This window comes from Hydrogenophaga taeniospiralis CCUG 15921 (assembly GCF_001592305.1).
Taxonomy (GTDB): Bacteria; Pseudomonadota; Gammaproteobacteria; order Burkholderiales; family Burkholderiaceae_C; genus Hydrogenophaga; species Hydrogenophaga taeniospiralis.
Genome location: NZ_BCWR01000015.1, coordinates 166,364 through 268,203 on the forward strand (window position 1 = coordinate 166,364; position 101,840 = coordinate 268,203).

The 101,840-nt window shown below is 67.6% G+C and carries 107 protein-coding genes and 3 pseudogenes (1 of these 110 cut by a window edge); 39 read left to right on the top strand and 71 right to left on the bottom strand.

From position 1 onward, the window contains the following. The 7 genes from HTA01S_RS17600 to HTA01S_RS17630 all read right to left on the bottom strand — a co-directional run. A protein-coding gene (locus HTA01S_RS17600; RefSeq protein WP_068174036.1) for a thiol:disulfide interchange protein crosses the window boundary here: on the bottom strand, positions 1-466 show its 5' portion. Its footprint begins 128 nt before the window's first position; only the first 466 of its 594 coding nucleotides appear in the window; its start codon is at positions 464-466; its stop codon lies beyond the left edge, outside the window. Positions 467-557: 91 nt separating this feature from the next. Continuing rightward, entirely contained in the window at positions 558-1,043 is a 486-nt protein-coding gene (locus HTA01S_RS17605; protein ID WP_068174037.1) for an RcnB family protein, read from the bottom strand. A gap of 122 nt (positions 1,044-1,165) precedes the next feature. Beyond that, positions 1,166-1,645: a tellurite resistance TerB family protein gene (locus HTA01S_RS17610; protein ID WP_068174038.1), complete on the bottom strand. Its 480-nt coding sequence runs from the start codon at positions 1,643-1,645 to the stop codon at positions 1,166-1,168. Beyond that, on the bottom strand, positions 1,617-2,333 hold the full coding sequence (locus HTA01S_RS17615; protein ID WP_084236208.1) for a DUF938 domain-containing protein: 717 nt from the start codon (positions 2,331-2,333) through the stop codon (positions 1,617-1,619). Before HTA01S_RS17615 ends, HTA01S_RS17610 begins: the two co-directional genes overlap by 29 nt. A gap of 21 nt (positions 2,334-2,354) precedes the next feature. Beyond that, entirely contained in the window at positions 2,355-2,765 is a 411-nt protein-coding gene (locus tag HTA01S_RS17620) for a DUF6691 family protein (RefSeq protein WP_068174039.1), read from the bottom strand. After that, on the bottom strand, positions 2,762-3,235 hold the full coding sequence (locus HTA01S_RS17625) for a YeeE/YedE family protein (protein WP_068174040.1): 474 nt from the start codon (positions 3,233-3,235) through the stop codon (positions 2,762-2,764). Before HTA01S_RS17625 ends, HTA01S_RS17620 begins: the two co-directional genes overlap by 4 nt. 119 nt (positions 3,236-3,354) lie before the next feature. After that, complete coding sequence (locus tag HTA01S_RS17630; protein WP_068174041.1) at positions 3,355-3,930, bottom strand: hypothetical protein; 576 nt, start codon at positions 3,928-3,930, stop codon at positions 3,355-3,357. A gap of 114 nt (positions 3,931-4,044) precedes the next feature. Between HTA01S_RS17630 and HTA01S_RS17635 the strand changes: the two genes are divergently transcribed. The 3 genes from HTA01S_RS17635 (at position 4,045) to HTA01S_RS17645 (ending at position 6,223) form a co-directional block, all read left to right on the top strand. Further along, on the top strand, positions 4,045-4,620 hold the full coding sequence (locus HTA01S_RS17635) for a DUF2975 domain-containing protein (RefSeq protein WP_068174042.1): 576 nt from the start codon (positions 4,045-4,047) through the stop codon (positions 4,618-4,620). After that, entirely contained in the window at positions 4,620-4,838 is a 219-nt protein-coding gene (locus HTA01S_RS17640; protein WP_068174043.1) for a helix-turn-helix domain-containing protein, read from the top strand. The genes HTA01S_RS17635 and HTA01S_RS17640 overlap by 1 nt, the downstream gene beginning before the upstream one ends. Positions 4,839-4,906: 68 nt before the next feature. Beyond that, the gene (locus tag HTA01S_RS17645; protein ID WP_068174044.1) at positions 4,907-6,223 is read left to right on the top strand and encodes a leucine-rich repeat-containing protein kinase family protein; all 1,317 of its coding nucleotides are present in this window, start codon (positions 4,907-4,909) and stop codon (positions 6,221-6,223) included. Positions 6,224-6,268: 45 nt separating this feature from the next. Here HTA01S_RS17645 and HTA01S_RS17650 read toward each other — a convergent pair whose 3' ends face one another. Then, positions 6,269-6,961, bottom strand: a complete 693-nt coding sequence (locus HTA01S_RS17650; RefSeq protein ID WP_068174045.1) for a DUF6064 family protein — start codon at positions 6,959-6,961, stop codon at positions 6,269-6,271. Between the two features lie 25 nt (positions 6,962-6,986). Continuing rightward, a complete protein-coding gene (locus HTA01S_RS17655; protein WP_084236212.1) occupies positions 6,987-7,925 on the bottom strand; it encodes an aldo/keto reductase in 939 nt (312 codons plus the stop codon). Positions 7,926-8,196: 271 nt separating this feature from the next. Between HTA01S_RS17655 and HTA01S_RS17660 the strand changes: the two genes are divergently transcribed. After that, the gene (locus HTA01S_RS17660) at positions 8,197-8,712 is read left to right on the top strand and encodes a hypothetical protein (RefSeq protein WP_068174046.1); all 516 of its coding nucleotides are present in this window, start codon (positions 8,197-8,199) and stop codon (positions 8,710-8,712) included. A gap of 5 nt (positions 8,713-8,717) precedes the next feature. On the opposite strand, the gene HTA01S_RS17665 is transcribed toward HTA01S_RS17660, so the two are convergent. The 3 genes from HTA01S_RS17665 to HTA01S_RS17675 form a co-directional block, all read right to left on the bottom strand. Then, a complete protein-coding gene (locus HTA01S_RS17665; RefSeq protein ID WP_068174047.1) occupies positions 8,718-9,800 on the bottom strand; it encodes a pyridoxal phosphate-dependent aminotransferase in 1,083 nt (360 codons plus the stop codon). 18 nt (positions 9,801-9,818) lie between these two features. Next, a complete protein-coding gene (locus HTA01S_RS17670; protein WP_084236214.1) occupies positions 9,819-10,619 on the bottom strand; it encodes a S1 family peptidase in 801 nt (266 codons plus the stop codon). 61 nt (positions 10,620-10,680) lie between these two features. Further along, complete coding sequence (locus tag HTA01S_RS17675; RefSeq protein ID WP_068174048.1) at positions 10,681-11,544, bottom strand: LysR family transcriptional regulator; 864 nt, start codon at positions 11,542-11,544, stop codon at positions 10,681-10,683. Between the two features lie 84 nt (positions 11,545-11,628). Between HTA01S_RS17675 and HTA01S_RS17680 the strand changes: the two genes are divergently transcribed. Then, positions 11,629-12,567, top strand: a complete 939-nt coding sequence (locus tag HTA01S_RS17680; RefSeq protein ID WP_157572164.1) for a DMT family transporter — start codon at positions 11,629-11,631, stop codon at positions 12,565-12,567. Positions 12,568-12,569: 2 nt separating this feature from the next. On the opposite strand, the gene HTA01S_RS17685 is transcribed toward HTA01S_RS17680, so the two are convergent. Further along, a complete protein-coding gene (locus HTA01S_RS17685; protein ID WP_157572165.1) occupies positions 12,570-13,409 on the bottom strand; it encodes a helix-turn-helix domain-containing protein in 840 nt (279 codons plus the stop codon). Between the two features lie 123 nt (positions 13,410-13,532). Here HTA01S_RS17685 and HTA01S_RS17690 point away from each other — a divergent pair, with 123 nt between their 5' ends. Beyond that, a complete protein-coding gene (locus HTA01S_RS17690) occupies positions 13,533-13,952 on the top strand; it encodes a hypothetical protein (RefSeq protein ID WP_068174051.1) in 420 nt (139 codons plus the stop codon). A 216-nt stretch (positions 13,953-14,168) separates the two neighbouring features. After that, positions 14,169-14,879 (top strand): SOS response-associated peptidase, encoded by a 711-nt coding sequence (locus HTA01S_RS17695; protein ID WP_068174052.1) that lies wholly within the window; start codon positions 14,169-14,171, stop codon positions 14,877-14,879. A gap of 15 nt (positions 14,880-14,894) precedes the next feature. Here HTA01S_RS17695 and HTA01S_RS17700 read toward each other — a convergent pair whose 3' ends face one another. The 5 genes from HTA01S_RS17700 to HTA01S_RS17720 form a co-directional block, all read right to left on the bottom strand. Further along, positions 14,895-15,383, bottom strand: a complete 489-nt coding sequence (locus HTA01S_RS17700; RefSeq protein ID WP_068174053.1) for a DUF1097 domain-containing protein — start codon at positions 15,381-15,383, stop codon at positions 14,895-14,897. A 273-nt stretch (positions 15,384-15,656) separates the two neighbouring features. Further along, a complete protein-coding gene (locus tag HTA01S_RS17705; RefSeq protein ID WP_157572166.1) occupies positions 15,657-16,874 on the bottom strand; it encodes a GGDEF domain-containing protein in 1,218 nt (405 codons plus the stop codon). 45 nt (positions 16,875-16,919) lie between these two features. Then, positions 16,920-17,873, bottom strand: coding sequence for a restriction endonuclease (locus tag HTA01S_RS17710; protein ID WP_068174055.1), 954 nt, complete (start codon positions 17,871-17,873; stop codon positions 16,920-16,922). A gap of 134 nt (positions 17,874-18,007) precedes the next feature. After that, complete coding sequence (locus HTA01S_RS17715) at positions 18,008-18,625, bottom strand: pyridoxamine 5'-phosphate oxidase family protein (RefSeq protein WP_068174056.1); 618 nt, start codon at positions 18,623-18,625, stop codon at positions 18,008-18,010. Positions 18,626-18,637: 12 nt separating this feature from the next. Beyond that, positions 18,638-19,021, bottom strand: coding sequence for a DOPA 4,5-dioxygenase family protein (locus HTA01S_RS17720; RefSeq protein WP_068174149.1), 384 nt, complete (start codon positions 19,019-19,021; stop codon positions 18,638-18,640). 74 nt (positions 19,022-19,095) lie between these two features. Here HTA01S_RS17720 and HTA01S_RS24840 point away from each other — a divergent pair. Further along, positions 19,096-19,857: pseudogene (locus HTA01S_RS24840) on the top strand (tRNA-uridine aminocarboxypropyltransferase); the annotation flags it as partial. A 4-nt stretch (positions 19,858-19,861) separates the two neighbouring features. Here HTA01S_RS24840 and HTA01S_RS17725 read toward each other — a convergent pair. After that, positions 19,862-20,311 carry an SRPBCC family protein gene (locus tag HTA01S_RS17725; protein WP_068174057.1) on the bottom strand — a complete coding sequence of 150 codons (450 nt, stop codon included), beginning with the start codon at positions 20,309-20,311 and terminating at the stop codon, positions 19,862-19,864. Positions 20,312-20,597: 286 nt separating this feature from the next. Here HTA01S_RS17725 and HTA01S_RS17730 point away from each other — a divergent pair, with 286 nt between their 5' ends. Beyond that, positions 20,598-20,885, top strand: a complete 288-nt coding sequence (locus tag HTA01S_RS17730; RefSeq protein ID WP_157572167.1) for a hypothetical protein — start codon at positions 20,598-20,600, stop codon at positions 20,883-20,885. Positions 20,886-20,904: 19 nt separating this feature from the next. Here HTA01S_RS17730 and HTA01S_RS17735 read toward each other — a convergent pair whose 3' ends face one another. Then, positions 20,905-21,231, bottom strand: coding sequence for a DUF2322 family protein (locus HTA01S_RS17735; RefSeq protein ID WP_068174059.1), 327 nt, complete (start codon positions 21,229-21,231; stop codon positions 20,905-20,907). 159 nt (positions 21,232-21,390) lie between these two features. Here HTA01S_RS17735 and HTA01S_RS17740 point away from each other — a divergent pair, with 159 nt between their 5' ends. Continuing rightward, the gene (locus tag HTA01S_RS17740) at positions 21,391-22,251 is read left to right on the top strand and encodes a DUF3014 domain-containing protein (protein ID WP_068174060.1); all 861 of its coding nucleotides are present in this window, start codon (positions 21,391-21,393) and stop codon (positions 22,249-22,251) included. A 10-nt stretch (positions 22,252-22,261) separates the two neighbouring features. Here the strand turns inward: HTA01S_RS17740 and HTA01S_RS17745 are convergent, their stop codons facing one another. The 6 genes from HTA01S_RS17745 to HTA01S_RS17770 all read right to left on the bottom strand — a co-directional run bounded on the left by HTA01S_RS17745 (position 22,262) and on the right by HTA01S_RS17770 (position 25,511). Beyond that, complete coding sequence (locus tag HTA01S_RS17745; RefSeq protein WP_068174061.1) at positions 22,262-22,897, bottom strand: hypothetical protein; 636 nt, start codon at positions 22,895-22,897, stop codon at positions 22,262-22,264. A gap of 76 nt (positions 22,898-22,973) precedes the next feature. Continuing rightward, entirely contained in the window at positions 22,974-23,777 is an 804-nt protein-coding gene (locus HTA01S_RS17750) for a hypothetical protein (protein WP_068174062.1), read from the bottom strand. A 110-nt stretch (positions 23,778-23,887) separates the two neighbouring features. After that, on the bottom strand, positions 23,888-24,223 hold the full coding sequence (locus tag HTA01S_RS17755; protein ID WP_084236238.1) for an EF-hand domain-containing protein: 336 nt from the start codon (positions 24,221-24,223) through the stop codon (positions 23,888-23,890). Between the two features lie 86 nt (positions 24,224-24,309). Beyond that, complete coding sequence (locus tag HTA01S_RS17760) at positions 24,310-24,636, bottom strand: hypothetical protein (RefSeq protein WP_068174064.1); 327 nt, start codon at positions 24,634-24,636, stop codon at positions 24,310-24,312. A gap of 19 nt (positions 24,637-24,655) precedes the next feature. Further along, positions 24,656-25,018, bottom strand: a complete 363-nt coding sequence (locus HTA01S_RS17765; protein WP_084236216.1) for a nucleotidyl transferase AbiEii/AbiGii toxin family protein — start codon at positions 25,016-25,018, stop codon at positions 24,656-24,658. Between the two features lie 10 nt (positions 25,019-25,028). Beyond that, positions 25,029-25,511 (bottom strand): helix-turn-helix domain-containing protein, encoded by a 483-nt coding sequence (locus tag HTA01S_RS17770; protein WP_068174065.1) that lies wholly within the window; start codon positions 25,509-25,511, stop codon positions 25,029-25,031. Positions 25,512-25,695: 184 nt separating this feature from the next. Here HTA01S_RS17770 and HTA01S_RS17775 point away from each other — a divergent pair, with 184 nt between their 5' ends. The 3 genes from HTA01S_RS17775 to HTA01S_RS17785 all read left to right on the top strand — a co-directional run bounded on the left by HTA01S_RS17775 (position 25,696) and on the right by HTA01S_RS17785 (position 28,508). Further along, positions 25,696-26,715 (top strand): phosphotransferase enzyme family protein, encoded by a 1,020-nt coding sequence (locus HTA01S_RS17775; protein ID WP_245638127.1) that lies wholly within the window; start codon positions 25,696-25,698, stop codon positions 26,713-26,715. A 243-nt stretch (positions 26,716-26,958) separates the two neighbouring features. After that, the gene (locus HTA01S_RS17780; RefSeq protein WP_157572168.1) at positions 26,959-27,387 is read left to right on the top strand and encodes a hypothetical protein; all 429 of its coding nucleotides are present in this window, start codon (positions 26,959-26,961) and stop codon (positions 27,385-27,387) included. Between the two features lie 167 nt (positions 27,388-27,554). Continuing rightward, positions 27,555-28,508, top strand: coding sequence for a chemotaxis protein (locus HTA01S_RS17785; protein ID WP_068174068.1), 954 nt, complete (start codon positions 27,555-27,557; stop codon positions 28,506-28,508). Between the two features lie 112 nt (positions 28,509-28,620). Here HTA01S_RS17785 and HTA01S_RS17790 read toward each other — a convergent pair whose 3' ends face one another. Then, a complete protein-coding gene (locus HTA01S_RS17790; protein ID WP_068174069.1) occupies positions 28,621-29,031 on the bottom strand; it encodes a hypothetical protein in 411 nt (136 codons plus the stop codon). Continuing rightward, positions 29,009-29,653 (bottom strand): nucleotidyltransferase domain-containing protein, encoded by a 645-nt coding sequence (locus tag HTA01S_RS17795; RefSeq protein ID WP_084236218.1) that lies wholly within the window; start codon positions 29,651-29,653, stop codon positions 29,009-29,011. The genes HTA01S_RS17790 and HTA01S_RS17795 overlap by 23 nt, the downstream gene beginning before the upstream one ends. 188 nt (positions 29,654-29,841) lie before the next feature. Here HTA01S_RS17795 and HTA01S_RS17800 point away from each other — a divergent pair. From HTA01S_RS17800 to HTA01S_RS25400, 6 genes and pseudogenes are all read left to right on the top strand, one after another. Then, positions 29,842-30,150 (top strand): annotated as a pseudogene (locus tag HTA01S_RS17800) (nuclease-related domain-containing protein); the annotation flags it as partial. Between the two features lie 49 nt (positions 30,151-30,199). Continuing rightward, positions 30,200-30,454, top strand: a complete 255-nt coding sequence (locus HTA01S_RS25385) for a hypothetical protein (protein WP_157572169.1) — start codon at positions 30,200-30,202, stop codon at positions 30,452-30,454. Then, positions 30,447-30,953: a 3'-5' exonuclease gene (locus HTA01S_RS17805; RefSeq protein ID WP_322788367.1), complete on the top strand. Its 507-nt coding sequence runs from the start codon at positions 30,447-30,449 to the stop codon at positions 30,951-30,953. The genes HTA01S_RS25385 and HTA01S_RS17805 overlap by 8 nt, the downstream gene beginning before the upstream one ends. A gap of 3 nt (positions 30,954-30,956) precedes the next feature. Continuing rightward, positions 30,957-31,727: a hypothetical protein gene (locus HTA01S_RS25390; RefSeq protein WP_157572170.1), complete on the top strand. Its 771-nt coding sequence runs from the start codon at positions 30,957-30,959 to the stop codon at positions 31,725-31,727. 314 nt (positions 31,728-32,041) lie between these two features. Further along, positions 32,042-32,803, top strand: coding sequence for a hypothetical protein (locus HTA01S_RS25395; protein ID WP_157572171.1), 762 nt, complete (start codon positions 32,042-32,044; stop codon positions 32,801-32,803). Next, positions 32,796-34,919 (top strand): UvrD-helicase domain-containing protein, encoded by a 2,124-nt coding sequence (locus tag HTA01S_RS25400; protein WP_157572172.1) that lies wholly within the window; start codon positions 32,796-32,798, stop codon positions 34,917-34,919. Before HTA01S_RS25395 ends, HTA01S_RS25400 begins: the two co-directional genes overlap by 8 nt. 77 nt (positions 34,920-34,996) lie before the next feature. On the opposite strand, the pseudogene HTA01S_RS17810 reads toward HTA01S_RS25400, so the two are convergent. From HTA01S_RS17810 to HTA01S_RS17825, 4 genes and pseudogenes are all read right to left on the bottom strand, one after another. Further along, positions 34,997-35,326: pseudogene (locus HTA01S_RS17810) on the bottom strand (glutamine--tRNA ligase); the annotation flags it as partial. 37 nt (positions 35,327-35,363) lie between these two features. Then, positions 35,364-35,570 (bottom strand): hypothetical protein, encoded by a 207-nt coding sequence (locus HTA01S_RS17815; protein ID WP_068174074.1) that lies wholly within the window; start codon positions 35,568-35,570, stop codon positions 35,364-35,366. Beyond that, positions 35,567-36,052, bottom strand: coding sequence for a DUF6036 family nucleotidyltransferase (locus tag HTA01S_RS17820; protein ID WP_068174075.1), 486 nt, complete (start codon positions 36,050-36,052; stop codon positions 35,567-35,569). Before HTA01S_RS17820 ends, HTA01S_RS17815 begins: the two co-directional genes overlap by 4 nt. A gap of 4 nt (positions 36,053-36,056) precedes the next feature. Further along, the gene (locus HTA01S_RS17825) at positions 36,057-37,916 is read right to left on the bottom strand and encodes a glutamine--tRNA ligase/YqeY domain fusion protein (RefSeq protein ID WP_068174076.1); all 1,860 of its coding nucleotides are present in this window, start codon (positions 37,914-37,916) and stop codon (positions 36,057-36,059) included. 82 nt (positions 37,917-37,998) lie between these two features. Between HTA01S_RS17825 and HTA01S_RS17830 the strand changes: the two genes are divergently transcribed. The 7 genes from HTA01S_RS17830 to HTA01S_RS17860 all read left to right on the top strand — a co-directional run bounded on the left by HTA01S_RS17830 (position 37,999) and on the right by HTA01S_RS17860 (position 44,074). Beyond that, positions 37,999-39,696, top strand: a complete 1,698-nt coding sequence (locus HTA01S_RS17830) for an Hsp70 family protein (RefSeq protein ID WP_068174077.1) — start codon at positions 37,999-38,001, stop codon at positions 39,694-39,696. Beyond that, positions 39,693-41,156, top strand: a complete 1,464-nt coding sequence (locus tag HTA01S_RS17835) for a hypothetical protein (RefSeq protein ID WP_068174078.1) — start codon at positions 39,693-39,695, stop codon at positions 41,154-41,156. Before HTA01S_RS17830 ends, HTA01S_RS17835 begins: the two co-directional genes overlap by 4 nt. Positions 41,157-41,222: 66 nt before the next feature. Continuing rightward, entirely contained in the window at positions 41,223-41,750 is a 528-nt protein-coding gene (locus HTA01S_RS17840; RefSeq protein WP_068174079.1) for a GbsR/MarR family transcriptional regulator, read from the top strand. A 116-nt stretch (positions 41,751-41,866) separates the two neighbouring features. Continuing rightward, complete coding sequence (locus HTA01S_RS17845) at positions 41,867-42,328, top strand: thiol-disulfide oxidoreductase DCC family protein (RefSeq protein WP_068174080.1); 462 nt, start codon at positions 41,867-41,869, stop codon at positions 42,326-42,328. Continuing rightward, positions 42,325-43,185, top strand: a complete 861-nt coding sequence (locus HTA01S_RS17850) for an NAD-dependent epimerase/dehydratase family protein (protein WP_068174081.1) — start codon at positions 42,325-42,327, stop codon at positions 43,183-43,185. Before HTA01S_RS17845 ends, HTA01S_RS17850 begins: the two co-directional genes overlap by 4 nt. Then, the gene (locus tag HTA01S_RS17855; protein WP_068174082.1) at positions 43,185-43,595 is read left to right on the top strand and encodes a DoxX-like family protein; all 411 of its coding nucleotides are present in this window, start codon (positions 43,185-43,187) and stop codon (positions 43,593-43,595) included. The genes HTA01S_RS17850 and HTA01S_RS17855 overlap by 1 nt, the downstream gene beginning before the upstream one ends. Continuing rightward, on the top strand, positions 43,595-44,074 hold the full coding sequence (locus HTA01S_RS17860; RefSeq protein WP_068174083.1) for a DUF2269 family protein: 480 nt from the start codon (positions 43,595-43,597) through the stop codon (positions 44,072-44,074). Before HTA01S_RS17855 ends, HTA01S_RS17860 begins: the two co-directional genes overlap by 1 nt. Before the next feature lie 31 nt (positions 44,075-44,105). Here HTA01S_RS17860 and HTA01S_RS24845 read toward each other — a convergent pair whose 3' ends face one another. The 3 genes from HTA01S_RS24845 to HTA01S_RS17880 form a co-directional block, all read right to left on the bottom strand. Beyond that, a complete protein-coding gene (locus HTA01S_RS24845; RefSeq protein ID WP_084236222.1) occupies positions 44,106-45,257 on the bottom strand; it encodes a glycoside hydrolase family 19 protein in 1,152 nt (383 codons plus the stop codon). Then, on the bottom strand, positions 45,254-45,922 hold the full coding sequence (locus HTA01S_RS17875) for a hypothetical protein (protein WP_068174086.1): 669 nt from the start codon (positions 45,920-45,922) through the stop codon (positions 45,254-45,256). Before HTA01S_RS17875 ends, HTA01S_RS24845 begins: the two co-directional genes overlap by 4 nt. A gap of 78 nt (positions 45,923-46,000) precedes the next feature. Next, positions 46,001-46,939 (bottom strand): glutaminase, encoded by a 939-nt coding sequence (locus HTA01S_RS17880; protein WP_068174150.1) that lies wholly within the window; start codon positions 46,937-46,939, stop codon positions 46,001-46,003. A 241-nt stretch (positions 46,940-47,180) separates the two neighbouring features. On the opposite strand from HTA01S_RS17880, the gene HTA01S_RS17885 reads away from it, so the two are divergent. Further along, on the top strand, positions 47,181-47,621 hold the full coding sequence (locus tag HTA01S_RS17885) for a hypothetical protein (RefSeq protein ID WP_068174087.1): 441 nt from the start codon (positions 47,181-47,183) through the stop codon (positions 47,619-47,621). 21 nt (positions 47,622-47,642) lie between these two features. Here the strand turns inward: HTA01S_RS17885 and HTA01S_RS17890 are convergent, their stop codons facing one another. Continuing rightward, positions 47,643-48,275 carry a DUF924 family protein gene (locus tag HTA01S_RS17890; RefSeq protein WP_068174088.1) on the bottom strand — a complete coding sequence of 211 codons (633 nt, stop codon included), beginning with the start codon at positions 48,273-48,275 and terminating at the stop codon, positions 47,643-47,645. 131 nt (positions 48,276-48,406) lie between these two features. On the opposite strand from HTA01S_RS17890, the gene HTA01S_RS17895 reads away from it, so the two are divergent. Beyond that, positions 48,407-48,856: a hypothetical protein gene (locus HTA01S_RS17895; RefSeq protein WP_245638128.1), complete on the top strand. Its 450-nt coding sequence runs from the start codon at positions 48,407-48,409 to the stop codon at positions 48,854-48,856. 16 nt (positions 48,857-48,872) lie between these two features. On the opposite strand, the gene hutG is transcribed toward HTA01S_RS17895, so the two are convergent. From hutG to HTA01S_RS17925, 6 genes are all read right to left on the bottom strand, one after another. Next, positions 48,873-49,811, bottom strand: a complete 939-nt coding sequence (gene hutG / locus HTA01S_RS17900) for a formimidoylglutamase (protein WP_068174089.1) — start codon at positions 49,809-49,811, stop codon at positions 48,873-48,875. Continuing rightward, entirely contained in the window at positions 49,808-51,025 is a 1,218-nt protein-coding gene (hutI, locus tag HTA01S_RS17905; RefSeq protein WP_068174090.1) for an imidazolonepropionase, read from the bottom strand. Before hutI ends, hutG begins: the two co-directional genes overlap by 4 nt. Further along, positions 51,022-51,606 carry a HutD/Ves family protein gene (locus HTA01S_RS17910; protein WP_068174091.1) on the bottom strand — a complete coding sequence of 195 codons (585 nt, stop codon included), beginning with the start codon at positions 51,604-51,606 and terminating at the stop codon, positions 51,022-51,024. The genes hutI and HTA01S_RS17910 overlap by 4 nt, the downstream gene beginning before the upstream one ends. A gap of 7 nt (positions 51,607-51,613) precedes the next feature. Continuing rightward, complete coding sequence (gene hutH / locus HTA01S_RS17915; protein ID WP_084236224.1) at positions 51,614-53,155, bottom strand: histidine ammonia-lyase; 1,542 nt, start codon at positions 53,153-53,155, stop codon at positions 51,614-51,616. An 11-nt stretch (positions 53,156-53,166) separates the two neighbouring features. Then, on the bottom strand, positions 53,167-54,864 hold the full coding sequence (gene hutU / locus HTA01S_RS17920; protein WP_068174093.1) for a urocanate hydratase: 1,698 nt from the start codon (positions 54,862-54,864) through the stop codon (positions 53,167-53,169). A gap of 179 nt (positions 54,865-55,043) precedes the next feature. Beyond that, positions 55,044-56,375 (bottom strand): YjiH family protein, encoded by a 1,332-nt coding sequence (locus HTA01S_RS17925; protein ID WP_068174094.1) that lies wholly within the window; start codon positions 56,373-56,375, stop codon positions 55,044-55,046. Positions 56,376-56,515: 140 nt separating this feature from the next. On the opposite strand from HTA01S_RS17925, the gene hutC reads away from it, so the two are divergent. Continuing rightward, on the top strand, positions 56,516-57,253 hold the full coding sequence (hutC, locus tag HTA01S_RS17930) for a histidine utilization repressor (RefSeq protein WP_068174095.1): 738 nt from the start codon (positions 56,516-56,518) through the stop codon (positions 57,251-57,253). Between the two features lie 173 nt (positions 57,254-57,426). On the opposite strand, the gene HTA01S_RS17935 is transcribed toward hutC, so the two are convergent. The 5 genes from HTA01S_RS17935 to HTA01S_RS17955 are packed head-to-tail and all read right to left on the bottom strand — an operon-like array spanning position 57,427 to position 61,023. Continuing rightward, positions 57,427-58,227 (bottom strand): LytR/AlgR family response regulator transcription factor, encoded by an 801-nt coding sequence (locus HTA01S_RS17935; protein WP_068174096.1) that lies wholly within the window; start codon positions 58,225-58,227, stop codon positions 57,427-57,429. Further along, positions 58,224-59,288 (bottom strand): sensor histidine kinase, encoded by a 1,065-nt coding sequence (locus HTA01S_RS17940; protein ID WP_068174097.1) that lies wholly within the window; start codon positions 59,286-59,288, stop codon positions 58,224-58,226. The genes HTA01S_RS17935 and HTA01S_RS17940 overlap by 4 nt, the downstream gene beginning before the upstream one ends. Before the next feature lie 12 nt (positions 59,289-59,300). Further along, positions 59,301-59,615 (bottom strand): 2TM domain-containing protein, encoded by a 315-nt coding sequence (locus tag HTA01S_RS17945; RefSeq protein WP_084236226.1) that lies wholly within the window; start codon positions 59,613-59,615, stop codon positions 59,301-59,303. Between the two features lie 41 nt (positions 59,616-59,656). Then, positions 59,657-60,730 (bottom strand): alpha/beta hydrolase family protein, encoded by a 1,074-nt coding sequence (locus tag HTA01S_RS17950; protein WP_068174099.1) that lies wholly within the window; start codon positions 60,728-60,730, stop codon positions 59,657-59,659. After that, the gene (locus HTA01S_RS17955) at positions 60,727-61,023 is read right to left on the bottom strand and encodes a 2TM domain-containing protein (protein ID WP_068174100.1); all 297 of its coding nucleotides are present in this window, start codon (positions 61,021-61,023) and stop codon (positions 60,727-60,729) included. The genes HTA01S_RS17950 and HTA01S_RS17955 overlap by 4 nt, the downstream gene beginning before the upstream one ends. Positions 61,024-61,238: 215 nt before the next feature. Here HTA01S_RS17955 and HTA01S_RS17960 point away from each other — a divergent pair, with 215 nt between their 5' ends. Beyond that, positions 61,239-61,826: a hypothetical protein gene (locus tag HTA01S_RS17960; RefSeq protein ID WP_068174101.1), complete on the top strand. Its 588-nt coding sequence runs from the start codon at positions 61,239-61,241 to the stop codon at positions 61,824-61,826. Between the two features lie 112 nt (positions 61,827-61,938). Beyond that, complete coding sequence (locus HTA01S_RS17965; RefSeq protein WP_068174102.1) at positions 61,939-62,763, top strand: undecaprenyl-diphosphate phosphatase; 825 nt, start codon at positions 61,939-61,941, stop codon at positions 62,761-62,763. 15 nt (positions 62,764-62,778) lie between these two features. Here the strand turns inward: HTA01S_RS17965 and HTA01S_RS17970 are convergent, their stop codons facing one another. The 4 genes from HTA01S_RS17970 to mutS all read right to left on the bottom strand — a co-directional run bounded on the left by HTA01S_RS17970 (position 62,779) and on the right by mutS (position 69,255). Then, positions 62,779-64,710 carry a PAS domain S-box protein gene (locus tag HTA01S_RS17970; RefSeq protein ID WP_084236228.1) on the bottom strand — a complete coding sequence of 644 codons (1,932 nt, stop codon included), beginning with the start codon at positions 64,708-64,710 and terminating at the stop codon, positions 62,779-62,781. Positions 64,711-64,863: 153 nt separating this feature from the next. Next, positions 64,864-65,703: an alpha/beta fold hydrolase gene (locus HTA01S_RS17975; RefSeq protein WP_068174104.1), complete on the bottom strand. Its 840-nt coding sequence runs from the start codon at positions 65,701-65,703 to the stop codon at positions 64,864-64,866. A gap of 127 nt (positions 65,704-65,830) precedes the next feature. Beyond that, positions 65,831-66,658, bottom strand: a complete 828-nt coding sequence (locus HTA01S_RS17980; protein WP_068174105.1) for a proteasome-type protease — start codon at positions 66,656-66,658, stop codon at positions 65,831-65,833. Further along, entirely contained in the window at positions 66,655-69,255 is a 2,601-nt protein-coding gene (gene mutS, locus HTA01S_RS17985) for a DNA mismatch repair protein MutS (protein WP_068174106.1), read from the bottom strand. Before mutS ends, HTA01S_RS17980 begins: the two co-directional genes overlap by 4 nt. 244 nt (positions 69,256-69,499) lie before the next feature. Here mutS and HTA01S_RS17990 point away from each other — a divergent pair, with 244 nt between their 5' ends. Then, entirely contained in the window at positions 69,500-72,700 is a 3,201-nt protein-coding gene (locus HTA01S_RS17990; RefSeq protein WP_068174107.1) for a PAS domain-containing protein, read from the top strand. 97 nt (positions 72,701-72,797) lie between these two features. Here the strand turns inward: HTA01S_RS17990 and HTA01S_RS17995 are convergent, their stop codons facing one another. Then, the gene (locus tag HTA01S_RS17995; protein WP_068174108.1) at positions 72,798-73,730 is read right to left on the bottom strand and encodes an inositol monophosphatase family protein; all 933 of its coding nucleotides are present in this window, start codon (positions 73,728-73,730) and stop codon (positions 72,798-72,800) included. A 231-nt stretch (positions 73,731-73,961) separates the two neighbouring features. Between HTA01S_RS17995 and HTA01S_RS18000 the strand changes: the two genes are divergently transcribed. Both HTA01S_RS18000 and cysE read left to right on the top strand, forming a co-directional pair. Next, a complete protein-coding gene (locus HTA01S_RS18000) occupies positions 73,962-74,738 on the top strand; it encodes an RNA methyltransferase (protein ID WP_068174109.1) in 777 nt (258 codons plus the stop codon). A gap of 40 nt (positions 74,739-74,778) precedes the next feature. Further along, entirely contained in the window at positions 74,779-75,552 is a 774-nt protein-coding gene (cysE, locus tag HTA01S_RS18005; RefSeq protein WP_068174110.1) for a serine O-acetyltransferase, read from the top strand. A gap of 1 nt (position 75,553) precedes the next feature. On the opposite strand, the gene HTA01S_RS18010 is transcribed toward cysE, so the two are convergent. The 4 genes from HTA01S_RS18010 to yjgA all read right to left on the bottom strand — a co-directional run bounded on the left by HTA01S_RS18010 (position 75,554) and on the right by yjgA (position 79,251). Then, positions 75,554-77,368 carry a chorismate-binding protein gene (locus HTA01S_RS18010; RefSeq protein ID WP_084236232.1) on the bottom strand — a complete coding sequence of 605 codons (1,815 nt, stop codon included), beginning with the start codon at positions 77,366-77,368 and terminating at the stop codon, positions 75,554-75,556. A gap of 29 nt (positions 77,369-77,397) precedes the next feature. Beyond that, positions 77,398-77,874 (bottom strand): FKBP-type peptidyl-prolyl cis-trans isomerase, encoded by a 477-nt coding sequence (locus HTA01S_RS18015; protein WP_068174112.1) that lies wholly within the window; start codon positions 77,872-77,874, stop codon positions 77,398-77,400. A 109-nt stretch (positions 77,875-77,983) separates the two neighbouring features. Continuing rightward, a complete protein-coding gene (gene mog / locus HTA01S_RS18020; protein ID WP_068174113.1) occupies positions 77,984-78,583 on the bottom strand; it encodes a molybdopterin adenylyltransferase in 600 nt (199 codons plus the stop codon). Next, complete coding sequence (gene yjgA / locus HTA01S_RS18025; RefSeq protein WP_068174114.1) at positions 78,580-79,251, bottom strand: ribosome biogenesis factor YjgA; 672 nt, start codon at positions 79,249-79,251, stop codon at positions 78,580-78,582. Before yjgA ends, mog begins: the two co-directional genes overlap by 4 nt. 184 nt (positions 79,252-79,435) lie before the next feature. Here yjgA and pmbA point away from each other — a divergent pair, with 184 nt between their 5' ends. Next, the gene (gene pmbA / locus HTA01S_RS18030; protein WP_068174115.1) at positions 79,436-80,887 is read left to right on the top strand and encodes a metalloprotease PmbA; all 1,452 of its coding nucleotides are present in this window, start codon (positions 79,436-79,438) and stop codon (positions 80,885-80,887) included. 18 nt (positions 80,888-80,905) lie between these two features. Here the strand turns inward: pmbA and HTA01S_RS18035 are convergent, their stop codons facing one another. From HTA01S_RS18035 to lysA, 4 genes are all read right to left on the bottom strand, one after another. After that, complete coding sequence (locus HTA01S_RS18035; protein WP_068174116.1) at positions 80,906-81,520, bottom strand: hypothetical protein; 615 nt, start codon at positions 81,518-81,520, stop codon at positions 80,906-80,908. Positions 81,521-81,596: 76 nt separating this feature from the next. After that, complete coding sequence (locus HTA01S_RS18040) at positions 81,597-82,748, bottom strand: ABC transporter substrate-binding protein (RefSeq protein WP_068174151.1); 1,152 nt, start codon at positions 82,746-82,748, stop codon at positions 81,597-81,599. A gap of 203 nt (positions 82,749-82,951) precedes the next feature. Then, complete coding sequence (locus tag HTA01S_RS18045) at positions 82,952-83,398, bottom strand: GatB/YqeY domain-containing protein (protein ID WP_068174117.1); 447 nt, start codon at positions 83,396-83,398, stop codon at positions 82,952-82,954. Between the two features lie 37 nt (positions 83,399-83,435). Continuing rightward, on the bottom strand, positions 83,436-84,674 hold the full coding sequence (gene lysA, locus HTA01S_RS18050) for a diaminopimelate decarboxylase (RefSeq protein ID WP_068174152.1): 1,239 nt from the start codon (positions 84,672-84,674) through the stop codon (positions 83,436-83,438). Between the two features lie 69 nt (positions 84,675-84,743). Between lysA and HTA01S_RS18055 the strand changes: the two genes are divergently transcribed. Continuing rightward, positions 84,744-85,676, top strand: a complete 933-nt coding sequence (locus tag HTA01S_RS18055; RefSeq protein WP_068174118.1) for a LysR family transcriptional regulator — start codon at positions 84,744-84,746, stop codon at positions 85,674-85,676. A gap of 62 nt (positions 85,677-85,738) precedes the next feature. Here the strand turns inward: HTA01S_RS18055 and rpsU are convergent, their stop codons facing one another. From rpsU to HTA01S_RS18070, 3 genes are all read right to left on the bottom strand, one after another. Beyond that, positions 85,739-85,951 (bottom strand): 30S ribosomal protein S21, encoded by a 213-nt coding sequence (gene rpsU / locus HTA01S_RS18060; RefSeq protein WP_056273869.1) that lies wholly within the window; start codon positions 85,949-85,951, stop codon positions 85,739-85,741. A gap of 186 nt (positions 85,952-86,137) precedes the next feature. Further along, positions 86,138-86,497 (bottom strand): antibiotic biosynthesis monooxygenase family protein, encoded by a 360-nt coding sequence (locus HTA01S_RS18065; RefSeq protein WP_068174119.1) that lies wholly within the window; start codon positions 86,495-86,497, stop codon positions 86,138-86,140. Then, entirely contained in the window at positions 86,494-86,850 is a 357-nt protein-coding gene (locus HTA01S_RS18070; protein WP_068174120.1) for an NIPSNAP family protein, read from the bottom strand. Before HTA01S_RS18070 ends, HTA01S_RS18065 begins: the two co-directional genes overlap by 4 nt. A 109-nt stretch (positions 86,851-86,959) precedes the next feature. On the opposite strand from HTA01S_RS18070, the gene HTA01S_RS18075 reads away from it, so the two are divergent. Next, positions 86,960-87,673, top strand: coding sequence for an ArsR/SmtB family transcription factor (locus HTA01S_RS18075; RefSeq protein ID WP_068174121.1), 714 nt, complete (start codon positions 86,960-86,962; stop codon positions 87,671-87,673). Here the strand turns inward: HTA01S_RS18075 and HTA01S_RS18080 are convergent, their stop codons facing one another. The 8 genes from HTA01S_RS18080 to nirB all read right to left on the bottom strand — a co-directional run bounded on the left by HTA01S_RS18080 (position 87,674) and on the right by nirB (position 98,343). Further along, positions 87,674-88,885: a BaiN/RdsA family NAD(P)/FAD-dependent oxidoreductase gene (locus HTA01S_RS18080; protein ID WP_068174122.1), complete on the bottom strand. Its 1,212-nt coding sequence runs from the start codon at positions 88,883-88,885 to the stop codon at positions 87,674-87,676. A 142-nt stretch (positions 88,886-89,027) separates the two neighbouring features. Next, the gene (locus tag HTA01S_RS18085; protein ID WP_068174153.1) at positions 89,028-89,711 is read right to left on the bottom strand and encodes a methyl-accepting chemotaxis protein; all 684 of its coding nucleotides are present in this window, start codon (positions 89,709-89,711) and stop codon (positions 89,028-89,030) included. A gap of 94 nt (positions 89,712-89,805) precedes the next feature. Continuing rightward, positions 89,806-90,612: a uroporphyrinogen-III C-methyltransferase gene (cobA, locus tag HTA01S_RS18090; protein ID WP_068174123.1), complete on the bottom strand. Its 807-nt coding sequence runs from the start codon at positions 90,610-90,612 to the stop codon at positions 89,806-89,808. Beyond that, on the bottom strand, positions 90,609-91,556 hold the full coding sequence (ybiB, locus tag HTA01S_RS18095) for a DNA-binding protein YbiB (protein WP_068174124.1): 948 nt from the start codon (positions 91,554-91,556) through the stop codon (positions 90,609-90,611). Before ybiB ends, cobA begins: the two co-directional genes overlap by 4 nt. A gap of 72 nt (positions 91,557-91,628) precedes the next feature. Continuing rightward, the gene (locus HTA01S_RS18100; RefSeq protein ID WP_245638130.1) at positions 91,629-94,520 is read right to left on the bottom strand and encodes a nitrate reductase; all 2,892 of its coding nucleotides are present in this window, start codon (positions 94,518-94,520) and stop codon (positions 91,629-91,631) included. Continuing rightward, on the bottom strand, positions 94,517-94,990 hold the full coding sequence (nirD, locus tag HTA01S_RS18105; RefSeq protein WP_084236234.1) for a nitrite reductase small subunit NirD: 474 nt from the start codon (positions 94,988-94,990) through the stop codon (positions 94,517-94,519). Before nirD ends, HTA01S_RS18100 begins: the two co-directional genes overlap by 4 nt. A 14-nt stretch (positions 94,991-95,004) precedes the next feature. Next, on the bottom strand, positions 95,005-95,790 hold the full coding sequence (locus HTA01S_RS18110; protein WP_456318562.1) for a type IV pili methyl-accepting chemotaxis transducer N-terminal domain-containing protein: 786 nt from the start codon (positions 95,788-95,790) through the stop codon (positions 95,005-95,007). A gap of 87 nt (positions 95,791-95,877) precedes the next feature. After that, positions 95,878-98,343 (bottom strand): nitrite reductase large subunit NirB, encoded by a 2,466-nt coding sequence (nirB, locus tag HTA01S_RS18115; protein WP_068174127.1) that lies wholly within the window; start codon positions 98,341-98,343, stop codon positions 95,878-95,880. Positions 98,344-98,693: 350 nt separating this feature from the next. Here nirB and HTA01S_RS18120 point away from each other — a divergent pair, with 350 nt between their 5' ends. Beyond that, the gene (locus HTA01S_RS18120) at positions 98,694-99,989 is read left to right on the top strand and encodes a type IV pili methyl-accepting chemotaxis transducer N-terminal domain-containing protein (RefSeq protein ID WP_068174128.1); all 1,296 of its coding nucleotides are present in this window, start codon (positions 98,694-98,696) and stop codon (positions 99,987-99,989) included. 3 nt (positions 99,990-99,992) lie between these two features. After that, complete coding sequence (locus HTA01S_RS18125; protein ID WP_068174129.1) at positions 99,993-101,759, top strand: bifunctional protein-serine/threonine kinase/phosphatase; 1,767 nt, start codon at positions 99,993-99,995, stop codon at positions 101,757-101,759. Positions 101,760-101,840: the final 81 nt, after the last annotated feature.

A 101,840-nucleotide genomic window follows, 5' to 3' on the forward strand; every position in this document is an offset into this window, starting at 1 on the left:
CGAGCAGCTGGGTGTTGGCCTTGATGCTGGCGAGCACTTCGTCGGGCACGCTGGCCGAGGCCGACATGCCACCCTGGCCCGCGAGCACCGAAGTCTCGTGCGCCGTCATGGCTTCCACCGGGTTGGCCGCCTGCATCAGCGCGGCACCCTGCGGCGCGCTCTTGGGCCCCAGGATGGCCACCGGCAGCCAGACGAATTTCACCTTGCCTTGCAGGGGCAGGGAGGCGTTCCACAGGTGGCCGCAGTGCGGGCACTGCGGGTCGAACAGCACATAGACCGGGTTCGCGCTCATGAGTGCACCCACGGTGAACCCCTTGCCCTGCGCGGCCACGGCGTCGTAGGCCTGTGCGGGAGCGATCGCGGTGGCCGGGGTGGCCGTCTGGGTGGTGGCGTCTTCTTTGGAGCAGGCCGACAGCAGCAGGGCCATCGATGCGATCAGCGGGAGGGTCAGGTGCCTGATGTTCATGGGGTTGCGGGCAGGAGGCCGGAGGTGTTTGAAACCCCCGGATCATCGCAGACTGTGGAGGCCCACGGGAGGGCCTCCACGGGGACGGGCATCAATGGTTCAGGATGATGTGCGCGATCAGCCCGGTGGCCACGGCGATCAGCACGTAGTCCGTGCCCACCTGCACCCACTGGTGGCCGCGCGGGGGGGCGTACAGGTGGTGCACGCGGTGGTTGACCACCACGTATTGCCGGTGGCGGTATTCGCGCGGAATGTAGCGGCCGCGACGGAATTCGGGTCCGCGCGCGCTGTAGTAGTAGCGGTGGCCGTCGCGGTAGTAGTGGTTGCGCGCATCGCGCCGGTCGTGCCGGCGCTCGAAACGCTCGTCGCGCCGCTCAAAGCGATCATCCCGCCGGTCGTCCCGTCGCTCAAAACGATCATCGCGGCGGTCGTCGCGCCGGTCGGCCTGGCGCTGGTGTTTCTGGATGAGTTCTTCGCGGTTGTTGCCACGGCGGTCGTCGTGCTGCGCGAAGGACGGGAGGGCACTGAGCCCCAGGGTGACGGCCAGGGCTGCGGCGACAAAGGTGCGGGTTTTCATGGAAACACTCCAGTGGTTGTGGGGTGTCTGCATGGTGCGCGCCGCTTGTGTCGTGGCTGTAAACCTTTGTGTTGGGGGGTGCAAAGCCACGTAGCCAGGTGTGTGCGCCTTTTCTGGCGATCTCAGCCCAGCTGGGCGGCTTCCTTGGCCCGCATCTTGGCGGCGATGTATTCGCCGTGGGTCACGTGCAGCAGGCCGGCGACCTTGCTGATGACGTGGTTCTCGTGCGCGTCCAGGTGGGCGTCGGCGTACGCCACCTGCCACATTGCTTCCACCACCCGCACCTTCTGTTCCTGCGTGAAGTGTTCGTTCATCTGGCCCGTGAAGCGCTGGTAGTCGTAGGCGCTGCGCGCGGTGTCGTGGGCCAGCTCCAGCAGCCGCTGCAACTCGTCCTCGCTCAGCGCGAACTTGCCGCGCAGCGCGTGCAGCACCGCGTCGCGCTCGCTGTCGGCCATCGTGGGTTCGGCGCGCATCACTTCCACCAGCAGCACAGCCGTGGCCAGTTGCAACGTGTGCTCCTGCTCGGGGCGCGACTGACCATCGGCCGGGGCGGCGAGGCTGGCGCTGAGGTTGTCAAACAGGTCTTTGAGGGTTCTGAGCATGCGGGGTGTCCGGTGAGCGGGAGGGTGGTGTTGAGGGATGGAGCGGCGAAGCGGCCCGGGGTTCCCGTGCCCACACCAGCAGCAGGTTGTTGGCCGGCATGCCGTGCCGCTCGCGCAGCACCAGGCCGGCGGCTTGGGCCTCCTGCGCCACGTCGGCCAGCCGGCGCAGGCCCCAGCCGGGGTCGCGGGCGCGCAGGCTGGCGTCGAAATCGAGGTTGCCTGGCGAGGTGGGCACGCCGTCTTCCAGGTAGGGGCCGTAGGTGATCAGCACGCCGTCGGGCGCGAGGTGCCGCGCGGCGCCCCGCATGAGAGCGGCGCAGGTGGCCCAGGGCGCGATGTGCAGCATGTTCGCGCAATACACCGCGTCGAAGACCCGGGACGGCGCGTCGTCAAACGCCGGGCCGTCGGCGGGCCAGCGCGGCGCCAGCACGTCCAGCCGCAAGGGCGGCAGCACCCGGGTGAGGCCTGCCGCGGCGGCCCGCGCTGCGATGGCCGGCAGGGCGCTCGCGTCGAAGTCGGTGGGTTGCCAGGTCCAGCCTGGCAGCCCGGCGGCGAACCAGACCGCGTGTTGCCCGGTGCCCGAGGCAATCTCCAGCGCGGCACCCTGCGCCGGCAATACCTGGCGCAACACGTCCAGGATGGGCTGCTGGTTGCGCTCGGCCGCGGGACTGAAGGGCAGGGTGTTCATGGCGGGCGGGTCCGGCGGCCGTCAGGCCTTGGCCCGCCACCCCTGCGCCAGCGCGCCCAGCGCGATGCCGGCCAGCGCCCACAGCAGGGCCCAGTTGCCCGTGCCCAGGCCGGCGATGGCCGGCCCCGGGCACACGCCGCACAGGCCCCAGCCCACGCCGAACAGCGCCGAGCCCTGCAGGGTGTCGCGGTTCCAGTGGGCCACGTGCTGGTGGAAATAGCCCCCCAGCAGCGGCTGGCCCAGCAGGCGGGGCAACAGCAGGTAGGCCAGCAGCGTCACCGCCACGGCGCCACCCATCACCAGCATCAGCCCGAAGTCCTGGAAGCGCAGGAAACTCAGCACCACCTCAGGCCGCACCATGGTGGACAGGGCCAGGCCAAAGCCGAACAGCGCGCCGCCCACGAGCACGGCGAGGAATTTCATGGGGCTCATGCCAGTCCCCAGGCAACGAGGTTGGCCGTGATGAAGGCCGTGGCCATGAAGGTCAGCACCGCCAGCAGCGAGGGCCACTGCAGCGAACCCAGGCCGCAGATGCCGTGGCCCGAGGTGCAGCCGTTGCCCAGTCGCGCGCCGTAGCCCACGAAAAAGCCGCCCAGCAGCAGCATCCACACGGGCACGCCGGTGGACAGCGGCGTGCCGTCCGAGAAGGCGAGCCACCAGACCAGCGCGCCCAGCACCAGCCCGGCCGCATAGACCAGACGCCAGCCGCGCGACTCGGTGAAGCGAGCCTGCTGGAAAAACGGCCGCTGCACCACGAACGACCAGGTGCTGGAGAACACCGTGCTCATGCCGCCCACCAGGCCGGTGAACAGGTACAGCAGCGCCACGCCGGCGCCGATGAAAAGGCCGCCCAGCAGGTAGTGCTGCCAGCCCAGTGGGAAAAGCGAAAGGGTGGAATCCATGGGCGCCGATTATCCGTGGCGCCCCGTGGCGCGTCGGGTGCCCGCGGCAAGACCCTGGCGGCGTTGCGCGTGGCCTGGTGCCGGCCATCGCTGCGCGCGTCGTGGGGCGCTGGTGAGGCTCAGCGCTTCTGCGCCGCCTGGCGCAGTTGCTCGAGCGTGCCGGACCAGACCTCGAAGAAGCCCTCGCTCTGGCGGACCTGCAGCCAGGTGTCCCAGCGGGTGCGCGACAGTGCCGGGTCGGTGACCGCGAGCGAGTCCTGCTCCACCCCCACGCCCAGGCTGCCGCCACGTTTCTTGTCGGGTGCGGCCTGCGCCTGCCGTACAACGGCCTGCACGCGCCGCAACTCGGCCTGCGTGGCCGGGGGCATGCTGTAGAGCAGCCAGCGCCGCCCGGCCGGCGGTGCCTTCAGGCCCAGCGCGGCGCTCGACGCCACGGCCAGCTGCAGCGGGAGCTTTTTGTCCATGGGTTCGAACGCGCCGGGCTCGCGCGGCGTGAGCTTCACGACCAGCAGGGGCACGGCGCCCGGCGGCGGCACCAGCCGCGCGTCCACCTGCAGCGCCACCATGAACTCGGCCGGGTTGGCCTCCAGCAAGGACTCGGACAACTGCACCAAGCGGGGCAGGGAACGCAGGGGAATGCCGCCGCAGCCGGCCAGCGCCGCCGACAGGACCAGACAGGTGAAAAATCGCTTCATGGGGCTTGACAGAGTTTGTTGAACGAGAATAAATTGTCGTAAAACAATAATTTATTGTCAATCAACAATCACTCCATTCATTCGACCCATCTCCTCATGTCAAGAGAGTCCAGCATGCATCCCACCCACCGCAACCACCGCACCCTCCACCCGGCCGACCCGCTGCGACATGTCCGCCGCACCAGCCGGCTCATGGTCTGGGCCTGCTGGGCCCTGATCCTTCTGCTGCCGGCGGCGCTGGTGGGGTACTGGGCCGTGGCCGGCGGCGAGCAGCTGGCCAGCCACGCCAACCTGCCCGCTTCGGCCATCGGTGCGCCCCTGCAGCCCTGGCAGCGGCTGGTGGGCGCGGGGGTCATGGGGCTGCCGCTGGCCCTGCTGCTCGTGGGCCTGTGGCAGGCCAAGCGCTGCTTTGAGCAGTTTGCGCAGGGCCAGGTGTTCACCGAGCAGGCCACCGACCTGCTGCGCCGTTTCGCGGGCTGGGTGGCCGCGGCCGCGCTGGCCGCCATCGTCGCGTCCGCCGCCACCTCGGTGCTGCTCACGCTGCACAACCCGCCGGGCATGCGCCACCTCGCGCTGGGCATCGGCTCCAACCACCTGTTCACCTTCTTTTTCGCCGGCCTGGTGTGGCTCATGGCCGCGGTCATCGGCCAGGGGCAGGCGCTGGCCGAGGAAAACGAGGGCTTCGTCTGATGGCCATCGTGGTTCAACTCGACGTCATGCTCGCGCGGCGCAAGGTCAAGTCCAAAGACCTGGCCGAGTTCGTCGGCATCACCGAAGCCAACATGTCCCTGCTCAAGCAGGGCAAGGTCAAGGGCGTGCGCTTCGAGACGCTGGAGAAGATCTGCGAGTACCTGCAGTGCCAGCCCGGCGAGCTGCTGGTCTACCAGCCCGAGGGCGATTCGCCGTGAGCCTCGCACGGCCCCGATAATTCAGCGCCTGACCCGGCCCACCCGGGCGGCCCTTTACGTCCACCTGCATGCACACCCTGGAACAACTGCGCAGCGGCGCGCTCACCGGCACGCGCCGGCTCGACCTGAGCTGCGGCCTGACCGAACTGCCCCCCGAGGTGTTCGACCTGGCCGACACGCTGGAGGTGCTCAACCTCACCGGCAACCGGTTGAGTGAGCTGCCGCCCGACCTGGGCCGGCTGCACCGGCTGAAGATCGTTTTCTGTTCCAGCAACCATTTCACCCACCTGCCCGCATCGCTGGGCGACTGCCCGGCGCTGGAGATGGTCGGCTTCAAGGCCAACCGCATCCAGCAGGTGCCCGCCGCGGCGCTGCCGCCAAAGCTGCGCTGGCTCATCCTGACCGACAACGCCATCGAACAGCTGCCCGCCGAACTGGGCCAGCGCCCGGCGCTGCAGAAGCTCATGCTCGCGGGCAACCACCTCGACGCACTGCCGCCGGGGCTGGCCAACGCGCAGCGCCTGGAGCTGCTGCGCCTGTCGGCCAATCACTTCACCGAGTTGCCCGGCTGGCTCACCGAACTGCCGCGCCTGGCCTGGCTGGCCCTGGCGGGCAACCCGCTGGGCTGGCACCGCGCGGCGCCAGCGCCGCTGCCCCGCATCGCCTGGGGCCGGCTGCGTGTGGCCGAGCGGCTGGGCGAGGGCGCTTCCGGCCACATCCACCGCGTGCACCTCGAAGACGCAGTGGGCAATGCGCTGGCGCTCAAGCTGTTCAAGGGCGCGGTCACCAGCGACGGCCTGCCCGAACACGAGCTGGCCGCCTGCCAGGCCGCCGGGCAACACCCGGCGCTGTGCACGCCCAGCGCCGAACTGGGCGAGCACCCCGAAGGCGCGCGCGGCATGCTGCTGCCATTGCTGCCGCCTGCGCTGGTGAACCTCGCCGGCCCGCCCAGTTTCGAGAGCTGCACACGCGACGTCTACGCGCCCGGCTTCGCCCTGCCCGCCAGCGCCGCGCTGCGTCTGGCTCGCACCATGGCCGGCGCGCTGGCCCACCTGCACCAGCGCGGCGTGATGCACGGCGATTTCTACGCCCACAACATCCTCTGGAACCCGGCCAGCGGCGACGCCATGCTCAGCGACCTGGGTGGCGCCACGCTGCTGCCCGATGACCAGCCCGCGCTGCGCCACGCCCTGCTGGCGCTGGACGTGCGCGCCTTCGGTTGCCTGCTGGAGGAACTCGTGGCCCACGCGCAGGGCGCTGCTGCCACGGTGTCGCCCGGGCTGGACCGTCTGGCCGGTCTCGCCACCGCCTGCCTGCACACCGACCCGGCCGCACGGCCCGGGATGGGCGAGATCGCCAGCCAGCTCGACCCCCTGGGCCGCTGAACGATCAGCCCAGGCCTGTGTGGCGTGGTATCCCTCAAGGGGCCTTCACCCGGGCGCCGGCTTCGCGATGGGCCGGCGCCAGAGCCCAGCGAGCGTGAGCGCCGCGGCGGCCAGCGGTACCCAGCCCTGCGGCGAGCCCATGGTCCACAGGGTCGCTGCGCTGACCAGGCACCAGGCCAGCGCGAGCGAGCGCAAGGCCCACAGCAGCGCACGGGTGGCGCCCGCGCCCGTTTGCGCGTACAGCAGCAGGCCCAGGCTGGCGATCACGGTCGGGTCGGGGGCGAGGCCGAACAGCTCGGCCTGGGCCAGTGGGCGGCCCGCGGCCAGGGCGAGCAGCGGGTGCGCCAGCAGCGCCCAGGCCAGCAGGGCCAGACCGGTGCCCCGGCGGGCACGCTGGTCCGTGCCGCGCAGGCTGCGGGCGGCGCACAGCGCGAGCAGGCCGAGCGCCTGCAGCGCGAAGGCGATGGCAAAAGCCCCTGCCACCGGCTGGATCGATGCGTAGCGACGCCAGAGAAACGCCCAGGCCACCAGCGCCCAGCACAGCGCCAGCCCCGCCGCGCCCGCGCGCAGCGCCAGCGTGTGGCCCCGCATCAGCCCCAGAGCCAGGGCGATGCCGGCCAGCGTGGTCGCCACCGGCAGGGGCCAGAGCGCGTCGTTGTGCAGCTCGAACAGGCGCCAGTAGGTGCGCGGCGCGAACATCAGCAGATCCGCCGGGCGGTAGGTCCACCACTCGCTCATCGCTGGCTCCACCGCGCTGTGGCGTTCACAGGGCCGCCACGTCGCGCGCCATGCGGGTGCGCAAGGCGGCATCGGGCATGGGGCTGCGCGCGGCGCCCATGTTCTGCCGCAGGTGCGCCAGTTGGCTGGTGGCGGGAATCGCGCAGGTCACCGCCGGGTGCGACACCACGAACTTCAGCGCCACCTGTGCCCAGCTGTCGCAGGCGATCTCGCGAGCCCAGCCCGGCAGCGGGTGGCGGCGCAGCTGGTCGAGCAGATAACCCTGGCGGAACGGCCGGTTCACGATCACGGCGATGCGCCGCTCCTGCGCCAGCGGCAGCAGGCGCTGCTCGGCCTCGCGGTCCAGCAGGCTGTGGCTCAGCTGCACGAAGTCGATCGGCTGCGTGCGCAGGATGCGTTCCAGCTCGGCGTGGCGCCGGCCATGGGAGGTGGTGATGCCCACGTAGCGCAGCTGGCCCGCGGCTTTCATCTCCAGCAGCCGTGGCAGGTGCTCCTGCCAGGCCAGCAGGTTGTGCACCTGCATCAGGTCGAAGCGCTGCAGGCCCCAGAACGCTCGCGAAGCCGCCATCTGCCCGGCCCCGCGTGCGGCGTCGCCGACCCACACTTTTTCCGCCGAGAACAGCGCCGCCGGGTGGCGCAGTGTCGCCAGCGCATGGCCGATGGTGGGCTGCGAGGAGCCGTACATGGGCGAGCTGTCGATCAGGCGGCCGCCCTCCGCGAAGAACGCGCGCACCACCTCGGCGCAGGCGTCGCGTGCCGCCGGGTCGTTGCCCACGTTGAAGGTGATCCAGCTGCCCAGCCCCACCACCGGCAAGGCCTCGCCGCTGGACGGGATGGGGCGCGTCAGCGGGGCCTGGGCGGGCTGCGCCAGCGCAGGCGTGGCCCAGGCGGGCAGGCCGGCGGCCATGGCCGCACCGGCCAGCCAGCGGCGGCGGCCTGGTGAAAACGCGCTCGGTGTGTCCATGCGGCCCCGTTTCGCTGGGTGGTCTGCGGATGCGTGGGAGGCGCCGCAGTGGGCGCAAGTTCCGCTGCTTTTCCCCGTTTCCAGGGGCTGCCAGCAATGTGCGTTGATGCACAGACGCGGCGGGGCGTGACAGCTACTTTGGTCATAAGAACGCGTTTGCCATCCACGCATCCCGGCGGCGCCCTCACGCGGCCCCCGAGCGATGGACAACACGTTCCAAGACGCGGTGGCTCGCCGCCGCGCGTTGTGCTTCCCTTCTGAAGGAGTTCTCATGCCCATCACTTCCCTCCCTCTCGCCCGTGGCCTGCTGGCCGCCGCCGCGCTGCTGGCGCTGGCGCCCGCCGCGCTGGCCCAGGGCCAACCGTCCCGGGCCGCCATCGACGCGACCTACCAGCGCGACCGGGCCGCCTGTCTGGACAGCGCTTCGCAGCACGAGCGCAGCGCCTGCCTGCGCGAAGCGGGTGCCGTGCGGGCCGAGGCGCTGCGCGGCCGCCCGTTGGGCGGGGCGTCGCCCGAAGCGCTGGAGCGCAACGCCTTGCAGCGCTGTCAGCGGCTGCCGCCTGAGAACAAGATGCTGTGCGAACGCATGGCACGTGGCGAAGGCACCATGTCGGGCTCGGTGGCCGCGGGCGGCCTGATCAAGGAACTGGAGATCCAGGTGCCCGCGCCACCCATGTCCGCTCCGCCGGCCATGTCGGCTCCGCCACCGATGATGGCGCCGACCCCCATGGACCCGCCGCCCCGGTCGGCCCCGCCACCGATGGAACCGGTGCCACTGCCGAAATAAAGGCCCTAAAGGCCCGCGGCGCTCAGGAAGGCGTCGTTTTCCCGCACGCTGCCCACGGTGACGCGCAGGCAGCCCTGCAGGCCGTGCAGGCTGTCTTGCCGGCGCACCAGCACGCCCTGAGCCAGCAGCTCGGCGTGCGCGCGCGCCGCGTCGGGCGTGCGCACCAGAAGGAAGTTGGCGTGTGAGGGCGCGACCTGCCAGGTCGGGTGGCGCTGCAGCGCCTTGAACAGCCGCTCGCGCTCGCTGCGGGTGTGGGCCACGCGCTCGCGCAGGTAGTCCGGGTGTTCCAGCGCCACCAGAGCGCTCACCGTCTGCAGCACCGACACGCCAAACGGCGGCACCAGCTTGCGCAGTTGGCGTGCCACCTCGTCCGAGGCCAGCGCATAACCCAGGCGCAGACCCGCCAGCCCCCAGGCCTTGGAGAAGGTGCGCAGCAGCACCACGTGCGGGTGCTGGCGCGCCAGTGCGCGCGCGTCGGTGTCGGTGAAGTGGTGGTAGGCCTCGTCGATCACCAGCAGCCAGCCCGGGCAGGCCCGGGCCAGGCGGTCGAGCTCGTCCAGCTCACAGAGCGAGCCGGTGGGAGCGTGCGGGCGCGGGAGGTAGATCACGCCGCGCGGCTGCGCTGGTGCGTTTGTGTCCGCATCCGTGCCCAGCGCCGCGATGAGCGCGTCCATGTCCAGCGAATGGTCCGCCCGCAGCGGCACCTCGGTGAGCGCGGCGCCGAGCAGGCTGGCGTCGAGCGCGTAGAGCGCGAAGTTGGGTTTGACCGTGAGCACGCGCCCGCCGAGCGCGGCGAGCTGGACCAGCAGGGCGATCAGCACATTGCTGCCGGTGGTGGCCACGGTGCCCGAGGCGCTCCAGCCATCGTGGCGGGCGATCGCCGCGGTCAGTTCCTCGGCGTGCAGGTCGGTGTAGCGGTGCCAGGGCAACTGCTGCATGCGCTGCAGCGCCAGGGCTTTCAGGGGGGCCGGAAAGTCGGCGAAAGACTCGTTCTGGTCGAGCTTGACCGGCGCGTCGATGGGGGAGAAGGGGTAGTCCGGGCTGGCGAGCACCGCGGCGCGGACCGGTGGAGGCAGGGGCTGGTTCATGCCCTGCAGTTTATGGGCTCAGCCCGGCGCGGCGGCTTCGACCGGTTCGGTCAGGGTGAGCAGGATGTCGGCGTACCAGGCGCAGTTCAGGCCCAGCGATTCGTCGAGCACCAGGTCGCGGTTGCCCATGTCCATGCGCGAGGAATGCACGCCCATCAGCCGCCAGGGCAGTTGCGCGGTCTCCGCGCTGGGCGCGGTGTCGCGCATCACCACGGCCGCACCGCTGGTGCCGCGGTGGGTGCGCGCGTCGGTCAGGAAATAGCCCTGGCCCTGGAAGCGGATGCCGTAGGGCGATGCGATCGCGGCGTGGCGCACCACCGGCAGGTGGTGCAGGGCGTCGTGAAAGCCCAGCGGGAAGCCCACCACCATCAGCGGTGCGTCCACCGGCACCGAGGTGAACGAGGTCTGCAGGTGCGCCGGGGAGAAGGCGCGGATGATGGCCGTGGCGGGCAACTGGCTGCGGTCGAGCTCCAGCACCGCCACATCGATCTCGCCGCCGCTGTCGCGCCCCTGGCGCCACGTCGCCACGCCTTCGCGGTACAGCAGCAGGGAGAAGCCGGTGGAGCGGGTGAGGTCGCTGGCGTCCAGGTGCAGTTCGATTTCCAGCCGGTCGGGCAGGTGCTGCGTGGCCTCGTCGATCACCACGTGCCGGCTGGTCACCAGGTACAGGCGCCCGTCGCGCTCAAAGAAGAAACCGCTGGCGTTCGTCAGCCCTTGCGTGCCGAGAAAGGTGGACACATGGGGTGCGGCCAGGAACAGCGGGTCCACATTGGCCGGGGCCACGCGGGGCGGGTTGGGGTTCGGGGTGTTCGGTGTCACGCGGCAAGTGTCGCAGCTTTCCCCCGGGCGCGGACTGGTGCCGGGCCAGCGGCTCGGCGGCTCAAGCCGGTTTGCCGAGCGTCTGCACCATCTGCGCGAACAGGGCGTCCACCGCGGGCAGGTGCCTGGACGCCTGGCTGCGGTAGGCCGCCACCGCCATCGAGCCGAGCGCGGGCAGGCCCTGGCGCTCGCCCAGCACCGTCAGATGCGGCGGCGCGCTGCAGCGCGTGAGCACGGCCACGGCCAGTCCGCTCTCCACCGCGGCCAGTTGCCCCGCCAGGCTGGAGCTGTTGTAGACCACGCGGTAGGCCCGGCGCTGCGCGTTGAGCGCCGCGATGGTGGAGCGGCGCGCCTGGCTGGTCTGCTCGTAGACCGCGATCGGCAGGGGCGAGCGCCGCCACGCCTCGAACTGCGCCGCGCCCACCCACACCAGCGGCTCGTGGAACAGCAGGCTGCCGCGCGTGGGCCGGTCCTGCGAGACCAGGGCCAGGTCGAGCTCGCCGCGCTGCACCTTGGGGATCAGGGCGGTGGACTGCTCGCAGTCGAGTTCGATCTCCACCCCCGCGTGGCGCGCGGCGTAGCTGCGCAGCACCGGTGTGAGATAGCTCACCGCGTAGTCGTCGGGCACGCCCAGGCGCACGCGCCCCGACAGGACCGGCCCGTTCAGCGCCGTCAGCGCCTCGCCGTGCAGGGCCAGCAGGCGGCGCGCGTAGCCCAGCAGTTCGGCGCCCGGCGGGGTGAGCTCCAGGTGGCGCGGGCCGCGCAGCAGCACGGCAGCGCCCACCGCGTCTTCCAGCTTGCGCAGCTGCATGCTGATGGCGGACTGCGAGCGGTGCACCAGCGGCGCGGCGGCCGAGAGCGATCCGGCGTCCACCACCGCCACGAAGGCGCGCAGCCAGTCGATCTGCAGGTCGGTTCGGGCCATGGTCTTCTTTGAATTCGTTTATCGAATGGATGCCATTCAAATTATGCGCTTTACGGGACAATGGATGCCGTCGAACATGGGCGCATGACCACTTCGACGGCACTCCCTCAGACGACCAGAACCCCCGATGCCCTCCGCCCGGCCCGCGAGCGCAGCGGCCAGTGGCTCATGGTCGGCGGCGGCCTGCTGCTCGGCACGCTGGGGGTGTTTCTGGAAGAGGCGGGCCAGTCACCGCTGACTGCGGTGTGGTTCCGCTGCGCTTTCGGCGGCCTGGCCCTGAGCGTCTGGTTCAGCGCGTCGCGGCGCTGGGGCGAAGTGCGCCTGGCGCGGCGTGATTTGCTGCTCGCGGTGGCCGCGGGCTTGTCGATGGTGACGAGCTGGGTGCTGTTCTTCGAGGCGATCACCCGCACCTCCATGGCGGTGGCCACGCTGGTGGTGCACGTGCAGCCTTTTCTGGTGATGGCGTTCGGCGCCTGGTGGCTGCGCGAGCGCGTCAGCCGCCGCCAGGGCTGGGCCGCCGTGGCCGCGCTGCTCGGCCTGGGCCTGGCCACCGGCTGGCTGGACGGCGCCCTGGGCGCGGTCTCGCACAGTTCGGAGTACCTCAGCGGCATCGCGCTGGCGCTGGGCGCGGCGCTGGCCTACGCTGCGGCCCCGCTCATGGTGCGCAGCGCGCGCGGCGCCACGCCGCTGGCCCTGGCCTGGTGGCAGTGCGTGGCGGGCAGCGTGGTGCTGCTGTGGTGGCCGCTGAGCCAGGGCTGGCCGGCGCCGGGGCCGGCCTGGGGCTGGCTGGCGGGCATGGGCGTGGTGCACACCGGCCTGGCCTATGTGCTGCTGTACGCGGGCGTGGCCCGCCTGCCAGCGGCCCGCATGGCGGTGCTGCAGTTCGTCTACCCGGCCAGCGCGATCGCGGTGGACGCGCTGGTGTACGGCCGCGTGCTCAGCGCCAGCCAGATGGTGGGCGTGGTGGTGATGCTGGCGGCGCTGATGGTGGTGGGGCTGGAGCGGGCGCGCGCCAGCGGCTGAGCTCAAGACGCCTGCATCGAGGCCGCGAGCTCGCGCAGGATGCGGGCCGTGGCCTCGTCGGCAGGCAGGAAGGTTTCCAGTGCCAGTTCCTGCAGTGTGATGTCCACCGGCGAGCCGAACACCGTGGTGGTGCTCACGAGGTTGAGCACGCCCTGGGGCGTGTGGAACAGGAAGGGCATGAGCACGCCCGGGTGCTCGCCGTCGAGCTGCAGCGCCGCGCTGGCGGCCTGTGCCGGGTAGGCCTGCAGCTCCGCCAGCAGGGTGGCCAGGGCGGCGTCGCCGCTGGCCGCGATCTGGTGGCGCAGCCGCTCGAACAGGTGATGGCGCCACTGGTTCAGGTTGGCAATGCGCGGCGCCAGGCCCTCGGGGTGCAGGCTCAGGCGCAACACGTTCACCGGCCCTGCTAGCAAGGCCGGTGCCACGCCCGCGAGCAGCGGCGGCACCATGCGGTTGCCCAGCACCAGGTTCCAGTGCCGGTCCATCGCCAGCGCGGGCCAGGGTTCGTGGCAGTGCAGGATGCGCTCCACCGCGGTGCGCGCCTCGGCCATCTCGGGGTCGTCCAGCGCCCGCTCGCGGTACATCGGCGCGAAGCCGGCCGCCACCAGCAGCGCGTTGCGTTCGCGCAGCGGGACGTCCAGCCGCTCACCCAGGCGCAACACCATTTCGCGGCTCGGGCTGGCGCGCCCGGTTTCCACAAAGCTCAGGTGCCGCGTGGAGATGTCGGCCACCTGCGCGAGGTCGAGCTGGCTCAGGCGGCGGCGCTGGCGCCACTGGCGCAGGTGGTCGCCGAACGAGGGCGGTGCCGCGCGGCGCGGCGGGGGCGGGAGTGTGGCGGGGTTCATGGCGGCGATGTTAGAGCGGCCCGCGCTCAGCGGCCATTACCTCGCAGGTCATCGACGCGCGGCCTGTGCAAAGCCAGCATGCCGACCTGTCGATCCCGACCTTTTTCCTCACAGGAGTGAACCATGTCCATGCTGTCCTTGCTCTCTTCCCCCTCGTTCCTGCGCCGCGTGCTGTGGGCCGATGCCATCACCGGCCTGGGTTGCGCGGCCCTGCACCTGGCGTTCACCGATGCCTTGGTGCAGTGGCTGGGCCTGCCCTCAGCCCTGCTGATCGAATCGGGGCTGGTGGTGCTGCTCTTCGTGCTGCTCGCAGGCGCCCTGGCGCTGCAGCGCACACCATCGCGTGCGGGGCTCATGCTGCTGGTGGCGGGCAACCTGGCTTGGGTTGCCGGCTGCGTGTGGCTGCTGGTGGCCGGCCCGATCCATCCCACCCCGCTGGGCCAGGCCTGGCTGGCGGTGCAGGCCGTGACCGTGCTGCTGCTGGCCGAGCTGCAATGGTGGTCGGGTTTGCGGCGTGGCCAGGGGGCCATGGCTGCGGCCTGAGTTTTGTGAGGCGTTGCCATGGCGTGCGCCGCACCTCGCGTGCCAAGGCGTGCGCGGGCAGGCCGCAGCGCTTCAGTGAGGCGGTCGGCGCGATGCGCCGACTCCCCAGTATGAGCCCCCACCGGACAGCGCCTGCCGCAGCACGCGAGGTGCTGTGCTGTCCATCGTGGCAACTGCCGGATCGGACCCCCGCAGCCGGTGCGATAGCATGGCCGCATGACTGTTCATTACGAGAGCGTGCAGCTCGACGCGCTGTACCCCGATGCTTTTGACGTGGCTGCGCCCGAGGCGGGCAGCGTGGGGCGCGACGTGTGGCCGCGCAAGCCGGCCGTGTTCATCCGCAAGCGAGCGGCTGCGGCCGCGGATTCCCCGCCCGCGGAACCCACGGCGGACCTGGCCACCGAAGGCGCCAAACCCGAACACGCGCGCGAACTGGTGGCGGGCCAGTTTGGTCTGGTACCGCCTTGGGTGAAGTCTGCGTCCGACGCCAAGCTGCGCTCGCCCAAGCTGGTCAACGCGCGCTCGGAAACCGTGACCACCTCCAACAACCTGCGCGGCGCCTGGCTGGGTGCGCAGCGCTGCATCGTGCCGATGATGGCGTTTTTCGAGGACGACTTTCGCAGCGGCAAGGCCGTGCCCACACGCATCGCGCGCGTGGATGGCAAACCCATGGGGGTGGCGGGCCTGTGGGAGCGCTGGAGCGGTGCCGACGGTCAAATCATCATCAGTTTCACCCTGCTCACGGTGAACGCCAACAGCCATGCCTTGATGCACCGCTACCAGCAGCCCGGCGCCGAAAAACGCATGCCGGCGGTGCTGAACGAGGGCGCCTACGACGCCTGGCTGACGGCCCACCCGGAAAAGGCCCGCGAGTTCATGCGGGCCTACCCGGCCAATTGGCTCACCGCCAACCCGGTCCAGAAATAGCCGGCTCGGGCCGGCTCAGGCCGACTTGGTCAGCTTGCCCGCCAGTTGTTCGGACGCCCAGCCGAAGGCTGCGCCCACGGCAATGGACAGGATGGTGGGCAGGATGGCCGCGGTCGGCGTCATGTCCTTGCCCAGCAGGATCAGGCCGGCCACGCTGGCGAAGCCGTACACGCTGGACGGGATGGTGGACAGGAACGGCACGTGAGCCGCGAGCACGATCACCGCCGCGCCCAGACCCACCGCCACCGGCGCCGCCAGGCCACCCAGCATGGCCAGCGGGCCTATCAGCAGCACCGAGGCCATGCCCACCAGCGCCCCAAACGACATGCACACCATCGTCTTGACCAGGCCATCGGTCTTGCCGCCGTTGTGAAAGAAGCTGGCCCAGGCCACGAAGGCCTGCCACACCTGCATCTGGAAGGCGGCCAGTGGCCCGAAAAACAGCCAGGTCGCGACGACGGCGAGCAGCCCGATGGCAACGGCCAGTGCAAACAACAAAGTCATGTATGTCTCCTCATGGGTGAAATGAACAAAAAAACACCCAGCCCGCAGGGGCTGGGTGTCAGCTTCGTGTCAATTTCCATGCCGTCACGGGGCGCGAGCGTCTCAATGTGAGAGCGCATCTGATTTCATTGGACTTTTTTGCGCGAGGCCGCAGGAGCCACCCGTTGCCAAGGGTGTGCCACGGCACCACCGGTGTCCGTGAACGGAACACAGGCCAGTGCCACTTTGGCACCCGGCCCAACCCAGGCCGCACAGTCCAGGTCTTGCCCCGGCTCAGAGCGGCGCGGGCGCGGTCGCGATGTCGTGTTCGCTGGCCCGCTCGGGCCCGCGCACCTTGGCCAGGGCCTGGCGTTCGGCGTTGTTGAGCACGTCCATGGGCTTGGCGTGGGTGGGGTCGAGGGTGACGACACCGATGCCCAGACTGGGCAGGAACGCGTGGTGGGTCTGTTTGTCGCTCTGCACAGTCAGTGGCTGGGCCACCATGGAGCGCAACCGCGCCACCACCTCGCCCACAGGCGGCTGGTGGCGATCGGCCGAAATCACCACCACGAAACAGCGCGGGTGGTACAGCCCCACCACGCAGCGGAACCCGGCCGCGCGGCGGATGCGCGCGGCCACCGTCACCAGGATCTGGTGCTCCACGCTGCCCCCGGCGGACTCGGCCAGCTCGTACAGATTGCTCAGGTACAGGCAGACCACGGTGCATTCGTTGTGTTGGCGCGCCGTGCGCCAGAAGGCGTGTTCCACATGGGTGAGCAGGGCCGAGCCGGTGGGCAGGGCGGTGGCCGGGTCGGCACCGGCCTGCAGACGCGAGAGCCGGGCCAGCAGCCGGTTCTGCCGGTTGCGCAGCAGGCCCAGCACCGAGGCGATCAGGAAAAAGACCACGGTGACGGTGGCCGTGAACAGCTGGGTGCCCAGGCCCAGGCCCGGTACCTGGAGGCCGTGCAGGTAATGGCCACTGACCATGGCGCCCAGGCAGACGATGGCCAGCGCCATCCAACGTGCCATCGGGTCGCCCAGCTGGGCCGCCCGGATCACCGCCACCATGGCCATAAGCACCGGCACCAGGTTGACGGCCGCCGCCGCGATCAGCAGGGGGCGGAAGTGCTCGCGGTCGGTCTGGGTCGCCACCAGGGCCAGGGCCAGGGCCACCACGGCGAGCACGATGCCCCCGGTGGTGGTGAGGCGGTGCACCAGCCCGTCTTCGCGCACGCCGCCCAGCCAGGTGCCCACGAAGTACAGGCCCATGGCTCCCGCCAGTGGCCCCAGGCCGGCCTTGAGCACGCGCAGCAACGGCTCGGGCAGCGCCGGAAAAAACACCTCGGGTAGGCCCGTCATCACCACGCTGGCGGCACCCGTGACCACCACGAACATCAGATTGCGCGCCGAGCCGATGCTGCGGTTGCCCAGCACATCGGCCAGCGCCAGCCCGGCGAGCGTCAACAAGCCACCCAGCATGGCAGACCAGACAGCGATTTCAGACACAGGCATGCGGGCGATTATCAGCGCCTCATGTCCAGGGGGGTGTGGGGTATTTCACGCTGCGGTCCTGGGCATCACGGCCGCGGCCGCCTTGGTCATGGGCAATGTGCGGCGGCAGCGCGGGAAGCTGGCGCAGCCCCAGAAGGGAGACCCGCCGCCGATGGACTGGCGGGCCTTCATCTTCACACCGCAGCTGGCGCAGGTGGGGCGCCAGTATTCGCCTTCGTGGGCCACGGCCAGCAGGGACTGTTGCTGCGCGGGCGTGCGCTGGGCAATCAGGCCCAGCAGGCCCGCGCCGTCCAGCGCGCTGATGCCGTTGGCCTTCGCAAACGCCTGCGCATCCGCGGTGTAGGTGGACGTGGTGGCGTAGGTGCCGCGTTTGAGCCCGTGCGAGGCCATCACGCCGAAGAACTCGCGCAGTTCCTTCACGCCCACCGGTTTGCCCTGCCAGTGCTTGCACTGCACCACCGCCACCGGCCCCGTGGCGTTCTTCGAATGCAGCCAGATGTCGACGCCACCGTCCGCGCCGTGCGATTGCGAGCGCGTTTCGAAGCCCGCCTGCGCGAACAGCGCTTCGCACACGGCCTCAAAGCGCCGCCATTCGATGGCCGCGAACACCGCCGGGCCCCAGGCCGTGGCCGCATTGGGTGGTTCCCGGGGTTCCCCACCCGCTGGCCCCGCGGCCGGTTCGGCTGGTTTCGCCCGGGGTGGCTTCTGTGACCGCGCCGCCGTGGGCTCTGGGGGATTGGAAGGATTGAGGGGCGCGGCGTCACGCGTGCTCTTTCGGCGGCTCAGCAGCGCATGCACGCACATCAGCAGCGCACCGATCCCGATGGCCCACCACGCGGGCGTCCGCAACGCCGTGGCCGCCGCGCCCAGCATCGGGTGACCAGCCAGCACGGCGGACAGGGCCCACATGCCCAGGCCCAGCACCGTGACCGTCAGGCCCTTTTCCAGAAACGGCGATGCGCTCTTGCGGCCCCGCCTGCGGTTCGATGGTCTTGCCATGGGCTTTCCTCCCTTTGTCCTTTTGTAACCAGCGGTATCTTGCCGCGGGCCAAAGGAGGGAAGAAAAAACCACTGCCGAACGGCGCCAAACGAAACCGCAGGGCGTCATGTGGCGCGAGGTGGTGCGCGGGCGCCTACAAGGTCTGCCGGTACCGCTCCAGCATCTGCTCCTGCGTCTCCACCGGTGCGTCCGCGCTCAGGCGCTCGCCGATCTGGTCGCGCAGCATCTCGCCCATGCTCGGCAGCACCGAGCGCGCCACATGGCGGCTTGCATCCCAGAGGGACGAACGCATCAGCGCCTTGGCGCAATGCAGGTAGGACGCCTGCACCGTCACGCGGATCACGAGCTTGGGCACGCGGCGCGCGTCGGCGCAGCGCGTGCGGTCGGCCTCGTCGGTGGTCAATACCGCACTGCCGTTCACGCGCAGCGTCTCGTCCACCCCCGGCAGCAGAAACAGCAGGCCGAGCTGGCCGGTCTGCACGATGTTTTCCAGCGTATCGAGCCGGTTGTTGCCCGGCGCGTCGGGGATCAGCAGCGTGTGCGCATCCAGCACCTTCACGAAACCCGGCTCACCGCCGCGCGGCGACGCGTCCTGGGCGCCGCTGGCGCCCGCGCTGGACAAGACCACCAGCGGCGACAGGCCGATGAAGCGGATGGCGTGGGCGTCCAGCTGCGGCAGTTCCTTCTTGGCCGAGCGTTCGCGCACCGGGTCGTAGAGGGCGCGCAGGGATTCCAGGGTGGTGATGTTCATGGGCTTCGGGGCTCACAGGTCGTAGGTCACCGAACGCTCGGGCAACACGCTCAGGTCCAGCGGCCGCACCGCGCCCATCCACAGGGCGCGATCGCGGTGGTCCACCAGGTCGTTGCCGGTGATCGGGTGGATGAAGATCACCAGGCCGGCGCGGTTCAGCGTGAGCCACGGGATCACGTCGGCAAACAGCGCGGCCTTGAACGCCAGCTGGCAACTCCAGTCCGGGTGCGGGCCCACGGGCTGTTCGTGCACGCGGCCCATCTTCAGCGGAAACCGGGCCGCAGCGGCCTCGCACAGCGCGCGTGCCTGCGCCAGCGTGTCGGCGTTGAAATACACATGGGCATGCCAGCCGTGGATGGTGGGGGCGGGTGGGGTGGAAGCGGGGGCTTGGGTCATGCAAATGATGATGGCAGATTTCAGCGCACGCCGGTGCCCCGCACGGTGCCCACTGCAGCGCATACATTTCCCGCATGCCTCCCAATTTCCTCACGTCGGTCAGTTCCCACGCGGACCACGCCGTTTCGCGTCTGCGCAGCACGCGTCTGGCCGCCAGCAGCAAACCCTATGTGGCCCGTGGCTCGGGCGGCGGGCGCTGTGCCGGCTGCCGCCTGATCGCCAGCCACTGCATCTGCGCCCTGCGCCCGGCGGTGCCCACGCGCGCAGGCGTGTGCCTGATCATGGGCGACATCGAAGCGCTCAAGCCCAGCAACACCGGCTGGCTCATTGCCGACGTGGTGGCCGACACCTGGGCCTTCGGCTGGTCCCGCACGGCGGTGGACCCGGCCCTGGTCGCGCTGCTGGCCGACCCGCAGTGGCAGCCCTACGTGGTGTTCCCGGCCGAATATGCGTCACCCCAGCGCGTGGTGGCCGACCTGCATGCGGCCACGGGCAACGCGGCCGACGCCAGTGGCAAGCGCCCGCTCTTTGTGCTGCTCGACGGCACCTGGGCCGAGGCGCGCAAGATGTTTCGCAAGAGCCCTTACCTCGACAGCCTGCCCGTGCTCAGCCTGCACCCCGAGCAGGTCTCCGGCTACCGCCTGCGCCGCTCGGCGCACCAGCACCACTTCTGCACCTCCGAGGTGGCGGCGCTGTGCCTGGCGCTGGCCGGTGAAACCCGGGCGGCCGATGCGCTCGCTGCCTGGCTGGACGTGTTCAGCGCCCACTACCTCAGCGTCAAACGGCACCAGCCGCTGGACCGCGAGAGCGAGGCCCATCAGCGGCTGCGGGCGCTGGGGCTTACTCCTCTGGGATCTGCGCTTCCACCAGCAGCGCCAGCAACTGCAGCGACTGCTGCCAGCCCAGATAACAGCCTTCCACAGGAATCATCGCCGGAATGCCTTCCTGCACCGCCGTCAGTTCCGTGCCCACCGACACCGCCTTGAGCGTGATGGTGGTGGTCATCTGGCCGGGCAGGTTCGGGTCGTCGAACACATCGGTGTTCACGATGCGCTCGTTGGGCACGAGCTCCAGGTACCGGCCGCCAAAGGCGTGGACCTGGCCATTGCCGAGGTTGGTGAACTGCATGCGGTAGAGCCCACCCACCTTCGCATCCATCTCCAGCACCCGGCCGGTGAAGCCGTGCGGCGGCAGCCACTTGGCCATGGCGTCGGGGTCGAGGAAGGCGCGGTAGACGCGCTCGGGCGGTGCGGCGAAAACGCGGTGCAGACGAACGGTGCCGGTGCTCATGGTGGGTGTCCTTTCAAAGATGAACGGTGGGTCGGTGATGAAGCGGCGGACGCTTCTGAAGCGTCCACATGGGTACGACGAAGCAGTCGCCCCGTTTTCGACACGACCCGAGCCGGCCTTTCTACGCGCTCTTCCCATGGGGGCATGTTGCAGTGCGTGAAAGTCGTGTCGTTCGGCGGGGCATGCGTTGCGTCGTGAGCCTGAGCGCTCCTATCATGGGCCGCGCATCCGGGTGGCGCCGCGTGGCGGTGCCGCTGCCGTCGTGCGCGTTCACCGGGGCAGCGACATGCAAGACGTTGACCAACTCCCGCCCGTCAAACAAGGTCTGTGGTTCTTCGCGGGCGTGACCACCTGCCACGTGCACATCGTGCGCCACCACACCCTCTATGGCACGGGCGACGCCGACGACCCGCCCGAGCTCGCCCGCGACCGCGAGGTGGAGTGTTACTACATCCGCTTCGACAAACCCCACACGCCCGTGCCCTGGCAAGACGGCGGCGCGGCCCTCTCGCTGCGCGAGGCCGTGTTCCTGGCCGAACGCCGGCTCGGCCCCGTGGTCTGCTGGGCGGACTGAGAGGCTGAGAGTCTTTCGCTCAGCCGACCACCGCTGGCACCAGCCGTACCGCATAACTCACCGAGCCCTGCGCCCAGGCGAGCAGACGGTCGATGTTCGGGTGTTTGCCCGGATGGGTGCGCGCGTCGGCCGTGTGCTCCGCGTACCAGTCCAGCCCCAGCGCCGCGGCCTCGGGCGTGATGCGGCCGCCGTGCTGCTCGGCCAGCGCCGCGTACACCGCCAGCGAACCGGTCTGGCCCGGTCGGTTCTCGATGGTGGCCAGTACCGCGCCGTGCGCGTCCAACAGTTGCAGCGCGGCGAGGTGGTGGGTGGTGGGCAAGGTCTTGAGTCGGTCGGAGAAGTTCATGCGTGGATTCTGACGCTTCCCGATCCCTGAAAAGCATGCGAATACCGTGGGGCCGTTCATGGGCGTTCACCGCACCCGGCCGGGCGGGCCAGCGTTGGCCCACGAAAAACCGCGGTGTAGGATGGGCAGCCTCCCAACCCTCACCCAGGTGACGAGGCCATGACCCGACAGACTTCCCGGCTCCCCATACTCATCGCTGCCCTGGCCGCGCTCGCCGTGGCGGGCTACTTCGGCTGGCAGTATTTCAAGCCCGCGCAGGCGCCGGCCGCCCCAGCCGCTGCGCCCACGGCCACCGCCCCGCAAGCGCCGCCCGAGCCGGCGGCTTCCGAGCCCACACCCCCCGCCATTCAACACCCCGTGGAGGCACCGGTGGCCGACACCGCCGGTGAGCCCACGCCGCTGCCCGCGCTGGCCGAGTCCGACGAACACGTCAGCGCCGTGCTCTCGGATCTGCTCGGCCGCAAGAACGTGCTCAGCTTCCTGCAGCTCGACGGCTTCGTGCGCCGCGCGGTGGCCACGGTGGACAACCTGGCGCGCTCGCAGGCGCCGGTGATGGTGTGGCCCGTGAACCCCACGCCCCAGCGCTTCACCACGCAACGCGGGGAAAACGGCGTTGAAACCATCCACCCCGACAACAGCCAGCGCTATGTGCCGCTGGTGCTGATGATCGAATCGGTGGACACCGGCAAAGCCGTGAACCTGTACCGCCGCCTCTACCCGCTGTTTCAGCAGGCCTACGAAGAGCTGGGCTTTCCAGGCCGCTACTTCAACGACCGGCTGGTCCAGGTGCTCGACCACCTGATCGACACGCCGGTGCCCGCCGGGCCGCTGACCGTCACCCTGGTCGAAGTCAAAGGCTCGGTGCCGTCCACGCGCCCCTGGGTGCGCTACGAACTGGCCGACCCGGCCCTGGAGTCCTTGTCGGCCGGGCAGAAGATGCTGCTGCGCACCGGCCCGGACAACCAGCGGCGCCTGCAGGCCAAGCTCAAAGACATCCGCCAGCGCTTGGCCAGGCCCTGAGCTTGGCGCCTTACGGGCTGGTCTCCAGCACCTCGGCCTCGACCTCGATCACGCCCTCGAACAGGTCGATCGCCGTGGCCGCGACCTGCGCCGTGTCGACATACGCGTAAGCGCCCACGCCCACCGCGCCCACGATCGGCAGCCAGCGCGCCGCGCCCCTGCCCGCGACCCGTTGCGCCAGCTTCGTGCCAATGCGCCGGGTGAGGGTGCGGATCAGCAGCGGCGAAGCGCGCCGCACCAGCGTGCGCTGGCCCACGCGCACCACCAGGTCGCGCACCCCTTGCGCGGCCGTGTGCTGAAACAGGCAATACACCACCTGCTCGGGCGTCAGCGTGGACTGCTTGCCGTACAGGGCGGCCATGTCGGCCACCAGCTGCTTCTGGATCTTCCACACGCCCACCATCTCGGGGAGGATGGTCAGCCAGCCCACGAAACCCGGCGGCAGCGCCAGCGCGCCAGCCGTCAGCGCCGCTTTGGCCGCCGCAGCGTTGGCCTTCTTGCGCGCATCGTCGGCTGGCGTCTTGCTCTTGCGCTCTTTCGAGGCCGGCACCCGGCCCACCACGGACAGGATCGCCTGCCCGACGAGGTGCGAGGCTGCGGCTGCGGGTGGATCGGGCTCGACGGTCTTGGGCTTGCGGGGTGGCATGGGGGCTCCTTCTGGTATCGGGTCAGCGTCGGGTGCAAGGGCCTGCAATCACGGTTGTGGCCAGCCAGCCGCCCGCTCAACCGCAGACAAACACGCTGATGTACAGCGGCGTGTTGGTGCGCACCTGGCGCAGTGGAATGGGCTTGGCCGGTTCGGCCGACAGCGCCTGCTGCAGCTGTTTGGCCACGGCCGCTTCGCTCGCGTCTTCAAAGCGGATCTCGGTCTGGATCACGCCATAGCCCGGGCTTGCGTTGATCGACGGCGCGAGTTCGCGCACCTTCACCGCCTTCACCTGGCCTTCCATCTGGCGGGCGAACCCCTCGGCCCTGGCCTTGAAGGGGCTCGCCGCGGTGCCACTGCAATAGAACATGTCCAGCCGGTAGGCCGACAGGTTGTCGAGGTTGCCCTCGGCCTCCTTGCTCCACAACACCGCTTTCTCGCGCAGTTCCTCGTGGTACAGGCGGAACGCCTCTTCCTGGCTCAGCGCCTGGTTCATCGCGTCGCGCTGCTGCTCGGGCGCGCGCATGGCCAGCGAGCGCAGCAGGCCGATGCGCAGTTCCACCTCGGCAGGCTCCATGGTGGACAGCAGGCTCTCCACCAGGGTTCGGGTGGCGGCGATGTGCTCGGCGTTCCCGTCGCGCAGCGAGAGCGTCACCTTGTCGAACAGCTGAAAGCGCAGTTGCTCGCGCGAAGCGCGCTCTTCGCGCTCGTCCCGACTGGCCGCCACCTCGGCCTGGATGGATTCGAGCGACTGGCGCTGCTGCTGCGAGCTGTAGTTCAGCCAGAGCCCCATGGCCGCGAGCACCATCGTCAACACCAGATTGAGTTTCGGGAGCCACTGCTTGTCGGTAAAGCCTGGCTGGACCTCCTTCTCGCTCATGGGACCTCCTGCGATGGGGTGAAGGCGCCACCATACCGTCAAACGGGCGGTTGTGCATGCCAGGCCCTGCCAGCGCGGCCCGGCGCTTGCGGTTGCCCAGCCGCTGCGGTTCAGCGCGCTGGCGACATGGGTCGGTTCTGGACGTGGCGGCTCTGGTTGGCCTCAAACTCTTCGCGGCTGAGGGCACCGTCGCCGTTGGTGTCGATCTCCTTGAAATCCACCGCCTGGCTCAGACCGCGCATGGCGCGGCCTTCGGTGGCGCGCTCGGCGATGCGTTTGCTGCGGGCGTCGGTGAACTCCTGCTCGGTGATGCGGCCATCGCCGTTGCCATCGAAGTCGGCGAAGACCGGCATGCTGCCCGGCCCCATGGGGCGCGCCGATGGCTGGGCCGCTGCGGGCAGGGCAATGAACAAGGCGGCCAGGCTGGCCATGCAAGACAGTTTCATGGTGTGCTCCTGAAGGAATGGGAACCCACAGAATGGCAGCGAGGCGACCCGCGCACCTTGTGAAACGTCAAGCGAGCGAACGGCGCTCAGGCCTGCCACACCCCAAACCCGGCCGAGCGCAGGTCGATGCCGACTTCCACCTCCCGCGCTTGCGCATCCTCGTAGCGCATCGGGTTGAAGCCCTCGTACAGGTCGGGCAGCAGGCGCAGGCCGTATTTCTGCACATAGGCATTCGCCTGGATGCCGGCCTTGTGTTTGTCGAAGCGCACGTCCGGGTCCAGGCCCGTCATGCCCACGTACACGCAGGGTTTGCCGTCCACATAACCGGGGTTGCACTTGCGGAATTTGGGTTCCAGAAGCACATCCGGGTGCAGTTCGATCACGTAGACGTGGTGGTGCGGGCGGCGGGCCATGGTGAATCGATAGCACGCATCAAGCTTGCGACAACTGCCTCAAAAAACGGCTGGCTCTCTCGACCGCCTCGTCGTACCCCGGTCGATAGCCCAGCAGCTTCACGTAGCCCGGCCCCTCCACGTAGTCTTGCGAAACCCGCTCGGCCGCATCGCTCAGCCTCGGCGACACAAAGCCCAGGTACTGTGGATCGGGCACAAAGATGTCGATGTCCTTGCTCAAGCGGTGCCCATGTCTCAACATCAGCACCGTGCCGCCGCCGAACGTCCAGAACGGATCGCTGATACCGTGCCGGGCGATTTCGTCCACCAGCGTGAAGGCATGGGTCAGCAAGGTTTGCCAGACGCCTTCGGGCAGGTCGCGCGGCTGGGTGGAGCGGTTCATGCTGGAAGCATCAGGCCCAGGCTGCGCGCGGCGACTGCAGCTTGTGCGCCCAGGCCGTCAGGTGTTTCCACAGCATCTTGGGCGGCGTGTGGGTGCGCTGCGCCACCTCCTCCACGCCGGCCACGATCAGCGGCAGCGGCGCTTCGTCCAGTAACGTGGCCACCTGCGGTACCAGCGCGGTGGGCAGCGCGCCGTCCACCAACGCGCGTGCCAGCGCTGCTGGCATCAGCGCAGTCTTGTAGCTCACACTCGCCGTCTGGCTCAGCAAGGCCAAGGCCAGCGTGCGGGGTTCCCGGGTCTGCGCAGCGAGGTCCATGCCCAGCAGATTGAGCAGCGCCATCAACTTGGCCGCGCCCAGGTCCACCAGGCTGCCGTTTTCCAGTTGGTTGATGGTGGCGCGCGACAGGCCACCCAGCCGTGCCAGCCTGGCCTGCGAAAGGCCCAGCGCTTCGCGGCGGGCTTGAACGAGGTGGCCGATGTCTGCGAGATTCATGCCGGGAGTGGAGCATCAAGTTTGAAAAATGTCAAATATATTTGACATTTTGAAAGTCGGGCAACAGGGACAGGCTGTCTTCACGTCGACGCAGTGGCCGCCGCCTTTCAGGGCTTCAATTCCAGCGGCGGGCATCGGGGTTCCTTCTCTACAATCGCGCTCCTTTTCCCAAGGGGGCATGGCCATGGATCTGGAGATAGCGCAATCGACACCGACCGCCGCGGCGATTGCAAAGGTGGTCCAGGCAAACTACCCGCTGGGCGAGGTCGTTTCGGGTGAATTCCTGCGGCGCAGCTTCAATCAGGTGTACCGGCTCACGCTGGCCGATGGACGCCGCGTGGTGGCCAGACTGTGCGCCGAACGCCCGCGCGGCGAGCCCCAATTGCAGTTCGAGGCCGAGGTGCTGCGGCACCTGAGCGCGCGCGGCTGCCCCGTGGCCACCAGCCTGCCCACCACCACGGAGGAGGTGGCTCTGCGAATACGGCTGCCCGAGGGCGAACGCGCGCTCATGCTGTTCGAGCACCTGGAAGGGGAAGCCACCACCGACCTGCCCGCCAACATCCAGGCCTTCGGCCGTGGCCTGGCCCACCTGCATGCGGCGGGCGAGGGCCTGCAGAGCAGCGCCCGCCGCTACACGCTTGATCTCGACCACTTGCTGCTGCGCCCCCTGCAGCACCTGTTGCGCGCACCCACCATGACCGACGAACTTCGCCCGCAATTCGAAGCCCTGGGCCTGCGCCTGCACGACCGCATCGGCTCGCTCGGCGAATTGACCCAGGTGCTCTGCCACGGCGACGCGCACAGCGACAACAACTTCATCGCCGTGCGCGAAAACGGCGAACGCCAGGCCGTGTTTTTCGATTTCGACGACACCGGACCCGGCTACCTGGCCTACGAACTCGCGGTGTATCCGTGGTCGCTGCATCCGCGCAACGTGGACGGCGTCTGGAGCGACAAAGCCGTCGCCCGCTGGGGCCATTTCATCTCGGCCTACCGCGAAGTGCGCCCTCTCGGCGAAGCCGATCTGGCCGCCTTGGCGCCCTTCGTGGCGGTGCGCCAGTTCTGGCTGCTGGGTGAATACGCCGGGCGTGTGCCCGTGTGGGGCTCGCAGGCCATGCCCAAGGACTACCTGCAGCGGCAAGTGAAGCTGTTGCAGCAGTGGGAGAGCCTGGAAATGCCGGCGTTTGGCGCCGGCTTGATTTGACCAATTGGAATCTGACCTCAAAAAAACTCTGTTTCTCGTTCTGTTCAAAACCATGGTTTTGTCAAGTTTGAGAAACAGAAATTTCCGACGCGAGAAACCATGACCCGGTGAACCCTTCATCGATCCGATTTGAAAAATCGGCGCTGATGGCCTAGGGTAGAAAAGCTTGGCGACACCTCTCCCTCCCGCTCCGAGCTTAGGAGCAGTCGTCAGGCTCTCTTTTTTCTTCTGAAGGAGAACGACATGGGACTATTGGACAAGTTCTTTGGCAGCAAGGTGGCGTATCCGCCGCTGCCGGCGGGTAACGAGGCGCTGCTCAAACTCGATGCAGTCAAAGCGCCGCTGGAGGAGCTGGCGCACAAGGTGCATGACCACCTGGAAGTGGTTCCGGCGGAGCATGAAGCCTTTGTCTTCCTCGGCAAGCCCCCCATGAACTTTGGCATGGCCTGGATTCATGACGGCAAGGTCACCAGCCTCAACGACCTCGCCAAAGAACACCATCTATCGCAAGTCGAAATCGGGGAGCTGATGGGCCGGCTCGGCGAGGCCTATCAACATGCCAGCGAAACGCCGCGCTACTCGGCCGAATTCGGCGGCAAGCAGATGGTGGTCATTCCGTCGATGGGTCTGGAGCGGGAAATGCACCAGATCATGGCGAACACGCTGCACTGAGTGTTGCGGCGTCGGGTGCGTCGCACCCATGCCGCAGGCTGGCTTGCCTGTGGAAGCGGGCGGGCAGCTAAAACCCGAACTGCACAGCATTTGCGGGGCACTTGTGCGCTTAGGCCAACGGCTTCGGCACATATCCTGTGGGAACCCAAAATCGGAGGATTCCCCACATGACCACCCCGTTGCACGACGCCGACGAGCGCACCAACCTCACGGGCAACAACAAGTTTGAACTGCTGTTGTTTCGCCTGGGCGAAGCACCGGGTACCGACCGCCGCGAACTGTTTGGCATCAACGTGTTCAAGGTGCGCGAAATACTGGTGATGCCCATCGTCACCGCCATCGCCAACGCACCGGCCAACGTGCTCGGCGTGGCCAACATTCGCGGGCAGATCATCCCCGTGATCGACCTGCCCGCCGTGGTGGGCTGCGTGCCCAAACGCGGGCTCACCATCCTGATGGTCACCGAATTCGCCCGCACCACCCAGGCCTTCGCCGTTGAAGAAGTGGACGAGATCGTGCGGCTGGAATGGAACAACGTCTTGGCCGCAGAAGGCAACGGCGGCGGCCTGGTGACCAGCATCGCCAAGCTCGACGGCGATGGCGAAAAAGGCCGGCTGGCCCAGGTGCTGGACGTGGAGCAGATCCTGCGCAACGTCATGCCCACGGCGCAGGAAGAGATCACGCCGCAGTCGGTGGGCGCCGCGGTGAATCTGCCCAAGGGCTCCATCATCCTCGCCGCGGACGACTCGCCGGTGGCGCGCATGATGATCGAACAAGGGCTCAAAGCCATGGGCACGCCCTACGTCATGACCAAGACCGGCCAGGAAGCCTGGGACCGCCTGCAAGCCTTTGAAGACGAAGCCCATGCCGAAGGCAAAACGGCACACGACAAAGTGGCGCTGGTGCTGACCGATCTGGAAATGCCGGTGATGGACGGCTTCACGCTCACGCGAAACATCAAGCAGGACCAGCGCTTCAAGTCGATCCCCGTGGTGATCCACTCGTCCCTGACGGGATCGGCCAACGAAGCGCACGTGAGTTCCGTGGGGGCCGACGCCTACGTGGCCAAATTCGTGGCCACCGAACTGGCCGCCACCATCCGCCAGGTGCTGAAGCACTGATCGGAGCGGGGCCGCTGTTTCAATGCGGTGGGGTGGTGTTGGGCCGCCAGCTCAAAGCGACATGCCCATCGTCTGTCGGCAATACAGCGAGATGGACGAATACGCCGGCGTGTTACGCCAGCGCAGCAGCCACGCGCTGCGCCGCCAAGATCAGATCCTTGACCAGCCGCTCGTCCACCTCCAGCAAACCTTCGTACTCGCCCAGGTTGCGCTTGTTGTGGCACAAGTCCAGCACGCGCCAGACCTCGGGCCCCAGCCCCAGCGTATGTGGCAGCACCTGAAAAACGATGTAGCGGTTGCCGGCCCGGTAGCCCTTGGCGCGCAGTGCCGCGAGGCACAAGGCGTGGGCCGCGTTGTAGGCCAAGTCAAAGCGGCTCTCCAGCGCCAGCGTGGTGTTGCCCGCGTCCGCCAGGCGGGCGCGGCCCGTGCGCTGCAAGCCGGCGATCTCGGCCGCATCCGGCGGCTCTGGTTTGAGCGAGCCGCCGGGGCGGCTCAGGTTTTCAAGTGGGTTGGTCGGGTTCATGTGACGCTGATTCCTCCTGGCCGATCAGCCATATCTTTGGCTGTTGCATCACGCGATGGATGAACGCATTGTCGCCCTGCAGCCGGGTGTGGAAATCAGCGGCGGTGTAGAGCGCCGGGTTGATGGTGCGGCCCAGCGTCTGGCTGGCCCCCTCCAGCGCGGCGAACAACTCGCCATAGCCCAGCGTGTCGCTCACCACCAGCAAGTCCACGTCGCTCGCGGCTGTGTCCTGTTGCTTTGCGATGGAGCCAAACACAAAGGCGCGCTCAATCTGCGGCGCCAATGGCACCAGCGCAGCGCGCAGCACATCGGCCAGCCCCGTCGTCTTGAGCACCAGCCCGCGCAACTCGGCAAACACCGGCGACGCTGCGTTGGCCTGAAAGTGCTTCTGGTTGCCCTGCTTACGCACCGTGAGCAAACCCGCGCCCGCCAGATCGGCCAGCTCACGCTGCACCGCGCCTGCGCCCGACTGCGCCAGGCCGATCACCTCGTTTGTGTAGAAGCTGCGGTCTGGCACACCGAACAGCACGGCCAGCACACGCTGACGCACCTTGGGGAAGAGGGCATCGGCTATGGACGAGGGAGAAGGAGTGGAGTTGATACCCATAATGGGTTTTATCATACCCAATATGAGTTTTATTGACTGTGCCGTATTCCAAAACCCAGCGGTACGTCCGGGTGCAGCTCATGTTTCCTGAGGCGGTGAGCCTAACCTGGGAAGCTACCGCACAGACACTTTGGCAAGGGTTGTTCAGGGGCTGCTCCCGGTTGGTGCATCATGCGCCCAGGGAAGCAAATACTTACAACTCCATGGCCACACCGATACCCGCCTTGGGCAACTGCGTCTCGCGCATGACTTCGGGCGAGCGCCGCACCGCCGAACGGCTGGAAGACAAGCTCGATGCCGACTACCTGCTCTGGTACGACGTGGCCATCGGCCCCAAGCACCAGCACCCGGATTTCGTCGTCATGCACCCGCGCCGGGGCATCCTGATCCTGGAGGTCAAGGACTTCCGGCTTTACACCCTGATTCAGGCCAACAAACAGACCTGGGATATTCACGGCGACAACGGCCCCAAGACCATCGCCAACCCGCTGGAGCAGGCGCGGAAATACGCGCAGCGCTCTCGTGAGTGGCGAACTTCCGATTGAAGAAGGAGATACGACGATGAGAGAGCAGACGGGTCGCTACAAGGGTGGACTACTTGGTTTTCTTGGGGAGCTGCGCTGGATATTTGGTGGAGCAGTGGGGCTGGTAGTCGTTGTTATGACTGCGCCTGAAACGAACTCAGTCGAGCTAGGTTTTCTTGGGTTGTCGCTGTGGATTCATTTCTTTCTAGGTGCGGCATCGGCAATCCTTGTGGTGATGTTTCTCAGAACTATCGGAATGAATCCGGACGATGAGACTGATGGAAATGACTGAGTCCTCAAGGGAGTGGCCCGTGAGCTGCGGGCGCGACGGCGAAGCGCCGCACATCATCCGCCTGCCCAGCCTGCCCAGCCTGCCCAGCCTGCCCAGCCTGCCCAGCCTGCGGGCCGAAGCCACGCGCGTGGCCGAGCTGCTGGGCGCCGCCCACCAGGAAGGCCACGCCTGGGGCGACATGGCCATCATCTGCCGGCACTACAGCGAAATGGACGAATGCGCCGGCGTGCTGCGCCAGCGCGGCCTGCCGCATCAGGTGCGCAAAGGCGCGGGCAGCTTCGACCCGGCGGCCGACAACATCAAGGTGCTCACCATGCACGCCTGCAAAGGGCTGGAGTTCCCGGTGGTGGCGCTGGTGGGCGCGGGCCACATGCCTGCCCCCGGCGAAGACGAGCGCGAAGAAGCCAAGCTGTTTTACGTGGGCGCCACGCGGGCCACGCAGCGGCTGATCATCGGGATGGGTGGGGAGGGTGAATTTGGGGTGAGACTGGAGGCGTAGCCGATGATTGACGAAACCCAGAAAACGACTCAAGAACGCAAATTCAAGTGTTGGGCTGCTTCATGCGGCGGATGTGGTGACGGACCGTCCAGAGAGCACCTACTATCAAATTGTTTGTTCCCCGATGGTGTTGTCCGTGTTAAAGGGTTTGATTGGTGCATGGATGAGACCAAAACGGTTGGAATAAATGGGCTGGCTCGGCAAATCCTCTGTAAAAAGCACAATTCAGCGCTTTCTGACACCGATGCTGAAGCGAAGAAGGCAATCGATCTCTTCCAGCGTTCAGTGCAGCCTCTTGGTGGTAGTTCAATTGGCAATAAGGTTGATGGTCATAGATTGGAGCGTTGGCTTCTTAAGACTGCAATCAATCTTGCATACGGTGGGAAGTGGCACATTGGGATTGGCATGCATGGTTCTGCCCCAGGATTGCCTCCACCCTATTTGATTGATGTGGCATTCGGAAAACTGCCTTTTAGCCACAAGATGGGCGCACATTTTCTCTTGCCAAAGAAAGAAACGTTTCATGATCCAGGTGCGATTCTCACCTTTCCGCTGGTCAAAGACGGCTACATAGGTGGGGTTTATTTTGAGCTTCGCACTCAGCCTATATTCTTGAATCTATTTCCAGGGAATGCCCCCCCTACTTTGGGTGAAGTTGCTGAATCCTTGTCGCTCCAGAACCATTTGCTAGATACCGAATTGATATATCGACCACCCAATATTTCTACTACCCTTAGGAGCTTGGCTGCAAGCATGATTTATTTCGACTGGTAAGAGCCTTTTGGGCGAATCATGTAGATTTACCAATGCAGACCTTTGAGCGAGATGAATCTATGCACCAACGTCCTGGTCCGGCGCGGCATGTAGCGCCGGGGTGCAATAAGACCGGGAAATTAGATTCCTGCCAGGACCGCTTCAAGGCGATGCCCCTGCACGTGAGCAAGGGCCTGGAATTGCCCTTGATGGCCATGGTGCTTGGGCCACTGGCCACGCAGCGGCTGATTTTGGGAGTTGGCGGGGAAAAGTTTTGGGATTAAATTTATTTGAAGTGTTTTGTATTAAATTTCTGCATAATTTAAGGAGGTTCAGTGAGCGAGATTCTTGAAGGGTGGTTACTGGAACAATCGGTCTCTGCAAAGCCGCATCTGAGGCAAGGGGACTTGGTGCTGTTTCGTGAGTCTAAGGATCCCATGCGGATGGCAGGTATTGTTGTTACCGCCGATTGCGATCTTAAGAATCGAAAACATGCTCAACTCGTAACGCTTGTTCCGTTGCTAACGGTACAAGCAATTCTTGAGCGATATCTTTTCTTGGAGGCGTGTGAGTCGCTCAGCTCTCAGCTTCGATCTTGCTTGTGCAAGAAGTATGCTATTGATCTAAATGAAGATTTGCTTTTGATCGATGTTCGGCTGCGGGAGCTTCTGACACGTCCAGAGGTGCCAGCTATTGATTCGGTTGCTGTGAGGCTGATATTGGGCCTCCAAGAGCAAATTACAACTGCGTCCTATCGTGATTTGATGAAGATGATCGGAGGTGCTCCAAAAAGTGGAGGCGCATTCGAGACGCAATTGCAGAAGCGAGGGGATTTGGTTATCCTTCCTTCTGCTGAAATATTGGGCGTTAAAGGAAGAATTGCGTGGGTTCGGCATTTGTGGCAAGTGCCTGTTGGAGAAATCGCGCTAAAAACGTCTGATACTAAATACTGTGATGGTGAATTTGTTGCTAGACTCGATTCGCCTTTTCGATATCGGTTGACCCAGGTGATGGCTCAAGTGTTTTCGGACATTGGATTGCCTGATGGAAAGATTGAATTTAAGTCAGAGATTGAAGGGGTGATGGGTAATGCGTAAATACATCTTGATTACTGAATCGGCTCTGGATCTCATGCTAATGCACGAGATTTGGGGTCAAGATAAACTTCCGGTTGATAGTGAGAGGCATGGGATTGCCTCGCAGGCTCTGTCTGACGAGATAATGGCCTACTATTCGGCGCAAGAGGCTACTGGCTCATTCTTTGCCTTGATTGATTTGGAGTCTTTGTCTGCATTGTTGACGGTTGTTGGTGGTGATGTCTTCGATGTGTACAGAAGAATTGTTCGTGTTGTGAAAGGATTGAGGAATCCACCGATTCACCTTCCACGCCAATGGTCTGAATATCACTATCGCAACTTGCTGACGTTTTTTGCCTTGCCGAAGGGTATAGCGAACTTGAGGTGGGTTGCAGAATCTGATGGAAATAATAGTTGCGTGCGTTTTGATGCTATTACTTCCTCTTCTGATCAAGTTGACCTAGCGAAATATCGCCCTACAACTTGGCCTGATGGGTTTGAAAGCTTGATATCCAGAGCGCGCGGCTTGAAGGCGCCGAAGCCCAATACATTAAATCAATCAGAGGGTTTGGTTGCCGAAGTTGACTTGTCCGTGATCGGTAGTGGGTCCGTTGTCAAGAATCGCACCTATGAGGACTGGCAGCCGCATCTTTCTGAATCGCAGAAAAACATTCTGGCCCTGGATACACAGTCCTCAGTTCGAATTGTTGGGCCTGCCGGTTCTGGGAAAACTCTCGCACTTTGTCTGCGAGTCTTACTTGTTTCCCGAAGTCCTGATGTGATTTCTCAAGGTAGGAAGATTCTTGTCGCTACCCACAGCTGGGCTATGGCAGAAAGAATCGATGGAGTTCTCTGTGCATTAAACGGTGGGGTTGTCCCTAGTGGTGTTGTTGTATTTCCTCTTTTGTCGCTGCTGCAGCTTCATGCGGGGCACATCGGGCAACAGGTTGTGGAGATTATTGGTGATGACTCGACAGAGGGTCGAGTAAAGGTTCTGGAAATAATTAGGCAAATAATTGATGCTGATGGATTTAGGCGCGAAGGATTATCGGACTGGATTTTGACTGGGCTATTGGCGCCGGATGATGGTCGATCGAGATTGGATCTTTTGTTTAACTTGTATGAGGAGATTTCTGGCGTTCTGACGGCTTCGTCCTTCGCGCCGGATGATCCGGATGCGGTTCGATCATATCTGGCTGGCGCACGTGAAGACTGGATGCCGCCTTTTGAATTGATGGCCGACCGCAGTTTTGTTTTGAATATATATAAGTCACTGCTACGAATTCTGGTTGATCGCTCAGCTATCACAACTGACCAGTTTGTACTCGACTCTATTAGGGTTCTCGAGACTTACACTTGGAGGATGAGAAGGGAGACTGATGGCTATGACTATATTTTTGTTGATGAGCTGCAATTGTTTGATGCTCAGGAGAGATCGGCTCTAGAGCTTCTCGGGCGGTCGCGCAAGGGAGTTCCATTTGTCACTGCGGAAGATCCGTCTCAAGGCGTTTTTTCAAGCTTGCATTCGAAGCGGGGGATGGTTTCGAATCAGACTGTTTATTTGGAAACCATTCATCGATTTGAAAAGGAAATATTTGATCTAATTAGATTCTTCTATCAGAAATTTCCGTTAAATACATTGCCACTTAAAATCGATCCTAATCGACCAAGTGGGGCTGGTGTGCCTAAACTATATTTGGCTACGGATAGGGATGCTGGGGTAGAGTTGGTGGTGACTCTCGTTCAGGATGCTCTACGGGCTGCAACGGGTTCTGATCGGGTATGTATCGCGACAATGGGCGATACCGATGCTTTGATTTGTGATCTGCTGGAATCTAAGAAAATTTCTGCTACTAGGTTGGCTAGCTTTGATGATGTTGAGCAGCTTGGCTATCGCAAGAAGTCAGTCATAGTTGCTCCGTGGCAATTCATAGGGGGAACTCAGTTTAGCCATGTGATTTTGTCTACTTTGGATATTTCTCCGGCTGTCACGTCTTTTGGAAAGAGACACGAATTGACGGGCGTTTATTTGTCATGCAGTCGTGCAACTCGTTCGCTTTCGATTGTGTCAAGTGACTATGTCCCTCTGGTAGTTAGGGATGCCAAGGAGCATGGCTTAATTGCTCAAATTAGCTGAGTTCGAAAAAAAGCCACAAGGGCCAAAGACCTCTTGTGGCTTTTTTGCAAACGCTGCAGATCAGTAACCAAGGCGAATCACTTCCCCCAGCTATCCTTCAACCCCGTAACCCGATTGAACACAGGCTTAACCCCAGCCACATGATCCACCCGATCCGCCACAAAGTAGCCAAACCGCTCGAACTGGAATTTCTGATCCGGCTTCGCCGCGGCCAGTGAGGGCTCCACGTAGGCGGTCTCCACCTTCAGGCTGTTGGGGTTCAGGGCTTCGATGAAGTCTTTGCCGCCGGCGTCGGGGTTGGGGTCGCTGAACAGGCGGTCGTACAGGCGCACTTTGGCGCTCACGCCGCTGGCCACGCTCACCCAGGTGATGGTGGCTTTGGCTTTCACGCTGTCGGCGCCGGGGATTGCTCGGGTGTTGCTTTTCATCGTGATGGCGCTCGATTCAGTGGTCGGTAGCCTGGGCACGGTCGGCTTGCCGCGCCATTTGCCCCAGTCGCACGAAGTGCGAGCACTGTTCCACCCATTGCAGGCGTTGCAGCGGTGTCAGTTGTGCAAAAGCACGCAGGCGTTCGTCGCTGACAAAGTAGGTGCGCTGGTCGCGCTGGCTCTGTGAGGCGAGGTTCTGAGTGGGGGTGGTGGTGGACGTCATGGCTTTTGAAGGCGTTTGAGGTGCTCAATGTCGGCCAGATCGATGGGGCGCCCAGCACTTTGCTTGAGCGCTATCAGGTCGTCAATGCACGCCAGCGGCACCTGCACACCCGCGATGTCGAGGCGCTGCGCCCGTTGCACCATGTCTTGTGGATTCACCGGCGGGAACAGCAAGACGTCCAGTGTCACGCCAGCCAATTGGTCGCTGCGCAGCGCAAAGGCTTGCAGGTGGCGTTCTGTGTGCCAGCGCTTGAGCGTTTCAATGTCTTCCAGCGCGCTCAGCGGCACGGGCAACATGGGTTGCAGCTTGAGCTCTCTGGCTGCGGCCGCCAGGCGGGCCAGGTTGTCTGGCGACACCACGACGCAGACGTCCACGTCCATGGTGTTGCGCTCGACCCCGTGAAGCGCGACCGCGAGCCCACCGATCAGCACGTAGCCAACCTCGTGTCGGTTCAGGGCTGCGAAGAGGTCGAGGTAGAACATGGCGTCACTTGCCCCAAGAATCCTTCAACCCCGTCACCCGGTTGAACACCGGCTTGCTCCCCGCCACGTGATCCACCCGATCCGCCACAAAGTACCCAAACCGCTCGAACTGGAATTTCTGGTCCGGCTTCGCGGCGGCCAGTGAGGGCTCTACGTAGGCGGTGACGACTTTCAGGCTGTTGGGGTTCAGGGCTTCGATGAAGTCTTTGCCGCCGGCGTCGGGGTTGGGGTCGCTGAACAGGCGGTCGTACAGGCGCACTTCGGCGCTCACGCCGCTGGCCACGCTCACCCAGGTGATGGCGGCTTTGGCTTTCACGCTGTCGGCGCCGGGGGTGCCGCTCTTGGTGCCGGGGATCACTTTGGCGTGCACTTCGGTCACGGTGCCGCTCGCGTCTTTGGCGCAGCCGGTGCATTCGATGACGTAGCCGCCTTTGAGGCGCACCACGTTCCCAGGGAACAGGCGCTTGTAGCCCTTGGGCGGCACTTCTTCAAAGTCTTCGCGTTCGATCCACACCTCGTTGCCGATCTTGAACACGCGCTCGGGCGGCGGGGTCTGGCCTTCGGCGATGGCGCTGTGGGGCAGGGCGGGCTGGGTGCAGTCTTCGGTGTAGTCGTCAGCGCCGAAGGCTTCCGCCCAGTTGGTGAGCACCAACTTGACGGGGTCGAGCACGGCCATGCCGCGGTGGGCCTTGTTTTCCAGGTCTTCGCGCAGGCAGCCTTCGAGCGTGCTGTAGTCGATCCAGGAATCGCTCTTGGTGACGCCGATGCGTTCGGCAAAGAGCTGGATGCTTTCGGGCGTGTAGCCGCGGCGGCGCAGGCCGACGATGGTGGGCATGCGCGGGTCGTCCCAGCCGCTGACTTTGTGGTCGTACACGAGCTGGGCGAGTTTGCGCTTGCTGGTGATCACATAGGTGAGGTTGAGGCGGGCAAATTCGTACTGGTGCGGCGCGGGGTGGGCGAGCAGGCCGCCTTCGCAGAGGCGGTCCATCAGCCAGTCGTAAAACGGGCGCTGGTCTTCAAACTCCAGCGTGCAGATGCTGTGGGTGATCTGCTCCAGCGCGTCCTCGATGGGGTGCGCAAAGGTGTACATGGGGTAGATGCACCACTTGTCGCCGGTGTTGTGGTGCGTGGCGCGGCGGATGCGGTAGATGGCCGGGTCGCGCAGGTTGATGTTGGGCGAGGCCATGTCGATCTTGGCGCGCAGCACCATGCTGCCGTCTTCGTGCGCGCCGTCGCGCATTTCGCGGAAGCGGGCCAGGTTCTGCTCGGGCGTGCGGCTGCGGAAGGGGCTGTCCACGCCAGGTTTGCCGAAGTCGCCGCGGGCGGCGCGCATCTGTTCGGCGGTCTGTTCGTCCACGTAGGCGTGGCCGGCGGTGATCAGGTATTCCGCCGCGCGGTACATGAAGTCGAAGTAGTCGCTGGCCTGGAACAAATGGCTCTGGCCGTTGGCTTCCCAGTTGAAGCCGAGCCACTGCACCGCGTCCAGGATGGAGTTGACGTATTCGGTGTCTTCCTTCTCGGGGTTGGTGTCGTCAAAGCGCATGTGGCACACGCCGCCGTAGTCGCGCGCCAGGCCAAAGTTGAGGCAGATGCTCTTGGCGTGGCCCACGTGCAGGTAGCCGTTGGGCTCGGGGGGGAAGCGGGTGCGGATCTTGGCCGGGTCCAGCGGGCCGGCGGCGTGGTGCGCGGCGTCGCCCGGGGTGCCGGCCCAGTGGCGGCTGGCGTAGGTGCCCTTGTCCAGATCGTTTTCGATGATCTGTCGCAGGAAGTTGCTGACCTTGTGCTCGCCGGCGGCCTCGGGGGCGGCGGCAGCGTTGTTTTTGGGGGCCTTGTTGGCCGGGTTGGAGGGGGTGTTGGAGCTCATTGGGTCATTCTAGGGCGGAGCCTGAGGCCCATGGCTCACCGTAAGATCGCCGGTTTACTAAATTGAGCCTGGAGGGGGCCGCATGTTGGTGGGCATTGACTTGGGGACAACCCATTCGCTGATCGCGCATTACGGACCGGAGGGGCCGGCGCTGGTACCGAATGCATTGGGCGAAACACTGACGCCGTCGGTGGTGGCGGTGGACGAGCAGGGCCTTGTTCTGGTGGGGCAGGGCGCCAAGGACCGGCTGATCACGCATCCCACCGCCTCGGTGGCGACGTTCAAGCGCTGGATGGGTAGTGATCGCCAGACATCGCTGCGGGGCGGGCACTACCGGCCCGAGCAGCTGTCGGCTTTGGTGCTGCGTTCGCTGCTGGACGACGCACGCGCCCATCTGGGCGCAGACGTGACCGAGGCGGTCATCAGCGTGCCGGCGTATTTTTCAGACGCGCAGCGCAAGGCCACGCGCCAGGCCGGTGAAATGGCCGGGGTCAAGGTGGAGCTGCTGGTGAACGAGCCCACTGCTGCGGCCCTGGCCTACGGGCTGCAGCAGCTGGACCGCGAGAGCCGTTTTCTGGTCTTTGACCTCGGGGGGGGCACGCTGGATGTGTCGATCCTGGAGATGTTCGAAGGGGTGGTGGAGGTGAGCGCCAGCGCCGGTGACAACTGGCTGGGCGGCGAGGATTTCCTGGACGTGCTGGTCAAGGACTTTGCAGCGCGCTGTCTGCCGCCGGCAGGCATGGATGGGCTGGTTCCGGGCGTGCGGGCGCAGATTCGGCGGCGGCTGGAGCAGGCCAAGAAGGCGCTGTCGTCTCAGGAACAGGTGAGTCTGGACGGCCTGTGCGGCGAGCAGACGGCGCCGTGGCAGATGTCACAGGAGCGGTTTGCCCAACTGTCCGAGCCGTTGTTGCAGCGCATGCGCGCACCGCTGGAGCGGGCGATCCGCGACGCGAAACTGCGGCCGGCCGATATCGACGAAGTGATCCTGGTGGGTGGGGCGTGCCGCATGCCCATGGCGGCACAGCTGGTGGCACGCATGATGGGGCGTCTGCCCTTGCGCCACGTCAACCCGGACCACGCCATTGCATTGGGTGCTGCTGTGGCCGCCGGCATGAAGGCCAATGACCAGCGCCTGCGCGAGGTGGTGCTGACCGACGTGTGTCCCTACTCGCTGGGTACCGACGTGGGCCGAAAGTTGGAGGGCGGGAAGATCGACACCGGCTACTTTCACCCGATCATCCCGCGCAATTGCACGGTGCCGGTCAGTCGAGAAGAAGTGTTCTATCCGTTGACCGACCAGCAGACGCAGGTGCAGATCGGCGTGTACCAGGGCGAGAGTCCCTGGGTGCGCAACAACATCCAGCTGGGCGAGTTGACCGTACCGCTGGGCCCCGCCGGGCACAGTGGCGAGCGCGGTGTGCGCGTGCGCTTCACCTACGACGTGAACGGCATCCTTCAGGTGGAGGCGTGGTCCCTGGCCAATGGCGAGCGCCACGAGTTGGTGCTGCAACAGGGCGAGGCGACCCTGTCGGCGCAGGAGTTGAGGGCACGCATTGCGGCGCTGGATGCTTTGAAGGTTCACCCACGCGAGCAACAGGAAAACGTGGCCCTTCTGGCCCGTGCCGAGCGGGTGTATGAGGAATACATCCACGACCGGCCCGATGTGCAGCAATGGATCCTGCTGTTTCGCCAGGCGCTGGACACCCAGGACCTGCGTGTGGTCAAGGAGCACCGGGAGGCCTTGCGGGAACGGCTGGACGGCGTGGAGGGCACGCGATGAGCTGGGCCTTTGAACGCCTTGGCCTGCGGCCAGATGCGCAGGAGCGCGACGTCAAGCGCGCCTATGCGCGGCTGTTGAAGGACACCCGGCCGGCGGAAGACCCGGAGGGCTTCCAGCGCCTGCGCGAGGCCTATGAGGCGGCACTCGCCCAGGCGGCATGTCGCGTGCAGGCTGACGGCGACGCGGATGTCGCCATTGCCGAAACGGCAGAGGTCTTGGCTCAGGCCGACCTCGAAGTTCCGCATGAGTCGCACCCGGTGTCGGAGTCGGTGCAGGACTCCGGGTCCGAAGGCACGAGCGTGACCATGACGCCGGTCGAGATCGCGCGTCTGATACTGGAGCGGGTCGCTGCCCAGCCATCACCCGAAGCCGCGCATCAGTGGCTGGCCGAGCAGCCATTTCTGTGGCAGCTGGATATCAAGCACGCGGTGGCCGATGTCCTGCCGTGGGCACTGGCGAACTTTGAGGAGCCGCTGCTGGCCGACAGCCTGGATGTCTTGTGGGCCTTCTTCGATCTGGACCAGGTGAGCGATAGTGCCCACGTCGATCGAGCCTATGCATATCAGCACAAACGGCACGAGCTGAGCATGCGCTGGCTGATGGTCGGCGAAAACCAGGCGTGGCTGAGCTTGCCGGGGAATCTGCAGCGACTGCAGGCGGCATGGGATCCGGGTTTCGTGGGTGAGAGATACGCCTTGGCCCGGCTCGGTCGGCGTCTGGGCTGGGTCAGCCGTCCGGCCGGGCTGTGGCTGAACGTGCTGCGGGCGTTGCGTTGGGGGCAGATGGATCAGATGGTCCAACTGCTGGCGTGGCTCAGCAATGAATGGCGCAACGCGTTGGCGCCGCCGTTGAGCGGTGACCAGGTGCGCTTCTGGCTCCGTGCGCACGACCACACCCGTCTCAGCAAGGAGCGGCTGGCTGTGGTGTTTGCACAGTGCACAGTGGCATTGTTGCTGGGAATCTTGCCGCTGGCGGTCGCCCGGCTGGATCGCGATGGCTGGTCCGGCGCGGAATGGGACTTCGAGCTGAGCGCTGTGGCCTTGGGTCTTGCCGTTGCGATGTACCGGGGACTGTGGACGCCGCTGGTGCATTGGCAGGCGCGGCCGGAGGCGGAGGTGGATCGTCTGGCTTGGCTGCACGCCTTGTGCGTGCCCTTGATCGTGCTGATCGGCGGGCTGGTCAGGGAAGGGCTGGACCTGCCCAGTGTGGCACTGGTGATCTGGATGTGGGCTGGTTGGCTGGTGTTCTACCGTTTCCGCGGCCGGCAGGGCTTTCTCGGCTCATCGGTTGGCGGGTGGTGGTGGCTCTTCCTGCTGTTTGGCGCCAAGGCGCTGGCGGTTCTTTTCGCCATGTTGCTGGCGGTGGGCTACTGGGTGGCGGCGGTGCTGCTGGGGCTGTGGGCCTGGGAGCTGTACAAGGCCCGGCCTTTGGCGCTGGCGCGGACAGCTGTGCCGTCCTGAGCGATGGTGGGTGGCAGTTAATTTCTGTCTTGACAGAAATTTCTGATGGCGCCTAACATCCACCCCATGGAACTCACCGAAACCTCCCGCCGTTTTGTGCTGCACTGGGGCGAAATGGGCACCGCCTGGGGCGTGAACCGCACCGTGGCGCAGATTCACGCCCTGCTGTTTTTCCACGGCCGCCCGCTGCACGCGGAAGAGATCGCCAACACCTTGGTGGTGGCGCGCTCCAACGTGAGCAACAGCCTCAAGGAGTTGCAGGGTTGGGGGCTGATCCGGCCGACGCAGGTGCTGGGCGACCGGCGCGATTATTTTGAAACCTCGTCCGACGTGTGGGAGCTGTTCCGCACCATCGTGCGCCAGCGCAAGGAGCGCGAGTTTCAGCCCACGGTGCAGATGCTGCAGGCGCTGGTGAACACGCCAGAGTTCGAGGCCGAATCGGCCGACGCGCAAGACCGCGTGCGCGAAACGCTGCGCTTCATGCAGACCCTGGGCGTGTGGACGGACGAGATGCTGCGCCTGTCGCCCGCCACGCTGGAAAAGGTGATGCGCCTGGGCGCCTCGGTGCAGAAGTTTGTGCGCTCGGACGGCTGAATGGCTGGCCGGGCTTTTTTTTGATTGTTGATTTCTGTTTTGACAGAAATAACAGAATCAATGGAATTGGCCGAATCAACGGAATCCAAAAAATCCACAAAAGAAGGAGCGATGCGATGAACCAGAACCTGAGCCTCTACCCCCTGACGCTGTACTACGACGGCGCCTGCCCGCTGTGCATGGCCGAGATGCGCAACCTGATGTTGCGCAACACGGCGGGGCGGCTGCGCTTTGTGGACATGGCGCCGGCAGACTTCGTGGCACCGGCGGGCGCTAAGCGGGAAGAGCTGGCGCGCCTGCTGCACGGCCAGGCGGCCGATGGCCGCTGGCTGCGCGGGGTGGACACCTTTGTGGCCATGTACGAGGCGGTGGGCGTGTCGTGGGTGGCGCAGGCCCTGGGTGGCCGCTGGGTGCGGCCGCTGGCCGAGCGCGGCTACCCTTGGCTGGCGCGCAACCGGCACCGCATCCCGCGCTGGCTGGCGCATGTGGTGTTCGGCACGGCGCTGCGCCGCGCCGCCCGGCAGGTGGCGGCGGCGGGTGAGTGCGCGCAGGGCGCCTGCCGGAGGGACGGATCATGAACGTGCTGATCTTGGGCGCCACGGGCTTCGTGGGCCGGCATATCGCGCGGGCTTTGCAGGCGGCGGGCCACAGTCTGGTGGACGGCCCGCGCATCGACTTTGCCCAGGCCGTCACGCCTGCGCACTGGGCGCCGCTGCTTGGCGGTGTGCAGGCCGTGGTGAACGCGGTGGGCGTGCTGCGCGACACGCGCCGGCGCCCCATCTGGCCGATTCACGCCAGCGCGCCGCAGGCGCTGTTTGAGGCCTGCGCGCAGGCCGGCGTGCGACGGGTGCTGCAGGTGTCTGCGCTGGGCGTGGACGGCAATGAAACGGCCTATGCCCGCAGCAAGCGGGCGGCCGAAGCGCACCTGCGGGCGCTGGTGCGGCAGGGCGCGCTGGACGCCGTGGCGCTGCGCCCGAGCGTGGTGGTGGGGCCGGGTGGTGCGTCCACCGGCCTGTTTCTGGGCCTGGCCCGCGCGCCCTGGCTGCTGCTGCCTGAGCCGGTGGCGCAGGGCCGTGTGCAGCCGGTGCATGTGAACGATCTGGCCGAGGCTTGCGTGCGGCTGCTGGGTTCCTCGCCGGGTCTGCCGGGCAGCGTGGACGTGTTGGACGTGGTGGGCCCAGAGGTCTTCACGCTGGAGCGGCTGATCGCCCACTGGCGCGCGGCGCAGGGCCGGGCGCCGGCGCGGGTGGCGCAGCTGTCGGCCCGGCTGAGTGGCTGGAGCGCCCGGCTGGGCGACTGCGTGCCGGTGTCGCCCTGGGGCAGCGAGACGTTGGCCTTGCTGGCGCAGCCCAACACGGGCGAGGTGGCGCCGCTGGAGCGGCTGCTGGGGCGCCCGCCGGTGTCGGTTCGGCAGTGGCCGCAGGAGGCGCTGTGATGCGCGAACACGAAGCCAATGTGGGCCTGAGCGCCGTCGAGCGCTGGAGCCTGGTGGCCCTGTGGTGGGGCACGGCGGGGGTGTCGTGGCTGGGCTGGGGCGGCATCAGCCACGAACTGGTGCACCAGCCCGGCTGGGTGCCCGAGGCCTGGGTGTCGGCCCTGGTGGCCGGCGGCATCGCGCTGGATTTGGCCATGGGCCTGTGGCTGGCGCTGCGGCCCGGGGTGTGGGCTTGCCGCGCGGGCGTGGCCGTGGTGCTGGTGTTCAGCGTGCTGGCCACGGCCATGGTGCCGCAGCTGTGGCTGCACCCCTTGGGGCCCTTGCTCAAAAACCTGCCAATCCTGGCGCTGCTGTGGCGTGCCAGCCAATGGAACCTGCGGAACCCTTTGAACCGCCTGGAGATTCGATGATGGACCTGTACCCGTGGATCAAGACCCTGCACGTGCTCTCCAGCGTGGTGCTGGTGGGCACCGGCTTTGGCACCGCCTTCTACCTGTTCATGGCCAACCGCAGCGGCTCGGTGCCGGCGCAGGCGGTGGTGTCGCGCCTGGTGGTCAAGGCCGACCTGTGGATGACCACGCCCGCGGTGATCATCCAGCCACTCAGCGGTGTGGCCATGACCCTGATGGCCGGCTGGCCGCTCACCACGCCCTGGCTGCTGCTGGCGCTGGCGCTGTACTTTGTGGCGGGCGCGTGCTGGCTGCCGGTGGTGGTGTTGCAGCTGCGCATGGCCGCGCTGGCCAAGGAGGCCGCGGCCCAGGGCGCCACCGAACTGCCCACGCGCTACTGGACGATGGCCCGCTGGTGGGAGGGCCTGGGCTACCCGGCCTTCGCGGCCATGGTGGTGGTGTTTGGCCTGATGGTGATGAAGCCTGCCTTGTGGGGGTGAGGGGCGCCGCGAGGGCGGGCGCGTTTCGCCCTCACATCGCCATCGCGGGCGAAGCCATGGCGCGGGTGGGGGCGCTGACGACGGTGGCCTGCTGTTGGGTCGGTTGCTCGTCGGCTTGCGCCATCTGATCGATGGACTGACGGGCTTCGGTGTTGGCGGCGGTGCGTGCGTCAAGCGCGCCGTCTTTGAGGGTCAGGCCGTCGTATTGGGCAAAGCGGATCTGCCCGTCGGCAACCTTCAGGTGGGTGATGCCGGTCAGGCCCTGATCACGTGCCTGCCGGGCCAGCGCGTACACCGTGTTGTCCATGCCAGCGTCCCAGGGCAACTGATGGCGCTCGGCGACCTCGCGCACGTGTTGCTCGCTGTCCTGGATCAGGCGCAGGCTTTGGGGGGAGAGCTGGTTGTCGGGCTTGAGCCGCAAAGGTTGGTTGAGCGCCTCTTCTTTTTCCACTGCGGGGGTGGGTGGTGTGGTCTCCGCAGGGTGGCGTTCCAGAACGCGCTCCAGATACCCTTTTTCTCCAATGGCGGCCTCCCAGGCGGTTGCGCTGGCTTGGCGGTCGGCGAGACCTTTGACTGCGCCCCCGGGGCTCCCTGTATTGATGATTGCGCCCGCCTTGGTGACATCCGTGCTGGCGCCCGTCACACGTTGAACCTCACTCTTCCAGTAACTCACAGCCAACTTTTCTGCATTGTCCGTGGCTGCCGCTAGGTCGGGCGAATTGACCAGGTCCAAACCAGTCCTTCGAGCGTGGAGTTCGTAGTTGGATCGCCCGGTCAGCTGGATGTACCCGCGACCTCGGAAGGTATAGCCATCATGTGGCTCTGTATTTCCAAGGGCTTCCTTGCCCCAATCTCCACCGTAGATCTTGTCGGCGATGGCCTGATGCCGTTGCTGGCGATCTGGAATGGCGGCCAACTCCAAGGCCTCTTTCTCGGTGAGTCCGTTCCGTGGCGGTACCTTCGCATTGCCTTTGAAGGTGTCCCAGAGAACGGAGCCGCGGTAGTTCAGGTTTTCTTCCAGGCGCTTGAGGTTCTGGCTTTCATGCTGCGTCTGCCCCATGAAGTTGGCGAGTTCTTTTGGGTCGGTGATGCCCGCACGATACGCCGTGACCAGCAGGGATTCGGCACGTGACCGCTGTTCAGGGGTGTTGAGGCCAGGGATGGTGGGTACCACGGGACTCATGGCTTCTTGGTCCGGGTTTTTTCAGCGTCGAGCCGGTCCTGCTCACTGAACCAGACAGTGGCGTGCGTCAAGCCAAGCTTGCTGAAGTTCTCGAAGTGGAGAGTGCGCAGGCAAGGCGGCGTCGGGTCTTTTTGCTTGATGTCCCAGCCGTCTGGAAAGTTTTCGGGAGCCAGATACCCAGCCCCTTGCGGATTTGTGTCGTCTTGTTCGGTCAGAAAGAAGAATCTGCCCTTCTCGGACGCGACAAACATGTAAGGAATGCCATTGGTAGGCACGCCTTTGAAAAAGTGCTTCTTGTAGTCGCTGGGATTGGGCGGATAGCTGTATTGCACCTCGCCCTTCTGCGTTCCGACCGCCAGGTATGCATAGCCGGGGTTGTCTTTGGGCAAGCCTTTGAACTTTTCAAATCCTGGCGATCCGCACAGCGAGAGCAAACGGTGATCACGCAGTTCGCAAGAGAAGCCCACGGTCTCCTGGGGTTTGCAGTTGTGGGTCACGGGGGCGGCGCTCTGCTGCGGCTTGGGCTCGCCTGGGCCGGCGGCGCAAGCACTCAGGCTCAGGGCCAGCAGCGCGGCGACAGGCAGGACCGAAAGGCGGGCAGGGGTCGGGTGGCTTGGGCTGTGCATGGCGAAGGGGTTGAAATTTTGTAGTTCATTCTGCTTCATAAAAAAGCGAACCACCCCAAAGGGCTGCTGTCAGGCCCCGCAAGGCCAGCCCCCGTGCCGAACGACCCCTGGCCGCCCTCAGAGGGTGTTGTGGCCCCAGCCGGTGAGCTGTACCAGGCGCTCCAGCGCGAAGGCGCCGAGCACCGAGTTGCCCTTGGCGTCGAGCTCGGGCGCCCACACCGCCACGGTGCCCACGCCGGGCACGATGGCGACGATGCCGCCGCCCACGCCGGTCTTCACCGGTAGGCCGATGCGGTAGGCGAAGTCGCCCGCGGCGTCGTAGGCGCCGCAGGTGAGCAGCAGGGCGTTGACGCGGCGGGTGTCATCGGCGCTCAGGAACTGCTCGTCGGGCTCGCCGCGCAGGCTCTGGTCGCGCCCCTTGTTGGCGAGGAACATGGTGGCCTGCGCGAGCTGGCTGCAGCTCATTTCGGTGGCGCACTGGCGGCAGTAGTTGTCCAGCACCAGCTCGGGCGGGTTGTGGAAGTTGCCGTGGCTCTTCATGAAATAGGCCATGGCCATGTTGCGGTGGGCGGTGTCGCGCTCGCTTTTGGCGATGCGGGCGTTCCAGTGCAACTCGGGGTCGTCGGCCAGGCGGCGCAGGGCGCCGAGCAGGGCGTAGTCGAGATGGGCGTAGCGGGTGGTGAGGATGTCGGTGATGACGAGCGCGCCCGCGTTGATGAAGGGGTTGCGCGGGATGCCGTTTTCCGTTTCCAGCTGCACGATGGAGTTGAACGCGGCGCCCGAGGGCTCGCGCCCCACGCGTTGCCAGAGCTCGTCGCCCACGAGCTTGAGCGCCAGCACGAAGGTGAAGAGCTTGGTGATGCTCTGCAGGGAAAAGGGCGTGTGGGCGTCGCCGACGGCGTGGGTTTCGCCGTTGCACAGCGCCACCGCCATGCCGAACTGGCGCGGCGGCACCTCGCCCAGGGCGGGGATGTAGTCGGCCACGCGGCCCTGGCCAAACAGGGCCTGGGCTTCGGTGTGGATCTGGTCCAGGAGGGCGGGCAGGTGGCGGGGCATGGCGCGCATTCTAGGGGCGGCGTGCGGGCCGCAAAGGCCGGTATGCCGGGCCGCGAGGGACGTTATGCAAGATGCACATCGGGGCCGATCTGCTGCCTGGCGCGCTTGGGGTGTGCCGCGCGGTGTGCATTTGTGCCGGCCGCCGCGGGCCGGGCGACAGGGGGCGGGACCAGGGGTTTCGGCGGTTGGGGCTTTCGTATATGGTGGTATGAACAGTTCCCTTGCCACCTGACCGCACGCCATGACCACCGACAACCCCGACACCATGCCCGAGGCCGAAGACACCCGCTGGCTCGAGACCTATGCCGAAGACGTGTTCCTGCCTTCCGTGCGGGTGCAACTGGGCTGGCGCGATGTGGAGGCCGCAGTGGAGCAGGGCGCGATCCTGCCGTCGGAGGCGCATGCGCTGTGGGCCAGCTGGGCCATGCCGGGCAGCCCCACGCGTGTGGCCGCGCCGAGCGCCACCCCTGTGCCGGAGCCCCGCCCGGCGCCGGTCGAGCTGCCGCTGGAGTCCACGCTCGTCAGCCCCATGCCGCGCCTGACCGAGAAGGAGCCACCGGCCGAGCCTTTCCAGGCCGCCGGCCAGGAAGGGCCGGGCATGGCGCGCCGGCTGGTCACGGCCCTGGGACTGGTCGCCGTGGGCGCCGTGCTGTCGGCCCTGGTGCTGCGCACCTGGTCCTGACACCTGGGTGCCTGGGCGCCCTCACTGCCCGAAGCGGGGGCCGTTCTCCAGAAAAGCTTCTTCGGCCGGGGTGCAGGCACGGCCCAGCGCCGCGTTGCGGTGGGGGAAGCGTCCGTGGTCCGCAACGATGTCGCGGTGCAGGCGGGCGAAGCGCAGGTGGTTGGCGAGCGCCTCGCGCAACTCGGGCGTGGCGTCTTCGAGCAGCGCGGTGAAGCGTGAGACGCATCCGTCCTGCAGGCCCAGGGTTTCGGCGTGCATGAGCGGCATGTAGAGAAACACCCGGCCCACGCGGGGCAGGGCGGCGTCCTGCCCCAGTGCCAGGGTCTGCTGCACCAGTTGTTGCGCCCGGGCGTCGCCCGCGAACGCGCGCGGCTGGCCGCGGAACATGTTGCGGGGGAACTGGTCCAGCACAATGATGAGCGCCAGCCGCGATGCGAGGTCGGTCTCCCAGTCCTGGCAGCCGCCGGCGAGTGCCGTTTGCACCAGCGGGCCGAAGCGATCGGTGATCTGCTGGTCCAGCGCGGCGCCGCCGCCAAACCACAGGGGGTGCCGGTCGTCGGCGGGCCAGTCGCTCTGCAGGGCGTCGCCAAACCAGAATTCCAACACTTCCAGCGCCATGGGTATGGAGGGTGGGGTGATCAGGTGTGCGTTCATGGGCGTTTTCGGGGTATCGTGGGTGGCCGGTTACGTCTGGCAACGTCTTTGACCGTGCATGCGGTACAGGTTACAGGGGATTTGGATGTAATACATGCACAGGGCCACAGCTCTGCAACCAGGAGATAACCATGAACACGATGTCTTTGAGCACCCAATGGAGCCGCAGCTCCGCCTGGGCCCGCGGTCTCGCGATCGCCGCACTGGCCGCCGGGGGCTGGGCACTGTCCGGCGTGGCCACCCAGGCCCACGCCCGAGGAGACGTCTACTGGTCCGTTGGCGTGAATTCACCCGGCGTGTCCGTGGGCGTGTCGAACGCGCCGCCGGTGGTGTATTACCCGCCGCCGGTGTATTCCTATGGCCGCCCGGTGGTGGTCTATGAAGAACCGGTGGTGGTGCACCGCCCGTACCGCTATGTGCGGCCCGTGGTGGTGGCGCCGGCTCCGGTGTATTACCACCCTGGCCGGGGCCACGGCAACCGCTGGGGCCACCGCCATGGCCATCGGCGCGACTGGGACGATGACGACCGCCACGGCAACCGCTGGGACGATGACGACCGCCGCGGCTACGGCCGCCGCTGAGTGAAGCCTCGGCCTTTCAGGCGCGGCTGCGCGCGATGCGCGCCGCCAGCCGCGCCGCCACCCGGGCTGTCAGCCCGTCCCGGTCCAGCGCCGGGTTAAGTTCGGCAATGTCGGCCGCCACCACGCGGCCCGAGCCCAGCACCTGATCGATCAGCCGCTCCACCTGCGCGAGCGGCACGCCCAGCGGGGCGGGTGCCGACACCCCCGGGGCCTGCGCCCCAGGCAGCACATCCAGACACACCGTGAGGTACACCGTATCGCTGCGCGCGAGGTCGGTGGCCAGCGCCTGCTGCGCGTCGCGCAGGCCCGCGGCATCCTGCAAACCCTCGTCGAGCCAGTAGCGCACGCCCATGGCGTGGGCCCGGTCGAACAGGGCCTGGGTGTTGGCGAAGCGGCTGATGCCGAAGACGCGGTAGTTGAAAGCCTGGCCGCGTTCGGCGCACCAGTCGTGCATCTGGCGGAACGGCGTGCCCGAGTTGGCCTGGGCCGCCACGCGCAGATCGAAGTGGGCGTCGAAATTGACCACCAGCAGGCGGCCGGTGTCGGGCCGGGCTTTCACGATGCCCTGGAACGTGCCCCAGGCCATTTCGTGGCCACCGCCGAGCACCAGCGGCAGGCTGCCGCGCGCCATGGCTGCGGCCACGCGCTCGCCCAGTTGGGCCTGCGCAGTTTCGAGTGCGCCGTCCTCACAGCCCACATCGCCCGCGTCCCAGAGCGCGGGTTCGCCCAGCACCGGCATCCCGGCCAGCGCAGCACGCAGCGCCTGCGGCCCGGCGGCGGCGCCGGTGCGCCCGGCGTTGCGGCGCACGCCTTCGTCCACACCGAAACCGATCAGCGTGACGCCGCCGGTGCTGTCGGCGGCGGCGGGCCGCACGTGCTGGTGCCAGCGGGTGCTGACGCCGGTTTCTTCGGCGTCGACGCGGCCGCGCCATTCAAAGGGTGGGTTCGGATTCATTGGTGCTCCAGTCCCGCCGCGATCACGCGGCGGCAGGGGTTGCGGCCAAACCAGTAGGCCAGTTCGTTCGGGTGGTCGAGGTCCCAGGCCACGAAGTCGGCGCGCTGGCCGGCGGCGAGCTGGCCGCGGTCCGTCAGGCCGAGCGCGCGCGCGGCGTGCAGCGTGATGCCCTGCACCGCTTCGAGCGGCGTGAGGCGGAACAGGGTGCAGGCCATGCTGGCCATGAGCAGCAGCGACAGGCCCGGCGAGGTGCCGGGGTTGTGGTCGGTGGACACGGCCATGGGCACGCCGGCCGCGCGCAGCGCCGCGATGGGCGGCAGCTTGGTTTCGCGCAGGAAGTAATACGCGCCGGGCAGCAGCACGGCCACGGTGCCGGCGGCTTTCATGGCGGCGATGCCGACCTCGCTCAGGTGTTCGAGGTGGTCGCACGACAGCGCGCCGAACGAGGCCGCGAGCGCGGCGCCACCCTGGTCGGACAGCTGCTCGGCGTGCAGCTTGACGGGCAGGCCGAGTGCCTTGGCCGCTTCAAAAACACGGCGCGTTTGGGCCGGTGAGAAGCCGATGTGCTCGCAGAAGGCATCGACCGCGTCGACCAGGCCCTGGGCGTGCAGCTCGGGCAGCCAGGCGCAGACGGCGTCGATGTAGTCGTCGGGCCGGCCGTCGAATTCGGGCGGCAGGGCATGGGCGCCGAGGAAGGTGGTTTTGACCTCCAGGCGTTGCTCGGCGCCGAGCCGGCGCGCCACGCGCAGGCAGCGGGCTTCGGCTTCCAGCGAGAGGCCATAGCCCGACTTGATCTCCAGCGTGGTCACGCCTTCGGCCATGAGGCTTTTTGCGCGCTGCGTGGCGCTGGCGAGCAGATCGTCTTCGCTCGCGCTTCGGGTGGCGGCGACGGTGGAACGGATGCCGCCGCCCGCGCGCGCAATGGCTTCGTAGCTCGCGCCCTGCAGGCGCTGTTCGAACTCGGCCGCGCGCTGACCGCCGTAGACGAGGTGGGTGTGGCAGTCCACCAGACCGGGCGTGACCAGCGCGCCGCCGAGGTCGATTTCGTGAGCGGGTCGGGCGTGTGACGGCAGGCCGCGGTTGCGGCCGACCCAGGCGATCTGGTCGCCAGCGGTGAGCAGGGCGCCGTCTTCGATCAGGCCCCAGCCATCGGCGCCGTGGCTGGGGTCCAGCGTGGCGATGCGGGCGTTGTGCCAGAGGGTGGTGGTGGTCATGGGGTCGCGCCTTGGGGCATGTGGTGCAGCCACCAGCCAGTGGCTGGTGCAGGGTTGTCGGGTTCGAAGCGCCAGTCGCCCGGCGGTGGCGTGTCGAACCAGAGCAGGCTGAGGGCGGGCAGCGATTGTTGTTGGTCGCCGTTGCGCCAGCGGCCGGGCACCCGCGCGAACAGGCCGGCCTGCGCACCGGCGGGGGCTTGCCAGATGGCGCCGGGCGACACCGCGGCCATGCCGCCCGCGCCGCCGCGAACCATGAGGTTGAGGTCGCGCACCGGGCCTCCCATGAGGCGGCAGCCGGGCGCTGCGGCGCCGTCGAAGGCCAGCGGCGCATCGCCGGGGCTCAGCGTCTGTTGTGTGCCGGCGAAGTCCAGCGCCACGCCCTCGCCCGAGAGCAGCGTGAACCAGCGCCGCACGCCGGGGAAGGCCGAGAACGGACTGTCGGCGGCGATGTCGGCCACGCTGATGCGCAGCCGCCAGTCCGTCGGGCCGGGCCAGGCCAGCAGCTCGCGCGTGACGCCACCGCGATTGCGCCACGGCGTGGCCGGGGCGCTGTCGACGGTGATGGTGCGCGCGGTGGTCATGGCGCGTTCAGCTCGCCCACACCGACGCGAACAGGTCCTGGTGTGCGGCACCGGCCGCGCCCTCCAGCACCAGCCGGCGGGCGGCTTCGATGTCGGGCGCGAACAGGCGGTCCTTGTCGTAGAACGGCACCTCGGCGCGCAGCGCGGCATGCACCTGGGCCAGGCGGGGCGAGGTGGCGAGCGGGCGGTGGAAGTCCACGCCCTGCGCGGCGGCCAGCCACTCGATGCCGAGGATGGTGGCGGTGTTGTCGGCCATCTCGGCCAGGCGGCGCCCAGCGTAGGTGGCCATGCTCACGTGGTCTTCCTGGTTGGCGCTGGTGGGCAGGCTGTCCACGCTGGCGGGGTGGGCGTGCGACTTGTTTTCCGAGGCCAGCGCGGCGGCAGTGACGTGGGCGATCATGAAGCCGCTGTTGAGGCCCGGGTTGTCCACCAGGAAGGGCGGCAGGCCCGAGAGCGTGCTGTCGATCAGCAGCGCGATGCGGCGCTCGGCGAGTGCACCGATCTCGGCGATGGCCAGGGCCAGCGTGTCGGCCGCGAAGGCCACGGGCTCGGCGTGGAAGTTGCCGCCGGAGAGCACTTCGTTGGTGTCGGTGAACACCAGCGGGTTGTCGGTCACGGCATTGGCTTCGGTCAGCAGGGTGCGCGCGGCGTTGGCGATGAGGTCGCGGCAGGCGCCCATGACCTGCGGCTGGCAGCGCAGGCTGTAGGGGTCTTGCACACGCTCGTCGTTGTCGAGGTGCGAGAGGCGGATCTGGCTGCCCGCGAGCAGCGCGCGCGTAGCGGCGGCCACGGCGATCTGGCCGGGCTGGCCGCGCACGGCGTGGATGCGCGGGTCGAACGGCGCGTCGCTGCCCTTGGCCGCGTCCACGCTGAGCGCGCCGGTCACGGTGCCGGCTTCGAGCAGGCGCTCGGCCATGAAGAGGCCGTGCAGCGCGAGCGCGGTGGAGACCTGGGTGCCGTTGATCAGCGCCAGGCCTTCCTTGGCCGCGAGCGTGAGCGGGGCGATGCCGGCGGCTTGCAGCGCGGCGGCGGCCGGCATCCATTCACCGTTCATCCGCACCTCGCCTTCTCCCATCAGGGCCAGGGTCATGTGTGAGAGCGGCGCGAGATCGCCCGATGCGCCGACCGAACCCTTGACCGGGATGCGCGGCGTGATGCCGGCGTTGAGCAGGGCGAGCAGGGTGTCGATGACGACAGGGCGAACGCCCGAGTAGCCGCGCGCGAGACTCGCGGCCTTCATCAGCACCACGAGGCGCACGGTGGCGTCGCTCATGGGTTCGCCGGTGCCGACCGAGTGCGACAGGATCAGGTTGCGCTGCAGCAGTTCCAGCTGGTCGTCGGGGATGCGCGTCTTGGCGAGCTTGCCGAAACCGGTGTTGATGCCGTAGGCCGCGTCGCCTTTGTGCACGATGGCGTGAATGGCGGCGGCCGAGGCCGCGATGGCGGCCTGGGCTTCGCCGCCGAGTTCCACGCGCACAGCCTGTTGCCAGACGGTGCGCAGATCGGCCAGGCTCATCTGGCCGGGGTGGAGGGTGAGGGAGGTGGTCATGGTGTGAAGTGTCATCCGATCATGGGCAACTTGAGCCCTTGTTTTTTCGCTGTGGCAATCGCCAGTTCGTAACCCGCATCGGCGTGGCGCATCACGCCCGAGCCGCAGTCGTTCACCAGCACGCGCGCCAGGCGCTCGGCGGCGGCGTCGGTGCCGTCGGCCACGATCACCATGCCCGAGTGTTGCGAGTAACCCATGCCCACACCGCCACCGTGGTGCAGGCTGACCCAGCTGGCACCGCCCGCGGTGTTGAGCAGGGCGTTGAGCAGCGGCCAGTCGCTCACAGCGTCGGTGCCGTCCTTCATGGCCTCGGTTTCGCGGTTGGGGCTGGCGACTGAGCCGGTGTCCAGGTGGTCGCGGCCGATCACGATCGGGGCTTTCAGTTCGCCGTTCTTCACCATCTCGTTGAAGGCCAGGCCGGCGATGTGGCGCTCGCCCAGGCCCAGCCAGCAGATGCGTGCGGGCAGCCCCTGGAAGGCGATGCGCTCGCGTGCCATGTCGAGCCAGCGGTGCGTGTGGTGGTTGTTCGGGAACAGTTCCTTGATCTTGGCGTCGGTCTTGTAGATGTCTTCCGGGTCGCCGGAGAGCGCGACCCAGCGGAACGGGCCCTTGCCCTCACAGAACATGGGTCGGATGTAGGCGGGAACGAAGCCGGGGAAATCGAACGCGTTCTTCACGCCCTGGTCGAACGCGACCTGGCGGATGTTGTTGCCGTAGTCCACGGTGGGGATGCCCATGGCCTGGAAATCGAGCATGGCCTGCACGTGCACAGCGCAGCCTTGGGCGGCCTCGGCGCTCAGGCGGGCGTGCTGGGCCGGGTCCTTCTGCGCGGCCTTCCACTGCGCCACGCTCCAGCCCATCGGCAGGTAGCCGTTGATGAGGTCGTGGGCCGAGGTCTGGTCGGTCACCAGGTCGGGCTTGATGCCACCGGCCTTCGCGCGCTTGACCAGCTCGGGCAGCACCTCGGCGGCGTTGCCCAGCAGGGCGATGGACACGGCTTCCTTCTTCGCCGTGTGCTCTTTGATGAGTTCGAGCGCGTGGTCGATGTCCCGCGCCTGCTTGTCCACGTAGCGCGTGCGCAGGCGGAAATCGATGCTGCTCTGCTGGCACTCGATGTTGAGCGAGCAGGCGCCGGCCAGCGTGGCCGCCAGCGGCTGCGCACCGCCCATGCCGCCGAGACCGGCGGTGAGGATCCACTTGCCGGAGAGGTCGTTGTTGTAGTGCTGCTTGCCGGCTTCGACGAAGGTCTCGAACGTGCCTTGCACGATGCCCTGGCTGCCGATGTAGATCCAGCTGCCGGCGGTCATCTGGCCGTACATGAACAGGCCCTTGCGGTCCAGTTCGTTGAAGTGTTCCCAGTTGGCCCACTTGGGCACCAGGTTGCTGTTGGCGATCAGCACGCGCGGGGCGTTGCTGTGCGTCTTGAACACGCCGACCGGTTTGCCCGACTGCACCAGCAGGGTCTCGTCGTCGTTCAGGTCTTTGATCGAGGCGAGGATCTGGTCGAAGCAGGCCCAGTCGCGCGCGGCGCGGCCGATGCCGCCGTAGACCACGAGGTGCTGCGGGTTCTCGGCGACCTCGGGGTCGAGGTTGTTCTGGATCATGCGGTAGGCGGCTTCCGCGATCCAGTTCTTGCAGGTCAGCGTGTTGCCGCGCGGGGCGCGGATGACGCGGCTGGGGTCGAGGCGGGGGTCGGTGTTGGTGTTCATGGGGAACTCCTGAGGAAGAAACGGTGGGGTGAAAAAGGGTGGTGATTGCTACCTCACGCCGGAGCGTGATCCGCCACGCGCGAGGCACCCCAACCGGGGGCACCGCCGGGCCGGCTTTGCCGGACGGCCAGTGCCGCCCCCTTGAGGGGGTCGCGCGCAGCGCGGCGGGGGTGTTTCATCTAGGCTATCCAGCCCTGGGCAAAAGCGATGTGGCCCATGCCGGCGGCGAGCAGGATGCTCAGCGCGGTGCGCACGAACCAGACGCCGACCATCTGGCGCAGCGAGATCGGGATGCGCGTGGCCAGCACGCAGGGGATCGAGCCGGAGAAAAACAGCACCGAGCTGACCGAGACCACGGCGGCGACGTAGCGCACCACCGGGTCGGCGCCCTTGAGCATCAGGGCTGGCAGGAACATCTCGGCCAGGCCCGAGGCCAGGGCCTTGGAAGTCGCCACCGGTTCGGCCAGACCACCAAGCCACACGAAGGGCAGCAGCAACAGGCCCAGCACGTCGAACACCGGGGTGTAGCGCGCCAGCAGCAGGCCGATCAGGCCGACGGCGAGGATGGTGGGCACCACCGCGCTGGCCATGGCGAGGCCGTCGCGCAGGTTGTCGCGCAGCACGCGCCACAGGGGTGGTGCGTCGTTGGCCTGGGCCAGGCCGGCGTCCCAGGCGGCCTGCCAGCGGTTGCGGCCAGCAGGCAGGGCATTGCTCACGCCGCCGCTGTTGTCCATGCGCGAGATCGGCGGCAGCCAGGTGGTGATGGCGGTGACGGCGAAGGCGATCACGAAGGTGGACCAGAAGTAGAAGTTCCAGGCCTCCATCAGGCCCAGGGTCTTGGCCACGATGACCATGAAAGCGGCCGAGACGGTGGAGAAGCCGGTGGCGATGATGGCAGCCTCGCGGGCCGTGTATTTGCCTTCGACGTAGACGCGGTTGGTGATGAGCAGGCCGACCGAGTAGCTGCCGACGAAGGAGGCGACGGCGTCGATCGCGGAGTGGCCGGGCGTGCGCCAGATCGGCCGCATGACGGGCTGCATCAGCACGCCCACCAGCTCCAGCAGGCCGAAGCCGACCAGAAAGGCCAGCGCCATCGCGCCCAGCGGCACGATCAGGCCGACGGTGAGCGCGAGCTTGTCGAACAGGAAGGGCAGCATGTCCTTTTCGAACAGCGGCGCGGGCCCGAGTTTCAGCAAATACATCAGCGCCAGCACCAGGCCCATGACCTTGAGCACGCTGAACACGGCGGTGGTGGTGCTGGTGCGCCAGCTGCCCCGGGCGAAGGGCGCGGCCGCGCCCCAGGCCATGAGCGCCAGCACCAGCGCGATCGACAGGCTGCGCTGCTGCTGCGCGAGGTAGGTGGCGGCGTGGTCGAACAGGATGGTGGTCTTCCCGGCGATCTCCAGCGGCAGGAAAAACATCACCAGCCCGATGCTGCTGTAGGCCAGCAGGCGCAGGAAGGCGGCGGCGGGGACGGGCGGGCTGGACGCCGTGGCGGTGCGGGTGTTCATGGGCGGTTTCCTCGGGGCGGTTTCGATGGTATGTCTGTACATATCAAAATACTTGTCTGCGATATGTATATACAACTTTATCTGGCCATAATCCCTCCTGTCAATACCACTTCATCGGTTGATACCCCCGTAAAAACCCTATGACGAACGGTTCCACCCCCTTGCCCGCTGCGGCCGCCGAAGACCGCAAGCCCGCCTATTTGCGGGTGAAGCAGCATGTGCTGGCGCAGATCCAGAGTGGCACCTGGCAGGAGGGCGAGGCGATCCCGGGCGAAGAGGCGCTGGCGCGCACGTTCGGCGTGTCGCGCATGACGGTGAACCGCGCGATCCGCGAGCTGAGCGACGAGCAGATCGTGGAGCGGGTGCAGGGCTCGGGCACCTACGTGGCGCAGCAGAAGTACCAGGCCACGCTGGTCGAGATCCGCAACATCGCCGAAGAGATAGCCGCGCGCGGCCACGTGCACCGCAGCGAGCTGCACAAGCTCGAACGCACCAAGGCCGGCGAGGCGCTGGGGCGGCAGTTCGGGCTGAAGGCCGATCAGCCGCTGTTCCACTCGGTGGTGGTGCACTTCGAGGACGGCGAGCCGATCCAGGTGGAAGACCGCTACGTCAACCCGACGGTGGCGCCGGACTACCTGCAGATGGATTTCAACAGCCAGACGCCCAACGCATATCTGATGCGCGTGGCGCCGCTGCAGGGCGTGCGCTTCGTCATCGAGGCCTGCCTGCCGCCGCGTGACGTGGCCGAGATGCTGCACATGGCGCCCGAAGAACCCTGTCTGGTGCTGCGCCGGCAGACGCATTCGCAGGGCCAGGTGGCGTCGGTGGCGGCGATGTGGCACCCGGCGGCGCGGTACCGGTTTACCGGAAGCTTTTAGGAGGTTAGGAACTCCCCCCTGCGCCGCTGCGCGGCTTCCCCCCTCTCTGTCGCCTTCGGCGGGAGGGGGGACGCAGCCCAGTGGCCCGGCGGAGCCGGTTCCACGGCTGCCTTGGACGCGGGCACGCGCTCCGGACCGTGCCCCTTGCGCTGCCGCTGCGCGGTTCGCTGGTGCTACATCGCCTTGAAACGCCCGGCGTAGAGGCGGCTGACGGGCAGGCGTTGGTTCAATCCGCGCAGGTCGAGGCTGAGCTTGCCGGCTTCGTCGCGGTGCACGCTGTGGATGGCGGTGGCGCGCACCACGGTGCCGCGGTGCACCTGCCAGAACAGGCTGGCGTCGAGTTGGGGAATGAGCTCTTTGAGCGGGGTGCGGATCAGCAGCTCGGCGTCGGCAGTGAGCACGCGCACGTATTTGTCGGCGGCCTCGAACACCAGCACCTCGTCGATCGGTACCAGCCGGATCTGGTTGCCCACGCTGGCCTGGATCACGCGCAGGGGCGCGCTGGGCGAGGCAGCCACCGCAGGTGCGAGCAGGGCACGCAGTTGGGTCAGCGTGTGTTCGAGCGGCGCGGCCACATCGGCGGGGCTGCGCTGCGCCAGCACCTGCTGCACGCGCCGCACCGTGCGTGCGAGTCGTTCGGGCTGCACCGGCTTGAGCAGGTAGTCCACCGCCTGCGCTTCGAAGGCCTGCACGGCGTACTGGTCGTAGGCGGTGACGAAGACGATGGCGGGAAACGGCGTGTCGGCGGGCCACTCGTCGGCGAGTTCGGCGGCGGCTTCCAGGCCGCTCTGGCCGGGCATGCGGATGTCGAGGAACAGCACCTCGGGTTTGAGCCGCAGGGCCTGGGCCACGGCCGACCGGCCGTCCCCGACCACGGCCGCGATGCGCAGCGCCGGCCAGGCTTGCGCCAGCTCGGCCCTCAGCGCGGCGGCCAGCAGCGGTTCGTCTTCGGCGATCAGGGCGCTGGCGTTCATTGTTGCAAGGGCAGGCGCAGGGTGGCGCGCGTGCCGCCGTCGGCTTCGGCGCACAGCGCCACGGAGGCGCGGCTGCCGTACACGGTGGCCAGGCGCTCGCGAACCTGGGCCACGCCAAAGCCCGGCCCGCTCGTGGCGTGGGTGGCGTTGGCCGGGGACGCCAGACCCACCCCGGTGTCGACCACGTCGAGCACCAGGTCGGGGCCCTCCTGGCGGGCGCTCACGCGGATGCTGCCGCCCTCGACCTGGGGTTCCAGCCCGTGCTGGATGCTGTTTTCCACCAGCGGCTGCAGCAGCAGCGCGGGCACGGGCTGGGCGGCGAGCGGGGCCGGCAGGTCCAGGCTGCAGCTCAGGCGCGGGCCCATGCGGATGCCCATCAGCGCGAGGTAGTCGCGCAGCCGGTCGAATTCGGCCTGCAGCGTGTGCGTGCTGTTGCTGTTGCGCGAGGCGGCCAGCGTGGCCCGCAGGTAGGCAATCATGTGGTCCAGCATGGTTTGCGCGCGCGCCGCGTCGGTGCCGATCAGCGCGCGCAGGTTGGCCAGGGTGTTGAACAGCATGTGGGGTTCAAGCTGGGCCTCCAGCAGTTTCAGCCGCGCTTCGGTGGCGTGCTGGCGCGCTTCGCGCATCTTGCGTTCGAGGTAGGCGCCCTTGTTGGCGCTGTAGAAATAGTAGGAGACCACCACGCCGGCCAGGGCCGTGATCAGGATCGAGGTGCGCAGTGGTGTGGCGGTGTTGGCGCCGTCCCCGGCCAGGTACCAGCCGTAGTGGCGGCACAGCTGGTCGGCCAGCCAGGTGCCCAGCAGATAGCCGACGCTGACGCCCACGAGCACCAGCAGCACGCCGGCCCAGCCCGGGGGCCAGCCGGTTTCGGCGGCCGAGGGCATGAAGCGGCGCCCCAGGTCGATGATGGCCCAGGCCAGGGTGCTGATGAGCAGCGAGTACGCCACCGGTGGGCCATAGGGGCGATCGGGCATGAAGGCGTACTGCAGCGTGGCGATCACCAGCGCGAAGGCCCACACCTGCAGGAGGTGTCGCAGCAGGGCGATGCCGTCGGGCTTCATGGTTTCTGCCGCTCAGGTGCCGCCTGGGCCGCGCCCACGCTGCAGCCGCTCGCGTTCTTTCTGCACCAGCCGTTCGCGCAGCCCGCTGCCGTTGCCCAGCACGAAGACCGAGATGCCGTGCAGCGCGAGGCCCAGGCCCCAGCCCAGCACCGGAAAGATCGACCAGCGGCGCGCGCCGAGGCCGAATTCGGGGCCGAACTGCCAGAGCATGAACCAGACCAGGTTGACCAGCAGGTACACCGTGGCGTGGATGTACCAGCCCAGTTTGGCGCCGGCGCGCCGGCGCGCCAGGTGTTCGATGTCGTCGGGGGACAAGGGGGTGTTCATGGGTGTGCCGGGCATTCTAGGTGGGTGCCGGTGTGTGTGGTTCACGGGGCGGCCGGTAGGTGCCGCAGGAAGAAGCCGGCGATCTGGCGATCCACCTCGGGCAGCATGGCGCGGTCGAAGCCGGGCGGGTCGCCCAGCAGGTCGTGTTCGAGGCTGCCGGGCGGAAACGGGGGCAGCGGCGAGAGCATGGCGCCGTGGCTGGCCTCGGGCAGATCGGCGATCACCACGCAGGGGCCACAGGCCGCGCGCACCGCGCCCACGTGGAAGCGGGGCACCTGGTTGACGTCGCGGCCCGCCACCACCAGACCGAGCGCGATGCGGGGCACCCGCAGCGAGTCCATGTCGAAGTCGGCCGCGAAGGGCACGCTGGCCACGGCGGCCTGGATGCGCGGGTCGTGGTGGCTCTGCCAACTGGCGTCGTCAAAGCGCCAGCGGATCACGGCGCGCGCCAGCGCCAATTTGATGGGGTCGAGCACATTGCCACGCAGCCGCGTGGTGAAGCCCACGCAGGAGGAAAAGTCTTCCGCGATGTGCGCTTCGCAATGGTCGCGAAAACGGGCCGCCGACCAACGCCCGCCCGCCAGGGTCAGCGCCGTGTGGCCCCCGGCCGAGCCACCGTACACGCCCACCCGGTCCAGCGCCAGCCAGGCGGCGAAGCGGGGGCTTTGGGCCAGCGCGTCGATGGCGCGCGAGACCTCGCCCGGGCGCCGTTGCCAGCTGGTGGGGCCAGGGTCGGTGAACGCGCCGGTGTGGTCGCCCCGGTGCTGGGGCACGGCCACCACGAAGCCGGCCTCCACCAGAGCGCTCGCCAGGTCGGCGTGCACCCACGGGTTGCCGCCGGAACCGTGCGAGATCACCACCAGCCGCCCATTGCCACGCACGGGCTCGCCCTGCGGAGCCAGGTTCAGCGTGAAGGGTCCGCGTCGGAGCGGCTGCTCGCTCGCGCTGGAGGGGTAGAACACCGTCACCGGGCCGTCGCCCGCCAGCCCGGGCAACTCGGTGAGGCCGGTGGCGGCCCGGGCCGGGGCGGCCAGCAGCAGACCCAGGCCCGCGAAGGCCAGCGCCGCAAGCCAGGCGGTGGTCCGGTGCGGCCCGGACACCGGCTGAGCCTTCATGGTTGGCGCCCGGCCTCTTGCTCGGCCAGGCGCCGGCGTTCGCGGTTCAGCAGCTGCTGGTGCAGGTGGTGACCCTGTGGGCGCAGCCACACCACGGCGCCGTGGATCAACAGGCCGATCAGCCAGCCCCCGGTGGGCAGGCCCAGCCAGCCGCTGCGGTGGCCGGCCATCCACAGGGCGGCGTTGACCAGCGTGAACACGGTGGCGTGGACCAGAAAGCCGGTTTGCTGGCTGGCCCGGCGGCGCGCCTGGCGCTCCAGTTCGGGGGACAGCGGGGTTTGACATGTGGACATGGGGACTCCTTGAAATGGGGCGTGGTGTCGGTGGGGGCTTTGCAGTCCGTGGCGGTGCCAGAACCTGGCGTGACTGTGCCGCGTCACCCCTCCGGGCGCGAGCCGATTGCGACGAAACGCCGCAACGCGGTCGCGAAGCGCCGTCTGCGGGCGTGAACGGCGGGCACGGTGTTCCTACAATGGCTGCGACCCACCCCACCGCAAAGGAACACCGCATGCCCGACACCGCCCGACGACAGTGGCTCAGGACCGGGGCGCTCGTGGCCGCAGGGCTGTCCGCCTGGGCACTGACCGCTTGCTCGGCGCTGCAACCCGGCCCGCGCACCGTCGAGATCTCCGAGAAGAAGCTGATGGAGGCGATCGCGCGCCAGTTTCCGCGCAGCAACCGCTATCTGGATCTGTTCGACGTCACGCTGGACACGCCCAGGCTGAGGCTGATGCCGGTGGAAAACCGCATCGGCACCCAACTGGACTTCACCGTGGGCGTGCCGCTGGTCGAGACGCGCACCCAGCGCGGCACGCTCAGCCTGAGCTACGGCCTGCGCCTGGAGCCCAGCGACAACACGGTGCGGCTCACGGATGTGCGCCTGGAAAACATGGATCTGCCCGAGACGTCGCCGGCCCATGCGGCGCGTTTCAAGCGCCTGGGTGGCGCGCTGGTTCAGGGCTTGCTGCCCGATCTGGTGGTCCACCGCCTCAAGCCCGAGGACCTGGAGGCGGTCGGGCGCCGGGGCTACCAGCCCGGCGCGCTGCGCGTGGTGCCCGGCGGACTGGAGCTGCGGCTCGACCCCTTGCCGCGCTGACCAGGCGCCGTCTGGAGGGGGCGGCGGTGGCAGCGGGTACCATAGAACGCCATGAACAGGCCAGTGGTTGGCCTGTTCTTTTTTGTGATGCGCGCCACGCGCCGGATGCTGTATGGATGTTGTGTTGTTGATCAAGGCCGCCGTCATGGGCGTGGTGGAAGGCCTGACCGAGTTTCTGCCGATTTCTTCCACCGGCCACCTGATCCTGGCGGGCAGCCTGCTGGGGTTTCACGACGAGCGGGCCAAGGTGTTCGAGATCGCGATCCAGACCGGCGCGATCTTCGCGGTGATCATCGTGTACTGGCAGCGCCTGCGCGCCACGCTGCTGGGCCTGACCTCGCAGCCCCAGGCGCAGCGCTTCACCCTGAACGTGGTGATTGGCTGCGTGCCCGCGGTCGTTCTGGGCTTGTTGCTGGGCAAGGCCATCAAGGCCCACCTGTTCACCCCGACGGTGGTGGCCACCGCGTTCATCCTGGGGGCCTTCGTCATTCTCTGGGCGGAGCGGCGCCAGCAGGCCAGTGTGCGCGTGCACGACCTGGACGATCTGACCCCGCTGGACGCGCTGAAAGTGGGTCTGGCACAGTGTTTCGGCCTGATCCCCGGCACCAGCCGCTCGGGCTCCACCATCATCGGCGGCATGTTGTTCGGCCTGTCGCGCAAGGTGGCGACCGATTTCAGTTTTTTCCTGGGTATCCCGATCCTGATCGGTGCTGGCGCCTACAGCCTCTACAAGGCGCGCGACATGCTCTCGATGGCCGATCTGCCGCTGTTTGCCGTGGGCCTGCTGTTCGCGTTTCTCAGCGCCTGGGTCTGCATCCGCTGGCTGCTGCGCTACGTGGCCAGCCACAGCTTCGTGCCGTTCGCCTGGTACCGCCTGGCCTTTGGCGCGCTGATCCTGCTGACCGCCCATTTCGGCTGGGTGAACTGGACTGCTTGAAGCGGGCAGGGCCTCTTACCCGCCCGGGGCGTCGGTGGCGGCGGGCAGGGTGAAGCAGAAGGTGGCGCCTTCGCCCGGAGTGCCCCAGGCCTGCAAGGTGCCGCCGTGGCGCTGCACGATGCGCCGCGAGGTGGCCAGGCCGATGCCGAGCCCGGCGAACTCGTTTGGCATGTGCAGCCGCTGAAACGGTTGAAACAGTTTGTCGGAGCGTGCCATGTCGAAACCCGCGCCGTTGTCGCTGATGCAGTAGTGCGTCTGGCCGTCCAGCACCCGGGCGTACACGCGGATGGCGGGTTGTGCCGTGGTGGCGGTGTATTTCCAGGCGTTGTGCAGCAGGTTCTGCATCAGGGCCTCCACCAGGGCCGGGTCGGCCAGGGCCTGCAGCCCGGGTTCGACCGACCAGGCCATCGCGCGCTGCGGATGCTCGGTGGCCAGTTCTTCGAACAGGTGCGTGGCCATCGCGCTGAGGTTGACCGGTTCGCGCCGTACCTCGCCACGGGCGAACTGCGAGAGCTTGAGCAGGCCGTCGATCAGCTCGCCCATCTTCTTGCTGGCGGCCATGATGCGCTGCAGGTGGGTGCGGCTGGCGGCGTCCAGCGCCGGGTTGTCTTCCTGCAGGGCCTGGGCAAAGCCGTTGATGATGCGCAGCGGTGAGCGCAGGTCGTGCGCCACCGCGTAGGAGTAGCTCTCCAGTTCGTCGTAGGCGCCCCGCAGGGCCTGGGTGCGCAGCTGGATGCGCTGCTCCAGCGTGGCGTTGAGGCGCTGGACTTCGAGCTCGGTCCGTTTGCGCTCGGTCACGTCCTGCGTCACGCCCAGCGCGCGCACGGCCCGGCCCTGCGCGTCGCGTTCAAACTCGGCCTGCACCGTGTGCCAGCGTTCCTGACCGCCGATCAACACCCGGTATTCGACGTTGTAGGCCACCTCGCCCTTGACCGCCAGCGGCCATTGCCGCTGCACCAGCGGGCGGTCCTCGGGGTGGATGATGGCCAGCAGGTCGGCGGCACCGTAGTCGGTGAAGGGCAGGTCGAGAAACCCGGGGGCTCCCGACAGGGTGGTGAAGCGCCCCGTGACCAGGTCGGCTTGCCAGGGCGCCAGACGCGCCATGTTCTGCGCCTGGTGCAACAACCGTTCACTGGTGCGCAAGGCCACCTCGATGGCCTTGCGGTCGCTCACGTCCTGCACCACCGCGATCAGGTAGTCGGGCTCTCCCGCGGGCGTGCGCACCAGGGACAGCGACAGGTGCACCCAGACGGTGTGCCCCTGCTTGTGGATGTAGCGCTTCTCGATGCTGTAGTGGTCGATCTCGCCCGCCAGGGTGCGCGCCTGCAGGCTCAGGTCCAGTCCCAGGTCGTCGGGATGGGTGAAATCCCGGAAGCTCATGGTCTCGATTTCCTGCCGGGTGTAACCGATCAGATCGCAGTAGGTCTGGTTGACCCGGATCCAGCTTCCGTCCAGCCGGGTGTGGGTCATGCCGGTGGCGCTGTGTTCGAAGGTGTCTTCCAGTTGCCGGGTGCTGCGCCGCACGGCCTCCCCGGCCTCGCGCCACAGGCGGTTCTGCCGCTGCATGAGCGCGATGGCGCCCACCACCACCAGCTCGGTGATGAAGTGCCACAGGTTCAGCCAGAACGCTTCGCGCAGGTCGTCAAACGCCAGCGAGCCATAGGGTTTGACCAGGAAGAAGTTGACCAGCACCATGCCCAGCACGGTGCTGAGCATGCCGGCCCGGAACCCGCCGTACAGCGCCGAGAGGGCCGCGGCCAGGGACAGGGTGATGAAACGCCCGCCCGACTCGGCCGGCGCCAGGGTCAGGCGCAGCCAGGTGGCCGCCAGCGTGAGCGCCACGGCCATGGCATAGCGACTCCAGGCGCTGTGGCGGTCGGGCTGCCAACCCACGATCTGCCGCCAGAGGCTATGGAGCGGGCTCGACGGAGGGGCGGTGTAGGGCATGGGGTTTGGGCGGTGTCCGGGCTGGGTCAGGTGACCGCTGCCGTTCGTTATACCGGAGGAAGCCCCCGATCTGTCGGTCGAACAGGCGCCGCAATCCCCACGTATTTCACACTCTCGGCGCCCATGTGCGGGCACCCGTGGTCGCTCAGCCGCTCAGCGCGACAGGCCGCGCAGCGCGCGTTCGATGGCCGCGGCCGTTTCCTGGGGTTTTTCCATGGGGAACAGGTGGCTGCCTTCCACCATGAGCAGGCGCTCGGGGTGGTCCCGGCCCACCAGCCGGTGCGTCATGCTCATGCCCACCTGTTTCATCTCCAGCGACTCCGTGCCGCCGATGAACCCGACCGGGCACTGCAGGGGGTGGCGGCGCAGCAGGCGGTCCAGGTTGTGGGGCAGGGTGTTGTAGATCGCGGTTTCAACCTCGCGTCGGAAGCTCAGCACCCGCTGGCCGGCGGGGCCGTCGCCCGCTTCGTGCGTGCCGTGGGCGATGTAGTCGCGCAGCACCTGCGGTTCCCAGCGCGCAAAGGCCTTCTTGTGGGCGAAGTGTTCCCAGGCGCTGTCGGCGTCGGGCCAGCTGTCGCGGCGCTTGCGGCTGATCTTGCCCGGCGAGATCGAGCCCACGAGCTGGGTGCGTTTGACCAGTTCCACCGTGCGGGCGCGCCAGCCGCCGAGCACCGGCGAGTCGAGCAGCAGCACGCCCTTGACACGGTGGCCCCCCAGCTGTGGGTGGCGTGCCGCGCACATCAGGCTGATGAATCCCCCCATGGAGTGGCCGACCAGCCAGGCCCCTTGGCCATGTGCCTCGATTTCCGGGGCCGCGAAGTCGGCCAGCTGCTGTACCAGATGCGGCCAGTTGCTGGTGACAGGGTACGGCGGCTCGTGGCCGAACTTCTCCAGCGCCCGCACCGAAAACCCCCGCGCTCGCAGCGACCGGAACAACACGCCGTAGGTGCTGGCCGGGAAGCCGTTGGCGTGGGAAAAAATGATCAGAGACATGCAGGGAGGGTGTTCAGGAAGGATCGCGCTGGCGCGACGGGACAGACCAAGGACACCGCCGGGCCGGCTTTGCCGGACGGCCAGTGTCGCCCCCTGGAAGGGGGTGACGCCGAAGGCGGCGCGGGGGTTAGATGAGTTTCTCTTTGGCGTTCCCGATCTTTTTCAGCGGCTGGTTGCGCGGGCCGCTGCACAGCAGCGGCACTTCGGTGTGGGCGCCGTCCCAGGTCGGGTGTTCGATGCTGTCGAACACCTCGCGCAGCTTCTGGCCCCAGGTGTTGTGCACCATGCGGAAGTAGGGGTTGTTGTCGTCGATGCAGGTGATCTTGTCGCTCTGCAACTGGTCGACCTCGTACACCGCCAGGTCCAGCGGCAGGCCCACCGAGAGGTTGGACTTGAGCGTGGAATCCATGGACACGAGCACGCACTTGGCGGCTTCGTTGAGCGGGGTGTCGGGTGTGATCACGCGGTCGAGCACCGGCTTGCCGTATTTGGACTCGCCGATCTGGAAGAACGGGGTCTCGGCCGTGGCCTCGATGAAATTGCCGGCCGAATAGACCTGGAACAGGCGCATGCCCTCGCCCTGGATCTGGCCGCCGAAGATCATGGAGACGTTGAATTCCACGCCGGCGCGCTTGAGCGATTCACCGTCGCGTTCGTACACGTGGCGCACCGCCGAGCCCAGCACGCGCGCGGCGTCGAACATGCTCTTGGCGTTCCAGATGGTGATGGGCTCACCGCCATCGACGTCCTTCACCTGTTCCACCTGCAGGATCTCGCGCACCGATTGCGAAATGCTCAGGTTGCCGGCGGAGAGCAGGCACATGAAGCGCTCGCCCGGCTTCTCGTAGACGATCATCTTGCGGAAGGTGCTGATCTGGTCCAGACCCGCGTTGGTGCGCGAGTCGGAGAGGAACACCAGCCCGGCGTTGAGTTTGACGGCGACACAGTAGGTCATGATGTTTCAGCCAGTTTCTTGAGGACGTAGAGCTGTTCCAGCGCTTCGCGCGGGGACAGCGCATCGGGGTCGATGCCTTGCAGCGCGGTCTGCAAGGGGTGGGCTTCGGGCTCCGCGCTCGGCGGTGGTGGGGCAAACAGGTCGACCTGGCTGCGGCTTTGCTCGCTGTGGTTCTCCAGCGCGGCCAGGGCGTGGCGCGCGTGCTGCACCACCGCCGCCGGCACGCCGGCGAGCCTTGCAACTTGTATGCCGTAGCTGCGGCTGGCCGGGCCGGGTTCGATCTGGTGCAGGAACACGATGCCACTCTTGCCGCCGCCTTCGACCGCGCTCACGTGCACGTTCACCGCCGCGTGGTGGCCGGCCGGGAACTCGGTGAGCTCGAAATAGTGGGTGGCGAACAAGGTGAAGGCCCGGGCCTTGTCGTGCAGATGGGCGGCGATGCCGCCGGCCAGCGCCAGACCGTCGAAGGTGGAGGTGCCGCGGCCGATCTCGTCCATCAGCACCAGACTCTGTGGTGTCGCAGCATTCAATATCTGCGCGGCTTCGGTCATCTCGACCATGAAGGTCGATTGCGCGTTGGCCAGGTCGTCGGCCGCGCCGATGCGGGTGTGGATGGCGTCGATGGGGCCGAGCCGGCAGGCCTGGGCCGGCACGTAGCTGCCCATGCTGGCGAGCAGCACGATCACCGCGACCTGGCGCATGTAGGTGCTCTTGCCGCCCATGTTGGGGCCGGTGATCACCTGCATGCGCTGCTTCGGGCCCATGACCGTGTCGTTGGCGATGAAGCTGCCGCCGCTGGTTTCGTTCAGGCGCGCTTCCACCACCGGATGGCGCCCGCCGCGGATCTCGATGCAGGGCTCGGCCACGAACTGGGGCGCGCTCCAGTGGAGCGTGAGCGAACGTTCGGCCAGCGCGCACAGCGCGTCGAGCGCGGCGAGCGCGCGGGCCAGGCGGGTGAGCGGGTCGATGTGCGCCTGCAACTCGTCGAGCAGGTGTTCGTAGAGCCACTTCTCGCGCGCCAGCGCGCGCTCCTGCGCGCTCAGCGCCTTGTCTTCGAAGGCCTTGAGTTCGGGCGTGATGAAGCGCTCGGCGTTCTTCAGCGTCTGGCGGCGGCGGTAGTCGTCGGGCACCTTGTCGATCTGGCCCTGCGTGACCTCGATGTAGAAGCCGTGCACCTTGTTGAACTGCACCCGCAGGTTGGCGATGCCGGTGCGGGCGCGTTCGCGCGTTTCCAGGTCGATCAGGAAGCCGTCGCAGTTGGTCTGGATGCCGCGCAGCTCGTCCAGATCGGCGTCGAAGCCATCGTTGATCACGCCACCATCGCGCACCAGCGCGGCCGGCTCGGGCAGCAGCGCGGCCCGCAGCAGATCGGCGCAGCCGGCCGGCGGCGTCAGGTCGGCCGCGATCTGTTGCAGCAGGGCCGGGCCCGCTTCGGGCAGGCCGTGTTGCAAGGCCTGGGCGAGTTGTTGCGCGCGGCCCAGCGTCTGGCCCAGGCCGACCAGTTCGCGCGGGCGCACCTGGCGCAGCGCGGTGCGCGCGGTGATGCGCTCCACGTCGCTCGCGCCCTTGAGCGCGCTGCGCAAGCTGCTGGCAAAACCGTTGCGCAGCAGGGTGATCGCGTCGAGCCGCGCGCGCGCCTCTGAGCGCTCGCGTTTGGGCTCCAGCAGCCAGCTGCGCAGCGCGCGGCTGCCCATGCCGGTCTGGCAGACGTCGAGCAGGGAGAACAGCGTGGGGCTGGTCTCGCCGCGCAGGGTGTGGGTGAGTTCGAGGTTGCGCCGCGTGGTGATGGGCAGGTCGATCAGCTCGTCGCTGCGCGCCACGCGCAGGCTCTTGACGTGGCTGAGCGCGCGGCCCTGCGTGTGTTCGGCGTAGTCGAGCAGGGCGGCGGCGGCGGCGTGGGCGTCGGTGAGGCCCTGCGCGTCCCAGGCGGCGAGGCTGGCCGCGCCCAGTTGTTCGAGCAGCTTGCGTTCGCCCAGGGCGCCGTCAAACGCCCAGGCCGGGCGCAACACGGCCACCGTGCGCTGGCCATTGGCCAGCGGCTGGGCCGCGAGCGCCTGCACGTTCTTTTCAAACGCAGGCGTCACCTCAGCGCTGTAGAGCAATTCGCCCGGCGCGATGCGCGCGATCCAGTCGGCCAGTTCGTCGCTGGCGCACTGGGCCAGGAACACGATGCCCTGCGTGACCGACATCCAGGCCAGGCCGACGCCGGTGCGCGCGCCCGGATGCACGGCCATGAGCACGGCCTCGGTCTTGTCGGACAGCAACTCGCTGTCGGTCAGCGTGCCGGGCGTGACCACGCGCACCACCTTGCGCTCCACCGGCCCTTTGGCGGTGGCCACGTCGCCCACCTGCTCGCAGATGGCGGCCGATTCACCGAGCTTGATGAGGCGGGCGAGGTAGTTGTCCACCGAATGGAAGGGCACGCCGGCCATCACCACCGGCTCGCCGGCCGACTGGCCGCGCTGCGTGAGCGTGATGTCGAGCAGGCGGGCGGCTTTTTCCGCGTCGGCGAAAAACAGCTCGTAGAAGTCGCCCATGCGGTAGAACAGCAGCGTGTTCGGGTACCCGGCCTTGAGGCCGAGGTACTGCTGCATCATGGGGGTGTGTTTGTCCAGCGGGGCGTTCAAGGCGAGCTCGTGGGGGCGGTTTCGGGTCGGCCCAAGACTGTAGCAGTTCGGGTTTTCCCCCTTGATGGGCTTTGCCTCACAATCTTCCCACCTCCACCCGCCGCTCCCGTCCGCACGCATGGTCAACGCCGTCCCAGAGCCCGCCGCCCCATCCGAAACCGGTCAAACCCCATCGGGGCCGGGCCCATGGCCGACGGAGCTGCCGTACGAGGCGATGTTTCTGAACGCGCCTCTGGCGGGCAGCCTAAGCCGGGTGTCTGACGGGCGCCTGCTCGCCGTCAACGACGCCTGGGTGGCCCTGACCGGCTTGTCCCGCGAGCAGGCCATCGGGCGCACCACGGTGGAACTGGGGCACTGGCCCGACGAGGCCGCGAGGGCGCACTACCTGCGGGCGCCACTGCCCTCGGTCGTCTCGATCGCCATGCTGCACAACAATGGCGAGCGGCGGCAGGTCCGGCTGCACACTTCGTTGCTGTCGGTGCAGCCCGAGCCCCTGTTGCTGGTGTACCTGTCCGACGTGACCAAGGAGTTCGAGGCCGAGCAGGCCTTGCAGCAAGCCCACCTGGAGCTGCAGCAACAGGTGGAACTGCACGGCGCGATCGAAAAGCTCGCGCGCGTGGGTCACTGGACCAACGCCCGCAGCGACCAGGACGTGCTCTGGTCACCCGGGCTGTTCGCGATCGCCGGCCTGGACCCAACTCCCGTGATGAGCCGCCGCATGGGCCGCTCCGGCATCCACCCCGACGACTTGCCGGCCTGGCAGCGCGCGCGCGAGGCCAAGGACGGGCGCGAACTGGAATACCGCTGGCAGCGGCCCGACGGCCAGCAGCGCTGGTTGCGCACCCGCATCAGCCAGACCGCGGTGGCCGGCAATCCGCAGACCGACTTCGGTGTGGTCCAGGACATCACGGCCGAGCGCGAGGCCACCCAGGCGCTGGCGGGCCAGTTGCGCTTCATCCAGAACATCGCGGCCCGGGTGCCGGGCTTGGTCTACCAGATACGCCGCCACCCCGACGGCCGCAGCACGATTCCGTACGTGAACGACGCGGTGCGCGAGATGGTGGAGCTGGATGCCAGCGAGCTCGCGCGCGACGCCCGGCTCTTCTACGCGCGGGTGCACCCGGACGACCTTCCCCAGATGGTCTCGTCCCTGGACGCCTCGGCGCGTGATCTCACGCTGTGGCGGCAGGTCTACCGCATCCAGTTGCCCCGCGCAGGGCTGCGCTGGTACAGCGCGGAGGCGGTGCCGCAGCGCGAGGCCGACGGCTCGGTGCTCTGGCACGGGTTCACCTTCGACGTCACCGAGTCGCGGCTGGCGGCCCAGGCGCTGGAGCGGCAGCACCGCCTGCTCGACGCCGTGCGCCAGGCCCAGGCGCTGTTCATCGAGACCCGAGACAAGCGCCAGGCGTTCGAAGGTCTGCTGGCCTCGTTGCTGGCTGTCACCGGCAGCGAATATGGTTTCGTGGGCGAGGTGCTGTACGACCCGCACGACCAGCCCTACCTCAAGACCCATGCCATAACCAACATCGCCTGGGACGAGCAGACCCGGCGCCTGTACGACGAGCAGTCCGAGGCCGGTCTGGAGTTCCACAACCTCGCCACCCTGTTCGGTCACGCCCTGACCACCGGCGAGACCGTCATTTCCAACGACCCGCTGAACGACCCGCGGGCGGGGGGCCGTCCGTCGGGCCATCCGGACATGTCGGCCTTCCTGGGCATTCCCCTGGCTGTGGGGGGCCGGCTGGTGGCCATGGTGGGGCTGGCCAACCAGCCGGGCGGTTACAGCGAGTCCGACGTCGAGTTCCTGCAGCCCCTGCTGGGCACGGTGCGCCAGCTGGTGCTGGCATGGCGCGCGCACGCCGAGCGCCAGCGCGCACGGCTGCAGTTCGAGGCCACCAGCGCCTTGCTGGCCGAAAAGAGCGCGGCGCTGCAGCTCACCTTCGACAGCATGAGCCAGGGCCTGACCATGGTGGACAGCGCGGGGCGCGTGCGCTTCTACAACCAGCGCATGCTGGAGCTGCTGGACCTGCCGGAAGCGCTGCTGGCGGGCCAGCCGACACACCGGGAGGTGGTGCGGTTCCAGACCGAGCGTGGCGACTTCGGCGACAACCTGGAGCTGCTGGACCTGGTCACGCGCCGCACCGTCGCCCGCTTTCCCGACGCCCAGCCGCCCGAGACCTATGTGCGCAAGACCCGCGACGGCCGCGCGCTGGAGGTGTTCACGCGCCTGCTGAGCGACGGCGGCATGGTGCGGACCTACACCGACGTCACCTCCTATTTCCGGGGCCAGGAGGCCCTGCGCGAGGAACGCCAGCGCCTGGAGTGGGTGCTGGAGGGCACGCGCCCGGGCATCTGGGAAACCAGTCTCGAGACCTGGGACATGAAGATCAACGCCCGCTGGGCCGAGATGCTGGGGTACACCGTCGAAGAGCTGCAGCCCGTCACCTTCGACACCTGGCGCCGGCTGGTGCAGCCGCAGGACCTGGAGCGCGCGCAGGAGGTGCTGCACCGGCATTGGCGGGGGGAGATCCCCTTCTACGAGTGCGACATCCGCATGCGGCACAAGGAGGGCCGCTGGATCTGGATCAACGACCGCGGCCGGGTGCACCGGCGCGATCCGCAGGGGCGGGCCCTGTACATGTCGGGCACCCACCTGGACATCCACGAGCGCGTGGCCGCGCAGGAGGAGGTGCGCGCCCTCAACGCCAGCCTGGAGCGGCGCGTGGCCGAGCGCACCGCCGAACTGGAGCGCTCCATGAAAGACATGGAGGCCATCTCCTATTCCATCGCCCACGACCTGCGCGCGCCGCTGCGCTCGGTCAATGGTTTTGCCGCGCTGATCGCGGAGGAAGAGGGCGAGCGCCTGAGCCCGCTGGCCAGCGAGATGTTCGGCCGCATCGCCCGCGCTTCGCGCAGCATGGGCCAGATGATCACCGACATGCTGGAGCTGCTGCGCGTGGTGCGGGTGGAGCTGGAGCCCGAGCCGGTGGACATGAACCTGCTGGCGCTGGGCGCGGCCGACGCGCTGGGGCCGGGGGTGCCGCACGCCCGCATCGAGCGCCAGCCCCTGCCCGGGGTGATGGGCGACGCCGTGCTACTGCGTCAGGTGCTGATCAACCTGATGGACAACGCCCTGAAGTACTCGCGCCACCGGGCCCGGCCCGAACTGGTGCTCGGTTTTGACCAGGTGCGGCAGGCCTTTTTCCTGCGCGACAACGGCATGGGCTTTGACATGGCCCGCGCGCAGAAGCTGTTTGGCCTGTTCCAGCGTCTGCATGCCGCCTCCGACGTGCCCGGCACCGGGGTGGGGCTGGCGATCGTGGCGCGCATCATCGAGCGCCACGGCGGGCGCATCTGGGCCGAGTCCACGCCCGACGCCGGCGCCACCTTCTGGTGGACCCTGCCGCCGGCCTGAAGGGAAAAGAAACACCCCCGCAGCGCTTCGCGCGACCCCCTCAAGGCGCACTGGCGACCCGGTCGGCCTGGTGGTGCTGTCCTTCGCTATGAAAGGTTCAGAACGGCGCGGCGGGTTGTTCCGACGGGGGGGTGTCGTCGCTGGCCGGCGTGTCGGCGCTGTCGACGGGTGCCGCCGATGCGGGCAGCGACTGGCGCAGGGCGGCCTTGTCGCCCGCGCTGGCGAACTTGCTGTACTTGCCGATCGTGCTGACGAGCTGGCCGTAGATCTTGGGATTGGCGGCCAGGCATTCCTTCTGTTCCAGGAAGTTGGCTTCGCCGGTGAAGTTGCCCACCAGGCCACCGGCTTCGGTCACCAGCAGCGCGCCCGCGGCCACGTCCCAGGGCGAGAGACCCATCTCGAAGAAGCCGTCGGTGAAACCGGCGGCCACATAGGCCAGGTCCAGCGCGGCCGAGCCCGGGCGGCGCACGCCAGCGCACTTGGGCATCACGTCGCCCAGCATCTGCATGTAGGTCTGGAAGGCATCGCCCGGACGGAACGGGAAACCGGTGGACAGCAGGCAGTCGCGCATGGCGATGCGCTTGGCCACGCGGATGCGGCGGTCGTTCATGTAGGCGCCGCGTCCGCGCGTGGCGCAGAACAGGTCGTTGCGGCTCGGGTCGTAGACCACGGCCTGTTCCAGCTTGTTGCCGACCATGAGCGCGATGCTCACGCAGTAGACCGGGAAGCCGTGGATGAAGTTGGTGGTGCCGTCCAGCGGGTCGATGATCCAGACATGGTCTGCGCCGCCGTGTTTGCCCGGGCGCTGGCCCGACTCTTCGGCCCAGATGGCGTGGTCGGGGTAGGCGGTGAGCAGGGTGTCGATGATCGCCGCTTCGGCCGCGTGATCGACTTCGGTCACGAAGTCGTTGGTCTGCTTGGCGGAGACCCGGACCGACTCCACGTCGAGCGCGGCACGGTTGATGATGGTGCCGGCAAGGCGAGCGGCCTTGATGGCCACGTTGAGCATGGGGTGGAGTGTGGACGACATGGGTTGTATACCTTTGCGCGGCCGCGGGGCGGCTCGCGTGACAGTGGAAGAGCGGGACGGCTGGGCCCCAGGCGATGTGGGGCGGCGACAATCGCAGGATTTTACCGGCTCAACACACCAAAACCCTGCTCGACGCTCGCGCACCACTCACAAGCACACCGCAGAACCGGCTTTGCCGGGCTGCTGGTGTGGCCCCTGGGGGGTGACGCGCGGCGGCGCGGGGGGTACCTCATGCATACAAGATTCATCCTGATCCAGACCAGCCACGCCGGCAATGTGGGCGGCACCGCCCGTGCCATGAAAGTCATGGGCTTTGACGACCTGGTGCTGGTGGCGCCGCGCTGGGCCAACGTGCTGCGGCGCGAGGAAACTATCCAGCGCGCCAGTGGCGCCAACGACGTGCTGGACAAGGCACGCATCGTGGACACGCTCGACGAAGCGCTGGACGGCATGGACCACCTGTGCGCCACCGCCATGACCCCGCGCGACTTCGGCCCGCCCACGCGGCACCCGCGCGAACATTTCGCCACGCTGCTGGGCCAGGGCGCTCCCGCGCCGGCGGGCCAGCCCGGTGATGCTCCGTCCAGCACCGCGCCGCAGGGCGTGGCCTTCCTGTTCGGTTCGGAACGCTTCGGCATGCGCAACGAAGACGTGTACCGCTGCCACACCTGCCTTTCCATCCCCACCGATCCGCAGTTCGGTTCGCTCAACCTGGCTGCGGCGGTGCAGCTGATCGCCTACGACTGGCGCCAGGCGCTGGGTGGTTATGCGCTGCCGGCCACCACGCCGCAGCGGGCGCCGGCCGACGCGAAGGCGCTCGCCGGCATGCTGCGGCATCTGGAGCAGGCGCTGGTGGCGGTGGATTTCCTCGACCCCGAGGCGCCCAAGAAGCTCATGCCGCGCCTGAACCAGCTTTTCAACCGCGCTGCGCCGACCGAGGAGGAAATCCACATCCTGCGCGGTGTTGCCAAGGCCATGCTGCAGGTCGCGGCGCAGGCAAAGCGCTAGACTGGCCGACCCGATACAGAAAACACAACCGGTCCGTTCCATGTTTGCCCGCATCCGTTCCGACATCCAGTGCATCCTTGACCGCGACCCCGCGGCGCGCAGCACCTGGGAAGTCGTCACCTGTTACCCCGGCCTGCACGCCGTCTGGCTGCACCGGCCGGCCCACTGGTGCTGGACGCACGGGTTCAAGTGGCTGGGACGTTTCACCTCGCACATCGCGCGCTGGCTGACCGGCATCGAGATCCACCCCGGCGCCGTGCTGGGTGAACGTGTGTTCTTCGATCACGCCATGGGCACGGTGGTGGGCGAAACCGCCGAGATCGGCGACGGCTGCACCATTTACCAGGGCGTGACGCTGGGCGGCACCTCGCTCTACAAAGGTGCCAAGCGGCACCCGACGTTGGGCAAGGACGTGGTGGTGAGCGCTGGCGCGAAAGTGCTGGGCGGTTTCGAAGTGGGCGACGGCGCCAAGATCGGCAGCAACGCCGTGGTCATCAAGCCCGTGCCTGCGGGCGCCACGGCGGTCGGCATCCCGGCGCGCATCATCCCAAGCAAGCAGGGCGAGAGTGCCGACGTGACCGACGCCCACCCGAAGTTCCAGGCCTACGGCATCACGCAGGAAGACGATCCGCTGTCGCAGGCCATGCGCGGCCTGATCGACAGCGCCGCCGGGCAGGAACACCAGATCGCGCTGCTGTGGCAGGCGATCGAGAAGCTCTCGGCCAACAAGGCCAGCGGCGACTGCGTGCCCTCGGATGCGGCCCGCAGCGAATGTTTCGAGGCCGAGAAGCTGAATCAGCTGGTCGGTAAGTGAATCACGTGCTGGCCGCCTCCGGTGGCGCGTCCGCACCCGGCAACAACTCCGCCTCCAGCCAGCCCCTGAGGCCGTTGAAGAACGCCAGGCCCTGCGCCCGTGCCAGATCCCCGGTGGTGAGCACCGCCTCGCCCAGGCGTCCTTCGGTCAGCAACGCGGCTCGGTAGGTGCCCGCCAGCAGTCCGCTGGAGAGCGCGGGCGTGAGCCACACGCCGTCGAGCCGAAGCGCCACGTTGCCCCGGGTGAACTCGGTGATCTCGCCGCGCTCGTTGACCAGCAGGTGGTCGAACACCGCCGGGTCGATGGGGGCCAGTGCCTCGTAGTGCGCGCGCCGTGTGGTCTTGTACCGGATGAACTCCTGCAGCTCACCGCCCGTGGGCAGGGGTGCGGGCGCCAGCGCCACACGCACCGGCTGCGCCGTGTCGGCCATGGGGAAGGCCTGCACCTCGATCGCGCCCTGGGCGTCCAGGGTCAATCGCACGCGCCACAGGCCCTTGGTATGTCCCTCGGCCTGTCGTGAAAGGCGCTCACGCAGCACGGACGGATCACAGGGGTAACCGAAGTGGCGGGCGCTGTCCTGCAGGCGCTGCAGGTGGCGTTCCAGCAACCAGTACTCGCCGTCTTCCAGGCGCAGGGTTTCCAGCAGCGAGAAGGGTTCGCTCACCCGGTGCAGGAGGTGGCTCTTGGTCATCAGTTCATCCCATTCGGAGGCCGGGTCGGCGTAGACGGTCAGCCCGCTGCCCACGCCGTAGCGGGCCAACCATGCCGAGGGCGTGACCGGGTCGTGGTGCAGCGTCAGGGTGCGGATTGGCACGTTGAAGGTGGCATGCCCACCAGGGCGGACCACGCCCAGCGCGCCGCAGTAGAAGCCGCGGGCGCCGGATTCCAGACGGGTGATCCAGCGCATGGCCTGCCGCTTGGGGGCGCCGGTGATGCTGCCGCAGGGGAAGAGGGCGCGGAACACGTCGGTGAGCGTGGTGCCCCCACGGGCCTGGGCCGAGAGGCTGGAGGTCATCTGCCAGACCGAAGGCCATGCCTCCGCCTCCATCAGCCGGTTCACCCGCACCGAGCCCGGCCGCGCGATCCGGTTCAGGTCGTTGCGCAGCAGGTCCACGATCATGACGTTTTCGGCGCGTTCCTTGGCGCTGGCCAGCAGGCGCTCGCGGGCCGCCGCGTCCAGGACGGGGTCGCCCTCCCGGCCCGCGGTGCCCTTCATGGGGCGGCACTGCAGGCGGCCACCTTGCGCATCGGGTTGCCAGTCGAAAAACAGCTCGGGTGAAGCGCTCAGGACATGCCGGTGGGCGCCGTCCAGCCACAGCAGGTAACCCTCGGGTTGCCGCGCGCGCAGGGCCTGCATCCAGGCCGAGGGTTCGCCGGTGAGCGTGCCTGCCAGGGCCGTGGTCAGGTTGATCTGGTAGCAGTCGCCCGCGGCCATGGCCTGCTGGGCGCGCTCCACCTGGGCCAGGTAGTGCGCGCGCGATTCGGGCAGGGTCCAGTGCGCCGCGCGGGGCCGGTCCGACCAAGGGAGGGGTGTGGTCAGCGGGGCCTCGTACACGCCGAACCAGACCAGCGGCCAGCGGGGATCGGGCGCCTGGACGGGCAGCGAGGCATCGAAGGCCGGCGCGGCCTCGTAGGCCAGACCGCCCACGCACCAGCGGCCCGCCTCCGCATGGGCCTGGACCCGCTCCACGGCTTCGATGACATCGGCCAGGGACCAGGTCTCAACGACCTCAATGGGCTGGTCGAAGCTGGCCCGCAAGCGGCCCCCCGACACCGCCTGCGGGGCCGTGTCCGGAAAATCGATGACGGCGCGCAAGGTGGGGGAAAGGGCCGGTCTGGCGACGCTCAGTGGTGATGGCCGTGCGCGCCATGCGCGTGGCCGTGGGCGACTTCTTCGGCCGACGCGGCCTGCACGTCCACCACCTTCACCGCAAAGCGCAGCACCTGCCCGGCCAGCGGATGGTTGCCGTCCAGGTGCACCGTGTCACCCTTGATTTTCTTGACGGTGAAGACCTGCTCACGGCCCTGGTCGTCGGTGCCCTGCAGCTGGCCACCCACCTTCACACCGGGCGGGAACTCGCTCTTGGGAATGCTGTGCACCAGGCTTTCATCGCGCGCGCCAAAGGCGTCTTCAGGCTGCAGCACCAACTGGGCCGAAAAGCCCTTTTCCTGGCCTTCCAGCGCCTTCTCGATGCCGGGCAGGGTGTTGTTGTAGCCGCCGTGCAAATAGGCCCGAGGCTCCCTGCCGTCCTCCAGCAATTTGCCCTGCGCATCGGTGGCGCGGAAGGTGATGGTGACGATGGTGTCTTTGGTGATTTTCATGAATGGCTCCGGGGGAAGGTGTTTGTCGTGGGCACCCGTGGAACCGGCTTCGCCGGGCCACCAGGTGCGTCCCCCCACTGGGAGGAAGACGCGAAGCGGCGCAGGGGGGCTACTTCGTCTTGGGTCGCCAGGCCTTGCAGACCTCGTCGTTGGTTTGCAGATAGGGTCCTTCGATCAGGTCGATGCAGTAGGGCACGGCGGTGAAGATGCCGTTGACCTTTTGGCTGCCGTCCGGGTTCTTCAGACCTTCGAGCGTTTCGGCGATGGCCTTGGGCTGGCCCGGCAGGTTGATGATCAGGCTCTGGTCGCGGATCACGGCCACCTGGCGCGAGAGGATGGCGGTGGGCACGAAGGCCAGGCTGATCTGGCGCATCTGCTCGCCAAATCCGGGCATTTCCTTGTGCGCCACGGCCAGCGTGGCTTCGGGCGTCACGTCGCGCTTGGCCGGGCCGGTGCCGCCGGTGGTGAGCACCAGCGCGCAGCCGGCGTCCACCAGCTCGATCAAGGTCTCGCTGATCTTCGACTGCTCGTCGGGGATCAGGCGGGGCTCGAAGGTGATGGGGTTTTTCAGCGCGCGCGTGAGCCAGTCCTGCAGCGCGGGCAGGCCCTTGTCTTCATAGACGCCGCTGCTGGCGCGGTCGCTGATGGACACGATGCCGATGCGCACCGGCGCGGCCGCCGGGAGGCTGGTGGGGGTGGTTGGGTTCATGGCTGTTCGCTGTCGTCGGCGGGTGGTTCGTCGCCGCCGGCCACATCGCTGCTTTGCGTGAGAACGGCTTTGACGATCTGGAAGATTTCCCGGTAGGCCTTGGCGTGGCGCGCGGCTTCGCCCGGGCGCTCTTTCAGGGCCTGCGCGTCCTTGCGCGCCTGGCGGATGAGCGCGCGCAGCTGCTGCACGTCGGCGCCGGCGTCGAATTGCAGCCAGCGCGTGAGCGCGTCGTCGTCGGCGATCAGCTTGTCGCGCCATTGTTCGGCCTGGTGCAGCGCCAGCGTGGCCTGCGCCGAGGGCTTGCGCTGCTCTTCCAGCGCGGCTTCGATGGCGGCGATGGCGTCTTCGTCGAGCTTGCGCATCAGTTTGCCGATGAACTGCATCTGGCGGCGCCGGCCTTCGAAGTTGGTGATGCGTTTGGCCTCGGCCAGCGCATCGGTGAGCTTGTCCGACAGACTGTGCGCGTCCACCAGCCGGGCCATCACCGCAGCGCTGAGCGTGAGCATGCTTTCGCCCAGCGCCTGCAGCCGGTCGCTCTCTTTTTTCAGGTCCGTCTTGCTCATGTCGGCCGAGCCCTTGAGCTCGCGTTTGAGCTCCAGGTCGAGCTCGCTGCCCTCGGCGACGAACTGGCCACGGACGAAATAGCCTTTGGTGGGTTTGCGGGACATCTGGATATGAATACCCCCGTGCCGCCTGCGGCGTCACCCCCTCAAGGGGGCACCAGCTGTGGCCCGTCCCGGGCTTGACGAAGGACGGTTCCGCGCTGGCCTGGACGGCCGTGCCTCTTGCGTTGCGGGAAAGGGGAGGAGTGAGGGAACAAAAAGGAGACCGGCAAGTATCATAGCCGTCCACATGAAAAAAGCTCTCAATACCCCGGCCCCAGTCCCCGCAACCGCTCCCCGCTCCGCCACCGCGGCCGATGGGCGAACCCCGCTGACGGGTTTCCAGTACGCGCGGGGCCAGTTCGAAGACCTGGTGGACCTGGCGCTGGGCCACGCCAGGCAACTGGGCGCGGTCGACGCGGCCGCCGAGGTGTCCGAGGGCGCGGGGCTGAGCGTGTCGGTGCGCAAGGGCGAGCTGGAGAACGTGGAGCGCAACCGAGACAAGTCGCTCGGCGTGACCGTTTACCTGGGGCAGAAGCGCGGCAACGCGTCCACCTCCGACTTCTCCCCCGACGCGATCCGCCAGACGGTGCAGGCCGCCTACGACATCGCCCGTTTCACCGCCGAGGACCCGGTGGCCGGCCTGCCCGACCCGCAGGACGTGGCCGACAGCTACCCCGATCTGGACCTGTTCCACCCCTGGTCCATCAACTCCGAAGAGGCGCTGCGCATTGCCCTGGCCTGTGAGGCCGCGGCCTTTGCCACCAGCAAACAGATCCGCAACAGCGAAGGCGCCGGTGTCTCGGCCCAGCAGTCGCACTTTTTCACCGCCCACATGCGCGGTGGCGAACGCGGTAAACCCGGCATCTTCAGCGGCGGCTACGCCAGCTCGCGCCACAGCCTGTCGGTCGCTCCCATTGCCGGCAAGGGCGCCAACATGCAGCGCGACCACTGGTACAGCTCGATGCGCTCGCCCGAAGAGCTGGCCAGCCCGCAGGCCGTTGGCCGTTATGCCGCCGAGCGCGCGCTGGCGCGCCTGAACGGTCGCAAGATCGCCACCACCGAGTGCCCGGTGCTGTTCGAGTCGCCGCTGGCCGCAGGCCTGCTGGGCGCCTATGTGCAGGCCACCAGCGGTGGTGCGCTCTACCGCAAGACCACGTTCCTGAACGACAGCCTGGGCAAACGGGTCCTGGCCAAGCACCTCGACATCGTGGAAGACCCGCACCTGCGCAACGGCAAAGGCAGCTCACCTTTCGACGACGAAGGCGTGCGCACGGTCAAGCGCAAGGTGCTCAGCGCGGGCCGCGTGCAGGGCTATTTCCTCTCCACCTACTCGGCACGCAAGCTGGGCATGCGCACCACCGGCAACGCCGGCGGTTCGCACAACCTCACGCTCACCAGCCGCCTGACCCAGCCCGGCGACGATCTCCAGGCCATGCTCAAAAAGCTCGGGCGCGGCCTGTTCGTCACCGAACTCATGGGCCAGGGCGTGAACTACGTGACCGGCGACTACTCACGCGGCGCCTCCGGCTACTGGGTGGAAAACGGCGAGATCGCCTACCCGGTGCACGAGATCACCATCGCCGGCAATCTGAAGGACATGTTCTTGGGGCTGGACGCCGTGGGCGCCGACGCCTACAACTACGGTGCCAAGACCGTGGGTTCGGTCCTGATCAACCGCATGAAGGTCGCGGGCAGCTGAGGGGCCGAGCGCGAAGGCTCACAGACAACGGGTGGTGTAGCGCTCTTCAAACAGCGCCAGATCCCGCAGATCGCCTTCGGTCGGGTTGGGCCGTTGCTTGCGACGGTGAATCGACATGCGCATTTCCGCGCACTGGTTGCGGAAGCGGGTTTCCGCTTCCTGAGACTCGAACTGGCGTTGCTCGGCCAGTTTCTGCTGTTCCTCGGCCTGCTTTTCCTTGCTGCGCTGGTCCTGGTGCAGCTGGCGCATGGCTTTCCTGCGTTCGTTCGAGCACTCCCGCTCGAAGTTCTGTCGCATCTCGCGCACCGTCTCATAACTGAGGCCGCGGTTGGGCGCGGTGCGGATGCCGTCCTGCATGGTGACGCATCGGGCGCTCATGTAGGCCTGTTCCTCGCCGGCCCGTTCGATCCGTTGCGCGGGGCGCTCATACGGCTTTGGCGCCTGACGCGCCGGGCCGTAATAGACCATGCCCGGTGTGGGCAGTCTCGGGCAGGGCTGCCGCGAGCGGTAGGCCGTGCCGCCTTCGGTCTTGCAGGCGTAGGTGGTTTCTGCCCACGCTGACGCGCTGCACGCGGCCAGCAAAAGAACGATGGAGGTCCGCAAGGAGCGGTGAATCTGGTTTCCGAACGCCATGGGCCTGTGTGATGCAAGTGTAGAAAGGGCAAATTCTAGTGGGAACACCCCCGCGCAACGCCGCGCTGGGTGTGCACTATTGCTTGCGTTGCACGAACAGGTTGCGTTTGGCGTCCTCGGGGTTGGCAAAGGTCACTGCGCCGTTGCGCACCTTGCCCATGACCAGCATGTTCTGGCTGATGGCGTCCTTGTCTTCGAGGCTGAAAGGGTGTTCGTAGGTGGCGACCACGCCGTAGTAGACGCGTGGAATGTTCTCCAGCGCGGCCTTGACGGCCGGGCCGCCGAACTTGCCGTTGCGGATGCCGAACAGCGCGTAGGTCAGCAGGTAGGTGCTGTCATAGGCCTGGGCCGCGGCCATGGGCACGGCGGGTTTCTGTTTGAACTTGCGCACAAACGCGCTCAGGAATGCCGCGCGCCTTTCGTTGCTCGGCTCGGCGATGAAGGTCTGGGCCATCAGCGCGCCTTCGGCGGCCTGTTTGGCGCCATCGATGAAGAAAGGGAAGGACAGGGGCCACGCGCCCACCTGCGGCACGTCCCACTGCAGATCCCGGCGCCCGATGGCGATGGTGGCGTTTTCGGGCCCGACGGTGTAGCTGAACACCACGTTGGCCCCCGCCGCGCGTGCCGCCGTGAGCTGCTCGCGCAGGTCCTTCACACCCAGGGCGAAGCGCGCCACGTACACAGCCTTGAGGTTCTTCTTTGCCAACGCGGTCTCCACGTCCTTCAACCCGGCCTCGCCGTACCCCGTGGTGTCGGCAAACACCGCCACCTTGGTCCAGCCGCGGCGCACCAGATCGTCCACCACGAAGGGGGCCTGGATGGCGTCGCGCGCCGAGGTACGGAAGATGTAGCTCTGGGGTGCTGGATAGGTGGACGTCAGTGGCGTGCCCGTCGAACACGGGATGATCAGGGGGCTCTGGGCCTGCTGGAACACCTCCAGCGATTTCATGGCCACGCCGGTGTTGCAGTACCCGATGGTGGCCACCACGCCTTCGGCGGTCAGTTCGCGGGCCGCCTGAAGGCCGGCGTCGGGGTCGCCACGGTCGTCTTTGACCACCAGGTTCAGCGGTCGGCCGAGATAGCCACCCACGGCATTGATCTCCTCGACCGCGAGCTCGATGCCCTGCAGCATGGGTTTGCCGAAGTCCGAAGAGGGGCCGCTGAGTGGGCCCACCATGCCGATCTTCACCGGGTTGACGGGCTGGGCAGCGGCCCAGGGAAGTGCCATCAGGGCCAGCAGGCCGATGGTCAGGGTCAACAGGGGTTGTGGGCGTCGCACGGTTCACCTCGGGGAGAAAAGTGCCGCCAGTGTAGGAAGCCCATGGGCGGGCGCCGCTCGCGGTTTTCCCTGAGCGGGGTCGCAGCCGTCAGTGAAGTGTCAGGCTGCGGGCAAGGCCGCCACGGCGCAAGGCCGATGGCGGCGGGGCTGGCTCAGCCCGCCAAGGCAGCCTTCACGGCGGCCGACACCTGGCCCATGTCGGCCTTGCCGGCCAGACGGGTTTTGACCGCGCCCATGACCTTGCCCATGTCGCCCGGGCCTTTGGCGCCGAGCTCTTCGACGATGGCTTTGACTTCCGCGGCCACTTCCTCGGCCGACAGGCGCGCCGGCAGGTAGGCCTGCAGCACCTTCATCTCGGCACTTTCCTTGTCGGCCAGGTCCATGCGGTCGGCCTTGGTGAAGGCCTCGATGCTGTCCTTGCGCTGCTTGATCAGCTTGTCCACGATGGCGATGACCATGGTGTCGTCCAGTTCCACGCGCTCGTCCACTTCCTTCTGCTTCATGGCCGCGGTCAGCAGGCGGATGGTGCCCAGGCGCTCGCTGTCCTTGGCGCGCATGGCGGCCTTCATGTCTTCGGTGATCTGTTCCTTGAGGCTCATGGTGTGCTTTCTGTGGTTCGCTAAACCGATGATTGTCTCAAACCATTTCCAGCGCCAGCAACTCGTCCACCGTCTGGCGGCGGCGGATCAGACGGTGGCTGTCACCGTCCACCAGCACCTCGGCCGCGAGCGGGCGCGTGTTGTAGTTGCTCGACATCGACGCGCCGTAGGCGCCCGCGTCGTGCAGCACCAGCAGATCGCCCACGCGGGCTTCGGGCAGCTCGCGCGTGAGCACGACGCCGCCTTCGGCCTGTGTGAACACGTCGCCTGACTCACACAGCGGGCCGGCCACCACCGTTTCCAACGTCGCACGCGGCGAGTCATCGGCCGGGATCAGGCTCATGCCGTGGAACGCGCCGTACATGGACGGCCGCATCAGGTCCGAAAAACCCGCGTCCACCAGGGTGAAGTGGTTGCCGCCCATGGGCTTGGTGGCGCGCACCTCAGTCAGCAGCACACCGGCCTCGGCCACGAGGTAGCGGCCGGGTTCGATCTCCAGGTGCACCGGGTGGCCCAGGTGGGCGGCGATCTCGCGCCGCGCGGCGTCCCAGAGGCTGAAGTAGTGCGCGGTGTCGATGGGCGCTTCACCCTCGCGGTAGGGGATGGACAGGCCGCCGCCGGCCGAGATGGCCTGCAGGTCCGCGCCACAGCCCTTCACCAGATTCACCATGGCGCTGCACACCTGCTGCAGGTGGCCGTAGTCCACGCCCGAGCCGATGTGCATGTGCAGGCCCACCAACGTCAGCCCGTGCTGTGCCACCGCCGCCAGCGCGGCCGGCAGCTCGGTGTGCCAGATGCCGTGTTTGCTGTGTTCGCCGCCGGTGTTGGTCTTGTTGCTGTGGCCGTGGCCGAAACCGGGGTTGATGCGCAGCCAGACCGCGTGGCCGGGTGAGGCGGCGCCCAACTGGTGCAGCATGTCGATCGAACCGGCGTTCACCGGCACGCGGTGCTGCACCACGGTGGCCAGGGTGGCGTGGTCGAACAGGTCGGCGGTGAAGACGATGCCCGAAGCCCCTTGCGCGTCCGGCTCGGCGGTGTAGCCGGCGGCCAGTGCGCGCTCGATCTCGCCGCGCGACACGGCATCGACCACCACACCCTGCTCACGCATCAGGCGCAGCAGGTGGGTGTTGGAGTTGGCTTTCTGGGCAAATCGGATGGTGTCGAAGGCTCGCAGATCGGCGATGCGCTGGCGGATGGTGGCGGCGTCGTAGACCCACAGCGGGGTGCCATGCTGGTGGGCGAGGGACTGGAGGAGGGCGGGGGCAAAGGGATTCATGCCGCCGATGATCCGGGTTTCATTCATATTGAGCAATGCCAGATAATGAGTCTGCCATTCAATATTGATATGAAACTGAGCCACCGCCAGATCGATTTCTTCCGCGCCGTGATGGGCACCGGCCACGTCACGCGCGCGGCCGAACTGCTGCACACATCGCAGCCGACAGTGAGCCGCGAGCTCGCGCGGCTGGAACAGGTGCTGGGCTTTGCCTTGTTCGAGCGGGTGAAAGGGCGGCTCAAACCCACGGTGCGGGCACTGGCGCTGATGGAGGAGGTGGAGCTCTCGTACGTGGGGCTGGAGCGCATCGCCGCCACGGCGACCGCCCTTCGCGCCTATGCCCACGGGCGGCTGCAGCTGGCCTGCCTGCCCGCGCTCTCGCACGCCCTGCTGCCCGACGCCATCCGGCGTTTTGCCGAGCGGCAACCCGAGGCGGCGGTGAGCCTGACGCCGGTCGAGTCGCCCCAGCTGGAGGCGGCGTTGTCCGAGCAGCGTTTCGACCTGGGCCTGTCCGAACGCCACGAGGCGCCGGCCGCCTGCACGCTGCAGACCCTGCTGGTGGCGGACGAGGTGGCGGTGCTGCCCGCCAGCCATCCGCTGGCGAGCAAGGCGCGGCTGGCGCCGGGCGACTTTGCGGGCCAGTCCTTCATCAGCTTCGCACCGACCGACCCTTACCGGCAGCAGGTGGACGCGCTGTTCGCGGCCGCCGGGGTGGAGCGCGGCCTGCGGCTGGAAACACCGAGCGCGGTGTCGGTGTGTGCGCTGGTGCGCCAGGGGCTGGGCCTGGGCATCGTCAACCCGCTGACGGCGCTGGAACTGGCCGGCAATGGAACCGAGGGGGGCATGGTGGTGCGGCCACTGTCGGTGAGCATCCCGTTCCACGTGGCGCTGATCCGGCCGGGCTGGCGGGTCGAACACCCGCTGCGGGGCGCCTTCGAGGCGGCGCTGGTCGAGGCGGCCGATGCCTTGCGGCAGCGGCTGGCCCGGGCCGCACAGGCGTAAAAAAACCCGCTGCAGCGTCCTGAGCGGGTTCTTTTGTGCGTCCCGGCAGGCCGGGACAGCGATCAGTACAGCTTCTTGGGCAGCTGCATCGAGCGCACGCGCTTGTAGTGGCGCTTGACGGCGGCGGCCTTCTTGCGCTTGCGCTCAGCGGTGGGCTTTTCGTAGAACTCACGGGCGCGCAGGTCGGTCAGCAGGCCGAGTTTTTCGATGGTGCGCTTGAAGCGACGCAGAGCGACGTCAAAGGGCTCGTTGTCTTTTACACGGATGGTCGTCATTGAAGAAGAAATTCCAGAATGCACAGAAAGAGGATGAACGGGAAGATCGGGCCCGGGCATCGTTTCTGCAAAGTTCCCCCGCCTGTTAACTAGTATTGGCCGACGGGGGTCTGCCAGCAAAGCCTTGGATTATAGCCCTTCAAGGCGCGCAGGCAACTCTTCCCCAGGGCGGGTTGTGCCGGTGGGTCAGTCCTGAGGCCGGGCGGCGTGGAAGTCCCTGGAATCGGCGGGCGCCTGCGCCCGCTCGTGCAGGCCATAGTCGCGCAGCACCTCGGCCACCCTCAGGCGGTAGTCCGCAAACAGCTGCGCGCGCCCGGCCGCCTGGGCCTGACGGTGGTGCTCCAGACTCCGCCAGCGCCGCACCGCCTTTTCGTCGCGCCAAAACGACAGCGACAACAGCTTGCCAGGGTGCAGCAGGCTTTCAAACCGCTCCACCCCCATGAAACCGTCCATGGCCTGCAGTTCCTGGCTCAGGGATGCGGCGGTGTCCAGATAGGCCTGGCGCTGCCCGTCATTGGGCTGCAGCTCGAAGATCACGGCGATCATGCGGACACCTCCGCTGAATCGACCGGTCCGGCGGCGAGCCCGAGCGTGCCGGCGACGACCTCGGTGAAACGGCGCTCTTCGCGCAGGATGAAACGCTGCCGCTGCGCCAGGGCGAAGTTGGCCTGGCCCTCGGGGTCGGCACGCAGGCGGGCGCGGTAGGCCTCGTAGGCGGCCAGGCTGTCAAAGGCGATCAGGCCCCAGGCCTCGACGTTGCTGCCCTCGTGGGGCAGAAAGTAGCCCAGCAGGTGGCCCCCGCAGCGGGGAATGATGCGGCCCCAGTTTTCGGCGTAGACCCGGAAGGCCTCGCGCTGAAAGGGGTCGATTTCGTAGCGGATGAAACAGGTGATGGTCATGGGCGTACTCCTTTGGTGGCAGAAGGCTTCATCGTGCCGCCGCTGCGGGCGCCCATGCTTCGCTCCGGAGCGAAACGTGCGGGCGCGCGCTTGCGGCAAACTGGGCGCCATGAACACCAACCGCCTGTCCCACATCGCGGCGCTGATCGGCGAGCCCGCCCGCACGGCGATGCTGATGGCGCTGATGGATGGCCGCGCGCTGACCGCGCACGAACTGGCCGGCGTCGGGCGCATTGCGGCGGCCACCGCCAGCCGCCACCTGGGCCTGCTGGTTGAAGCCGGGCTGTTGCAGGTGGAGCGGCAGGGCCGCCACCGCTACCACCGCCTGGCCTCGGGCGAGGTGGCCCAGGTGCTGGAGGGGCTGGTGTGCCTCGCGGGCGCGCAGCCGGCGGGCCGGGTGATCACCGGGCCGCGAGACGGCGATCTGCGCCGGGCTCGCACCTGTTACGACCACCTGGCTGGGCGCCTGGGGGTGGCGATTGCGGACCACCTGCGGGCCGAAAACGCGATCACCTGGGAGGGGGAGGCGGGCGCGCAGCTGACGCCCACCGCCGACGCCGTGCTGCAGCGCCTGGGCGTCGCGCCCTCGGGCTTGCTGGCGGGGCGGTCCGGGCGCGTGGTTTGCCGCCCTTGCCTGGACTGGAGCGAGCGCCGCTCGCATCTGGCGGGCCGTCTGGGCGCGATGATCTGCGCGCACTGCCTGGACCAGGGCTGGCTGGCGCGCACCGAGCGCTCGCGGGCGCTGCGGATCACCCCGTCCGGAGCGCTCGCCCTGCGCGACTGGCTGGGGGTGGCGCGCTGGCTCGACGTGGTGGGCGACTGATCAGCGCCCGGGCAGGGCCATCCCGCAGGCGTGGGCGCTCGCCCAGGCCCACTGGAAGTTGTAGCCGCCGAGCCAGCCGGTCACGTCCACCACCTCGCCGATGAAGTACAGCCCGGGCTGCTTCGATTCCATCGTCTGCGAAGAGAGATCGCGCGTGTCCACCCCGCCGAGCGTGACCTCGGCCTTCTTGTAGCCCTCGCTGCCGGTGGGCACGAGTTCCCAGCGCGCGAGGCGCTCGGCCAGCCGGGCCAGGGCCTTGTCAGACGCTTCGCTGATAGGGCGCTGCCAGTCCTTGTCCTGCGCCACCCAGGCATCGGCCAGTCGGCTGGGCACCAGCGTGGCCAGCTCGTTGGCGATCAGCTTGCGTGACGTGGCCTTGGCGCGCGCCAGGGCTTGGGGCAGGTCCACCTCGGGCGCCAGGTTGATGCGGATCGGCGTGCCTTCACGCCAGTAGCTGGAGATCTGCAACACCGCTGGGCCGGAGAGGCCGCGGTGGGTGAACAGCAGGTCTTCGGCAAAGCTGATCCGGCTTTTCTTGTCTCCAGTCTCGATCAGCACCGGCAGGGCCAGGCCCGCCAGATCGGTATAAGGCGCCCAGGCATCGCCATCGAAGGTGAGCGGCACCAGACCGGGGCGCGGTTCGACGATGCGCAGGCCGAACTGCTTCGCCATGCGGTAGCCGAAATCGGTGGCGCCGATCTTCGGGATGGACAGGCCGCCGGTGGCGACCACCACCGCACGGCTCGACACCGTGCCGCGCTCGGTGTCGATCTGGTACGAGCCGTCGATCCCCACCCGCAGGGTCTTGACGCCGCAGGGCTGCCAGCGTTGTACGCCGCCGGCCTCGCATTCGGCCAGCAGCAGGGCGATCAGGTCTTCGGCCGAGCGGTCGCAGAACAGCTGGCCCTTGTGCTTCTCATGGAAACCGATGCCGTATTTCTGCACCAGCGCGATGAAGTCGGCCGGCGTGTAGCGCGAGAGCGCCGAGCGGCAGAAGTTTGGGTTCTCGCTCAGGAAGTGTTTGTGCGGCGCGCGCGGGTCGATGTCGCGGTTGGTGAAGTTGGCCCGGCCCCCGCCCGAGATGCGGATCTTTTCCGCGACCTTCTCGCTGTGGTCGAGCAGCAGCACACGCAGGCCGCGCTGGCCCGCGACACCGGCACAGAAAAGACCGGCCGCACCCGCGCCGATGACGATGGCGTCGAAATCTTGCATGGCGCGCAGTGTAGGCGCATGGACCGGTGAACGATTCGATGAGAGCGAGGTGGCCCGGCTCAGGGGTGCCGCAGAACCGGCTTCGCCGGGCTGCTGGCGCCGCCCCCTTGAGGGGGGACGTGCGAAGCACGGCGGGGGTGTTTCACCGTCCTCTGCTGCGCTCCGCCAGCACCGCCGCCTTGCGCGTGAGCCGGTCGATTTCGCTGGTGATGTCCGACAGCACGTTGGCCACCACGGCGAATTCGCGGCCGTGTTGCCCGGCCCGCGCGGCCATGACCTGCGCGTTGAAGCTCACCACCTTGGCCTCCTTGGCCACGCTCTGGATGTCGTCCACGATGCCCACCAGTTCCTTCATCAGGGCGTCCGAGTGGGCTTTGGCGACCTCATCGAACGCGGTGGTCGCGGTGTTGAGGGCTTCGAGGATGCGATCGGTGTGACCGACCAGCTCGGCCGTGGTGGCGGACACGCGCGGGCTGTGCACCTCGATCTGGTCGAGCGCGCTGCGCATGAGCTGCATGAAAGCCTGCACGACGGGGCCGACCCCGCGCGGACCCTGGTAGGTTTCGGTGATCTTGCGCGCGCTGGCGGGATCGAGCTGTGCGGTGGTGGCCTGCAGGTGTTGCTGGCTTTCGGTGAACATGCGCAGGCTGCGCTGGGCGGCGCGAAGCCACTCGGCGTCACCGCTGGCGGCCAGCACGGTCTGCAGGATCATGCGCTGCGAGAGCATGCGCTGGCGCGCGGCGAGGTTGACCAGCGACAGGCCGGCGATGTGGTCCGGCGTGTCTTGGCGCGATGGGGCGGGGCTTCGGGTGGCGAGGGGTGTCATGGCCGACACCAAGCAATCGCCGGGCCACCGTTGAGCATGCCTTGGCGGAGCGCGGCGCACCAGCGTGGCGCACGGCTTCGCGCCCGCGGAACGCTCAGGCGGCGCGCGATAGCGGCTGCGGCAGGTCCATCGCCGCCACGCCACGCACCACGTCGCCCACCACGATCACGGCCGGGCTGCCCAGCTGTTCGCGCGCGATGGTGGCGCCCAGCTCGCCCAGCGTGCTGAGCGCGTGGCGCTGCTGGGGCAGGCTGGCGTGCTGGATGATGGCCAGCGGCGTGTCGGCCGGCAGGCCGGTCAGCAGATCGGCCTGGATCTGCTCGGCGCTGGACACGCCCATGTAGATCACCAGCGTGAGCTTGGCGTCGCGTGCCGTGGCGGCGAGCTGTTGCCAGTCGGTGCCCGCGTCGCCGGGCTTGGCGTGGCCGGTGATGAAGACCACGCCGTGCGCGTGATCGCGGTGCGTGAGCGGGGCGCCGAGCGAGGTCAGGCCGGCCAGTCCGGCGGTGATGCCGTTGATGATCTGCACCTCGATGCCGGCTTCGCGCAGGTGCTCCACCTCTTCGCCGCCGCGCCCGAAGATGAACGGGTCGCCGCCCTTGAGGCGCACCACCACCTCGCCTTCGCGCGCGGCCATGAGCATGAGCTTTTCGATGAAGGCCTGCGGCGTGCTCTTGCAGCCACCGCGTTTGCCTACGTGCACGATGCGCGCACTGGGTGAGGCGTGGGCCAGCACGCCATCGCTCACGAGGTCGTCCACCAGCAGCACGGTGGCCGCGGCAATGGCGCGGGCGGCCTTGATGGTGAGCAGTTCCGGGTCGCCCGGGCCGGCACCGACGAGGGTGACGGTGCCGGGGTTGAACTGGGTGGTGGACGCGATGACGGTGGCGGGCATGTTCATGGTGTGGTGACCTCCTGAGCGAGTGTTGTCTCCAGCGCGGGCTGGCGCTGCATTTCTCGCAAGATGTGTTCCACCTGCAGGGCGATGGGCGTGGGCACGGGCAGTGCGCCGTCGAGCACGGCGCGGATGTAGCGCGCGGTGCTCGCGGCGTCGACCGTGGCCGGCAGCTCGGGCAGGCTGACCAGCGGCCCTTCCTGCGCGGGCTGCACGGTGTGGGCGGCGCCGTCATGGAACACCGCCATTTGCGGGATGCGTCGCGCGTCGGCCACCGGTTCGCCCTCGGTGCCGCGCAGCAGCATGGCGTGCGCGCCGATCAGGGCGAAGGTGGCTGCCATGGAGAGCGCGTATTCGGGGTGGGTGTAGCTGCTGACGATGAAGGCGCGGCCGGCGCAGGGGTTCATGAGCTTGACCAGGCTGTGCGCCGGGTTGCGCAGGCCCACCGCGCGGCGCACGTCGAGCAGGCGCTTGAGGCCCGGGCTCAGCACCTCGGTGGGCGCAAAAGCCAGCCCGCCCGCGGCGAGCGACGGTACACCGTGCGAGGGCGCGATGCCGAGTTCGGCAAACACGCTGGAGGCGAACACGCGCTTGTCTTCGGTGGCGGTGCCGTGCACCAGCACCGGCACACCATGGCGCGCCAGCAGCATGGCGAGCAAGGGCGTGAGCACCGGCAGTTTGCGCGCACCGTTGTAGCTGGGCAGCACCACGGTGGTGAGGCCGTTGTCGGGCACGCGCTGCAAGCGGGCGTGGGCCGCGTCGAGGAAACCCGCCATCTCTTCGGGGGTTTCACCCTTGATGCGCATGGCCAGGCAGAAAGCGCCGGTTTCCAGGTCGGTCACGCCGCCGTCAAGCACCTGGCCGAACAGGTCGGTGGCCTGCTCGCGCGTGATCGCGCGCGCGCCGTCCTTGCCGCGACCGATGACCTTGATGTATTGGCTGATTCCCATGGTGGGTGATTGTCCGGGAATCTTGATGACTTGGCGTTATATGGGGACTGGCCGCGGGCTGCTGGTCGCAGCTCAGGCGGCCTGCAGGCCCTGGGGCGTCGCACGCACCAGGCGGCGCAGCTCAGGGATGCACGAGCCGCAGTTGGTGCCGCACTTCAGCCCGCCCTGCAGGGACGCCAGACGCTGCTCGTCGCTGCCATCGCAGCGCCGCAGGTGGGCGCCGATGTCGTCTTCGCTGACGTTGAAGCAGGTGCAGACCTGGCGGCTGCGGGCCACGATGGCGACCGGGGCCTTGGCGCCCGGCATCAGCAGCAGCCGGCCGTAGCCCTCGGCGGGCAGCTCGTCGGCGAGCAGGGGTTTGATCCAGACCTCGGCGCGGGTGTCGCCCGCCAGCACGAAGGCTTCGAGCCGTGTGGACCCGCCGTCGCGCAGCAGCCGCGCGGTGCGCCGCTGGCCCAGGCGCTTGTCGACGTAGCGCAGCGTGTCGGCGGTGTTCAGGTCCAGCAGGGTTTCGATGCGTTCGATCAGGGCGGTGTCGGGGGCATCGTGCGCGCTGGCGCGCAACAGCACGCCGGCGCGGTCGCGGCCGAAGGGCACGCAGGAGGCGAATTCGAACGAGGGCATGAGCGTGCGCAGCTCGGCCTGCACGGCCAGTGCGCGCTCGGCGGGCAGCCAGGCCATGGCCAGCAGGTTCCAGGGCAGTTCGGCCTTGAGGATCTTGACCGCGGCGTGCTTGAGCTCGGGCTGTTTCGAGGTGGGGCAATAGGCCGAGGTGGTGAGCGCGTTGACGCCGGCCAGCGGCTCGCCGGCGCCGCTGCGCCCGCTCAGGTACTCCGGCCCCCAGTGCATGGCGATGAAGGCCTGCGACAGGCCGATGTCGCTGCTGGCCTGCAGCGGCACCAGGATGGAGCCCCGCTTGCTGGTCACGTGCACCAGATCGCCGTCTTTCAGACCCCGGCGCTGAATGTCCTGCGGGTGCAGCTGCACCACCGGCTCGGGCACATGGCCAAACAGGCGGCCGAGCGTGCCGGTGCGGGTCATGCCGTGCCACTGGTCGCGCAGGCGCCCGGTGGTGAGCGAGAACGGGTAGCGCGATTCGCGCGGCTCGGCCAGCGGCTGCCAGGGCAGGGCAGCGAAGCGGGCCTTGCCGTCGGGCGTGGGGAAGTGGCCGTTTTCGTACAGCCGGGTCTGGCCCGTGGCCTCGCCTTCGCGCAGCGGCCATTGCTGCGGGCCTTCGTTTTCCAGCTTTTCGTACGAGAGGCCGGTGATGTCGAGATCGCGGCCGCGGGTGGATTCGCGGTGTTCGAGCCAGATCTGCTCGGGGGTCTGGTAGGGGAAGAGGGTTTTCTCCGGCTGCTCCGCCATCGGGGTCAGAGCCGAATTTCGTTCGAGGTTTTTGGTGGCCTCGGGGGTTGTTGTCCTGAATTCGGGTCTGACCCCGATGGCTCCAACCCCGTTGGCTCCCAGGGTGGCCTCCAGCCTTTGCGCGAAGTCGACCGCGATGCGCCAGTCGTGCCGGGCCTCGCCTGGGGCGGGCACGGCGGCGCGCACGCGGCTGATGCGGCGTTCGCTGTTGGTGACCGTGCCTTCTTTTTCGCCCCAGGTGGTGGCGGGCAGCAGCAGGTCGGCCCAGTCGCAGGTGGTGGCCGTCGCGTAGGCCTCCTGCACTACGACGAACTCGGCGCGCTTGAGCGCCTGGCGCACCGTGGCCTGGTCGGGCATGGACTGCGCCGGGTTGGTGCAGGCGATCCACAGCGCCTTGATCTCGCCGTCGGCCGCGGCCTGGAACATCTCCACCGCGGTCTTGCCCGGCTTCGAGGGCACGTCGGGCACCCCCCAGAGCGCGGCCACTTCGGCGCGGTGCTCGGGGTTGGCCAGGTCGCGGTGGGCGCTCAGCAGGTTGGCCAGGCCGCCGACTTCGCGGCCGCCCATGGCGTTGGGCTGGCCGGTCAGGCTGAACGGGCCGGCGCCGGGTTTGCCGATCTGGCCGGTGGCCAGGTGCAGGTTGATCAGGGTCGCGTTTTTCGCCGTGCCGCTGCTGCTCTGGTTCAGGCCCTGGCAGTACAGGCTGAGCGTGGCCGGCGAGGTTGCGAACCATTTGGCCGCCGTGAACAGGTCTTCCTTGTTCAGGCCGCAGACCTGCGCCACGTGTTCGGGCGTGCACTCGCGCACCAGCGCCCGCAGCGCGTCGAAGCCAGTGGTGTGCGCGGCGATGTAGGCCGGGTCGACCCAGCCCTCCCACAACATGATGTGCAGCAGGCCGTGGAACAGCATCACGTCGCTGCCCGGTTGCAGCGGCAGGTACAGGTCGGCGAGGTCGGCGGTGTCGGTGCGGCGCGGGTCGGCCACGATCACCCGCATGCCGGGGTGGTTCTTCTTCGCTTCCTCGATGCGGCGGAACAGCACCGGGTGGGCGAAGGCGGCGTTGCTGCCCACGATGAACAGGCAGTCGGCGTGGTTCACGTCGTCGTAGCAGGCGGGCGGCGCGTCGGCGCCCAGCGTGAGCTTGTAGCCCGCCACCGCGCTGCTCATGCACAGGCGCGAATTGGTGTCCACGTTGTTGGTGCCGATCAGGCCCTTGGCCAGCTTGTTGAAGACGTAGTAGTCCTCGGTCAGCAGCTGGCCGCTGATGTAGAAGCCCACCGCGTCGGGGCCGTGCTCCGTGATGGTGCGGGCGAAGCGCTCGGCCGCCAGGTCCAGCGCCGCGTCCCAGCCGACGGGCGTGGGCGCGGCCCCGCGCGCCAGGCGCTGCATGGGCTGCAGCAGCCGGGTCTGCCGGGCGATCTCGGGCGCGGCCGTCAGGTGCAGCGTGGTGCCCTTGGTGCAGAGCTTGCCGAAATTGGCCGGATGGTCCGGGTCGCCGCGCACGCCGGTGATCTGCTGGCCCTGGCTTTCGATGAGCACGCCGCAGCCGACGCCGCAATACGGGCAGGTGGAGCGGGTGATGGACGTGCTCATGCTCATGCGCAGGTTTTAGCCGCAGCGCCGGGCCGCCCCAAGCCAGGCTGCGCCCCCTCGGGGGGCAGCGACCCGCGCAGCGGCGGAGCGTGGGGGTCATCGTTCTTACGACGGGCGGGGCCGGCGATGGGGCGCGTGAGGTCCAGCGCCTGGGTGGCCAGCTCTTTCGCGTCCAGGAACACCTGGCCGTCTTCCACCTTCACCGCGAACTTCGGTGTGCAGCCCTCGTCGGGTGCGGCGGCCTGGCCGGTGCACAGGCCGATGGTCCAGTTGTGCAGCGGGCAGGCCACGCTGGTGCCGAACACGATGCCTTGCGAGAGCGGGCCGCCCTTGTGCGGGCAGCGGTCGAGCAGGGCGAACACCTCGTTCTGGTCGTTGCGGAACACCGCCACGTCCAGGCCTTTCTCGCGCGCCACGCGGCGCGAACCCAGCACGGGGATGTCGTCGACGCGGCAGATGGGCTTCCATTCACTCATGATGCTTCCAGTCCTCAGGTTTTGATGGCGGCGTACATGCCGGTGACCCGGTCCATGACGCTGAGCAGGTTTTCACTCGTCACGAACACGTCGGACAGGGGTTTGGCGGCGGCGCCCGCGGTCTGCATGCGCTGCAGCGCCTGGTCGAAAAAGAACCACTGGCCGTCGGCCAGCTGCAGTTCGGCGCGGATGCGATCGGTGGCCTCGGGGGCGTTGCGCAGCAGCTCCATGGCGCTCAGGAACTCGGTGCGCGCCTTGCCGATTTCGGCCGTGGCGGTGGGCGCGTCGATGGGCAGCGTGGCGGCGAAATAGAGCTTGGCCATGCGCTGCGAGAGCATGCGCTGGCGCCCGGCCACGTTGACCAGCTTGCCCACCGGGCGGCCGGAGCTGGCTTCGTACTGCAGCGTGCCCTGGTGGGCCAGCGCGAGCACCCGCGCATCGGCCTGCAGCACGGCGCCCGCGCCCGCCTTGCCCGGCGCGGTGCCGATGAGCGCGGTCTTGTAGTCGCTCCAGGCCGCTTCGAGCTTCACGTAGGTGTCGCGGATGTCGGCCGAGGGCGCGTAGGCCTTGAGCTCGACGAGCTGGCGGTCGAACAGGGCCATCGACTTGTCGAGCACCACCTGCGCGCTGCCGCTTTCGGTCTTGTGCACCAGCGCCAGCCAGGCCTTGCCCATGCGCTGCGAGAGCATGCGCTGGCGGCCGGCCTTGTTGATGGCGTCGTTGAGGTCCAGCACCTGGGCCCGTGCATTCAACAGCGGGAACCCGGCAGCGGCGGCGACGATCAGGGTTCTGCGATTCAACATTTGGGGGTTCATGGCAACTTCTTTCCAAAAAATCCACAGTGTCTGGCGCGGCGGATTTCAGAAAAATGGCTCAGTTGAAGAATTTCACGAAAGAGCGCTCACGGCCTCGAACTGGCGGGTGTCCACCGCGGCTTCCTTGAGGTCGAACCAGGGGTCGGGCTCGCCGTCCAGCGCGAACTGCAGCTGTTCCCACAGGGCCCTGCGGCCTTCGTGGTCTTCCAGGATGCGTTTCTTCACGTAGTCCAGGCCGACGCGGTTCACGTAGTGCACCGTGCGCTCCAGGTACCAGCCCTCCTGGCGGTACAGCTCGCAGAAGGCGCCGGTGTACTCCAGCACCTCGGCAGCGGTCTTCACCTTCACGAAGAAGTGCGCCACCTCGGTCTTGATGCCGCCGTTGCCGGCGATGTACATCTCCCAGCCGGAGTCCACGCCGATCACGCCCACGTCCTTGATGCCGGCCTCGGCGCAGTTGCGCGGGCAACCCGACACGGCGAACTTGACCTTGTGCGGCGCGTACATGCGCCACATCGCGCGCTCCAGGTCCTTGCCCATCTGGGTCGAGTCCTGCGTGCCCATGCGGCACCACTCGCTGCCCACGCAGGTCTTCACCGTGCGCAGGGCCTTGGCATAGGCGTGGCCGCTGGGCATGCCGATGTCTTTCCAGACGTTGACCAGGTCTTCCTTCTTCACACCGAGCAGGTCGATGCGCTGGCCGCCGGTCACCTTCACGGTCGGGATCTTGTACTTGTCCACCGCGTCGGCGATGCGGCGCAGCTCGTCGGCCGTGGTCTCGCCGCCCCACATGCGCGGGATCACCGAATACGTGCCGTCCTTCTGGATGTTGGCGTGCGAGCGCTCGTTGATGAAGCGGCTCTGCGGATCGTCCTTCGCCTCCTTGGGCCAGGTGCTGATCAGGTAGTAGTTGATGGCCGGGCGGCAGCTCGCGCAGCCGTTGGGCGTCTTCCAGTTCAGGTGGGCAAACACCTGGGCCGTGGTCAGCAGCTTGCTGCCGTCCGGCAGCGGCGTGCGGATGGCTTCGCGCACCGCTGCGTGGCCGTGCTCGGTGCAGCCGCACATGGCCTTGAGTTTGGGTGTGGCCGAGTAGTCGCCGCCGGCGGTGAACATCAGGATCTGTTCGACCAGGCCGGTGCAGGAACCGCAGCTGGCGCTGGCCTTGGTGTGCTTCTTCACCTCGTCCAGCGTGAACAGGCCCTTTTCCTTGATGGCCTTGCAGATGGTGCCCTTGGTCACGCCGTTGCAGCCACAGACCTCGTCGGAGTCGGCCATGGCCGCGGCCTTGCTCTGGCCCTGGTGGCCGGCGTCGCCCAGGTGGCTCTCGCCAAACATCAGCTTGTCGCGGATGTCGTTGACCGTGCGGCCTTCGCGCAGCAGTTTGAAATACCAGCTGCCGTCCACCGTGTCGCCGTACAGGCAGGCGCCCACCAGCTTGTCGCCCTGGATCACCAGCTTCTTGTAGACGCCGCCCGAGGGGTCGCTCATCACGATCTCTTCGGTGTTGTCGTCGCCCATGAAATTGCCGGCGGAGAACAGGTCGATGCCCGTCACCTTGAGTTTGGTGGACGTGAGCGAGCCGGTGTAGCGGCCGATGCCGAACTCGGCCAGGTGCGTGGCCAGCACCTTGCCCTGCTCGAACAGCGGAGCCACCAGGCCGTAGGCGATGCCGCGGTGCGCCGCGCATTCGCCCACCGCGTAGATGCGCGGGTCGGTCACGGTCTGCATGGTGTCGCTCACCACGATGCCCTTGTTCACATACAGGCGCATGGATTCGGCCAGCGCGGTGTTGGGGCGGATGCCCACGGCCATCACCAGCAGGTCGGCCGGCAGCTCGGTGCCGTCTTTGAAGCGGATGGCCTTCACGCGGCCGTCTTCACCGCCCACCAGCTCCTGCGTCTGCGCGCCGATCAGGAACTTCATGCCGCGCGCTTCCAGCGAACCCTGCAGCATCTTGCCGGCCACGTCGTCGAGCTGGCGCTCCATCAGCCAGGGCGCGACGTGCACCACGCTCACCGTCATGCCGCGCTTCATCAGGCCGTTGGCCGCTTCCAGGCCCAGCAGGCCGCCACCGATGACCACCGCATGCTTGTAGGTGGCGGCCGCGTCGATCATGGCCTGGGTGTCGGCGATGTCGCGGTAGGCCAGCACGCCCTTCAAGTCTTTGCCGGGGATGGGCAGGATGAAAGGGTTGGAGCCGGTCGCCATGATCAGGCGGTCGTACTCGGCCGACACCTTCTCGCCGTTCGGGCCCACCGCATGCACCACGCGCCGGATGCGGTCCACCTCGGTGACCTTGTAGCCCGCGTGCAGGGTGACGCCGTTGTCGGTGTACCAGGACCAGTCGTTCAGCACGATCTCGTCCAGCGTCTGCTCGCCCGCCAGCACCGGCGAGAGCAGGATGCGGTTGTAGTTCGGGTGCGGCTCCGCGCCGAAGACCGTGATGTCGTAGAGGTCCGGGGCGATCTTGAGCAGCTCTTCAAGCGTGCGCACACCGGCCATGCCGTTGCCGACCATCACCAGTTTTGCTTTTTTCATCGCGGGGACTCCATTCATGTGTGAATAACTGAGGGGCGTCCAGGCGAGAGGCGAGCGACAACGCGCACGCAGGCCAGGACACGGAATTGGGTAGGGATATACGATCGGGCCGACCGAGCAGTCGGCGCCAGACAGGCCTTCGTGGCCGCCTGGACAAGCTACGCACGTCGTTGTGCGTGGAACCCTCAGCGCACCGGCTGGGGTGGACGCGTCGTTACGTCCGACGTGAAATAAGCAATACCTGTGCCACGCAACGAAGCGTGCCCAGGCCCCTCTTTTTCAGGCATTCTTGGTGCCTGTTCCGTGCCGCCCCTCGTGGCGCACGCTGTCTACCCAAGTCTTTGATTCATATGCATGTTTCTGTGGTTTTGTTGTGTGATGGGCTGGCCCGCCAGCCGCTGGTGAACGACCTGGAGGCCGCGGGCGCCCAAGTGCTGGCGGTGGTGGAGGCTTGCAGCCAGCTGGTGCAGAGCGTGGTGCGCCATGCACCAAGTTTGGTGGTGGTGCAGGCCACCCCGGCCGACGAGGCCTTGTTCAAGGCCACGCAGACCCTGGCCGAGGTGTCGCCGCTGCCGGTGCTGGTGTTCACCAACGATGGCGATGCCGCGCACATCGTGCAGGCCACCGAGTCGGGCGTGCACGCCTACGTGGTCGGTGGCTACGGCGCGCAGCGCCTGCGCCCGCTCATGCAGCTCGCGCAAGCACGCTTCAAACGCGAGCAGGCCCTGCTCGAAGAGCTGCGCGACGTGTCCACCCGCTTCGAAGAGCGCAAGGCCGTGGAGCGTGCCAAAGGCATCCTCATGAGCGCGCGCCAAGTGTCAGACGACGGCGCCTTCGAAATCCTGCGCACCGCTTCCATGCACAGCAACCAGCGCCTGGGCCAGGTGGCGCAGCACATCATCCAGTCGGCCCACTTCGCCGAGGGCGTGAACCGCGCCGGGCAGCTGCGCATGCTCTCGCAGCGCCTCGTCAAACACTGGCTGCTGCGGCTCGCGGGCGTGCAGGTGGCGCGGCACCTGGCGCTGCAGACCGACTCGGCCCAGCGCATCGACGCCAACCTCGCGCTGCTCGGCAAGAACCTCTCGCAACCCACCTTCGGCGACCTGCTGGCCCAGGTGGTGGCCACCTGGAAAGCCCTGAAAAAAGCCCTGAAGGCCGAACCTGCGCTGGACCAGCTCGCTCCCATCAACGCGCTGGCCGAGCGCCTGCTGCAAGACGCCGAGCGCCTCACCGCCAGCCTGGAGAGCGCCGGCAGCGTGGCGCCGCTGCGCATGCTCAACATGGCCGGGCGCCAGCGCATGCACTCGCAGCGCTTTGCCAAGGCGGCGCTGCTCGGGGTGCTGGAGCCCGGCGAGCCGCAGCTGCAGCACCAGGCCGACATGGAAGCCGCGCGCCAGGCCTTCGAGCAGGGCCTGGCCTACCTGAACGGCCTGCCCCTGTCCACGCCCGAGATCCGCCGCACGCTGGAGTCCGCTGCGCAGGGCTGGCTACAGGTGGTGACCGGCGCCGACCACGTGCGCCGCCCGGCCGGGCGCGACCGCCTGCTGCGCCTGGAAGGCCTGGCCAGCGCCAGCGAAAGCCTGCTCGACGATTTTGAGCAGCTCTCGGCCCAATACGAACGCAGCATGCAGATGCTCATGGGTTGACGCATGGCCTTTCATATAGATATTGGTTTCGTCTGCCAGACCGGCCGCAAGGACAGGAACGAAGACTTCTGCGCCGCCATGCTGCCGCCCGCGGGGCAGGAAGACATGGGCTCCATCGTCGCCATCGCCGACGGCGTGAGCACTGGCGGCATGGGCGGCGAGGCGGCGCAGACCACCGTCACCAGCCTGGTGCGCAGCTACCACGACACGCCCGAAACCTGGGACACCACCGTCGCGCTCGACCGCATCATCGGCGCGCAAAACGCCTGGCTCACCGGCACCAACCACCGCCGCCAGCCCGCCATGGGCCTGACCACGCTCACCGCGCTGGTGCTGCGTGGCCAGTCGTACACCGTGGCCCACGTGGGCGACTCGCGCTGCTACCTGCTGCGCGAAGGCCAGACCCTGCTGCTCACCCACGACCACACCGTCAACCACCCCGACATGCGCCACCAGCTGCTGCGCGCCGTGGGCCTGGAAGACCACCTCGTGGTGGACTACCTGCAAGGCGACCTGCAGGTGGGCGACACCTTCGTCATGCTCACCGACGGCGTGCACGGCAAGCTCTCCGAGCGCCAGCTCGCCGAGTGCGCTGCCCCCGCCGGCCAGGCGCCCGGCGCCCAGCCCGCCGCCGAGCGCCTGGTGGCCCAGGCCCTGGCCGCCGGGAGTGACGACAACGTGACCGCCATGGTGGTGCGCGTGCTCGACCTGCAAGGCCCCAACCTGCAAGACGCCGACCGCGCCGCCCAGAGTCTGCCCGTGCCGGCCAAGCTCAAGGTGGGCGAGAGCATCGACGGCTTCACCGTCACCGCCACCGTGGCCGACAACGGCATCAACCTGCTCTACCAGGTGCGAGACCCCAAGAGCCAGACGCTCTACGCCTTGAAAACGCTGCACCCCGCGCGCGCCCACGACCAGGACGAACGCGCCATGCTCGCGCACGAAGCTTGGCTCGCCAAACGCATGATGTCGTCGCGCGCGGCCGGCCACCTCGTTGCCATCCACGACCCCCTGCCCAACCGCCAACCGCGCAGCGCCTGCTACCTGCTGTACGACTGGCACAGCGGCGAAACCCTGCAGCAACTGCTGGACCGTCAGCAAAAGCTCGGGCCGGTGCAAGCCGTCAGCGCCGCCATGCAGACGCTGCGCGTGCTCGGCCTGCTGCACCGCCAGGGCGTGATCCACCGCGACATCAAACCCGCCAACCTGCACCAGGGCGACGACGGCGTGCTGCGCGTGCTCGACCTCGGCGTGGCCCTCACCGGGCGCGAACCCGAAAGCATGCGCCGACTGCACGCCGGCACGCCCAGCTTCGTCAACCCCGAGCAGTGGGGTCACAACAGCAAGGCCGGTGGCGGCAGCGCCACCGAAGGCGAGCCCGAGCTGCCCGACGCCCAGAGCGACCTGTTCGCGCTCGGCGTCACGCTCTACCAGTTGCTCACCGCCCGGCTGCCCTACGGCGAAGTGCTGCCCTACCAGGTGGGCCGCTATTACCGCGACCCCACCCCCCCCAGCCGCCACAACCCCGAAGTGCCCATCTGGCTCGACCACGTGGTGCAGAAAGCCGTGGCCCGCGACAAGAGCCAGCGCTTCGAAACCGCCGAAGAGTTCCTGCTCGCCCTGGAACGCGGCGCCTCACGCCCGCTCACCGTGCCGCCGGCGTCGGCGCTGCTGCAGCGCGACCCGACGATGTTGTGGAAGCTGCTGCTGGGGTTGAGTGCGCTGTTTAATTTGCTGCTGGTGTATTGGTTGTTGTTTTTGCCGAAGTGAGCGGGCGGGATGCGGTCACCACTTTGGCGTTGGTGGGTGATGAACTGATCGCGTATTGCGGGGGGACGGTTGTCGACCCCG

Excerpts from the sequence above, each read along its gene's own strand:
- HTA01S_RS17605 (WP_068174037.1), bottom strand. The coding sequence starts at position 1,043 with ATGAAAACCCGCACCTTTGTCGCCGCAGCCCTGGCCGTCACCCTGGGG.
- HTA01S_RS17610 (WP_068174038.1), bottom strand. The coding sequence starts at position 1,645 with ATGCTCAGAACCCTCAAAGACCTGTTTGACAACCTCAGCGCCAGCCTC.
- HTA01S_RS17615 (WP_084236208.1), bottom strand. The coding sequence starts at position 2,333 with ATGAACACCCTGCCCTTCAGTCCCGCGGCCGAGCGCAACCAGCAGCCC.
- HTA01S_RS17620 (WP_068174039.1), bottom strand. The coding sequence starts at position 2,765 with ATGAGCCCCATGAAATTCCTCGCCGTGCTCGTGGGCGGCGCGCTGTTC.
- HTA01S_RS17625 (WP_068174040.1), bottom strand. The coding sequence starts at position 3,235 with ATGGATTCCACCCTTTCGCTTTTCCCACTGGGCTGGCAGCACTACCTG.
- HTA01S_RS17630 (WP_068174041.1), bottom strand. The coding sequence starts at position 3,930 with ATGAAGCGATTTTTCACCTGTCTGGTCCTGTCGGCGGCGCTGGCCGGC.
- HTA01S_RS17635 (WP_068174042.1), top strand. The coding sequence starts at position 4,045 with ATGCATCCCACCCACCGCAACCACCGCACCCTCCACCCGGCCGACCCG.
- HTA01S_RS17640 (WP_068174043.1), top strand. The coding sequence starts at position 4,620 with ATGGCCATCGTGGTTCAACTCGACGTCATGCTCGCGCGGCGCAAGGTC.
- HTA01S_RS17645 (WP_068174044.1), top strand. The coding sequence starts at position 4,907 with ATGCACACCCTGGAACAACTGCGCAGCGGCGCGCTCACCGGCACGCGC.
- HTA01S_RS17650 (WP_068174045.1), bottom strand. The coding sequence starts at position 6,961 with ATGAGCGAGTGGTGGACCTACCGCCCGGCGGATCTGCTGATGTTCGCG.
- HTA01S_RS17655 (WP_084236212.1), bottom strand. The coding sequence starts at position 7,925 with ATGGACACACCGAGCGCGTTTTCACCAGGCCGCCGCCGCTGGCTGGCC.
- HTA01S_RS17660 (WP_068174046.1), top strand. The coding sequence starts at position 8,197 with ATGCCCATCACTTCCCTCCCTCTCGCCCGTGGCCTGCTGGCCGCCGCC.
- HTA01S_RS17665 (WP_068174047.1), bottom strand. The coding sequence starts at position 9,800 with ATGAACCAGCCCCTGCCTCCACCGGTCCGCGCCGCGGTGCTCGCCAGC.
- HTA01S_RS17675 (WP_068174048.1), bottom strand. The coding sequence starts at position 11,544 with ATGGCCCGAACCGACCTGCAGATCGACTGGCTGCGCGCCTTCGTGGCG.
- HTA01S_RS17680 (WP_157572164.1), top strand. The coding sequence starts at position 11,629 with ATGACCACTTCGACGGCACTCCCTCAGACGACCAGAACCCCCGATGCC.
- HTA01S_RS17685 (WP_157572165.1), bottom strand. The coding sequence starts at position 13,409 with ATGAACCCCGCCACACTCCCGCCCCCGCCGCGCCGCGCGGCACCGCCC.
- HTA01S_RS17690 (WP_068174051.1), top strand. The coding sequence starts at position 13,533 with ATGTCCATGCTGTCCTTGCTCTCTTCCCCCTCGTTCCTGCGCCGCGTG.
- HTA01S_RS17695 (WP_068174052.1), top strand. The coding sequence starts at position 14,169 with ATGACTGTTCATTACGAGAGCGTGCAGCTCGACGCGCTGTACCCCGAT.
- HTA01S_RS17700 (WP_068174053.1), bottom strand. The coding sequence starts at position 15,383 with ATGACTTTGTTGTTTGCACTGGCCGTTGCCATCGGGCTGCTCGCCGTC.
- HTA01S_RS17705 (WP_157572166.1), bottom strand. The coding sequence starts at position 16,874 with ATGCCTGTGTCTGAAATCGCTGTCTGGTCTGCCATGCTGGGTGGCTTG.
- HTA01S_RS17710 (WP_068174055.1), bottom strand. The coding sequence starts at position 17,873 with ATGGCAAGACCATCGAACCGCAGGCGGGGCCGCAAGAGCGCATCGCCG.
- HTA01S_RS17715 (WP_068174056.1), bottom strand. The coding sequence starts at position 18,625 with ATGAACATCACCACCCTGGAATCCCTGCGCGCCCTCTACGACCCGGTG.
- HTA01S_RS17720 (WP_068174149.1), bottom strand. The coding sequence starts at position 19,021 with ATGACCCAAGCCCCCGCTTCCACCCCACCCGCCCCCACCATCCACGGC.
- HTA01S_RS17725 (WP_068174057.1), bottom strand. The coding sequence starts at position 20,311 with ATGAGCACCGGCACCGTTCGTCTGCACCGCGTTTTCGCCGCACCGCCC.
- HTA01S_RS17730 (WP_157572167.1), top strand. The coding sequence starts at position 20,598 with ATGCAAGACGTTGACCAACTCCCGCCCGTCAAACAAGGTCTGTGGTTC.
- HTA01S_RS17735 (WP_068174059.1), bottom strand. The coding sequence starts at position 21,231 with ATGAACTTCTCCGACCGACTCAAGACCTTGCCCACCACCCACCACCTC.
- HTA01S_RS17740 (WP_068174060.1), top strand. The coding sequence starts at position 21,391 with ATGACCCGACAGACTTCCCGGCTCCCCATACTCATCGCTGCCCTGGCC.
- HTA01S_RS17745 (WP_068174061.1), bottom strand. The coding sequence starts at position 22,897 with ATGCCACCCCGCAAGCCCAAGACCGTCGAGCCCGATCCACCCGCAGCC.
- HTA01S_RS17750 (WP_068174062.1), bottom strand. The coding sequence starts at position 23,777 with ATGAGCGAGAAGGAGGTCCAGCCAGGCTTTACCGACAAGCAGTGGCTC.
- HTA01S_RS17755 (WP_084236238.1), bottom strand. The coding sequence starts at position 24,223 with ATGAAACTGTCTTGCATGGCCAGCCTGGCCGCCTTGTTCATTGCCCTG.
- HTA01S_RS17760 (WP_068174064.1), bottom strand. The coding sequence starts at position 24,636 with ATGGCCCGCCGCCCGCACCACCACGTCTACGTGATCGAACTGCACCCG.
- HTA01S_RS17765 (WP_084236216.1), bottom strand. The coding sequence starts at position 25,018 with ATGAACCGCTCCACCCAGCCGCGCGACCTGCCCGAAGGCGTCTGGCAA.
- HTA01S_RS17770 (WP_068174065.1), bottom strand. The coding sequence starts at position 25,511 with ATGAATCTCGCAGACATCGGCCACCTCGTTCAAGCCCGCCGCGAAGCG.
- HTA01S_RS17775 (WP_245638127.1), top strand. The coding sequence starts at position 25,696 with ATGGATCTGGAGATAGCGCAATCGACACCGACCGCCGCGGCGATTGCA.
- HTA01S_RS17780 (WP_157572168.1), top strand. The coding sequence starts at position 26,959 with ATGGGACTATTGGACAAGTTCTTTGGCAGCAAGGTGGCGTATCCGCCG.
- HTA01S_RS17785 (WP_068174068.1), top strand. The coding sequence starts at position 27,555 with ATGACCACCCCGTTGCACGACGCCGACGAGCGCACCAACCTCACGGGC.
- HTA01S_RS17790 (WP_068174069.1), bottom strand. The coding sequence starts at position 29,031 with ATGAACCCGACCAACCCACTTGAAAACCTGAGCCGCCCCGGCGGCTCG.
- HTA01S_RS17795 (WP_084236218.1), bottom strand. The coding sequence starts at position 29,653 with ATGATAAAACCCATTATGGGTATCAACTCCACTCCTTCTCCCTCGTCC.
- HTA01S_RS25385 (WP_157572169.1), top strand. The coding sequence starts at position 30,200 with ATGAGAGAGCAGACGGGTCGCTACAAGGGTGGACTACTTGGTTTTCTT.
- HTA01S_RS17805 (WP_322788367.1), top strand. The coding sequence starts at position 30,447 with ATGACTGAGTCCTCAAGGGAGTGGCCCGTGAGCTGCGGGCGCGACGGC.
- HTA01S_RS25390 (WP_157572170.1), top strand. The coding sequence starts at position 30,957 with ATGATTGACGAAACCCAGAAAACGACTCAAGAACGCAAATTCAAGTGT.
- HTA01S_RS25400 (WP_157572172.1), top strand. The coding sequence starts at position 32,796 with ATGCGTAAATACATCTTGATTACTGAATCGGCTCTGGATCTCATGCTA.
- HTA01S_RS17815 (WP_068174074.1), bottom strand. The coding sequence starts at position 35,570 with ATGACGTCCACCACCACCCCCACTCAGAACCTCGCCTCACAGAGCCAG.
- HTA01S_RS17820 (WP_068174075.1), bottom strand. The coding sequence starts at position 36,052 with ATGTTCTACCTCGACCTCTTCGCAGCCCTGAACCGACACGAGGTTGGC.
- HTA01S_RS17825 (WP_068174076.1), bottom strand. The coding sequence starts at position 37,916 with ATGAGCTCCAACACCCCCTCCAACCCGGCCAACAAGGCCCCCAAAAAC.
- HTA01S_RS17830 (WP_068174077.1), top strand. The coding sequence starts at position 37,999 with ATGTTGGTGGGCATTGACTTGGGGACAACCCATTCGCTGATCGCGCAT.
- HTA01S_RS17835 (WP_068174078.1), top strand. The coding sequence starts at position 39,693 with ATGAGCTGGGCCTTTGAACGCCTTGGCCTGCGGCCAGATGCGCAGGAG.
- HTA01S_RS17840 (WP_068174079.1), top strand. The coding sequence starts at position 41,223 with ATGGAACTCACCGAAACCTCCCGCCGTTTTGTGCTGCACTGGGGCGAA.
- HTA01S_RS17845 (WP_068174080.1), top strand. The coding sequence starts at position 41,867 with ATGAACCAGAACCTGAGCCTCTACCCCCTGACGCTGTACTACGACGGC.
- HTA01S_RS17850 (WP_068174081.1), top strand. The coding sequence starts at position 42,325 with ATGAACGTGCTGATCTTGGGCGCCACGGGCTTCGTGGGCCGGCATATC.
- HTA01S_RS17855 (WP_068174082.1), top strand. The coding sequence starts at position 43,185 with ATGCGCGAACACGAAGCCAATGTGGGCCTGAGCGCCGTCGAGCGCTGG.
- HTA01S_RS17860 (WP_068174083.1), top strand. The coding sequence starts at position 43,595 with ATGGACCTGTACCCGTGGATCAAGACCCTGCACGTGCTCTCCAGCGTG.
- HTA01S_RS24845 (WP_084236222.1), bottom strand. The coding sequence starts at position 45,257 with ATGAGTCCCGTGGTACCCACCATCCCTGGCCTCAACACCCCTGAACAG.
- HTA01S_RS17875 (WP_068174086.1), bottom strand. The coding sequence starts at position 45,922 with ATGAAGCAGAATGAACTACAAAATTTCAACCCCTTCGCCATGCACAGC.
- HTA01S_RS17880 (WP_068174150.1), bottom strand. The coding sequence starts at position 46,939 with ATGCCCCGCCACCTGCCCGCCCTCCTGGACCAGATCCACACCGAAGCC.
- HTA01S_RS17885 (WP_068174087.1), top strand. The coding sequence starts at position 47,181 with ATGACCACCGACAACCCCGACACCATGCCCGAGGCCGAAGACACCCGC.
- HTA01S_RS17890 (WP_068174088.1), bottom strand. The coding sequence starts at position 48,275 with ATGAACGCACACCTGATCACCCCACCCTCCATACCCATGGCGCTGGAA.
- HTA01S_RS17895 (WP_245638128.1), top strand. The coding sequence starts at position 48,407 with ATGAACACGATGTCTTTGAGCACCCAATGGAGCCGCAGCTCCGCCTGG.
- hutG (WP_068174089.1), bottom strand. The coding sequence starts at position 49,811 with ATGAATCCGAACCCACCCTTTGAATGGCGCGGCCGCGTCGACGCCGAA.
- hutI (WP_068174090.1), bottom strand. The coding sequence starts at position 51,025 with ATGACCACCACCACCCTCTGGCACAACGCCCGCATCGCCACGCTGGAC.
- HTA01S_RS17910 (WP_068174091.1), bottom strand. The coding sequence starts at position 51,606 with ATGACCACCGCGCGCACCATCACCGTCGACAGCGCCCCGGCCACGCCG.
- hutH (WP_084236224.1), bottom strand. The coding sequence starts at position 53,155 with ATGACCACCTCCCTCACCCTCCACCCCGGCCAGATGAGCCTGGCCGAT.
- hutU (WP_068174093.1), bottom strand. The coding sequence starts at position 54,864 with ATGAACACCAACACCGACCCCCGCCTCGACCCCAGCCGCGTCATCCGC.
- HTA01S_RS17925 (WP_068174094.1), bottom strand. The coding sequence starts at position 56,375 with ATGAACACCCGCACCGCCACGGCGTCCAGCCCGCCCGTCCCCGCCGCC.
- hutC (WP_068174095.1), top strand. The coding sequence starts at position 56,516 with ATGACGAACGGTTCCACCCCCTTGCCCGCTGCGGCCGCCGAAGACCGC.
- HTA01S_RS17935 (WP_068174096.1), bottom strand. The coding sequence starts at position 58,227 with ATGAACGCCAGCGCCCTGATCGCCGAAGACGAACCGCTGCTGGCCGCC.
- HTA01S_RS17940 (WP_068174097.1), bottom strand. The coding sequence starts at position 59,288 with ATGAAGCCCGACGGCATCGCCCTGCTGCGACACCTCCTGCAGGTGTGG.
- HTA01S_RS17945 (WP_084236226.1), bottom strand. The coding sequence starts at position 59,615 with ATGAACACCCCCTTGTCCCCCGACGACATCGAACACCTGGCGCGCCGG.
- HTA01S_RS17950 (WP_068174099.1), bottom strand. The coding sequence starts at position 60,730 with ATGAAGGCTCAGCCGGTGTCCGGGCCGCACCGGACCACCGCCTGGCTT.
- HTA01S_RS17955 (WP_068174100.1), bottom strand. The coding sequence starts at position 61,023 with ATGTCCACATGTCAAACCCCGCTGTCCCCCGAACTGGAGCGCCAGGCG.
- HTA01S_RS17960 (WP_068174101.1), top strand. The coding sequence starts at position 61,239 with ATGCCCGACACCGCCCGACGACAGTGGCTCAGGACCGGGGCGCTCGTG.
- HTA01S_RS17965 (WP_068174102.1), top strand. The coding sequence starts at position 61,939 with ATGGATGTTGTGTTGTTGATCAAGGCCGCCGTCATGGGCGTGGTGGAA.
- HTA01S_RS17970 (WP_084236228.1), bottom strand. The coding sequence starts at position 64,710 with ATGCCCTACACCGCCCCTCCGTCGAGCCCGCTCCATAGCCTCTGGCGG.
- HTA01S_RS17975 (WP_068174104.1), bottom strand. The coding sequence starts at position 65,703 with ATGTCTCTGATCATTTTTTCCCACGCCAACGGCTTCCCGGCCAGCACC.
- HTA01S_RS17980 (WP_068174105.1), bottom strand. The coding sequence starts at position 66,658 with ATGACCTACTGTGTCGCCGTCAAACTCAACGCCGGGCTGGTGTTCCTC.
- mutS (WP_068174106.1), bottom strand. The coding sequence starts at position 69,255 with ATGATGCAGCAGTACCTCGGCCTCAAGGCCGGGTACCCGAACACGCTG.
- HTA01S_RS17990 (WP_068174107.1), top strand. The coding sequence starts at position 69,500 with ATGTTTCTGAACGCGCCTCTGGCGGGCAGCCTAAGCCGGGTGTCTGAC.
- HTA01S_RS17995 (WP_068174108.1), bottom strand. The coding sequence starts at position 73,730 with ATGTCGTCCACACTCCACCCCATGCTCAACGTGGCCATCAAGGCCGCT.
- HTA01S_RS18000 (WP_068174109.1), top strand. The coding sequence starts at position 73,962 with ATGCATACAAGATTCATCCTGATCCAGACCAGCCACGCCGGCAATGTG.
- cysE (WP_068174110.1), top strand. The coding sequence starts at position 74,779 with ATGTTTGCCCGCATCCGTTCCGACATCCAGTGCATCCTTGACCGCGAC.
- HTA01S_RS18015 (WP_068174112.1), bottom strand. The coding sequence starts at position 77,874 with ATGAAAATCACCAAAGACACCATCGTCACCATCACCTTCCGCGCCACC.
- mog (WP_068174113.1), bottom strand. The coding sequence starts at position 78,583 with ATGAACCCAACCACCCCCACCAGCCTCCCGGCGGCCGCGCCGGTGCGC.
- yjgA (WP_068174114.1), bottom strand. The coding sequence starts at position 79,251 with ATGTCCCGCAAACCCACCAAAGGCTATTTCGTCCGTGGCCAGTTCGTC.
- pmbA (WP_068174115.1), top strand. The coding sequence starts at position 79,436 with ATGAAAAAAGCTCTCAATACCCCGGCCCCAGTCCCCGCAACCGCTCCC.
- HTA01S_RS18035 (WP_068174116.1), bottom strand. The coding sequence starts at position 81,520 with ATGGCGTTCGGAAACCAGATTCACCGCTCCTTGCGGACCTCCATCGTT.
- HTA01S_RS18040 (WP_068174151.1), bottom strand. The coding sequence starts at position 82,748 with ATGGCACTTCCCTGGGCCGCTGCCCAGCCCGTCAACCCGGTGAAGATC.
- HTA01S_RS18045 (WP_068174117.1), bottom strand. The coding sequence starts at position 83,398 with ATGAGCCTCAAGGAACAGATCACCGAAGACATGAAGGCCGCCATGCGC.
- lysA (WP_068174152.1), bottom strand. The coding sequence starts at position 84,674 with ATGAATCCCTTTGCCCCCGCCCTCCTCCAGTCCCTCGCCCACCAGCAT.
- HTA01S_RS18055 (WP_068174118.1), top strand. The coding sequence starts at position 84,744 with ATGAAACTGAGCCACCGCCAGATCGATTTCTTCCGCGCCGTGATGGGC.
- rpsU (WP_056273869.1), bottom strand. The coding sequence starts at position 85,951 with ATGACGACCATCCGTGTAAAAGACAACGAGCCCTTTGACGTCGCTCTG.
- HTA01S_RS18065 (WP_068174119.1), bottom strand. The coding sequence starts at position 86,497 with ATGATCGCCGTGATCTTCGAGCTGCAGCCCAATGACGGGCAGCGCCAG.
- HTA01S_RS18070 (WP_068174120.1), bottom strand. The coding sequence starts at position 86,850 with ATGACCATCACCTGTTTCATCCGCTACGAAATCGACCCCTTTCAGCGC.
- HTA01S_RS18075 (WP_068174121.1), top strand. The coding sequence starts at position 86,960 with ATGAACACCAACCGCCTGTCCCACATCGCGGCGCTGATCGGCGAGCCC.
- HTA01S_RS18080 (WP_068174122.1), bottom strand. The coding sequence starts at position 88,885 with ATGCAAGATTTCGACGCCATCGTCATCGGCGCGGGTGCGGCCGGTCTT.
- HTA01S_RS18085 (WP_068174153.1), bottom strand. The coding sequence starts at position 89,711 with ATGACACCCCTCGCCACCCGAAGCCCCGCCCCATCGCGCCAAGACACG.
- cobA (WP_068174123.1), bottom strand. The coding sequence starts at position 90,612 with ATGAACATGCCCGCCACCGTCATCGCGTCCACCACCCAGTTCAACCCC.
- ybiB (WP_068174124.1), bottom strand. The coding sequence starts at position 91,556 with ATGGGAATCAGCCAATACATCAAGGTCATCGGTCGCGGCAAGGACGGC.
- HTA01S_RS18100 (WP_245638130.1), bottom strand. The coding sequence starts at position 94,520 with ATGAGCATGAGCACGTCCATCACCCGCTCCACCTGCCCGTATTGCGGC.
- nirD (WP_084236234.1), bottom strand. The coding sequence starts at position 94,990 with ATGAGTGAATGGAAGCCCATCTGCCGCGTCGACGACATCCCCGTGCTG.
- nirB (WP_068174127.1), bottom strand. The coding sequence starts at position 98,343 with ATGAAAAAAGCAAAACTGGTGATGGTCGGCAACGGCATGGCCGGTGTG.
- HTA01S_RS18120 (WP_068174128.1), top strand. The coding sequence starts at position 98,694 with ATGCATGTTTCTGTGGTTTTGTTGTGTGATGGGCTGGCCCGCCAGCCG.
- HTA01S_RS18125 (WP_068174129.1), top strand. The coding sequence starts at position 99,993 with ATGGCCTTTCATATAGATATTGGTTTCGTCTGCCAGACCGGCCGCAAG.